At 59.3% G+C, this 111,376-nt stretch carries 113 protein-coding genes, 5 tRNA genes and 4 pseudogenes (1 of these 122 cut by a window edge); 60 read left to right on the top strand and 62 right to left on the bottom strand.

Translation table 11 applies throughout. The features are described from left to right. Positions 1-85: 85 nt before the first annotated feature. Entirely contained in the window at positions 86-910 is an 825-nt protein-coding gene (locus ACQ4LH_RS12360; protein WP_430697439.1) for an OmpA family protein, read from the bottom strand. Further along, a complete protein-coding gene (locus ACQ4LH_RS12365) occupies positions 907-1,311 on the bottom strand; it encodes a DUF4398 domain-containing protein (protein WP_430697440.1) in 405 nt (134 codons plus the stop codon). The genes ACQ4LH_RS12360 and ACQ4LH_RS12365 overlap by 4 nt, the downstream gene beginning before the upstream one ends. A 481-nt stretch (positions 1,312-1,792) precedes the next feature. Here ACQ4LH_RS12365 and ACQ4LH_RS12370 point away from each other — a divergent pair, with 481 nt between their 5' ends. Then, entirely contained in the window at positions 1,793-2,347 is a 555-nt protein-coding gene (locus ACQ4LH_RS12370; protein WP_430697441.1) for a hypothetical protein, read from the top strand. Between the two features lie 10 nt (positions 2,348-2,357). Here ACQ4LH_RS12370 and ACQ4LH_RS12375 read toward each other — a convergent pair whose 3' ends face one another. Next, on the bottom strand, positions 2,358-3,086 hold the full coding sequence (locus tag ACQ4LH_RS12375) for a S1 family peptidase (RefSeq protein WP_430697442.1): 729 nt from the start codon (positions 3,084-3,086) through the stop codon (positions 2,358-2,360). 242 nt (positions 3,087-3,328) lie between these two features. On the opposite strand from ACQ4LH_RS12375, the gene ACQ4LH_RS12380 reads away from it, so the two are divergent. Further along, entirely contained in the window at positions 3,329-3,544 is a 216-nt protein-coding gene (locus ACQ4LH_RS12380) for a general stress protein CsbD (protein WP_090252854.1), read from the top strand. Between the two features lie 33 nt (positions 3,545-3,577). Here the strand turns inward: ACQ4LH_RS12380 and ACQ4LH_RS12385 are convergent, their stop codons facing one another. Continuing rightward, the gene (locus tag ACQ4LH_RS12385; RefSeq protein WP_430697443.1) at positions 3,578-4,150 is read right to left on the bottom strand and encodes a hypothetical protein; all 573 of its coding nucleotides are present in this window, start codon (positions 4,148-4,150) and stop codon (positions 3,578-3,580) included. Between the two features lie 195 nt (positions 4,151-4,345). Here ACQ4LH_RS12385 and ACQ4LH_RS12390 point away from each other — a divergent pair, with 195 nt between their 5' ends. Then, positions 4,346-4,882, top strand: a complete 537-nt coding sequence (locus ACQ4LH_RS12390; RefSeq protein ID WP_430697649.1) for a DUF3087 domain-containing protein — start codon at positions 4,346-4,348, stop codon at positions 4,880-4,882. Between the two features lie 127 nt (positions 4,883-5,009). On the opposite strand, the gene ACQ4LH_RS12395 is transcribed toward ACQ4LH_RS12390, so the two are convergent. The 3 genes and pseudogenes from ACQ4LH_RS12395 to ACQ4LH_RS12405 form a co-directional block, all read right to left on the bottom strand. Continuing rightward, complete coding sequence (locus ACQ4LH_RS12395) at positions 5,010-5,918, bottom strand: LysR substrate-binding domain-containing protein (protein ID WP_430697444.1); 909 nt, start codon at positions 5,916-5,918, stop codon at positions 5,010-5,012. Between the two features lie 13 nt (positions 5,919-5,931). After that, entirely contained in the window at positions 5,932-8,160 is a 2,229-nt protein-coding gene (locus ACQ4LH_RS12400) for a molybdopterin cofactor-binding domain-containing protein (protein ID WP_430697445.1), read from the bottom strand. After that, positions 8,160-8,623 (bottom strand): annotated as a pseudogene (locus tag ACQ4LH_RS12405) ((2Fe-2S)-binding protein). The gene ACQ4LH_RS12400 and the pseudogene ACQ4LH_RS12405 overlap by 1 nt, the downstream one beginning before the upstream one ends. 123 nt (positions 8,624-8,746) lie before the next feature. On the opposite strand from ACQ4LH_RS12405, the gene ACQ4LH_RS12410 reads away from it, so the two are divergent. The 10 genes and pseudogenes from ACQ4LH_RS12410 to ACQ4LH_RS12455 form a co-directional block, all read left to right on the top strand. After that, positions 8,747-9,646, top strand: coding sequence for a LysR substrate-binding domain-containing protein (locus ACQ4LH_RS12410; protein ID WP_430697446.1), 900 nt, complete (start codon positions 8,747-8,749; stop codon positions 9,644-9,646). 420 nt (positions 9,647-10,066) lie between these two features. Further along, on the top strand, positions 10,067-10,996 hold the full coding sequence (locus tag ACQ4LH_RS12415; protein WP_430697447.1) for an amidohydrolase family protein: 930 nt from the start codon (positions 10,067-10,069) through the stop codon (positions 10,994-10,996). Between the two features lie 4 nt (positions 10,997-11,000). Beyond that, positions 11,001-11,906, top strand: a complete 906-nt coding sequence (locus ACQ4LH_RS12420) for an amidohydrolase family protein (protein ID WP_430697448.1) — start codon at positions 11,001-11,003, stop codon at positions 11,904-11,906. A 133-nt stretch (positions 11,907-12,039) separates the two neighbouring features. Further along, complete coding sequence (locus ACQ4LH_RS12425; protein WP_430697449.1) at positions 12,040-13,425, top strand: UbiD family decarboxylase; 1,386 nt, start codon at positions 12,040-12,042, stop codon at positions 13,423-13,425. Next, entirely contained in the window at positions 13,422-14,042 is a 621-nt protein-coding gene (locus ACQ4LH_RS12430) for a UbiX family flavin prenyltransferase (protein WP_430697450.1), read from the top strand. Before ACQ4LH_RS12425 ends, ACQ4LH_RS12430 begins: the two co-directional genes overlap by 4 nt. Then, positions 14,039-15,088: a CobW family GTP-binding protein gene (locus ACQ4LH_RS12435; protein WP_430697451.1), complete on the top strand. Its 1,050-nt coding sequence runs from the start codon at positions 14,039-14,041 to the stop codon at positions 15,086-15,088. Before ACQ4LH_RS12430 ends, ACQ4LH_RS12435 begins: the two co-directional genes overlap by 4 nt. 175 nt (positions 15,089-15,263) lie before the next feature. Then, positions 15,264-16,604, top strand: a complete 1,341-nt coding sequence (locus ACQ4LH_RS12440; RefSeq protein WP_430697452.1) for a nucleobase:cation symporter-2 family protein — start codon at positions 15,264-15,266, stop codon at positions 16,602-16,604. Between the two features lie 32 nt (positions 16,605-16,636). Beyond that, on the top strand, positions 16,637-18,034 hold the full coding sequence (locus ACQ4LH_RS12445) for an amidohydrolase family protein (protein WP_430697453.1): 1,398 nt from the start codon (positions 16,637-16,639) through the stop codon (positions 18,032-18,034). Between the two features lie 65 nt (positions 18,035-18,099). Further along, the gene (locus ACQ4LH_RS12450) at positions 18,100-18,933 is read left to right on the top strand and encodes a nucleoside-binding protein (RefSeq protein WP_430697454.1); all 834 of its coding nucleotides are present in this window, start codon (positions 18,100-18,102) and stop codon (positions 18,931-18,933) included. Positions 18,934-19,120: 187 nt separating this feature from the next. Next, a pseudogene (locus ACQ4LH_RS12455) lies at positions 19,121-19,413 on the top strand (tyrosine-type recombinase/integrase); the annotation flags it as partial. Here ACQ4LH_RS12455 and ACQ4LH_RS12460 read toward each other — a convergent pair. From ACQ4LH_RS12460 to dapA, 5 genes are all read right to left on the bottom strand, one after another. Beyond that, positions 19,410-19,955, bottom strand: coding sequence for a DUF4124 domain-containing protein (locus ACQ4LH_RS12460; protein ID WP_430697455.1), 546 nt, complete (start codon positions 19,953-19,955; stop codon positions 19,410-19,412). The pseudogene ACQ4LH_RS12455 and the gene ACQ4LH_RS12460 overlap by 4 nt on opposite strands. A gap of 204 nt (positions 19,956-20,159) precedes the next feature. After that, positions 20,160-20,249, bottom strand: a tRNA-Ser gene (locus tag ACQ4LH_RS12465). A gap of 196 nt (positions 20,250-20,445) precedes the next feature. Next, complete coding sequence (locus ACQ4LH_RS12470; RefSeq protein WP_430697456.1) at positions 20,446-21,315, bottom strand: phosphoribosylaminoimidazolesuccinocarboxamide synthase; 870 nt, start codon at positions 21,313-21,315, stop codon at positions 20,446-20,448. Positions 21,316-21,402: 87 nt separating this feature from the next. Further along, complete coding sequence (gene bamC / locus ACQ4LH_RS12475; protein ID WP_430697457.1) at positions 21,403-22,521, bottom strand: outer membrane protein assembly factor BamC; 1,119 nt, start codon at positions 22,519-22,521, stop codon at positions 21,403-21,405. Between the two features lie 17 nt (positions 22,522-22,538). Next, the gene (dapA, locus tag ACQ4LH_RS12480) at positions 22,539-23,417 is read right to left on the bottom strand and encodes a 4-hydroxy-tetrahydrodipicolinate synthase (protein WP_275963535.1); all 879 of its coding nucleotides are present in this window, start codon (positions 23,415-23,417) and stop codon (positions 22,539-22,541) included. A gap of 234 nt (positions 23,418-23,651) precedes the next feature. On the opposite strand from dapA, the gene ACQ4LH_RS12485 reads away from it, so the two are divergent. Further along, positions 23,652-24,209 carry a glycine cleavage system protein R gene (locus ACQ4LH_RS12485; protein ID WP_275963534.1) on the top strand — a complete coding sequence of 186 codons (558 nt, stop codon included), beginning with the start codon at positions 23,652-23,654 and terminating at the stop codon, positions 24,207-24,209. Between the two features lie 9 nt (positions 24,210-24,218). Beyond that, on the top strand, positions 24,219-24,692 hold the full coding sequence (locus ACQ4LH_RS12490) for a peroxiredoxin (RefSeq protein ID WP_430697458.1): 474 nt from the start codon (positions 24,219-24,221) through the stop codon (positions 24,690-24,692). Between the two features lie 67 nt (positions 24,693-24,759). On the opposite strand, the gene ACQ4LH_RS12495 is transcribed toward ACQ4LH_RS12490, so the two are convergent. Further along, on the bottom strand, positions 24,760-25,809 hold the full coding sequence (locus ACQ4LH_RS12495) for an AI-2E family transporter (RefSeq protein ID WP_430697459.1): 1,050 nt from the start codon (positions 25,807-25,809) through the stop codon (positions 24,760-24,762). A 67-nt stretch (positions 25,810-25,876) separates the two neighbouring features. Then, complete coding sequence (locus ACQ4LH_RS12500; RefSeq protein WP_090385318.1) at positions 25,877-26,128, bottom strand: sulfurtransferase TusA family protein; 252 nt, start codon at positions 26,126-26,128, stop codon at positions 25,877-25,879. A 106-nt stretch (positions 26,129-26,234) separates the two neighbouring features. On the opposite strand from ACQ4LH_RS12500, the gene ACQ4LH_RS12505 reads away from it, so the two are divergent. Then, positions 26,235-27,668: a M48 family metalloprotease gene (locus ACQ4LH_RS12505; RefSeq protein WP_430697460.1), complete on the top strand. Its 1,434-nt coding sequence runs from the start codon at positions 26,235-26,237 to the stop codon at positions 27,666-27,668. A gap of 60 nt (positions 27,669-27,728) precedes the next feature. Here the strand turns inward: ACQ4LH_RS12505 and nadA are convergent, their stop codons facing one another. From nadA to aspS, 16 genes and pseudogenes are all read right to left on the bottom strand, one after another. Beyond that, the gene (gene nadA / locus ACQ4LH_RS12510; protein ID WP_430697461.1) at positions 27,729-28,787 is read right to left on the bottom strand and encodes a quinolinate synthase NadA; all 1,059 of its coding nucleotides are present in this window, start codon (positions 28,785-28,787) and stop codon (positions 27,729-27,731) included. A gap of 169 nt (positions 28,788-28,956) precedes the next feature. Next, positions 28,957-29,032, bottom strand: a tRNA-Lys gene (locus ACQ4LH_RS12515). Between the two features lie 57 nt (positions 29,033-29,089). Further along, entirely contained in the window at positions 29,090-29,764 is a 675-nt protein-coding gene (gene queC, locus ACQ4LH_RS12520; RefSeq protein WP_430697462.1) for a 7-cyano-7-deazaguanine synthase QueC, read from the bottom strand. Position 29,765: 1 nt separating this feature from the next. Further along, on the bottom strand, positions 29,766-30,413 hold the full coding sequence (queE, locus tag ACQ4LH_RS12525) for a 7-carboxy-7-deazaguanine synthase QueE (protein ID WP_430697463.1): 648 nt from the start codon (positions 30,411-30,413) through the stop codon (positions 29,766-29,768). A 193-nt stretch (positions 30,414-30,606) separates the two neighbouring features. Then, complete coding sequence (gene ybgF, locus ACQ4LH_RS12530) at positions 30,607-31,428, bottom strand: tol-pal system protein YbgF (protein ID WP_430697464.1); 822 nt, start codon at positions 31,426-31,428, stop codon at positions 30,607-30,609. Between the two features lie 6 nt (positions 31,429-31,434). Next, positions 31,435-31,932 (bottom strand): peptidoglycan-associated lipoprotein Pal, encoded by a 498-nt coding sequence (gene pal, locus ACQ4LH_RS12535; RefSeq protein WP_090252626.1) that lies wholly within the window; start codon positions 31,930-31,932, stop codon positions 31,435-31,437. Positions 31,933-32,000: 68 nt separating this feature from the next. Continuing rightward, the gene (gene tolB / locus ACQ4LH_RS12540) at positions 32,001-33,299 is read right to left on the bottom strand and encodes a Tol-Pal system beta propeller repeat protein TolB (RefSeq protein ID WP_430697465.1); all 1,299 of its coding nucleotides are present in this window, start codon (positions 33,297-33,299) and stop codon (positions 32,001-32,003) included. Beyond that, entirely contained in the window at positions 33,296-34,246 is a 951-nt protein-coding gene (gene tolA, locus ACQ4LH_RS12545; RefSeq protein WP_430697466.1) for a cell envelope integrity protein TolA, read from the bottom strand. Before tolA ends, tolB begins: the two co-directional genes overlap by 4 nt. After that, on the bottom strand, positions 34,246-34,698 hold the full coding sequence (gene tolR / locus ACQ4LH_RS12550; RefSeq protein WP_311091431.1) for a protein TolR: 453 nt from the start codon (positions 34,696-34,698) through the stop codon (positions 34,246-34,248). Before tolR ends, tolA begins: the two co-directional genes overlap by 1 nt. Positions 34,699-34,731: 33 nt before the next feature. Continuing rightward, the gene (tolQ, locus tag ACQ4LH_RS12555) at positions 34,732-35,427 is read right to left on the bottom strand and encodes a protein TolQ (protein WP_304870633.1); all 696 of its coding nucleotides are present in this window, start codon (positions 35,425-35,427) and stop codon (positions 34,732-34,734) included. Continuing rightward, positions 35,408-35,882, bottom strand: a pseudogene (gene ybgC / locus ACQ4LH_RS12560) (tol-pal system-associated acyl-CoA thioesterase). Before ybgC ends, tolQ begins: the two are co-directional and overlap by 20 nt. Before the next feature lie 52 nt (positions 35,883-35,934). Continuing rightward, positions 35,935-36,987, bottom strand: a complete 1,053-nt coding sequence (ruvB, locus tag ACQ4LH_RS12565) for a Holliday junction branch migration DNA helicase RuvB (RefSeq protein ID WP_430697467.1) — start codon at positions 36,985-36,987, stop codon at positions 35,935-35,937. Then, positions 36,987-37,592, bottom strand: coding sequence for a Holliday junction branch migration protein RuvA (ruvA, locus tag ACQ4LH_RS12570; protein ID WP_305589321.1), 606 nt, complete (start codon positions 37,590-37,592; stop codon positions 36,987-36,989). The genes ruvB and ruvA overlap by 1 nt, the downstream gene beginning before the upstream one ends. A gap of 23 nt (positions 37,593-37,615) precedes the next feature. Then, on the bottom strand, positions 37,616-38,140 hold the full coding sequence (gene ruvC / locus ACQ4LH_RS12575; protein ID WP_430697468.1) for a crossover junction endodeoxyribonuclease RuvC: 525 nt from the start codon (positions 38,138-38,140) through the stop codon (positions 37,616-37,618). Positions 38,141-38,368: 228 nt separating this feature from the next. Further along, positions 38,369-39,118 carry a YebC/PmpR family DNA-binding transcriptional regulator gene (locus ACQ4LH_RS12580; RefSeq protein WP_430697469.1) on the bottom strand — a complete coding sequence of 250 codons (750 nt, stop codon included), beginning with the start codon at positions 39,116-39,118 and terminating at the stop codon, positions 38,369-38,371. Positions 39,119-39,208: 90 nt separating this feature from the next. Then, complete coding sequence (aspS, locus tag ACQ4LH_RS12585; protein WP_430697470.1) at positions 39,209-40,984, bottom strand: aspartate--tRNA ligase; 1,776 nt, start codon at positions 40,982-40,984, stop codon at positions 39,209-39,211. 292 nt (positions 40,985-41,276) lie between these two features. On the opposite strand from aspS, the gene ACQ4LH_RS12590 reads away from it, so the two are divergent. The 5 genes and pseudogenes from ACQ4LH_RS12590 to ACQ4LH_RS12610 all read left to right on the top strand — a co-directional run bounded on the left by ACQ4LH_RS12590 (position 41,277) and on the right by ACQ4LH_RS12610 (position 44,950). After that, complete coding sequence (locus ACQ4LH_RS12590; protein ID WP_430697471.1) at positions 41,277-42,395, top strand: HD domain-containing phosphohydrolase; 1,119 nt, start codon at positions 41,277-41,279, stop codon at positions 42,393-42,395. A 146-nt stretch (positions 42,396-42,541) separates the two neighbouring features. Next, positions 42,542-43,012, top strand: a complete 471-nt coding sequence (locus tag ACQ4LH_RS12595; RefSeq protein ID WP_167144942.1) for a Dps family protein — start codon at positions 42,542-42,544, stop codon at positions 43,010-43,012. A 102-nt stretch (positions 43,013-43,114) separates the two neighbouring features. Then, entirely contained in the window at positions 43,115-44,182 is a 1,068-nt protein-coding gene (locus ACQ4LH_RS12600; protein ID WP_430697472.1) for a GGDEF domain-containing protein, read from the top strand. A 165-nt stretch (positions 44,183-44,347) separates the two neighbouring features. Beyond that, a pseudogene (locus ACQ4LH_RS12605) lies at positions 44,348-44,668 on the top strand (cold shock domain-containing protein membrane protein); the annotation flags it as partial. A gap of 57 nt (positions 44,669-44,725) precedes the next feature. Further along, positions 44,726-44,950, top strand: a complete 225-nt coding sequence (locus ACQ4LH_RS12610) for a cold-shock protein (RefSeq protein ID WP_169852850.1) — start codon at positions 44,726-44,728, stop codon at positions 44,948-44,950. A gap of 54 nt (positions 44,951-45,004) precedes the next feature. Here ACQ4LH_RS12610 and ACQ4LH_RS12615 read toward each other — a convergent pair whose 3' ends face one another. Beyond that, positions 45,005-45,211, bottom strand: coding sequence for a SlyX family protein (locus tag ACQ4LH_RS12615; protein ID WP_160015123.1), 207 nt, complete (start codon positions 45,209-45,211; stop codon positions 45,005-45,007). Positions 45,212-45,214: 3 nt separating this feature from the next. Next, entirely contained in the window at positions 45,215-45,640 is a 426-nt protein-coding gene (locus ACQ4LH_RS12620; RefSeq protein WP_430697473.1) for an HIT family protein, read from the bottom strand. A 760-nt stretch (positions 45,641-46,400) separates the two neighbouring features. On the opposite strand from ACQ4LH_RS12620, the gene ACQ4LH_RS12625 reads away from it, so the two are divergent. Then, complete coding sequence (locus ACQ4LH_RS12625) at positions 46,401-47,654, top strand: OprD family porin (protein ID WP_430697474.1); 1,254 nt, start codon at positions 46,401-46,403, stop codon at positions 47,652-47,654. A 65-nt stretch (positions 47,655-47,719) separates the two neighbouring features. Here the strand turns inward: ACQ4LH_RS12625 and ACQ4LH_RS12630 are convergent, their stop codons facing one another. Next, a complete protein-coding gene (locus ACQ4LH_RS12630) occupies positions 47,720-48,127 on the bottom strand; it encodes a PaaI family thioesterase (RefSeq protein WP_430697650.1) in 408 nt (135 codons plus the stop codon). Positions 48,128-48,242: 115 nt separating this feature from the next. Here ACQ4LH_RS12630 and ACQ4LH_RS12635 point away from each other — a divergent pair, with 115 nt between their 5' ends. Genes ACQ4LH_RS12635 through ACQ4LH_RS12645 form a run of 3 tightly spaced genes read left to right on the top strand, consistent with a single transcriptional unit; the run spans position 48,243 to position 51,518 of the window. Next, on the top strand, positions 48,243-49,958 hold the full coding sequence (locus tag ACQ4LH_RS12635) for a proline--tRNA ligase (RefSeq protein ID WP_430697476.1): 1,716 nt from the start codon (positions 48,243-48,245) through the stop codon (positions 49,956-49,958). A gap of 26 nt (positions 49,959-49,984) precedes the next feature. Beyond that, the gene (locus ACQ4LH_RS12640; RefSeq protein WP_430697477.1) at positions 49,985-50,938 is read left to right on the top strand and encodes a hypothetical protein; all 954 of its coding nucleotides are present in this window, start codon (positions 49,985-49,987) and stop codon (positions 50,936-50,938) included. Between the two features lie 7 nt (positions 50,939-50,945). After that, positions 50,946-51,518: a transglycosylase SLT domain-containing protein gene (locus tag ACQ4LH_RS12645; protein ID WP_430697479.1), complete on the top strand. Its 573-nt coding sequence runs from the start codon at positions 50,946-50,948 to the stop codon at positions 51,516-51,518. Between the two features lie 160 nt (positions 51,519-51,678). Here ACQ4LH_RS12645 and ACQ4LH_RS12650 read toward each other — a convergent pair whose 3' ends face one another. Together ACQ4LH_RS12650 and ACQ4LH_RS12655 are read right to left on the bottom strand one after the other, a co-directional pair. Further along, positions 51,679-51,954, bottom strand: a complete 276-nt coding sequence (locus tag ACQ4LH_RS12650; RefSeq protein ID WP_430697480.1) for an acylphosphatase — start codon at positions 51,952-51,954, stop codon at positions 51,679-51,681. 3 nt (positions 51,955-51,957) lie between these two features. After that, a complete protein-coding gene (locus tag ACQ4LH_RS12655; RefSeq protein ID WP_430697481.1) occupies positions 51,958-52,437 on the bottom strand; it encodes a TlpA disulfide reductase family protein in 480 nt (159 codons plus the stop codon). A 30-nt stretch (positions 52,438-52,467) separates the two neighbouring features. Between ACQ4LH_RS12655 and ACQ4LH_RS12660 the strand changes: the two genes are divergently transcribed. Together ACQ4LH_RS12660 and ACQ4LH_RS12665 are read left to right on the top strand one after the other, a co-directional pair. Next, positions 52,468-53,877: a PilZ domain-containing protein gene (locus ACQ4LH_RS12660; RefSeq protein ID WP_430697483.1), complete on the top strand. Its 1,410-nt coding sequence runs from the start codon at positions 52,468-52,470 to the stop codon at positions 53,875-53,877. A gap of 139 nt (positions 53,878-54,016) precedes the next feature. Next, positions 54,017-54,409, top strand: a complete 393-nt coding sequence (locus tag ACQ4LH_RS12665) for a hypothetical protein (RefSeq protein ID WP_305589340.1) — start codon at positions 54,017-54,019, stop codon at positions 54,407-54,409. 49 nt (positions 54,410-54,458) lie between these two features. On the opposite strand, the gene ACQ4LH_RS12670 is transcribed toward ACQ4LH_RS12665, so the two are convergent. Both ACQ4LH_RS12670 and ACQ4LH_RS12675 read right to left on the bottom strand, forming a co-directional pair. Further along, entirely contained in the window at positions 54,459-54,680 is a 222-nt protein-coding gene (locus ACQ4LH_RS12670; RefSeq protein ID WP_430697651.1) for a hypothetical protein, read from the bottom strand. Between the two features lie 167 nt (positions 54,681-54,847). Continuing rightward, positions 54,848-56,077, bottom strand: a complete 1,230-nt coding sequence (locus ACQ4LH_RS12675) for a virulence factor BrkB family protein (protein WP_430697485.1) — start codon at positions 56,075-56,077, stop codon at positions 54,848-54,850. 104 nt (positions 56,078-56,181) lie between these two features. Between ACQ4LH_RS12675 and arsC the strand changes: the two genes are divergently transcribed. From arsC to ACQ4LH_RS12695, 4 genes are read left to right on the top strand one after another with little or no spacing between them, the layout of a single operon-like run. Further along, positions 56,182-56,535 (top strand): arsenate reductase (glutaredoxin), encoded by a 354-nt coding sequence (gene arsC / locus ACQ4LH_RS12680; protein WP_430697486.1) that lies wholly within the window; start codon positions 56,182-56,184, stop codon positions 56,533-56,535. Then, positions 56,532-57,137 carry an NAD(P)H:quinone oxidoreductase gene (wrbA, locus tag ACQ4LH_RS12685; protein ID WP_430697487.1) on the top strand — a complete coding sequence of 202 codons (606 nt, stop codon included), beginning with the start codon at positions 56,532-56,534 and terminating at the stop codon, positions 57,135-57,137. Before arsC ends, wrbA begins: the two co-directional genes overlap by 4 nt. Further along, positions 57,130-57,540, top strand: a complete 411-nt coding sequence (locus ACQ4LH_RS12690) for a DUF2069 domain-containing protein (RefSeq protein ID WP_430697488.1) — start codon at positions 57,130-57,132, stop codon at positions 57,538-57,540. Before wrbA ends, ACQ4LH_RS12690 begins: the two co-directional genes overlap by 8 nt. Then, positions 57,540-58,220, top strand: coding sequence for an alpha/beta fold hydrolase (locus ACQ4LH_RS12695; RefSeq protein ID WP_430697489.1), 681 nt, complete (start codon positions 57,540-57,542; stop codon positions 58,218-58,220). Before ACQ4LH_RS12690 ends, ACQ4LH_RS12695 begins: the two co-directional genes overlap by 1 nt. Positions 58,221-58,228: 8 nt before the next feature. On the opposite strand, the gene hda is transcribed toward ACQ4LH_RS12695, so the two are convergent. The 3 genes from hda to ACQ4LH_RS12710 all read right to left on the bottom strand — a co-directional run bounded on the left by hda (position 58,229) and on the right by ACQ4LH_RS12710 (position 61,195). After that, the gene (gene hda / locus ACQ4LH_RS12700) at positions 58,229-58,933 is read right to left on the bottom strand and encodes a DnaA regulatory inactivator Hda (protein WP_430697490.1); all 705 of its coding nucleotides are present in this window, start codon (positions 58,931-58,933) and stop codon (positions 58,229-58,231) included. Beyond that, complete coding sequence (locus tag ACQ4LH_RS12705; protein WP_430697491.1) at positions 58,930-60,021, bottom strand: AI-2E family transporter; 1,092 nt, start codon at positions 60,019-60,021, stop codon at positions 58,930-58,932. The genes hda and ACQ4LH_RS12705 overlap by 4 nt, the downstream gene beginning before the upstream one ends. A gap of 124 nt (positions 60,022-60,145) precedes the next feature. Next, positions 60,146-61,195: a DUF2066 domain-containing protein gene (locus tag ACQ4LH_RS12710; RefSeq protein ID WP_430697492.1), complete on the bottom strand. Its 1,050-nt coding sequence runs from the start codon at positions 61,193-61,195 to the stop codon at positions 60,146-60,148. A gap of 311 nt (positions 61,196-61,506) precedes the next feature. Between ACQ4LH_RS12710 and purM the strand changes: the two genes are divergently transcribed. The 3 genes from purM to ACQ4LH_RS12725 are packed head-to-tail and all read left to right on the top strand — an operon-like array spanning position 61,507 to position 63,952. After that, positions 61,507-62,565 (top strand): phosphoribosylformylglycinamidine cyclo-ligase, encoded by a 1,059-nt coding sequence (gene purM, locus ACQ4LH_RS12715; protein ID WP_430697493.1) that lies wholly within the window; start codon positions 61,507-61,509, stop codon positions 62,563-62,565. Between the two features lie 11 nt (positions 62,566-62,576). Beyond that, positions 62,577-63,227 (top strand): phosphoribosylglycinamide formyltransferase, encoded by a 651-nt coding sequence (purN, locus tag ACQ4LH_RS12720; protein ID WP_430697494.1) that lies wholly within the window; start codon positions 62,577-62,579, stop codon positions 63,225-63,227. Between the two features lie 8 nt (positions 63,228-63,235). Next, positions 63,236-63,952, top strand: a complete 717-nt coding sequence (locus ACQ4LH_RS12725) for a DUF3108 domain-containing protein (protein ID WP_430697495.1) — start codon at positions 63,236-63,238, stop codon at positions 63,950-63,952. A 92-nt stretch (positions 63,953-64,044) separates the two neighbouring features. On the opposite strand, the gene ACQ4LH_RS12730 is transcribed toward ACQ4LH_RS12725, so the two are convergent. From ACQ4LH_RS12730 to cysM, 5 genes are all read right to left on the bottom strand, one after another. Continuing rightward, entirely contained in the window at positions 64,045-64,584 is a 540-nt protein-coding gene (locus ACQ4LH_RS12730) for a DUF2058 domain-containing protein (protein WP_430697496.1), read from the bottom strand. 71 nt (positions 64,585-64,655) lie between these two features. Further along, positions 64,656-65,486 (bottom strand): nucleoside triphosphate pyrophosphohydrolase, encoded by an 831-nt coding sequence (mazG, locus tag ACQ4LH_RS12735; RefSeq protein ID WP_430697497.1) that lies wholly within the window; start codon positions 65,484-65,486, stop codon positions 64,656-64,658. 27 nt (positions 65,487-65,513) lie between these two features. After that, complete coding sequence (gene relA / locus ACQ4LH_RS12740; protein ID WP_160087591.1) at positions 65,514-67,757, bottom strand: GTP diphosphokinase; 2,244 nt, start codon at positions 67,755-67,757, stop codon at positions 65,514-65,516. Between the two features lie 170 nt (positions 67,758-67,927). Continuing rightward, positions 67,928-69,280: a 23S rRNA (uracil(1939)-C(5))-methyltransferase RlmD gene (rlmD, locus tag ACQ4LH_RS12745; RefSeq protein ID WP_430697498.1), complete on the bottom strand. Its 1,353-nt coding sequence runs from the start codon at positions 69,278-69,280 to the stop codon at positions 67,928-67,930. Then, positions 69,280-70,176: a cysteine synthase CysM gene (gene cysM / locus ACQ4LH_RS12750; protein ID WP_397493762.1), complete on the bottom strand. Its 897-nt coding sequence runs from the start codon at positions 70,174-70,176 to the stop codon at positions 69,280-69,282. The genes rlmD and cysM overlap by 1 nt, the downstream gene beginning before the upstream one ends. Before the next feature lie 149 nt (positions 70,177-70,325). On the opposite strand from cysM, the gene ACQ4LH_RS12755 reads away from it, so the two are divergent. From ACQ4LH_RS12755 to ACQ4LH_RS12770, 4 genes are read left to right on the top strand one after another with little or no spacing between them, the layout of a single operon-like run. Next, entirely contained in the window at positions 70,326-73,076 is a 2,751-nt protein-coding gene (locus ACQ4LH_RS12755) for an ATP-binding protein (RefSeq protein ID WP_430697499.1), read from the top strand. 37 nt (positions 73,077-73,113) lie between these two features. Then, positions 73,114-74,106, top strand: coding sequence for a 2-hydroxyacid dehydrogenase (locus tag ACQ4LH_RS12760; RefSeq protein WP_430697500.1), 993 nt, complete (start codon positions 73,114-73,116; stop codon positions 74,104-74,106). 27 nt (positions 74,107-74,133) lie between these two features. Beyond that, positions 74,134-74,574 (top strand): hypothetical protein, encoded by a 441-nt coding sequence (locus tag ACQ4LH_RS12765; protein WP_160087615.1) that lies wholly within the window; start codon positions 74,134-74,136, stop codon positions 74,572-74,574. Next, positions 74,571-74,975 carry an META domain-containing protein gene (locus ACQ4LH_RS12770; protein ID WP_310286261.1) on the top strand — a complete coding sequence of 135 codons (405 nt, stop codon included), beginning with the start codon at positions 74,571-74,573 and terminating at the stop codon, positions 74,973-74,975. The genes ACQ4LH_RS12765 and ACQ4LH_RS12770 overlap by 4 nt, the downstream gene beginning before the upstream one ends. 174 nt (positions 74,976-75,149) lie before the next feature. Here ACQ4LH_RS12770 and ACQ4LH_RS12775 read toward each other — a convergent pair whose 3' ends face one another. The 4 genes from ACQ4LH_RS12775 to ACQ4LH_RS12790 form a co-directional block, all read right to left on the bottom strand. Further along, the gene (locus ACQ4LH_RS12775; RefSeq protein ID WP_430697501.1) at positions 75,150-75,914 is read right to left on the bottom strand and encodes an amino acid ABC transporter ATP-binding protein; all 765 of its coding nucleotides are present in this window, start codon (positions 75,912-75,914) and stop codon (positions 75,150-75,152) included. Between the two features lie 10 nt (positions 75,915-75,924). Then, positions 75,925-77,022, bottom strand: a complete 1,098-nt coding sequence (locus ACQ4LH_RS12780; protein ID WP_430697502.1) for an amino acid ABC transporter permease — start codon at positions 77,020-77,022, stop codon at positions 75,925-75,927. 9 nt (positions 77,023-77,031) lie between these two features. Then, positions 77,032-78,216 (bottom strand): amino acid ABC transporter permease, encoded by a 1,185-nt coding sequence (locus tag ACQ4LH_RS12785; protein WP_275963474.1) that lies wholly within the window; start codon positions 78,214-78,216, stop codon positions 77,032-77,034. A gap of 101 nt (positions 78,217-78,317) precedes the next feature. After that, positions 78,318-79,346 (bottom strand): amino acid ABC transporter substrate-binding protein, encoded by a 1,029-nt coding sequence (locus tag ACQ4LH_RS12790; RefSeq protein ID WP_430697503.1) that lies wholly within the window; start codon positions 79,344-79,346, stop codon positions 78,318-78,320. Between the two features lie 478 nt (positions 79,347-79,824). On the opposite strand from ACQ4LH_RS12790, the gene ACQ4LH_RS12795 reads away from it, so the two are divergent. The 5 genes from ACQ4LH_RS12795 to rhlB all read left to right on the top strand — a co-directional run bounded on the left by ACQ4LH_RS12795 (position 79,825) and on the right by rhlB (position 86,483). Beyond that, a complete protein-coding gene (locus ACQ4LH_RS12795; RefSeq protein ID WP_430697505.1) occupies positions 79,825-80,484 on the top strand; it encodes an alpha/beta hydrolase in 660 nt (219 codons plus the stop codon). A 22-nt stretch (positions 80,485-80,506) separates the two neighbouring features. Further along, positions 80,507-82,408 (top strand): acyl-CoA synthetase, encoded by a 1,902-nt coding sequence (locus ACQ4LH_RS12800; protein WP_430697506.1) that lies wholly within the window; start codon positions 80,507-80,509, stop codon positions 82,406-82,408. A gap of 194 nt (positions 82,409-82,602) precedes the next feature. Further along, positions 82,603-83,541 carry a GGDEF domain-containing protein gene (locus ACQ4LH_RS12805; RefSeq protein ID WP_430697507.1) on the top strand — a complete coding sequence of 313 codons (939 nt, stop codon included), beginning with the start codon at positions 82,603-82,605 and terminating at the stop codon, positions 83,539-83,541. Positions 83,542-83,772: 231 nt separating this feature from the next. Further along, positions 83,773-84,936, top strand: a complete 1,164-nt coding sequence (locus ACQ4LH_RS12810) for a dipeptidase (protein WP_430697508.1) — start codon at positions 83,773-83,775, stop codon at positions 84,934-84,936. 104 nt (positions 84,937-85,040) lie between these two features. Then, positions 85,041-86,483: an ATP-dependent RNA helicase RhlB gene (rhlB, locus tag ACQ4LH_RS12815; protein ID WP_430697509.1), complete on the top strand. Its 1,443-nt coding sequence runs from the start codon at positions 85,041-85,043 to the stop codon at positions 86,481-86,483. Positions 86,484-86,556: 73 nt separating this feature from the next. Here the strand turns inward: rhlB and dinB are convergent, their stop codons facing one another. Further along, complete coding sequence (dinB, locus tag ACQ4LH_RS12820) at positions 86,557-87,618, bottom strand: DNA polymerase IV (RefSeq protein WP_430697510.1); 1,062 nt, start codon at positions 87,616-87,618, stop codon at positions 86,557-86,559. 23 nt (positions 87,619-87,641) lie between these two features. Beyond that, positions 87,642-87,857 carry a zinc-ribbon domain-containing protein gene (locus ACQ4LH_RS12825; RefSeq protein WP_090252468.1) on the bottom strand — a complete coding sequence of 72 codons (216 nt, stop codon included), beginning with the start codon at positions 87,855-87,857 and terminating at the stop codon, positions 87,642-87,644. A gap of 205 nt (positions 87,858-88,062) precedes the next feature. Between ACQ4LH_RS12825 and ACQ4LH_RS12830 the strand changes: the two genes are divergently transcribed. From ACQ4LH_RS12830 to rimO, 5 genes are all read left to right on the top strand, one after another. After that, a tRNA-Met gene (locus ACQ4LH_RS12830) sits at positions 88,063-88,139 on the top strand. A gap of 120 nt (positions 88,140-88,259) precedes the next feature. Then, positions 88,260-88,336, top strand: a tRNA-Met gene (locus ACQ4LH_RS12835). Between the two features lie 121 nt (positions 88,337-88,457). Further along, positions 88,458-88,534, top strand: a tRNA-Met gene (locus ACQ4LH_RS12840). A 136-nt stretch (positions 88,535-88,670) separates the two neighbouring features. Next, entirely contained in the window at positions 88,671-89,222 is a 552-nt protein-coding gene (locus tag ACQ4LH_RS12845) for a cytochrome b (RefSeq protein ID WP_430697511.1), read from the top strand. A gap of 143 nt (positions 89,223-89,365) precedes the next feature. Further along, positions 89,366-90,688 (top strand): 30S ribosomal protein S12 methylthiotransferase RimO, encoded by a 1,323-nt coding sequence (gene rimO, locus ACQ4LH_RS12850; RefSeq protein ID WP_430697512.1) that lies wholly within the window; start codon positions 89,366-89,368, stop codon positions 90,686-90,688. A 51-nt stretch (positions 90,689-90,739) separates the two neighbouring features. On the opposite strand, the gene ACQ4LH_RS12855 is transcribed toward rimO, so the two are convergent. Further along, complete coding sequence (locus ACQ4LH_RS12855) at positions 90,740-91,708, bottom strand: integron integrase (protein ID WP_430697513.1); 969 nt, start codon at positions 91,706-91,708, stop codon at positions 90,740-90,742. A 644-nt stretch (positions 91,709-92,352) separates the two neighbouring features. Here ACQ4LH_RS12855 and ACQ4LH_RS12860 point away from each other — a divergent pair. The 12 genes from ACQ4LH_RS12860 to ACQ4LH_RS12915 all read left to right on the top strand — a co-directional run bounded on the left by ACQ4LH_RS12860 (position 92,353) and on the right by ACQ4LH_RS12915 (position 102,729). Beyond that, positions 92,353-92,826: a GNAT family N-acetyltransferase gene (locus ACQ4LH_RS12860; protein WP_430697514.1), complete on the top strand. Its 474-nt coding sequence runs from the start codon at positions 92,353-92,355 to the stop codon at positions 92,824-92,826. Positions 92,827-92,900: 74 nt separating this feature from the next. Continuing rightward, positions 92,901-93,311: a DUF3658 domain-containing protein gene (locus ACQ4LH_RS12865; RefSeq protein ID WP_430697515.1), complete on the top strand. Its 411-nt coding sequence runs from the start codon at positions 92,901-92,903 to the stop codon at positions 93,309-93,311. A gap of 456 nt (positions 93,312-93,767) precedes the next feature. After that, positions 93,768-94,136, top strand: coding sequence for a DUF6960 family protein (locus ACQ4LH_RS12870; protein ID WP_430697516.1), 369 nt, complete (start codon positions 93,768-93,770; stop codon positions 94,134-94,136). A gap of 468 nt (positions 94,137-94,604) precedes the next feature. Then, positions 94,605-95,099, top strand: coding sequence for a hypothetical protein (locus tag ACQ4LH_RS12875; RefSeq protein WP_430697517.1), 495 nt, complete (start codon positions 94,605-94,607; stop codon positions 95,097-95,099). Between the two features lie 1,020 nt (positions 95,100-96,119). Beyond that, entirely contained in the window at positions 96,120-96,542 is a 423-nt protein-coding gene (locus ACQ4LH_RS12880; protein WP_430697518.1) for a VOC family protein, read from the top strand. A gap of 94 nt (positions 96,543-96,636) precedes the next feature. Then, the gene (locus ACQ4LH_RS12885) at positions 96,637-97,221 is read left to right on the top strand and encodes a DUF6151 family protein (RefSeq protein ID WP_430697519.1); all 585 of its coding nucleotides are present in this window, start codon (positions 96,637-96,639) and stop codon (positions 97,219-97,221) included. Between the two features lie 97 nt (positions 97,222-97,318). Further along, on the top strand, positions 97,319-97,735 hold the full coding sequence (locus tag ACQ4LH_RS12890) for a VOC family protein (protein ID WP_430697520.1): 417 nt from the start codon (positions 97,319-97,321) through the stop codon (positions 97,733-97,735). Positions 97,736-98,176: 441 nt separating this feature from the next. Continuing rightward, the gene (locus tag ACQ4LH_RS12895) at positions 98,177-98,590 is read left to right on the top strand and encodes a hypothetical protein (RefSeq protein WP_430697521.1); all 414 of its coding nucleotides are present in this window, start codon (positions 98,177-98,179) and stop codon (positions 98,588-98,590) included. A gap of 159 nt (positions 98,591-98,749) precedes the next feature. Further along, positions 98,750-99,079, top strand: a complete 330-nt coding sequence (locus tag ACQ4LH_RS12900) for a YegP family protein (protein WP_160087729.1) — start codon at positions 98,750-98,752, stop codon at positions 99,077-99,079. A gap of 143 nt (positions 99,080-99,222) precedes the next feature. Then, entirely contained in the window at positions 99,223-99,894 is a 672-nt protein-coding gene (locus ACQ4LH_RS12905; protein WP_430697522.1) for a COG3650 family protein, read from the top strand. Positions 99,895-99,976: 82 nt separating this feature from the next. Beyond that, positions 99,977-100,984 (top strand): type I glyceraldehyde-3-phosphate dehydrogenase, encoded by a 1,008-nt coding sequence (gene gap / locus ACQ4LH_RS12910; RefSeq protein WP_430697523.1) that lies wholly within the window; start codon positions 99,977-99,979, stop codon positions 100,982-100,984. 125 nt (positions 100,985-101,109) lie between these two features. Further along, a complete protein-coding gene (locus tag ACQ4LH_RS12915; RefSeq protein ID WP_430697524.1) occupies positions 101,110-102,729 on the top strand; it encodes an NAD(P)/FAD-dependent oxidoreductase in 1,620 nt (539 codons plus the stop codon). Positions 102,730-102,771: 42 nt separating this feature from the next. Here ACQ4LH_RS12915 and ACQ4LH_RS12920 read toward each other — a convergent pair whose 3' ends face one another. The 10 genes from ACQ4LH_RS12920 to ACQ4LH_RS12965 all read right to left on the bottom strand — a co-directional run. After that, complete coding sequence (locus ACQ4LH_RS12920) at positions 102,772-103,629, bottom strand: OmpA family protein (protein ID WP_430697525.1); 858 nt, start codon at positions 103,627-103,629, stop codon at positions 102,772-102,774. Positions 103,630-103,725: 96 nt separating this feature from the next. Continuing rightward, positions 103,726-104,238: an N-acetyltransferase family protein gene (locus ACQ4LH_RS12925; protein WP_430697526.1), complete on the bottom strand. Its 513-nt coding sequence runs from the start codon at positions 104,236-104,238 to the stop codon at positions 103,726-103,728. Further along, positions 104,239-105,333 carry a PLP-dependent cysteine synthase family protein gene (locus ACQ4LH_RS12930; protein WP_430697527.1) on the bottom strand — a complete coding sequence of 365 codons (1,095 nt, stop codon included), beginning with the start codon at positions 105,331-105,333 and terminating at the stop codon, positions 104,239-104,241. It lies immediately after the preceding gene. A gap of 10 nt (positions 105,334-105,343) precedes the next feature. Beyond that, on the bottom strand, positions 105,344-106,249 hold the full coding sequence (locus ACQ4LH_RS12935; protein ID WP_430697528.1) for a DMT family transporter: 906 nt from the start codon (positions 106,247-106,249) through the stop codon (positions 105,344-105,346). Positions 106,250-106,331: 82 nt separating this feature from the next. Next, positions 106,332-106,664 (bottom strand): Na+/H+ antiporter subunit G, encoded by a 333-nt coding sequence (locus tag ACQ4LH_RS12940; RefSeq protein ID WP_430697529.1) that lies wholly within the window; start codon positions 106,662-106,664, stop codon positions 106,332-106,334. A 169-nt stretch (positions 106,665-106,833) separates the two neighbouring features. Further along, positions 106,834-107,103: a K+/H+ antiporter subunit F gene (locus tag ACQ4LH_RS12945; protein WP_311091281.1), complete on the bottom strand. Its 270-nt coding sequence runs from the start codon at positions 107,101-107,103 to the stop codon at positions 106,834-106,836. Beyond that, positions 107,088-107,591, bottom strand: coding sequence for a Na+/H+ antiporter subunit E (locus ACQ4LH_RS12950; RefSeq protein ID WP_430697530.1), 504 nt, complete (start codon positions 107,589-107,591; stop codon positions 107,088-107,090). The genes ACQ4LH_RS12945 and ACQ4LH_RS12950 overlap by 16 nt, the downstream gene beginning before the upstream one ends. Then, complete coding sequence (locus tag ACQ4LH_RS12955) at positions 107,588-109,093, bottom strand: monovalent cation/H+ antiporter subunit D (protein ID WP_430697531.1); 1,506 nt, start codon at positions 109,091-109,093, stop codon at positions 107,588-107,590. The genes ACQ4LH_RS12950 and ACQ4LH_RS12955 overlap by 4 nt, the downstream gene beginning before the upstream one ends. Continuing rightward, positions 109,090-109,419 carry a Na+/H+ antiporter subunit C gene (locus ACQ4LH_RS12960; RefSeq protein WP_430697532.1) on the bottom strand — a complete coding sequence of 110 codons (330 nt, stop codon included), beginning with the start codon at positions 109,417-109,419 and terminating at the stop codon, positions 109,090-109,092. Before ACQ4LH_RS12960 ends, ACQ4LH_RS12955 begins: the two co-directional genes overlap by 4 nt. A 1-nt stretch (position 109,420) precedes the next feature. After that, positions 109,421-111,376, bottom strand: the 3' portion of a protein-coding gene (locus ACQ4LH_RS12965; RefSeq protein ID WP_430697533.1) for a monovalent cation/H+ antiporter subunit A. 837 nt of this gene lie beyond the right edge of the window; only the last 1,956 of its 2,793 coding nucleotides appear in the window; its start codon lies off the right edge, out of view; the stop codon is at positions 109,421-109,423.

Raw genomic sequence — 111,376 nt, forward strand, 5'->3', positions numbered from 1 at the left:
TCCGCCGGAGCGTCTAAAGCGCAGCCACGCAGGTCGGAAAGCTCCCGACCTGCGTTAACCCAATCTGCAAGGGNCTGCAGATTAGCTAGCGGGCATCAGCGCTGCGRGGCCATGTCCTGGCTGATGATGATTTNCCCACCCGCCGATTCATCTGCCGACCTGAAGCCGATTCATTGCCGGCAACCGGCATGCTCTCGCCTTTACCTGATGCACCCAGACGGCTTGGGGAGACACCCTGGCTGGTCAGGTAATGCATCACCGAATCGGCCCGGCGCTGCGACAGGCTCAGATTCGCCTCCTCGCCGCCAACGTTATCGGTATGCCCTTCAATCAGCACCTGGCGCTCAGGATTCTGGCTGAGAAAAATCGCCAGTTTGCCGAGGTTATTCGCCGTGCCCGCACGCAGCTCGGAACGGCCGGTGGCGAATAGCAGGTCGCCCAGGGTCATGACCAGGCCACGCTCGGTTTCCTTGGCATTCAACTCGTCAATTTGACGCTGCAACTGGCTGTTTTCCCGCTGCGCCTGATCGGCCTCGCGGGTGCGGGAATCCAGGCGCGCGCCTTCGCGCTGTTCGCTGAGGATTTTGCGCTGGTCTTCATAGAAGCGCGTCTGCGCCAGGGCCATGGCTATTTCCACTTTGCGGTCGGCCATCACCACCAGATGCTGGCCCAGGGCCTGCTCTTCGTCCTGATCCTTGCGCGGCTGTTCGGCGACGATCACCGCATCCTCGGCGGCCTTGAGTGCTACCGGCGCGCGGGTATTCAACTGCGGATCGGCCTGCAACCGGGTGAGCTTGCTGCGGGCATCGGCAGCGCCTTGCGGCATGCTCGGCTTGGCGGCGCAACCGGCCAAGGCCAGGCTGATCGCGCTGACCAGCAGCAGGTGCTTAGCGTTATGGGCAAGGTTCATTGTTGAGCTCCCGTGTTGCGTTGCATTTCCTGTTTCAGGCTGTTGGTGCTTTTCTGCATTTCGTCATTGACCACCTTGGCCTTGGTCGCCTGTGATTTGGCCAGGGCCAGCTCGGCCTCTACCCGCGACTGATCTGCCAGACGCTCGGCGAGCAGCATCTCTTCACGCTGCACGGCCAGGTTGGCGGCGGTGAGTTTCTCCCGCGCAACACCCAATTCCGGCGAGGCGAAGTCCGCGACGCGCGCCTGTTCGGCGTTGCTGATCGCCGATTCAGCGGCTTGCAACGCCTGGCTAGGCGGCAGTGGCGGCGAGGCGCAGGCGCTGAGCACCAGCAGCCCGGCAGACAGGCCGGCCAGACGCAAAGCAGCCATGCGATTGACGATGGATGAAGTCCTGTTCATAGGAATGTCCTCAAAAACAATTACGGATAAGCACGTTGCAGCTTTCGCCGCACACGGGCCCAGGTGGGCTAAGCCGCAGCGCTCGATCAGCGCGGCAGACAGCATTCTCGGTCGCTAGGGCATGGCACTCTGCGCCAGGCTCATGGCAATCAGCAGACTGCTCACGGCCAGCCCGGCATAGGCAATGGCAAACGCCAGCAAGAGCGGGCGGTAATGGATGTTCATCGCGCATCTCCGGCGATAAATGCACAGGCAGGTACAGGTTGAATTCCAGCTTTAACCGCTGCATTCACAACATGGATGCAGCTGTAGAGGGACAATCGCAGTGCTGCCCAGATGTGTCCGTGCGCTGTCGCGCTTAAGCGGGACAATCAGTGAGATCGAGGTTGTTCCTGCGTACGCAGGCGCACAGACATGAACGTCAGTGCTGCTTAAGCTGAAGATCGGTCGTCGACGACGGCTTACGATCAGGAGCAGCAAGATGGACCTCTATCGCCACCACGTTTCGGGCTTCTTCACCCAACGCAGCACTGCCGAACAGGCGCTGGCCCAGTTGATTCAGCGCGGCATGCACAACGAGCAGTTGGAGATAGTGGCCAGCAATGCCGATGCCCCGCCCGCCCCTGCGCCACAGGGGAAAAGCAACAAGGTGCTCAAGGACATGCTGGTCGATATCGCCATTGGTGCCGGCATTGGTATCGGCATTGGCGCGTTGATCGCGGTGGCACTGATTGTCAGCGAGGCCAGCCTGTTCCGCGCCAGCCCCATGCTCGCGCCTTTCACTCTGATGGGCATGGGTGGCTTTATCGGCGGCTTTCTTGGCAGCGTGATCGGCGCATCATCCGGCGCTGGCCAGCATCACGGGCGCTTTGCCAAGCTGGTGAGCAAGGCCATTACCCATGGTGATGTGGTGCTGGTGGCACAAACCCACACCGAGCAGGAAACCCGCATGGCCCGCGAGGTGATTCGAGCTACGTCCGGCTTGGTCAAGGACGTCAATATGGCCGATGCCACCGTGTTGCAGACGCAACGCTGAGCCCAGGGAGTTACTGAGTCAGGGTCAGCAGAATATCGGCATACCAGGTGCAGTTGAGCCCCAGGGCTTCGTCCAGCTCGAGGTCTCGGCTGCCCAGATCAAGCCGCGCCGAATGCACGCCCAGCAGCACCCAGGGCAACTCACCTTCCCCACTGTCCGGCGTACGCATCACCACTGGCGCGCCACTGGTGCCGCGATGGGTGCGGGCATCGGTGAGAAAGTAACCCTGGCCCTGAAAACGCAGGCCGAATGACGACGCCACCACGGCATGCCGGACCACCGCGATATGGTGCAGGGTGTCGTGAAAACCCAGGGGAAAACCCACCACCAGCAGCGAAGTGCCAACCTCGACCGGGGTTTGCGGCTGCAGCAGGTGCTCCGGGGTAAAGGCGTGATAAACCATGCCTTTAGGCAGCGCCGCCCGCTCGATTTCCAGCACCGCCACATCCACCTCACCGGCGCCATCGCAGCCCTGCCGCCAGAGGCTCTTGCCATCGCGATAAAGCGGCATGGAGAAGCCCGTGGTCTGCGCGACATTGTGCAAATCGGTGTGCACTTCGATCTCGATGCGATCGGGAAAATGCTGGCTCGGCTCATCGACCATCACATGCCGACTGGTCACCAGAAACAGGCGCTCGTCACGGGCGAAGTAAAAGCCGCTGGCGTTGGTCAACAGCTGTTGACCGGCGTAGGTACAGACGCGTGCAGCAGTCAGTAGCACAGGTTCGATCATCGACATTGCGGCATATCCTTGAATTGGCCAGAACAGGCCCAGGTGGCTCTAAGCAGAGCAATTGCCACGCCACATCAGCTGCGGCGCGGCAATCAGGCTATCGGCGAAACACCATGGCGTCGGTACGCAAACCCGCATAAGCGCTGTAGCGCACCGACTGGCTACCCCAGTTTTGACAGGCTGACATCAGCACAATTCCGCTCTGACCGCGCAACCGGCCCAGCGCGGTAACCTCAGGAGCACCACGCATGAGCAGACCCCTTGCCGAAATCATCCAGAAGAACTGGCGCAAACTGGCCGGCCTCGCCCTGATCGTCTGGGACGAGCTGACCCTGGATGAACTGATCAAATCCGAAGGCGACGCGCAGAAACTGACCAACCTGGTGCAGCAGCGCTACGACATGCCCCGCGAGGACGCCAGCAAGCAGGTCATGAGCTTCTTCGAAAGGCACCGTACCAGCTGACAGCGCGCCAACGCTGGCAAGCAAGCGCCCGCCTCACTTCAAGCGATAGCGCGCCAGCTCAGTCGGCGTCAGCACGCGCATGCGCCGCGGCTCGGTGCTGTTGATCGCAGTAAGCAGCTCCGGCGGAATCTGCATTTCCTTGAAATAGGCGGTTTGAGTGGCGTGGCTCGGCCCGAAGGCAGATGCCGAATGCACCGAATCACTGCCCGCATAGTACGGCCGGTGAATCCCCACATAACCGCGCACGCTTTTGCCATGCCCCGCCGCCAGCAGGTACACGCAACTGCCCTGGCACACCCCGGTGGACGGCACCAAAGCGTCGAAGCCGGTTTCACGCAGCAAACGCCCCATGCGAATGGCCTCGGATACGCTGCCGCCGATGCTGTCGAGCATGACGATCTTCTTCGCGTACTTGCCCGGATTGGCTTTGATGCCCTTGAGCAGCGCCTCGTAATCACCCGGCGCAATATCCTCGGAGACCTTGGCCAGCAAAACCCGCCCGAGCGTCTTGTGCTGCCCGGCCTGTACCTCGACCTTGGCCAACGCGGCGCTCGAACACAGCGCCGCCACGCAGATAATCACAACCTGAAACACAGTACGGCTCATAAACCCGGTAAATCCTTAAGCGATGCGGTCAACGGATGGGGGAAGATACCTGTTGCCGGCCAATCGCGCATAATTTGCAGCGTTTTGCCGAATCCGCGCTCCAGCAATGGCGTAACGCCCATTGCCGCATGCACAGGCAACACCGGCGAGCGACGCCGCTTACCAGCCGATCAAGTGAGAAATTCCGTGGCCCCGATGTTCGAAATCCAGCACCGCACCCCAGAAACCTACCGCCAGCAAACCCGCCGCAGCACCCTGACCATCGCGGGGATCTTCGTCGCCCTGGCCATGCTGCTGTCGAGCAGCGCCGTGCTGATGTTTGGCACACCGGGCGGCGACAACTTCCGCTGGAACCTCGGCGGGGTTATCGCCGCATTAGCGCTGACTGTGGTCCTGGTGCGCGTGCTGCTGTGGCCACAACCCTTTATGGCCGCCGCCGTGTACGGCTGGCGCCTGAAACGCAGCCTGATGCGCGTAACCAACCTGATGCACCACGTCAAAGCCGGCGTCGCCGCCCGCGACCCCGCAGCCATGCAGCTGCTGCGCTTCTACCACCTGGGCCTGACGCAGATGCACCAGCTGGACGGCAACTCCAGCGCCCTCAGTGAAGCAGTGGCAGAGATCAACCAGCACAAAGAACGCATGGAAGAGCTGGGCATGGATATCGACCAGCTGCGGCTAAATCCCGACTGGCTTGAAGCCGTGAAGAAAATCAGCGCACTGCCGCAATAACATCCACGGGCACCGGCGGATCGCTCGCGCCAGGTCCGCGCCTGATCAGCTTCAACGCAGCAGACCGAGCGCCTTCGATAGACACACGAAGCTGCGAACGTGCCCAGTTCCGGCAACTATCACCAGCCTATGCCAAGGCCGCGCGCGACTCGCGTTCGACTGCGACAAGCTCACGCAACGTATCGAGAAATAGCTTCAGCACTGCCGAATCATCATCGGCACGATAGACCGCATACAAGGGTACTTCTGGCAGGGCTGGGGTCAAACTGCGAAAGACCACGCCCGGCGGGGCCACTTGCTCCAGGGAAGCCGGCAGCAAGGTCACGCCAAAGTTGGCCTGCACCAGGCTGAGCAAGGTTTGTACCTCGATCGCCTGCTGGCGGATCTGTGGCGTGAAACCTGCTCGCACGCAGCTCTGGAAGAGAAAATTGGCAAAGCGCGACTGTTTGAGCTCGAGCGCTACAAAAGGCTCATCCGCCAAGTCGGTCGGTGCCAAGCGCTCTTGTTGCGCGAGTGGGTGGTTGGCTGGCAGAACGGCGCGGATCGGCTCGTACATCAGCAGTTCGTTGCGCACATCCGGGTCGTCATAGCCGACCCGGAACACACATAAGTCGATTCGCTTCTCTTTAAGCGCCAGCATTTGCGCAACGGGGGTCATTTCCCGCAGGCACCAGCGCACCTCGGGATAGCGCTCACGGAACACATGCAGCACTCGTGGCAGCACTCCCACCATCACCGAGCTAATCATGCCGATTTCCAACTCGCCCAACTGGCCACGCCCAGTCTGACGAGTGATATCAAGCGCTCGGCTCAGTTGCTCGAATACCAGAGGGGCTTGCTCTTTCAAGCAGCGTCCTGCGGCCGTAAGTTCGACGCGGTGATGAGTGCGCTTGAACAGCGGAGTGCCAATTTCTTCTTCGAGCAGGCGAATCTGCTGGCTGAGTGGCGGCTGGGAGATATTCAACCGCTCAGCGGCGCGACCAAAGTGCAACTCATCCGCCAGCACCGAGAAATACCGCAATAAGCGCAAGTCCATACTGCGTTACTCCCTAAGCGGGTGCCACTAATGCCAATGGGGTGCTGCGCTGTCGGTCACCGGTTAGCCGGAACAGCGCATTGGCGATGGCCGGCGCGACGGGCGGGCTGGTCAACTCGCCCACTCCACCGGGCTTGTTGCGTTCCTCTTGCAGCAGGATGATTTCGATTTCCGGCATATCGTTCATCCGCGCCACGCGGTAGTCGTGGAAGTTGCTTTGCAGCACCTGACCATTCTCGATGTCCATGCGATCGAACAAGGCATGCCCCAGGCCCCACATCAAACCGCCGTAGATCTGCTCCTCGACCCCGCCCGGCGATACCGCCAAACCGCAATCGACTACGCAGGTGAGTTTGTCGATACGTATCCGTCCTTGCTCCTGAACAAGCTTGGCGACCACGGCCACATAGCTGTGATAAGCCTCGTTAGTTGCAATACCCAATGAGGTTCCGGCAGGTAGCGGCCTGCCCCAGCCGGCACGTTCGGCCGCCTGGCGCAGCACGCTGACGTGCCGTGGACGCTCATGCATATGGGCCAGACGGAACTCCAGCGGGTCGCGGCCGGCAGCATCCGCCAGTTCGTCGATAAAGCTTTCCACGGCGAATACGTTAGGAATAAAGCTAACGGAGCGATACCAACCGGTGGGAATCCCGGTTTCGTGACGCACCCAGCCGATATCCATGTGCTCGGCCCGGTAGGCGAAGTCCCAGGGCGAAATCGCCTCGGTGGTGCTGTAGTCCATATGATCCGGGCGTTCGAGATAACCCGGCTCCCACTCTTCCGGCGAGGCCGGCGAGACAGCACGGAGCTTCAGGGCGCTGAGTTTGCCCTGCGCATCCAGTGCGCCCTTGAGTGTGTGGAAGGTGGCCGGATGGCCGAACAGCGAGCGCATTTCATCCTTGCGGCTGTTGATCAGCTTGACCGGCTTGCCGGTTTTGTTGGCCAAGTAAGCCACTTCAAACAACCAGTATTTCGATTCGCGTGCGCCGAAGCTGCCACCGGAAACCATATCGTTAATGATGACGTTCTCCATCGGAATGCCGCACACCACCTGCGCGGCTTCGCGTGCTGAGGATGGCACCTGCACACCGCCCCAATAACTGATGCTGCCATCCTTGACCCAGGCGCTGATGCACACCGGTTCAAGCGGGTTTTGCACCTTGTAGGGCATCAGGTAATTGGCTTCGAGCAGCGTGCCCGCCTGCGGCCAGTGAGCCTCGACGTTGCCGCTGACGATGGTCGGCACCAAGGCAGCACCCGCACTCTCAAGATACTTGGCTTGTTCAGCACCTAATGCCGCGCTGTTGAAGCCGGCAAAGCGACTCTCGCTCCAGCGTATTTTCAAGGCCGCCCTGCCCTGTTCCGCCGACCAATAGTCCTGGGCCAGCACCGCGACCCCTTCGAAGTTGCCACCCAGCACACCCGGATGCGCCGGAATCTGCATGACCTGGTGCACACCTGCGACTTTCAAGGCCGCGCTGGCATCCACCTGCAGCACCTTGGCACCGATGACCGGGGCGCGCTCGATCACCGCCACCCACATGCCAGGCAAGCTCACATCAATGCTGTAGCGGAAGCTGCCATTGACCTTGTCGGCGGCGTGGCGCTTGTGTTTCAGCTTGCCGATGTACTTGAACTGCGCCGGGTCCTTTAGCGTGACTTTTTCCGGAACCGGTAACTGCGCCGCCGCTTCGGCCAGTTCGCCATAGCTGGCGCTACGCCCGCTTGCCGCGTGCACGATACGCCCGTCCTGGCTGCTGCAGCTGGCCGGGCTTACGGCCCATTGCTTGGCGGCGGCAGCAAGCAGCAAGACTCGCGCAGTAGCACCGGCTTGACGCAGACGATCGTATTCCAGCGAGACACTGGTGCTACCGCCGGTTGAGAAGACCTTCCAGACCGGGTGGATATACACCTCAAAAAAGGGGTTCTCCGGCGTGATGACCTCAATCTGCATGGGGTCGACATCCAGTTCCTCAGCCACGCAGGCGGCCAGCGCCGTCAGCGTGCCGGTGCCAGAGTCGTGCTTGTGCACGACAATCTTGATGCTGTTGTCGGCCAGTATTCGCACCCAGGCATTTGGTTCGAATTGCGTCGCCGCTGCCGCTGAACTGCCTGCTGCAGTCGCGTTGCTCAGTAATTGAGGCCAGTGGAAACCAATCGCCAGGCCCGAGGCCAGCACCGTGCTGAGCTTGAGAAAATTGCGTCGTGGCAGCGTCACCGCCTCTTTATCATGGCTGGACATCATGCCTCCTTCGGCGAATTGGCCGCGCGTTTGATGGCTTTGTTGATGCGCGAATAGGTGCCACAGCGGCAGATATTTCCGGACATGGCTTGGGCAATGGTTTCGTCATTGATGGCCTTGCCCGATGCAAGCAGCGCTGCTGCGGACATCAGCTGACCTGATTGGCAATAGCCGCATTGCGGGACGTCTTCGGCAACCCAGGCCAGTTGCAGCGGGTGTTCGCCCGTGGGCGAGAGCCCTTCAATAGTGGTGATTTGACGACCCACGGCGGCAGACACCGGAAACTGGCAGGAACGCACCGGCATGCCGTCCAGGTACACCGTGCAGGCGCCGCAAAAACCACCGCCGCAGCCGAATTTGCTGCCCGTCAGTTGCAACTGATCACGCAGCACCCAGGCAGGGGCATGGATTCCGATGCGATATCCAACCTATGCTGGGTACCGTTCACCATGAGTTCGATCATCTGCAGTCTCCTCTTCAGCCGGCGCGATTTTTCGCTTGCCGTGTCTGCAGCGATTATTGAAGTCCGGTTAACAACGCAGCCAGCGACCATTTCTGCCAACCTCTGTAAGTAGGGCTAACAGCCATGTACAAACGCTATCCGTCGGTGCAGTCGATGAGCGCCTTCTTGCATGCGGCGCGCACCGGGAGTTTTTCCAGCGCGGCGCGGGAGCTAGACCTAACCCATAGCGCAATCAGCCAGCAGATTCGCTCTCTGGAAGAATTTATCGGCCAGCCGCTGTTTATCCGCGAAGGTGGCGGCAGCAACCTGACCGATGCCGGGCAGTTGTTCGCCAGCGTCCTGGCTGACGGTCTGGCCCAGGTCGACCGGGCCCTGTCGTCAGTGAAGAACCGCAATGTGCCGCTGCGCATGACCATCGATGTCGATAGCGAGCTGGCGCAGAGTTGGCTGAATGCCCGACTGCCGGAGCTGCTCGCGGCGCTGCCGGGCTATGAGCTGATGCTGCTGTCGATGCCGCGCGCCGAACAGCCCTCGTTCGAACGAGTGGATGTCTCACTGCGCTATGGCTACGGCGACTGGGATGACTGCGAGATGGTGCAGATCTGCGCCGATCGCGTGACCGCCGTGGCCGCTCCCGCCCTGCTAGGCCGCTATCAACTAACCGCACCGATAAGCCCGGAGCAGGCGCTGGAACTGCCACTGCTGGGGTACACCCGGCGTTCCTGGATTCCCTGGCTAGACGCCGCCGGCTTGCCGCCGGTGGAGCCAGCAGCGGTCGTGGTGTTCGACAACGCCGCCAACTTGATTGCCGCTGCCGAGGCCGGCGTGGGCGTCGGTTTGGTGCGCGGTTTGCTGGCCGCTGATGCGTTACGCGCCGGGCGCTTGCAGGAACTGACCTGCGCTGAAATCCCCGCCCATTACAACCTCTATGCCGTCTGGTCGCATGGCCAGGCCGAGCGAGTGGCGCCGCTGGTCGAAGCGATCAAACAGATGGCAGTGAGAACCCTATTAGCGACTGACTGAGAGCGTTTTCAGTCGCCTACCCGCCCTGCAATTTCAGAGTGCGCAAACGCATAACCCCTCCCGCGCACGCTCCCCATCCGTGCGCACAAAAGCCAGACAGCGGGTGAGTTTTCGCACGTAAAAGGCATGCAACCTGTATCCCTTGAATGCCTTTCAGGCTGCTTGGCCGGGCCACAAGGCCCGCTGCAGAGCGCCTGGGCGTGACCATATCGAGTAAGTATCAAAGCCTAGGGCAATAAGTATTGTACGGCCCCGATCTGCCCTTCCAATACTTCGGCCCAAGCAGCGGCACAGATCCTGTGCTTCATGCCACCAGGCGAGGGAAGGCGTAGCAATACGTTTAACAAAGGCCGGCGGCACAGGGCGAACCTGCTGCGAACTGGAAGGAAACCCTTCCCCGCATTATCAGGAGATCGAACTGTGATCATTGATATCAGTTGCTACCCCACCGACCTGGTGGACCTCGCCTGGAGGCACGACGGTGATCCGTTCACCGGCGAGCGTCTGCTGGAGATGATGGATGGCCCTTACATGATCAACGGCAAACCACGCCGGATCGACAAGGCCTTTATCCAGCCGCCGCAGGGCAACACCATTTACACCTGGACCGACGGCGAACTGTCGGGCCGCGAATCCATCGACGCGTACATGGCCTACACCCTGAAAATGGTGCAGACCTATCCCGACCGCTTTATCGGCTGCTTCGTCTACAACCCGCGCTGCGGGGTGGCAAACGGCGTCGAAGCGATCGAGCGCTACGTGACGGAACACGGTTTCAAGATGGTTCAGATGCAGGCCAACATGCACGCCTACCGTCCGGACCGGGCGCTGGACTGGGTCCGTCCGGCCTTCGAAAAATGCGCCGAACTGGGCATTCCGGTGAAGCTGCATACCGGCGACGGGCCTTACAGCATCCCCTCCGAATGGGTGCCGATGATCAAGGAATTCCCCAACGTCAATTTCATCATGGCGCACTTCGGCGTGCAGACCGGCGGCGTCTACGTGTTCGAACCGATGCAATGGGCGATGGAACTGCCCAACGTTTACTGCGAGTCGGGCTGGTGCCTGCAATCGCGGATCGTCGAATTCGCCAAGGTCCTGCCGACCCACAAGATCCTGTTTGGCACCGACACCCCGCCGAACGAACCGGGTATGTGGCTGCGCCTGCTGGAAGTGCTCTGCCACGAACCGCCGCAAGGCATGAATCTGGACGAGGACACGCTCGAGGACTACTTCGGCAACAACACGGCGCGAATGATCGGCCTCGAACCGACAGCGCCGCCACGTTCCGTGGCCGAAGCCGAGGCGATGCTCAAACGTCCCGTCACCACTCAACTGGCCAGGAGCTGATCCGATGATTATCGACACTCATCTGCACCCCACCAACCTGGTCGACGAGGCCTGGCGCCATACCGGTGAACCGTTCACCGGTGAGCGTATGCTCAAATTGATGGACGGCCCGTACATGATCAACGGCAAACCACGCCGTATCGACATGGGCTTTATCCAACCGCCACCGGGCAACACCGGTTACCGCGACGGCAACCGCCGTGGCCGTGAAGGCGTACGCGACTACATGTCGTACATTTCTGAGCTGTGCGTGAAGTACCCGGACCGCTTTATCGGCAACTTCAACTTCAACCCGCGCTGGGGCCCGGAAAATGGCGCAGCTGAACTGGAATTCCATATCAAGGAATACGGTTTCAAGATGCTCAAGCTGCACGCCAACATGCACGGCTATCGCCCGGACCGCGCACTGGACTGGCTGCGCCCGGCAATGAAGGTCTGCGCCAAATACAACATCGTGGTGCTGATCCACACCGGTGACGGTCCGTACACCATCCCGACCATGTTCTACCCGATCATCCGCGAGTTCCCGATGGTCAACTTCATCATCGGCCACTTTGGCATCCAGACGGGCGGTAACTACTCGTTCGAAGCGTTCTGGATGGCGATGGATACGCCCAACGTGTACTGCGAATCCGGCTGGTGTTTCCAGTCACGGATTGTCGAGTTCGCCAAGGAGCTGCCGCGCAACAAGATCGTCTTCGGCACCGACTCACCGCCGAACGAACCGGGTATGTGGCTGCGTGAGCTGGAAGTGCTGTGCTCGCCGGCACCGCAGGGTCTGGGCATCGATGAGGACCACCTCGAAGATTACCTAGGCAACAACATTGCCCGGCTGTGCGGCATCGAGCCGACGCCACCGCCCAAGGATCTGGTCGAGGCGGAACTTAGGCTGACCACGACGTACCTGTAGGTTCTACAACCGCTTTCCAACAGGGGTACTTTCAGGCGCTCATCCTGAGCCAGCGTTCGTTCACTGGCAGGCCAACGGCTTGCCGATCGAACGCTGTCAGGCTCTGCGTGCCTGCTTTTTTCGAGGTGAAACCATGTCCCTCTCCACATTTGGCGAAACCCAGGATTTCCACGATTTCATCAGCGCGTATCGCCAGCAGTTTCCGGACGATGTGCTGACGATCAGCGACGCGCTGTCCGCCGACCAAGACGTGACTGCGCTGGTCGATGCGCTTGCTACCCAGGCCCGCGATCCGCTGCTGATCTGCGAAAAGGTCGGCGCACTCGGCGTGCCAGTCGCGACCAACCTGTTTGCCTCGCGGGTGCGCATTGCACGAATGTTCGGCGTCACGCCGGCCCAGCTACATGAAACCTTTCAAACCCGCGCCAACAACCCGATCCCGCCACGCTACGTCGAAACCGGCCCAGTGCTGGATGAAATATATGAAGGCGAAGCCGTGGACCTGGCGATGCTGCCCATGCTCAAACACTTCGACAGCGACCGTGGGCCCTATATCACCAACGCGGTGATCATTGCCGAAGACCCGGTCACCGGCATCGCCAATATGAGTTACCACCGCTCGATGCGCCATGCACGCCAGGCCTTGGCCACCAGCCTGCATTCGCGTGGGCACCTGTGGCGCATGCTGCAAACCGCCCGTGAGCGCGGCGAAGAGTTGCGGGTGGCGATGGTTATCGGTGCCCACCCGTTGTTTATGCTCGCCGCCGCTGCACGCTTACCGTTCGGCAGTGATGAACGCGCCGTGGCCGGTGGCCTGTTCGGCGCGCCGCTGGAGCTGGTGAAAACCCCGCGCTATGGCATCGGTGTGCCGGCCTATGCCGAGTTCGTACTGGAAGGTGCCATCGACCCAACGGCCTACGCCGAAGAAGGCCCGTTCGGTGAGTTCAGCGGCTATTCCTCAGACCGCTCGACCAACAACGTACTGCGCATCGACACCCTGATGCGACGCAAGGATGCCTGGCTGGTGGACGTAGTCGGCGGGCGTTACGCCGAACACCTGACCCTGGCGCGGCTACCACGTGAAGCTGAAATGAGCGAGAAGCTCAAGGCACGCTTCCCCTCGGTCACGGCCGTGCACTACCCCAATTCCGGTACGCACTTTCATTGCTACGTGGCGCTGGATCAAAGCCGCGACGGTGAAGCCCGGCAGATCATGCTAGCGCTTCTTGGCTGGGACCCTTACCTGAAAACCGTGATCGCAGTGGACTGCGACATCAATATCAGCGACGACAGCCAGGTGCTGTGGGCCTTGGCCACCCACTTTCAGCCGCATCAGGACATCTTCGTCATCGATGGGTTGCCGGGTAGCCCGCTGGACCCATCGTCCTCGGTCAACGGCACCACCTCGCGCATGGGCTTGGACGCCACTCGCGGCTCAAATTTCGATGGAATTCGCGCACAGCTGGATGAAACCGTGCTGGAGCGTGCCCGCGACCTGCTCAAAGGCTATCGGTCATGAGTCCGCAGCGCCTGGTGGTAGGCATCAGTGGCGCGTCGGGATTTATCTACGGCGTGCGCCTGCTGGAATTGCTCGCCGAACTGAATGTGCAAACCCACCTAGTGATCAGCCGTGCCGCGCTGCTGACCATGGCCCATGAAACCGACTACAAACTGGCCGATGTCACGGCGCTGGCCAGCCACTACCACCGTGCTGACGACGTGGCGGCCGGGATTGCCAGCGGCTCGTTCCGCTGCCTGGGCATGGTGGTCGCCCCGTGTTCGATGCGCACCCTGGCGGAAATCGCCACCGGCACGTCATCAGGGCTGATTGGGCGCGCCGCCGACGTCACCCTCAAGGAGCGCCGCACCCTGGTGCTGATGGCCCGGGAAACGCCGCTGACCCTGGCCCACCTGCGCAACATGACTGCCGTCACCGAGATGGGCGGAATTATCGCGCCCCCCGTGCCGGCCTTCTATGCCCGCCCGGACAACCTGTCACAGATGATTGATCACAGTCTCGGCCGGGTGCTGGACCTGTTTGGTCTGGATGCCGGCACGGCGCTGCGCTGGGGCGAACCTGCCGCGGTCAACAGCGCTCACACCCATTCGTTTGTTACCCCCAAGGAGCTTGTATGAACACCTTCAACGCCCCCACACCTAACCGGAAAATCCCGGTGACTATCCTCACCGGTTTTCTCGGCGCGGGTAAAACCACCCTGCTCAACTACATCCTCAAGGAAAACCACGGACGCAAAATTGCCGTAATCGAAAACGAGTTCGGCGAAGTCGGCATCGACGGTGACCTGGTGCTCAGCTCTGAAACCGAAGAAATCTACGAGATGGTCAACGGCTGCGTATGCTGCACCGCCGAGGTCCGCGAAGACCTGGTGCGCATCGTCCGCGAGTTGGTGGCGCGGCCGGTACGGCTGGATCACATTCTGATCGAAACCAGCGGGCTGGCCGATCCGTACCCGGTGGCACAGAGCTTCTTTATCAACGACCCGATTGCCGATGAAGTGGAACTGGATGCGATCGTCACCATGGTCGACGCCAAACACGTCGCCCAGCATCTGGAAGACCTGCAACTGGACGGCGTCGACAATCAGGCGGTGGATCAGATCGTCTGCGCCGACCGCATCGTCATCAACAAAGTCGATCTGGTCAGCGCCGACGAGGTGGCGTCATTGAGCGCGAAAATCCGCGGCCTGAATGCCACCGCCGATCTGGTGACATCCAGTTACGCCCAGATCGACCTGTCGAAGATTCTCGGCGTAGGCGCCTTCGAAGCGACCCAGAAACTCATGGAGATCGGTGCTGAACACAACCACCATGCCGATGAGCATCACCACGAGCATGAACACGACGAGTTGGTTCATGAGCATGACCCGAGCGTTTCGTCGGTGGGCATTGCCGTGCAGGCCGATATCGATCTGGTGGCCTTCCACCAATGGATCAGCGAATTGCGCCGTGATCAGTCGGAAAACCTGTTCCGCATGAAGGGCGTCCTCGCGGTTAAGAGCGAAGAACAACGCTACGTGCTGCAGGGCGTGCACAGCCTGGTGGAGTTTCGCGCCGCACAGCCCTGGGGTAATGAGCCACGTTCAAGCAAGATCGTGTTTATCGGCCGCGACCTCGATCGGGCCGCACTCAACCAACGCTTCCAGGCCTGCCTAGCCAGTTGAAATGACATGAGAGCCTTTTGAGTCAGGAGTAGTGCTACCGGTAAGGTGATGCCCTCGTCACGAGCGGGATGGCAGAAGGCCTAGGGGGTGCATGGGACAGTTGTCAGCGGCTCTTAGCAGACTGAGTGGGTAAAACTCTCTAACGCATAAAAACAAGATACCGAGGAGAAACACCATGACTTCAGCTACGCATCCGGTAGATCAAATACTACCGATCCGACAGATGCTCACCCTCGGCCTGCAGCACATGGCCGTCTGCTATATAGGTGCCATCGCGGTGCCGCTGATCATCGCTTCAGCCTTGAAGATGTCTCAGGCCGACACCGTGGTGCTGATCAGTACCACGCTGTTCTGTTCCGGCATTGCCACCCTGCTGCAAACCGTTGGCTTCTGGAAGTTTGGCGTGCGCCTGCCCATCCTTCAGGGGGTGGCGTTCAGCAGCGTCGGGCCGGTGATTGCCATTGCCAGCACCCCGGGGGTCGGCTTTGCCGGAGTCTGTGGTGCAGTCATCGCCGCCGGGGTCTTCACCATGCTGGCCGCGCCCTTTGTTGGGCGGATGCGCCGCTTTTTCCCGCCGGTGGTGACCGGATGCATCGTCACCGTAATTGGCCTGCAGTTGTTTCCAGTGGCCTATGAGTGGATTGGTGGTGGGCGCGAGGCTGCCAACTTCGGCGCCCCGGCGTTTCTCTCTGTGGCTGCAGCGGTGGTGGTGACCATTCTGCTGGTCAACCGGTTCGGCAGCCCTATGCTGCGCAACCTGGCCGTGTTGATCGGCATGCTGGTTGGCGCACTCCTGGGTTTCATGCTCGGCATGGGTGATTTCAGCAGCGTGCAGGATGCTCCCTGGGCCACAGTCCCCTACCCGTTCTACTTCGGGGTACCGACCTTCGCCCTGATTCCGATTGCCACCATGATGGTGGTGATGACCGTGCAGATGGTTGAGTCCATGGGGCTGTTCCTTGCCATCGGCGACATCGTCAGCAAACCGATCAAGGAAAAGGATGTGATCAACGGCCTGCGCGCCAATGGCCTAGCCAGCACCATCGCCGGTTGCTTCGCCGCTTTCCCTTTTATCGCGTTTATGGAAAACGTCGGCCTGGTGATCCTCACCGGTATACGCAGTCGCTGGGTGGTAGCGGTCAGTGGTGTGCTGATGTGCCTACTGGCACTGACCCCGAAAGCTGGTGCGATCATCGCCGCCACCCCCACTGCCGCGTTGGGTGGTGCAGCCATCGCCATGTTCGGCGTGGTGGCAGCCGCCGGTATCCAGACTCTGGCCAAGGTGGATTACGAACACAACCGCTACAACGTGCTGATTGTCGGCTTCACCATCTCGGCGGCTTTGGTACCGATCCTTACCCCAGCGCTGTTCACCCAGTTACCCGAGTGGACGCAGCCGTTCCTGCACAGCAGCGTCGTGATCGCATGCCTGGTGGCCGTGGTGCTCAACGCCCTGCTCAACGGCCTCAGTTCGCCCAATAAAGCCGCGCTGGAAAGCGCGCCACACAGCCTCTGAGTTTGGCGTTTGCCACGTAAAAGGAGACGACCATGAAACAACAACAGAACATGCTGGTGAAGAATCCACTGGCGGTGATGACCGGCTTGCGCGGTTCCCGTGCACGGGCCGGCCAGGTGGATATCCGCATCAGTGGCGGTCTTATCAGTGAAATGGGCCGTAATTTGGCGGCCCAGCCTGGGGAGCGAGTCATCGATGCCAGCAACTGTGTGGTGTACCCAGGGTTAATCAACACCCATCACCATCTGGCGCAAAACCTGCTGAAAGCGGTGCCTGCCGGCATCAACCAGGATCTGCAGGGCTGGTTGGCCAGCGTGCCTTATCCACGCCTGGAACGCTTTACCCCGGCACTGGTGCGGATTGCCGCCCGACTGGGGATGGCCGAGTTGCTGCTGTCCGGGGCGACCACCTGCGCTGACCACCATTATCTGTACCACGCCAACGGCACCACCGAGATGGGCGATCAGCTATTCGACGTCGCTGACGAATTCGGTATGCGCTTTGTCTTGTGCAGAGGCGGCGCGCTGGAGTCAGCCCACGCGCATCCGGGCTTCTCGAAAACCGCGTTACAGCCTGAATCTCTCGACCAGATGATCGGTGACATTGAGCGGCTGAAAGCGCGTTACCACCAGGACACCCCCGTTGCTATGCGCCGGGTGGTGGTGGCGCCGACCACGCCAACCTTTTCTCTGCCGCCGACTTTGCTCCGTGAACTGGCCAGTGCAGCCAGGGGCATGGGTCTGCGTCTACACACCCATCTCTCGGAAACGCAGAACTATGTGAATTTCTGCCGCGAGAAGTACAACTGCTTGCCGGTGGAATTTGTCGCCGAGCACGAATGGCTGGGGCCGGATGTCTGGTTTGCGCACATGGTGCACCTGCAACCTGGAGAAATTCGCATGCTGGCGCAAACCGGTACGGGTATCTCGCACTGCCCGGTGAGCAACAGCCGGCTCGGCAGCGGCATCGCCCCGGTGCCACAAATGGCCGAGGCCGGCGTGCCCATTTCTATCGGCGTGGATGGGGTCGCCTCGAACGAATCCGGCAGCATGATGGGCGAACTGCACACGGCCTGGCTGATTCACCGCGCCGCTCAAGGCGCGCAAGCGACAGTGGCAGAGGATGTCATCCACTGGGGTTCAGCCGGTGGCGCCGAGGTGCTCGGGCTCGGGGCGGTTGGTACGTTGGCAGTTGGCCAAGCCGCTGATCTGGTGATCTACGGCCTCGACCACCCGCGCTTCTTCGGCTTCCACGATATAGCGCTGGCGCCCGTAGTGGCTGGCGAGCCGGTAGCGGTGCGTTACAGCATCATCAATGGCTGTGTGGTCGTGGATAAGGGCGAAATTCCCGGATTAGACCTCGCCAAAATGCGCAGCGAGGCACATGACGGCGTGCAGCAGCTGCTGATCGAGTTGGACAACGCAAGCTAACCATAGCGTTAGTGTCCCACTGCCCGGCTGGCCGGGCAGTCACCTATAAATAGGCAAAAATAATAATGAAACGAATAGCACAGGGCATAACTGCGATTTTGGCATTGGTCAGCATGGGGCAGGCATCGGCCCTCGAGTGGATGAACAACAGCGTCGGCTTTCGTTACGGCCAGGAGTTCACCAACCCGAAAAACCCTGAATACATCGCCAAGCGGATCTACACCTTTACCCATGCCGACGGATACCGCTATGGCAGTAACTTCCTCAACATCGACGTGTTCCTCTCCGACAACAATGACCTGCGTAAAGGTACAGACCACGGCGGTAGTGAGGTCTATGCCGTCTATCGGCACCAGCTGTTTTCTTCTCGCCTCTTCGACCGGCCTCTGGGCTCCGGGCTGATCAAGGACTATGCACTGACCATGGGCTTCGATGCCAACCGCAATAACAACCGAGCCTCGTCGAACAAACGCTCGATCGTGTTCGGCCCTACCTTGAAGTTCAGCACCGTCGGGGTATTGGATTTCAGCGTGCTGTACTACCGCGAACACAATCAGACCGGTATTCCGGGTGCCCGCCATGAGGAGGTGACGTTCGACGGCACCTACAACCTTAACCTGACGTGGCTGCGGCCTTTTCAGGCCGGCAATCATGCGGCCAAGTTTCAAGGTGTACTCAGCCATACCGGCGAGAAAGGTCAGGATTACAACAACAACGACACCGCTGCCGAAACCTTGATGCGCACCTCACTGATGTTCGCAGCTCGGCCCGGTAAGAACATCAAACCCAATGTCTGGTTCGGTGTGGGTTACGAGTACTGGCACAACAAGTTCGGTGTCGATGGCGGGCAAGGCAGCCGCACATCAGCGCCTACGGTCAACATGGAAATCTCTTTTTGAATGCAGCGCCTTCAGCGTTAACGCAGGCTGAAGGCAGCTCACCGAAGTAGATGCTACGACATCTGATCAGTGGGCCAGATGGGTTCGAGTATTCGCAAATGACTGGGAGTTCGACTTTCGCTCGCAGGCACCGCGCATAAAGAAAATGCGCCACCACGCGCAGCATCGGCGGCGCAAATAAGAAATCTACGACCGGCACGGCTTGTTCAGCAACTGCCTCAACAGCTTTGACAAGACCCTGGGCGCATCAAAAATACCTGTCCCTGCTGGCCAGTCATCCCACGTGCTCGGCATACGTTCGCCAGTCGATTCGTGATGAACGGGGGGAACATACTGACCTTGCAGAAGATCCTGGGTCACACGTCACTGGCCATGACGATGCGCTATGCACACTTGGCACCGGATCATTTGCAGGATGCTTTGCGCTTTGGGCCTATTGCAGATTTTGAACAGTTCTTCAGAAAGTGGCCGAGCGCTTAGGGTTTTTGAGTGCGTTTGGCCCCTTCCTTGAACGCTTCTTTGAAGGCTTCTGCCATTAGGCCTGAACAGACCAAAATACCGGCACCTTTAGACAGGCATTCATAATTTTTCTGATCCTCGCCTGAGCTTGTAATGCAGTCCTGCATGGTTATCTGCTTATTGACGGCATCTAAGCTTTTTATGCCTTTGTCATACTCAGCCGCTGATGCCTTTCCGGACTGCTTCTTCTCTCTCGCAATGTCCTTCAGGTTATCGATATCGATAGCAGTCCAACGCATAGCACTGCTGCACATTTCTTTTTTCGATGACTTAGCTGAGGCAGTGGGTTTGCTTTCTGAAGACGCAGCCTCCGTCTCCGTAGCAGGTCGATCGTCACCAACATAGCCTTGGTTGATCTTTACCGGCTCGACTTTTTGCTGGGCTGGTGGGGGCTGGGTGCTGAAGTGTTTTTGGCCGTTCTCATCAACCCATTTGTAGATCTGAGCTTGAGCTGTCGTGGCAGCGCACAGAAGCAAGAGAGGAAGCAGCTTGCGACAGAACATTCGTAAGTCCTTTTATGATGAGTCGGCACAATCTAGAGGTTCGATATCCAGCGGCAAAGCATCCTACAGGTCGCTTGCCTATTCAATCTCAGGCAGAGACTTTGGCTTTTTCCCACTTTCGACACTTTTTCGACAGTGACCAAATGCCAGAAACAAAAAACCCCTGACTTCACTAGGAAAATCAGGGGTTTAGGTACTGCAATATGGCGGGAAGATAGGGATTTGAACCCTAGGTGCTATCGCTAACACAACGGATTTCGAATCCGTCCCGTTCGGCCACTCCGGCATCTTCCCGTGGCGGCGCGCATGATAACAGCTGAAGTGCGTTTGGCGAACCCCAGTTTTGAAATTTTTCACATACTTTCAGATGCTTGCGATCAAGACGATGAACAGCGGCAAAATCTAGCTGGTGGGAAGCTAAACAGTCGCCCACAAAAAAAGGGCGCCGTAGCGCCCCTCTGTGTCGCGCTTACGCGCGTAGTGCTGCGACTTAGACGGTCAGGCGCGTCAGGGCTTCGCGGTATTTGTCGGCGGTTTTCTGCGCGACGTCGGCGGGCACTGCTGGGGCGGGTGGTTCTTTGTTCCAGCCGGTGGATTCCAGCCAGTCACGCACAAACTGCTTGTCGAAGCTTGGCGGGTTTGTGCCTTCTGCATAGCTGTCCGCCGGCCAGAAGCGGCTGGAGTCTGGCGTTAGGGCTTCGTCCATCAGGGTCAGGGTGCCGTCTTCGTCCAGGCCGAATTCGAACTTGGTGTCGGCGATGATGATGCCGCGCGTGGCTGCGTACTCCACCGCTGCGCTGTACAGGGCAATTGAGGTATCACGCACTTTGGCGGCCAGCTCTGCGCCGATGATCGCTTCGCACTGCTCGAAACTGATGTTCTCGTCGTGGTCGCCCACGGCGGCCTTGGTCGAGGGGGTGAAGATCGGCTGCGGCAGTTTGGCCGCTTCTTTGAGGCCCGCTGGTAGTTGAATGCCGCAGACGGTGCCGCTCTTCTGGTATTCCTTCCAGCCTGAGCCAACGATATAGCCACGTACGATAGCTTCCACCGCGACCGGCTTAAGGCGCTTGGCGACCACTGCGCGGCCTTCGACGAGGTGTAACTCTGCCGCAGGAACGATGTTTTCGACCTTGTCGCCAGTGAAGTGGTTGGGCACCAGGTCCTTGAGCTTGTCGAACCAGAAGTTGGAGATGGCGGTGAGGATTTTGCCCTTTTCCGGGATCGGCTCGTTGAGGATCACGTCGAATGCCGAAAGGCGGTCGGTGGCGACCATCAGCATGCGTTTGTCGTCGATCTCGTATAGATCACGGACTTTGCCCGAATAGATTTTCTTCAGGCTCAGGGTGGTGGCTGTGCTCATGTCGGAATTTCCGCCTTTGGTAAACAAAACAGGCGAAACCCGCCGGGTTTCGCCTATTGGTATTGCCGGTGCAGCAGTTGCCTGCTGTCAGCCAAGGTTTTCCTGGATCAGGTCCAGCACCTTGCGCGCCACGTCGGCGGGGGCAATGGTGTTGAGGTCTTTTTCCACGGTGACCTGCACGCTGTCGCCAACGGCGGTCAGGCGCACCTGATAGCGCTCGGCGCGGGCGTCGATTTCTTCCTTGCTCGGCTCGCTGCCAAATACGCTACCGAAGAAACCAGGCTTATCGTCCGGCTTCTGCGCACGTTCGGCCAGGTTGATGTAGTACACGCCTAGGCTGCGGTTGATGTCGTCGATGCGCACATCAGCCATTTCCAGGGAGCGACCCACACCTGACCAGGCGCGATCGAAATCAGCACCGAGACTCAGCACCGGATTGCCGTTGCCGTCTTCGGACAGGCTGACGCGATTCGGCGCGTCATAATCACGAGCGGCCAGCAGGGAGACCGAACCGCCCTGCTCGGCGCTGCGCGCCAGCGTCACGAGCATTTCATCGAGCAGCGCGGCATCCAGGCTTGGGTTGCTGCTGCGGTTGGTGAAGGCGACATCGGCAGTGCTGCCAGCTGGACGCTCGGCGCTGACCACGAAGATTTCACTGGTATTGCGCTGCACGCCTGGCTCGATACGCACCCGCACGCGGGTTTCGGCATCAGGATTCACACCGGATACACGGCTGCTCAGACGACGCGCCATGGACTCGGACAGGGCATCAAACCGCTGCCAGGAGGTGCTGAATTCACCGGTTTGCGGACGCTCTTCTGCAATCTGAAAACCGTTGTCAGCAAAGAACTGACGCGCAACAGGCCAGACTTCAGCCGGTACGCGCTGCGCCACAACCCAGCGCGACTCGCCGCTCTTTTGCAGGCTGAACTCGCTGGCATCACCGGCCACAGCCAGAGCTTGCGGACGCGGTACGATAAATTCACCAGTGTCGGTGGTGGTGGCTACCTGCTGCGGCACGGGCAGCAGTGGGTCGATGCGCTTGGCGTCGACGTTTGGCGGGATTTCCATCGTGGCCGTCTGACGGGCTTCGAGGTAGTCGCTGCCACGGTCACGGAAATAGCCGTTTTCGCCATAGATCCAGCCGCAACCGCTGGTGCCAGCGATGATCAGGGCCAGGGCGGAGAGTCCGGTGAGTCGCTTCATGCGTAGTAATTCCTCAATTAAACCAATACGCCGGACTGGCGCAGGGCCTGACGCAGCGGTTCATGACAACGTGGGCTGAGCCAGGTCAGTGGCAGACGGATACCGTCTGGCATCAAACCCATTTCATGCAGAGCCCATTTCACCGGAATCGGGTTGGATTCGATAAACAGCGCCTTGTGCAGTGGCATCAAGCGGTCGTTGATCGCGCGGGCAATGGCGGCCTCACCGCGCATGGCTGCAGCGCACAGATCGCTCATCGCGCGCGGGGCGACGTTGGCGGTTACCGAGATATTGCCCTTGCCGCCCATCAGCATCAGCTCGACGGCGGTGGCGTCATCGCCGGAATAGACCAGGAAGTCCTTGCTTACGCGATCCAGCACTTCCTGGCCGCGCTGCAGGTCGCCAGTGGCTTCCTTGATACCGATGATGTTGTCGATTTTGGCCAAACGCTCGACTGTCTCCGGCAGCATGTCGCAGACCGTACGGCCTGGCACGTTGTAGAGGATCTGCGGGATGGCAACCGATTCGGCGATGTGGCGGAAGTGCAGATACAAACCTTCCTGAGTCGGCTTGTTGTAGTACGGGGTGACCAGCAGGCAGGCATCGGCGCCGACGTCTTTGGCAGCGCGGGTCAGCTCGACCGACTCACGGGTGGAGTTGCCACCGGTGCCGGCGATGACCGGAATGCGCCCGGCAACCTGATCAACGATGCGCTTGATCACTTCGATGTGTTCAGGCACCTCAAGGGTCGCCGACTCGCCGGTAGTGCCGACTGCGACGATGGCATTGGTGCCCTCCTGCAGGTGGAAATCCACCAGTTTGCTCAGGCTGTCCCAATCAAGACCACCTTGTGCATCCATGGGCGTAACCAGTGCCACCATACTGCCCGCAATCATGCAACCGCTCCTGCCGGAAAAAGAGAGCCGTAATGGTACTGGGGCCACCTGCCTTGCACAAGCGAAGTACCGAGGCTGTGATGCAACGCGTATACAATCTTTCTCGGACAAACGCGGCACATTCCTCACCGCCCAGCCCTGCCGGCATTCCCCTGAGCGGCGCTTTTCGCTACCCTTCCGGCTTTGATCGGCGCTGTGTACGCAGGCCGACCGCTTATCGTTTAGGAAGGCTGCATGTCCACCCCCCTAGTTCGCGAACAATTCCTGCTTATCAGCGCCCTTGGCCCCAACGCCATGGAGCTGACCAACGTACTCTGCCGCACCAGCCACGAGAACCGTTGCGCCGTGGTCAGCACCCGTCTGAGTCGGCATGGCGAGTACAGCGCACTGGTATTGCAGATTTCCGGCAGCTGGGATGCCCTGGCGCGCTTGGAGTCGAGCCTACCGGCGCTGGCGAAGAAGCACAGCTTCTCGGTCAATGTGATTCGCAGCGCCGCCTCGGAAAGCCGCCCGCAGGCGCTGCCTTATGTGGCGTATGTCAGCTCGGCCTACCGCCCAGACATCCTTAATGAGCTGTGCCAGTTCTTTCTCGACCATCACGTCGAGCTGGAAAACCTCACCTGCGATACCTATCAAGCTCCGCAGACCGGCGGCACCATGCTCAACGCCACGCTGACCGTGACCCTGCCGGCCGGCACGCAGATCAGCTGGTTGCGCGATCAGTTTCTCGACTTTGCCGATGCGTTGAACCTAGACGCACTCATTGAGCCTTGGCGTCCACAGAACCCATAGGAGCATTTTATGGCCGTAGCACTCGACACTCCTGTTGCAGACTTCCAGGCAGAGGCCACCAGCGGCCAGACCGTCCAACTGTCCGCACTCAAGGGCCAGCAAGTGGTGATCTACTTCTACCCGAAGGACAGCACCCCTGGCTGCACCACCGAGGGCCAGGGTTTTCGTGATCAATTCCCGGCGTTCCAGGCGGCCAATACGCTGATCTTCGGCGTATCGCGCGACAGCCTGAAATCCCACGAGAACTTCAAGTGCAAGCAGGAGTTCCCCTTCGAGCTGATTTCCGACAAGGATGAAGCGGTCTGCCAGCTGTTCGATGTGATCAAGCTGAAGAAGCTTTACGGCAAGGAATACCTGGGCGTCGACCGCAGTACCTTTCTGATCGATAAAGACGGTGTCCTGCGCCAGGAATGGCGCGGTGTGAAAGTACCAGGGCATGTCGATGCCGTTCTGGCCGCGGCCCAGGCACTGAATAAAGCCTGAATCGCGCGCGCAAAAAAGCCGGCCAATTGACCGGCTTTTTATTGCCTGCAGATTAATCGGCCGCTATCTACTCACTGCGCGGCCAGGCGTCGATCACCGCCTTGAACAATGTGGCCAGCGGGATGGCGAAGAACACACCCCAGAAGCCCCACATGCCGCCAAACAGCAGCACGGCGCAGATGATCGCCACAGGGTGCAGGTTGACCGCCTCGGAGAACAGCAGCGGCACCAGTACATTGCCGTCCAGCGCCTGAATGATCCCGTAGACCACCATCAAGTAGATGAACTGGTCACCAAAGCCCCACTGGAACAACCCGATGAGCGCCACCGGCACCGTTACCACCACCGCGCCGATATACGGCACCACCACCGACAAACCCACCAGCAAGGCCAGCAGCGCCGCATAGTTGAGCCCCAGGTAGGCAAACGCGATATAGGTGACCACGCCGCAGATGATGATTTCGATCACCTTGCCGCGAATGTAGTTGGCGATCTGCTTGTTCATCTCCTCCGCCACCTGAGTGATCAACGCACGCTCACGCGGCAGATAACCGCGAAACCACGCACTGATCAGCTCCCGATCCTTGAGGAAGAAGAACACCAGAATCGGCACCAGCACCAGGTAGATCATGATGGTCAGCAGCATCGGCAGACTGGACAGGGAGAACGACAGCGCCCACTGGCCGAACTTGCCGGCCTCGCCACGCATGCTGTCAATCAGCTGCACGATCTGCTCATCCGTAATCAGATTCGGGTAACGCTCGGGCAGCAGCAGGAACACCGATTGCCACTCCGTAGCCATGCGCGGCAGCTCATTGAACAAGGTGCTCAGCTGCTGCCAGAGCAGTGGCATCAACACCAGCAGAAACAGGCCCAGCATGCTCATAAACAGGGTGAACACCAGCCACACCGCGACCATCTGCGGCAAGCGCAGACGCTCAAAGGCATTCACCAGGCCCTGCATCAGAAACGCCAGCACCAAGCCCGTCAACACCGGGGCTAGCATGCCGCCCAGATTCAGGATCGCGGCAAAGCCGAGCACCAGCAGCACCGCAAGCACCACCGCCTGCTCATCGGAAAAATAGCGATGCAGCCAATCCTGAAACACCTTGAACATTGCGACTCCTTACCTGGGAAACACAGTGTCTCTAACGCCTCGCAAGCCGCGCTTAGCGCAGCAAACCCTAGGCCTTACGCAGCCAATAGCGGTAAACCCCATTATCGACCTCTTCACGCAACAAACTATGCCCGGCGAGGCTCGCGAAGGCACGGAAATCCCGCTGCGAGCCTGCATCAGTGGCCTCAACCTTGAGCACAGCGCCGCTGGCCAGGCGATTGAGCTCAAGCTTGGCCTTAAGCAAGGGTAGCGGGCAGTTGAGCCCGCAGGCGTCCAGTTGCGCGTCGAAGTCTTCGGCACGCCATTGCATATCAGTCATTGAGCTACTCCAGGAAGGCCGCAAGGATAACCAAGGCCGTACAACCCTGGCCAGCACAGCCGCTGGCCAGCTACAGTAGCGCCTTTGTTCGACACGAGCTTTGTGCATGAGCCTTCTGCGCCCTACCCTGTTGACGCTGGCCTGCCTGCTGGCAGCCCCCGCCATGGCCAGTGACTTGCCCTCCCTTGGCGATGCCAGTTCCGCCATCGTTTCCCCGCAGCAAGAACACCAGCTGGGCCGCGCCTGGCTAAGCCTGGTACGCGGCCAGGTCAGCCAGCTCGACGATCCGCAGCTCAAGGACTTCGTCGAAACCAGCGTGTACCGTCTGAGCGAAACCAGCCAGCTGCAGGATCGCCGTCTCGAGTTCGTTCTGCTCAACAGCCCGCAGATCAACGCCTTTGCCGCACCCGGCGGGATTGTCGGGGTCAACGGCGGACTGTTTCTGTATGCGCAAACCGAGGCCGAGTACGCCTCGGTCATGGCTCACGAACTGGCGCATTTGTCGCAACGCCACTTCGCCCGTGGCCTGGAAGCCCAGCAACGCATGCAGATTCCAGTCATGGCCGGCCTGCTCGCCGGTATCGTCGCGGCGGCGGCCGGCGCTGGCGACTTGGGCATCGCCGCCATCGCCTCAACCCAGGCAGCCGCCATGCAGGAGCAACGCCGCTTCTCTCGGCAGAACGAACAGGAAGCCGACCGAATCGGCCTGGTCAACCTGGAAAAAGCCGGCTTCGACCCACGCGCGATGCCCAGCATGTTCGAGCGCTTGATGCGCCAGTACCGCTATGACCGCAAGCCGCCGGAATTCCTCCTGACTCACCCGGTGTCGGAGTCGCGTATCGCCGACACCCGCAACCGTGCCGAGCAGTACACCGCCAAAGGCGTCACCGACAGCGTGCGCTATCAGCTGATGCGCGCCCGTGTGCAGCTGACCTACGAAGAAACCCCGGGGATGGCCGCCAAGCGTTTTCGCAATATGCTCGACGAAAACCCACAGATGGAAGCCGCTCGCTACGGCCTGGCGATTGCGCAGATCAAAAGCGGCCAGCACAAGCAGGCGCGCGAGTCCCTGCAGCCGCTGCTGGAAAATTCACCCAACGATGTCGCCTACAATCTCGCGCAAATTGAACTGGATATGGCGGCCAATCGCCTGAGCGATGCGCAAAGCCGAACTACCCGACTGCTGACCCTTTACCCGAACAACTACCCGGTCAACCAGGCACATATCGACCTACTGATGAAACAGGGCCACATTCAGGAAGCCGAACGCGCCCTCGACGACATGCTGAAAAGCCGCGGCAAGGACCCGGATGTGTGGTACCAAGTAGCAGAAGTACGCGGCCTGAGCGGCAACACCATCGGCCTGCATCAGGCACGCGGCGAGTTCTTTGCCCTGGTCGGTGACTACAACCAGGCCCTGGAACAACTCGACTTCGCCAAACGCCGCGCCAACAACAACTTCCAACTGGCCTCGCGCATCGACGCCAGGCAGCGCGAGCTGATCGAAGAACAGCGCATCATTGAACAGATGCTGCGCTAGTAAAGCCCGCGACAGAAAAGAAAAAGCCAGGCAAATGCCTGGCTTTTTTATGCAGCTCGCTTAGGCGTTGCCGCTCAGTTTGAGCCGCGCAGCCTGAGTGAAGTCGAGCATGCGCTTGAGCGGTTTGATCGCTTTGGGGATCAGGGCCGGGTCGACGAATATCTCGTTACTACCCTCGCGCAGGCACTCGAGGGTGCGCTGCAGGGTATTCATCGCCATCCACGGGCAATGCGCACAGCTGCGGCAAGCCGCGCCGTTACCGGCAGTTGGGGCGGCGACAAATTCCTTGTCCGGGCACAGCTGCTGCATCTTGTAGAAGATGCCGGCGTCGGTGGCGACGATAAAGGTCTTATTCGGCAGACGCTGCGCAGCAGCGATCAGCTGGCTGGTAGAGCCTACTGCATCGGCCAGATCGATCACTGCGGTCGGTGATTCGGGGTGAACCAGCACGGCTGCGTCTGGGTACAGCGCCTTCATGTCTTCCAGCTGCTTGGCCTTGAACTCCTCGTGGACGATACAGGCACCGTCCCACAGCAGCATGTCGGCGCCGGTCTTGTTCTGGATATAACGGCCTAGGTGCTGATCCGGCGCCCAAAGGATGCTTTCTCCGTTATCCATCAGGTGCTCGATGATTTCCACCGCACAACTGGAAGTCACCACCCAATCGGCGCGCGCCTTCACCGCCGCCGAGGTGTTGGCATACACCACCACAGTGCGCTGCGGATGCTGATCGCAGAACGCTGAGAACTCTTCCACCGGGCAACCCAGATCAAGCGAGCAGGTCGCCTCAAGCGTCGGCATCAGCACGCGCTTTTCCGGATTGAGGATTTTCGCCGTTTCGCCCATAAATTTAACGCCGGCCACCAGCACGGTCTGCGCCGGGTGCTGATTGCCGAAGCGCGCCATTTCCAGCGAGTCGGAAACGCAGCCGCCGGTTTCCTCGGCCAGCGCTTGCAGCACGGGGTCACAGTAATAATGCGCGACCAGCACGGCGTTCTGCTTTTTCAGCTCGGCAGCAATTTCAGTACGGTAGAAAGCCTCTTGCTCGGGCGTCAGCGGCTTGGGCTGCTTGGCATCGAGGTGGACTTGCACGAGCAGGCGTTCGGAAATCTGGGTCATGTCATCAGGCTCTGAATATGCTTTCAGTGCAGCGAGTATACCCGCCTGGATAGCGCTGCAGCAGGCAGGTTGCAACCACGCGCCGGTGGTAAAAGTGACAGATACAAAAAAGCCCGAAAATTCCTTAATCAGAACTTTCAGGCTTCTTGACCTTCCGAGGAAGGAAATATGGTGGGTCGTGTGGGATTCGAACCTACGACCAATTGGTTAAAAGCCAACTGCTCTACCAACTGAGCTAACGACCCGATGCGAGGCGCATGATACTGATTTAATTCAGAAATTCAACACTTCGCGAAAACTTTTTAGAAATAACGAGTGGGATCTACCAGTCCGGCGGTAGCAAAACCCGCGGCACGCAGACGGCAGCTGTCGCATTTTCCGCAGGCGCGACCCTGATCATCAGCCTGGTAACAGGAGACAGTCAGCGCGTAATCAACACCCTGCTGAACGCCTGCCTGGACGATCTCGGCCTTGCTCATGGCCTGCAGTGGAGCCTGAATGCGGAAGCCCTGCCCTTCTACACCGGCCTTGGTGGCCAGATTGGCCATGCGCTCAAAGGCCTCAATAAACTCCGGACGGCAATCCGGGTAACCGGAATAATCCACCGCATTGACCCCGATAAAAATGTCGCGAGCGCCCAGCACCTCAGCCCAGCCCAGCGCGAGGGACAGGAACACCGTGTTGCGGGCTGGCACGTAGGTCACCGGAATGCCTTCGCTCGGGCTTTCCGGCACCTCAATGCTCGCGTCAGTCAGCGCCGAGCCACCCATGCCATTGAGATTAAGGCCGATCACCTTGTGCTCGACCACACCTAGCTGCCGCGCCACCTGCTCGGCCGCCTGCAACTCAGAGCGGTGACGCTGGCCGTAATCGAAACTCATGGTGTAGCAGCTGTAGCCATCGGCTTTGGCCAACGCCACCACGGTGGCCGAATCCAGGCCGCCTGACAGCAGGATTACCGCTTTCTTATCGCTCATATCAATGTCCTGGCTCATCATTCCAGAGAATCTTGTGCAGCTGCATCTGCAGGCGAACTGGCAGGTTGTCGGCGATGATCCACTCGGCCAGCGAGCGCGCATCCAGCTCATGGTGACTCGGCGACATCAGCACCTCGCCCACACGCTCAGCCAAGCGGTACTGGATCAGCTTGCTCACCGCCCAGTCGTAATCCTCACGCGAGCAGATAACGAACTTGACCTGATCATTTGGCGTCAGCAGATCGATATTCTCGTAGCGATTGCGCGCCACTTCGGCTGAACCTGGGGTCTTTAGGTCGAGGACCTTGCTCACCCGCGGGTCGACCGCCGATACATCCAACGCGCCGCTGGTTTCCAGCGACACTTCATAGCCGGCATCACACAGACGCTTGAGCAGAGGAATGCAATTGGGCTGCGCCAACGGCTCACCACCAGTCACGCAGATATAGCGTGGTCTGTAGCCGGCAACCTGCTCGAAAATGGCGTCCAGCGACATGATCTCCCCACCACTGAAGGCATAGGCGGTGTCGCAGTATTGGCAACGCAGAGGACAGCCGGTCAGGCGAACGAACACAGTCGGCAAGCCGGCGGTGCGCGTCTCGCCCTGCAGCGAGTAGAAAATCTCGGTAATGCGCAGGGTATTTTGCATATCAGCCACGGGCGTGACAGCTAAACAGGCTGTCCGCCTCCGTTGCGGGAAAAGGGGCGCGGATTGTATACGAAATAGATTCCGGGTGAAATTCTTAACACCGCGCAGCGACGACCCGACGGGCAACCACTAGTGATCACTGGACATAAAAAACCCGCGCAAAGCGCGGGTTTCTTGATTCGAAGTTCAGCCTTTACGGCAAACGCTGCAAATCACGCTGCGCCAGCTGAGCCGCCGAACTACCCGGATACTGGGCAATCACCTGCTGCAGAATACCTTTGGCCTTGTCACTGTTGCCCAAGCGCTGCTCGACGTCAGCAAGCTTGAACAGCGAGTCCGGCACCTTGGCGTGGCTCGGGTAAGTCTGACTGACCCGCGCAAATGCCTGGCCTGCGCCCTGCAGATCACCCTTGGCCAGGTTCACCTCGCCGAGCCAGTACTGCGCGTTGCCGGCGTACTGACTGTTCGGGTATTTGCGCAAAAACGCAGCAAAGGCCTGACTGGCTTTGTCGAAGTCCTTGGCTTTGATCAGGTCAAAGGCAGCTTCATAGAACAGCTTTTCCTTTGCCGGATCGGCCGGCTCATTGCTGGCTGGCGCTTGTGCCTGCCCCGCAGCTGGCGGGGTTGGCGTACCGTTGGCGTTGACTGCGCCAGCGGCTGAAGAGTCCTGGTTGGTCGCAGCACCTGCCGCACCACCACTTACACGCCGATCAAGATCCTGATAGCGCTCCAGGCTTTCTTGCTTCAGACGTTGAATTTCATTCTGTTGCTCTTCCAGCGTACCGCGCAGCTGCGCAATCTCTTCTTGCATCTGCTGCAACTGGTTGAACAGCATGCCCTGCGCCGTGACAGGGGGCGCAGCCCCTGTCGCGACGGAGGTGCCGGACGTACCGTAACCAGCAGGCGGGTAACTGCTGCCGTAACCGGCATTGTTATCCACCACGGGAACCTCAGCCCACGCCGCAAGCGGCAGGCTGAGCGCCAAAACGGTTAAAGCACGACGGCACGTACGCATATCGAATTACTTACGCAGTTCGACGCGACGGTTTTGAGCCCAGGAGGACTCGTCGTTGCCAGTGGCGATTGCACGCTCTTCACCGTAGGAAACCAGTTCCAGTTGAGCCGGGGAAACGCCCTGCAGTACCAGGTAACGCTGCACAGCTTTGGCGCGACGCTCGCCCAGAGCCATGTTGTATTCACGAGTACCGCGCTCGTCAGCGTGGCCTTCCAGAACTACGCGAGCGCCATTGCCTTGCAGGTCTTTGGCGTGCACGTCCAGAGCGCGCATGGCCTCTGGCTTCAGGTCGGAGCTGTCGTATTCGAAGTAGAAGGTGGTGATAGCACGCAGAGCAGCTTCTTCGCTCAGGCTGCCATCAACAGCGCCAGTGTTGGCACCGTAACCAGCGTTAGGATCGGTAGCGCCTTCGCCAGCAGCGTCGCCGCCTTTCGAGGAGCAACCAACTGCAACGGCCAGAGCCAGGCTCAGAGCAGCAAACTTACCAAATTTCAGCATTTCCATCATGTAACTCCTAATGAACCCCAGTGTGTTAAGCAGTATTTCAGACAGCAAAAAGGTGTAGCGCCGCATCAGTTCAGGTAAGGGGACCAAGAAGGCTCTCGAACTTCGCCTTGAGCGGTAGGAAGAGGGAGCCTCACGCGACCATTGGTGGACGCCAATACCAAGACTCCCCGACCCTGCTGGCGGGTGGCGTAGATTACCATGGTGCCGTTAGGCGCGACAGTAGGCGACTCATCCAGACTGGTATCTGAAAGTATCCGCAAATTGCCGCGCTGCAGGTCTTGCGCCGCCACTTTGAACACGGTGTAACCATCCTGGCGGTGAATCATCACCAGGGTTTTTTCATCAGCGGACAGCTTCGGGTTGGCGTTGTAGTTACCGATAAAGGTCACACGCTCTGCCGAGCCACCATTGATATTGGTTTTGTAGATCTGCGGTTTGCCGGAGCGATCCGAAGTGAAGTACAAAGTCTGACCGTCTTTACCCCAGAATGGTTCGGTATCAATCGATGGCTGAGTGGTCACACGGCGCAGCTGACGGCTACCCATGTCCATCACGTAGATTTCCGGGTTGCCATCACGCGACAGCACGAAGGCCAGGCGATTGCCATCCGGCGACCAGGCCGGCGCACCGTTCAGACCTTCAAAATTGGTGATCTGCTCGCGGCGACCAGTATCGATATGCTGCACGAAGATGCGCGGGCGCTTCTGCTCGAAAGAGACATAGGCGATACGCTTGCCATCCGGGGCAAACGATGGCGACAGAATCGGCTCACGCGATTGCAGCAAGGTCACCGCACGCGCGCCGTCATAGTCGGAACGCTGCAGGGTGTAACGGGTGTTGCTCACCGAGAAACGCTCAGCGGTGACGTACAGCATACGGGTGGAGAACGCACCCTTGACGCCGGTGAGCTTCTCGTACGACTGGTCGGCGATATGGTGCGCCATGTCACGCAGCTGATCGACACCACCACCGACACTGCCGGTCATGACTTGCTGCTGAGTGGTTACGTTGAACAGGGCAAACTGAATCTGCAGACGACCGGCGTTCGGCACAATGCTGCCGACCAGCACGTACTGCGCACCCAAAGCCTGCCAGTCGCGGTAGATCACTTCAGTCGCCTGAGTCGGCAGACTGATCATGTTCTGCCGAGGAATCGGCTCGAATACACCGGAGTTACGCAGGTCATTGCCGATGATTTCAGCCATATCCTCGGGCAACACGTTGCCGCCTTGCCAGCCAAAAGGCACCACAGCGATGGGTGTGGCACGGTCGGTGCCACTGCTGATCACCAGCGGATCAGCGGCCTGAACGGTGCCGACCATCAGGGTCAGACCGAGCAGAACAATACGCATCAGGGTATTCACAGACCTAAATCCTCCGGTTTGAAGACAGCGCGACGCTGCCGGTAAAGGCGATCAAAAGTGGCGCGGTCCAGCTGTTGCATTTCAGCAATACGGCCGACGTTACGCACCGCTTGCACGGCCGAGTTATCAAATGGCGAGTCGCCACTGGAGCGCGTCACGCTGGCATTGGTAATGGTGCCATCAGGCAGCATTTCGATCAGTACTTCTACGCTCATGCCATTACGCGCAGATGGCGGGCGCCGCCACTGCTGGCTGACCAGCATAACAATCAGATCATCCAGGCTGCCGGCGACTTCATCGCCGACGGTATCGGCGATTGCCTGCTGGCGACCGACATCCTCGGACAGCAGCTCGGCCAGTGCGGCAGCCTTTTTGTCTTCTACAGCTTTACGCTGAGCCGCTTCTGCCGCCCTTTTCTTGGCGTCATCAGCTTTTTTCTTCTTCGCAGCTTCTGCAGCGGCTTTCTTCTTCGCCTCTTCTGCAGCTTTTTTCTTGGCATCTTCAGCGGCCTTTTTCTTAGCCGCTTCATCCGCCGCTTTCTTTTTGGCTACATCGGCGAGCTTCTTCTGCTCAGCCGTCTTCTTCTCGGCGTCGGCCTTTTTGGCAGCCTCCGCTTTCTGAGCCTCTTGAGCTTTCTTTTGTTCCGCTGCCTTGGCCGCTACTTTTTCCTGCTCAGCTTTTTTCTGTTCAAGCTGTTCGGTTTCGTACACCGGTGCAGTGGTCTTCTTAGTTTCGCCAGCGATTTTCTGATTGGTCTGGGTGGTGGCCTGACTCTGCGATTGCAGCTTGTACAAAGTCGCCTGCACCACCGGTTTGGCCGGCGGCAGGTCTGGGGCAAAGGCGAAGCTGACGAACAGCATGGCAAACATGATGACGTGCAGGCCCACTGCCCAGACAACGGGCCAGAACAGATTTTCCGAGGGCGAACGCTCGCGCTGGTAGTGCATCAGGGGGCCTCGGTAATCAGCCCGACGTTACCCACGTCAGCCTGCTGCAAACCACCCATGGCCGCCATGATGGTGCCGTAATCGACGGTTTTATCACCGCGCACAAACACCTGAACCTGCTTACCGGTTGCCCGGCTTTGGCTGATGATCGCAGTCACTGCGCGGGTCATTTCTTCCAGGGTCAGCGCCTGGTCCTGCACGGTATCGACATCAACCTCAGTGCCCATATTCCAGAAATAGGTCTTGTCGGCCTTGATCGAGATGGTCAGCACCTGAGCGTTATTGTCCTGTGGCAAGACCTCACTGCTGACTTGCGGCAGATCGACCTTGACCCCTTGATTGAGCATGGGCGCGGTCACCATAAAGATAACCAGCAGTACCAACATCACATCGATGTAAGGCACCACGTTCATCTCGGCGACGGGCTTGCGTCTGTTGCGAATTCTGGCCATGGCTTAAAACCTTTCGTAAAGAGTGCCTAAGGCTTAGTCGTCGCTGGTGTGGACTTTGCGGTGCAGAATCGCCTGGAACTCGTCAGCGAAGGTGTAGTAACGGCCAATCAACATTTCGCCGCGGGCGGCAAAGCGGTTGTAGGCGATTACCGCAGGAATCGCGGCAAACAGGCCTATGGCGGTGGCGATCAGCGCTTCGGCAATACCCGGAGCCACAGTGGCCAGAGTCGCTTGCTGCACCTGAGCCAGGCCACGGAAGGAGTTCATGATGCCCCACACGGTACCGAACAGGCCGATATACGGACTGGTCGAACCGACAGTGGCGAGGAACGGCAGGCTCTGCTCAAGCTTCTCTTCTTCACGCGAGATGGCAACACGCATGGCACGAGCCACGGCATCCATCACCGCATCCGGATCAACACCGGACTGCTGACGCAGACGCGAGAACTCTTTGAAGCCTGCGCGGAAGATCTGCTCCAGACCGGAATCTGGGTCCGGGTTGCTGCCCGCCTGGCGGTACAGCTTGGACAGGTCGATACCCGACCAGAAGCGTTCCTCGAAATTATCCAGGGCACGCTTGGCCGCACGCAGCAGCGCGGTGCGCTGAAAAATCATGACCCACGAAGTGACCGAAGCGGCCACCAACGTCAGCATTACCAGTTGCACCACCAGGCTGGCGTTGCTGATCAGACTCCACATCGACATGTGGTCAACGGCGTTGGCTTCCACGCTTACTCTCCTGCTCTAGATGTACCCGCGCCGCCCTGCCCGGCAAAGGCCGTGTGCAGAGCTTGGGGAATGGCCCGGGGTTTCAAATTGTCGGCGCGCACACAGGCCACCATAAACTGCCCTTCACAAAGCAGCGCATCATCCGTTACCCGCCTGACCTGTTGACGAAAACGCAGGCTGGCACGGTTTAATTCAATTACTTCAGCGCTTACCAGCAACTCGTCGTCGAGCTTGGCTGGCGCGTGGTAGCGCGCTTCAGCCGAATGCACAACGAACAACAGGCCCTCCTCGGCCAACGTCGACTGGAGAAAACCCAGATCACGCAGGCACTCGGTGCGAGCCCGTTCCATAAATTTGAGGTAATTGACGTAGTAGACGATGCCGCCTGCATCGGTGTCTTCGAAATAAACCCGACAACGATGGGTGAACGGCGTAACTCCGTTTTGCGCGCGCATACTCTAGTGCCAGCTCCTGATCTTGCCAATCGTCTTCGACAAGTATTTTTTGTTAAGCATCATCGCCCCCGAACAAGTCAGCCGTGGGGAGTTCGCCCATGCGCTTGGGCACATTCAGGCCAAAGTGCAAATAGGCATGCCGGGTGACCACGCGCCCACGCGGGGTGCGCATGATATAGCCCTGCTGAATCAGATAGGGTTCCAGCACATCTTCGATGGTGTGGCGCTCTTCACTGATGGCAGCGGCCAGGTTATCGATACCCACCGGGCCACCGTCGAACTTCTCGATCATGGTCAGCAGTAGACGTCGGTCTTGGTGGTCGAAGCCACGCTCATCAACATCCAGCAGGTTCAAAGCCAGATCGGCAATTTCACGGGTGATATCGCCCTGCGCGCGCACTTCGGCAAAGTCGCGCACACGGCGCAGCAAACGGTTGGCGATACGCGGCGTACCGCGGGCGCGACGGGCAATCTCGAAGGCGCCATGGGGCTCGATCGACAAGCCGAGAATCCCCGCAGAGCGCATGACGATGGTCGCCAGGTCTTCGGTGTTGTAGAACTCCAGACGCTGCACAATGCCAAAACGGTCGCGCAGTGGATTGGTCAGCATGCCAGCCCGAGTGGTGGCACCGACCAGGGTAAACGGCGGCAGATCGAGCTTGATCGAGCGCGCGGCCGGGCCTTCGCCGATCATGATGTCGAGCTGAAAATCTTCCATGGCCGGGTACAGCACTTCTTCGACAATCGGCGAAAGGCGATGAATCTCATCGATAAACAACACATCGCCCGGCTCAAGATTGGTCAGCAAAGCCGCCAGATCACCCGGCCGCTCCAACACAGGGCCCGAGGTGCTCTTGATCGAAACATTCATTTCCTGGGCGATGATATTGGCCAGGGTGGTCTTGCCCAGACCGGGCGGGCCGAAGATCAGGGTGTGATCGAGCGCCTCGCTGCGCCCACGGGCCGCCTGGATAAACAGCTCCATCTGTTCGCGCACGCTCGGCTGGCCGATGTATTCGGCCAATTTCAGTGGGCGAATGGCACGGTCAACCTGCTCATCACGGTCACGCGGGGCTGCGGTAATCAGGCGATCAGCTTCTAGCACTAGACCATTCCCTTCAGGGCTCGACGAATCATATCTTCACTGCTCAAACCGTCTTCCTTAATAGCTGAGACGGCGCGACTGGCTTCCTGGGGTTTGTAGCCGAGCGAAATAAGTGCACTGACCGCATCATTCTCCGCGCTTGAGACTGCACTGCCGCCGCGAGGTTCCACCACCAGGTGCGACATGCCGGGCACGGTTTCCCAGGCCTTGAAGCGATCCTTCAGCTCAACCAACAGACGTTCTGCGGTTTTCTTGCCGACCCCCGGAATCTTAACCAGCACCGAGGTGTCTTGTGCCTGCACACAACGCACCAACTCATCGACTTCAAGGCCGGACATCAAGGCCAGAGCCAGTTTCGGGCCGACACCATTGAGGCGAATCAGCTCACGAAACAGCTCGCGCTCGCGCTTTTCGAAAAAACCATAGAGCAGATGCGCATCCTCACGCACCACCAGATGAGTGTGCAGGGTCAACGGCTCACCCACCGAGGGCAAACGGTACAGGGTGGTCATAGGCACTTCCAGCTCATAACCCAAACCATTTATGTCCACTATCACATGGGGCGGCTGCTTTTCAGCCAGGGTGCCGCGCAAACGTCCGATCACCGCTGCTTTCCTTAAAAGTTACGTTACAAACGAAGACGACCCGCGCGCCGCTTGGCCCCGGCCAAGCCATGGGGAATCAGGCTTTGTCGGTGGTGGGCATGGCACAGAGCAATGGCCAGGGCGTCGGAAGCATCGATCTGCGGCTTCTGCACCAGTTTGAGCAGGTGCATGACCATCACCTGCACCTGCTCCTTATCCGCCCCGCCTGTACCGGCAATCGCCTGTTTGACCTGGGTCGCGGTGTATTCGGCGATATCCAGCCCCGCCTCCATCCCCGCGACGATAGCCACACCGCGCGCCTGACCGAGCTTGAGCGCAGAATCCGGGTTGCGCGCCATAAACACCTGCTCGATGCCCATGGTAACCGGCCCGTAGGTTTCGATGACTTCACGCACGCCGCGAAACACCACCTGCAGACGCTCCGGCATCGAACCATTGCCCGTGCGAATGCAGCCGGAGGCGACATATTCGCAATTGCGCCCGGTATCACGCACCACACCGTAACCGGTGATGCGCGAACCGGGGTCGATGCCAAGGATCAAGGTCATGCCCTACCGCCCACTCAAGGCACCAGCCAACTCAGCCGGCACACTGTCTATTTATCCAGTTGGCGAGTATAGGGCCCGCCCACGTCGGCGTCACCCAGGCCGGAGTCATTTTTAACGTCGCGTAGCGACGGCCCGCAGGGTAGCGGCCATGGATGGCAGGCTATAAAAAAGCCGGAAGTACTCAGGAATTACCTGAAGACCTCCGGCTTTTCATTAATACACGCGCACTCAGCCAAGCTGCTCCATCAGCTCATCGGAGATCTCGGCGTTGTGGTAAACCTCCTGCACATCGTCGAGGTCTTCGAGCATATCGATCAGCTTGATAACTTTCTGCGCGGTTTCCAGATCATTAACCGGCGCACTGATCGAAGGGATCATGGCAATTTCTGCCTCATCCGCCTTGAGACCGGCAGCACTGAGCGCCTCGTTGACGCCATGGAAATCGGCAAAGCTGGTCGACACCAGGGCAGAGCCGTCCTCGCTCATCTCCACGTCATCAGCACCGGCTTCCAGCGCAGCTTCCATCAAGGCATCTTCGCTAACGCCTGGGGCGAAGCTGAGTTGCCCCTTGCGATCAAACATATAAGCCACCGAACCATCGGTGCCCAGGTTGCCGCCGCACTTGGTAAAGGCATGGCGCACTTCGGCTGCCGTGCGATTGCGGTTGTCGGTCATGGCCTCGACGATAATCGCCACACCGCCCAGCGCGTAACCTTCGTAACTCAGCTCGACGACGTTGTCGGCTTCGTTATTGCCGGCACCACGGTCAATCGCCCGATCAATCACATCGCGCGACATATTGGCCGTAAGGGCCTTGTCTACAGCCAGACGCAGACGCGGGTTGTCCGCCGGGATCGGGCCGCCGTGCTTGGCCGCAACGGTCAGCTCACGAATAATCTTGGTGAAAATCTTGCCGCGCTTGGCGTCCTGACGCCCTTTGCGGTGCTTGATATTGGCCCACTTGGAATGACCAGCCATAACTCACTCCGTAATTCGTCAAATCAGGTTTTATCGCACCCATATAACCAAGAAGCCTGGAAAATCCAGGCTTCTTGTCATCGCTAAGGCTTATTCGGCCTTGGGTTGCTCGCGCAGGCGAATGTGCAATTCGCGTAGCGCCTTGTTATCCACCAGGCCAGGCGCCTGAGTCATAACGCAGGCCGCGCTCTGGGTTTTCGGGAAGGCGATCACTTCACGAATCGACTGCGCGCCGGTCATCAGCATGACCAGACGATCCAGACCGAAAGCCAGGCCGCCATGAGGTGGCGCGCCGAACTTCAGGGCATCAAGGAGGAAGCCGAACTTCTCCTGCTGCTCGTCTTCGCTGATACCCAGTACGCGGAACACGGTCTGCTGCATCGACTTGTCGTGGATACGGATCGAACCGCCACCCAGCTCGGTGCCGTTGAGCACCATGTCGTAGGCACGCGACAGGGCGGCGGCCGGATTGGCTTCCAGCTCGGCCGGGCTGCACTTCGGTGCGGTGAACGGGTGGTGCATGGCGGTCAGGCTGCCGTCGTCGTTCTCTTCGAACATCGGGAAGTCGACGACCCACAGCGGCGCCCACTCGCAAGTCAGCAGATTGAGGTCGTGACCCAGCTTGATGCGCAGTGCGCCCAAGGCCTCGCTGACGATCTTAGCCTTGTCGGCACCGAAGAACACGATGTCGCCATCGACTGCGCCGACGCGATCAAGGATCACGTTGATGTTGTCCAGCGGGATGTTCTTGACAATCGGCGACTGCAGGCCTTCGGCACCATTAGCGCGCTCGTTGACCTTGATGTAAGCCAGGCCCTTTGCGCCGTAGATGCCCACAAACTTGGTGTACTCGTCGATCTTGCTGCGCGGCATGCTCGCCCCGCCTGGTACGCGCAGCGCGGTCACTCGGCACTTCGGATCGTTGGCTGGACCGCTGAACACCTTGAAGTCGACCGCTTGCAGCTGATCGGCGACATCCACCAGTTCCAGCGGGTTGCGCAGGTCCGGCTTGTCCGAACCAAAGCGACGCATAGCTTCGGCCAGGGTCATGTGCGGCAGCTCGCCGAACTCGACGTTGAGCACTTCCTTGAACAGCTGGCGAATCATCTTCTCGGTGATGGCCATGATGTCGGCTTCATCGAGGAAGCTGGTTTCGATGTCGATCTGGGTGAATTCCGGCTGGCGGTCGGCACGCAGGTCTTCGTCACGGAAGCACTTGGCGATCTGGTAGTAGCGGTCGAAGCCGGCCACCATCAGCAGCTGCTTGAACAGCTGTGGCGACTGCGGCAGGGCGAAGAAGCTGCCGGCGTGGGTGCGGCTCGGCACCAGGTAATCACGCGCGCCCTCGGGAGTGGCACGGGTGAGGATCGGCGTTTCCACATCGAGGAAGCCGTTTTCATCCAGGTAGCGACGGATGCTGCTGGTGATGCTCGAACGCAACTTCAGTTTGGCCGCCATTTCCGGGCGACGCAGGTCGATAAAACGGTAGCGCAGACGGGTTTCTTCGCCGACGTCGGTGTATTCGTTGAGCGGGAACGGCGGGGTTTCCGCTTCGTTCAGCACTTCCAGCTCATAGCCCAGCACTTCGATAGCGCCGGAAGCCATGTTGGCGTTGCCGGCACCGGCCGGACGCAGACGCACCTTACCGGTGATCTTGACCACGTATTCGCTGCGCACCTTGTCGGCGGTGGCGAAGGTCGCCGCGCGATCCGGATCGAATACCACTTGGGCCAGACCTTCACGGTCACGAATGTCGAGGAAAATCACCCCGCCATGGTCACGACGGCGATGTACCCAACCGCAAAGGGTGACTTCCTGGCCGTCCAGGCTCTCGTTCAGTTGGCCGCAATAATGGCTGCGCATCATGGTGGTAGTCGCTTCTCTTGAGTCTTGAATTCGTTGGGCCGCAGTGACTGCGACGCTCGTTGGCCGGATAACCGGCTGGCGCAGGCGCCATTTTCCGCAATAGTGCTGCCTTTAAGGGGCGCGAAACGATCAGCGGCGCATACGCAGCCGACGGTTCGCCCGACAAAACGCGGCAAAGCGCGGGATTATATATGGTTAAGCCGCCACTTGCAGCCGCCGCCCCACGCGCTTTTGCCAGCCCTTCCTATACTCAGGCATGCAGCACTCTGACCGTCGAATAGTGGAGAGGCTTATGGCCACGCCGAACCTGGCTGAAATCCCCAGCGATTTGCTGGCAGACTTTCGCCTGGAATCCAGCGAACAATTCCAACGTTGCGAACAATTGCTGATCGAGCTCGAGCACACCCCCAATGACCGCGAACGCCTGCGCGAGCTGTTTCGCCTGGTGCATACGCTCAAGGGCAATCTGGGTTATATCGGCCTGGATACGCTGATGAGCGTGCCGCAAGCCATGGAGGATGTTCTGTCCTGTCTGCGCGAGGGCCAGTTGCATTTCGACAGCCTGCTGGGCGATATCCTGCTATTAACCCTCGACTACCTCAAAGAGCTGATCCAGCACGCACTCGGCGGCCCGTCAGCGCAACTCAGCGCAACCCAAAGCAAGTCGCTTAGTCAGGCACTCAGCGCTCTGGCACTGGCGCCAGCGGTGCAACAAACCGGTATTCGCAGCGCACTGCTGCAACAGCTCGACCCCAGCTCGCGGCCACCAGCAGCAATAACTGCAGATGAACCCGCCGCCGCCGACCTGCTCAGACGCTACGGCATAGAGCCTGATGCAGACCTGCTGTTCTTTATCGACCTGATGCAGGCCAGCGAACGCCGTTCACACTTCTGGCAAGGTCGCGGCCTGCGTCAGCTCGACCTAGCTCTGGCAATCAATCAGCTCGGCGGCGGCCCGGAACAGCCCGAACAACTGGCTGCAGCGATCTGCCTACACGACCTGGGCATGGCCTTTCTGCCGCTGGAAATGCTGCATAAAGAAGAACACTTCAACCGCGAAGAGCGCCGGCAGATGCAATCCCACCCGCGTCTCGCCTATGACCTGCTCAAACGCATGCCCAGATGGGATGCGGCCGCGGAAATCGCCCTGCAACACCAGGAACACGCCGACGGCAGCGGCTATCCAAAAGGCCTGAAAGAGGTCGAGACCAGCCCAGGAGCCCTGATTATCAATATCGTCGACACCTTCGACGCGCGCACCCATGAACGCGCCCATCAAACCCTGAATAAACGCCCGTTGTTGCGCGCCATCCTAGAAATCAACAACCTCGCCGGACGGCAATTCAGCACCTACTGGGTCGAAGTATTCAATCAGACGCTGCAACAACACCCAGAGCTGGCACATCGCTAAACCTTAGAAAAATTGAACCCATGCCAAGCAATAGCCTCCAACCATCACTTTCATTGATATAAACCACGATAAAGCTCGGTAAAACCCATGGTAGGCTCTGCCCATCACGCGGGCAGCCAAGCCCCGAGCCCTGAAGGAGAAATGGTATGGAAATCAATATCGGAATCGCCGAGCAGGACCGCGCCGCCATCGCCGAAGGCCTGTCGCGACTGCTTGCAGACACCTACACCCTGTACCTGAAAACCCACAACTTCCACTGGAACGTCACCGGCCCGATGTTCAACACCCTGCACCTGATGTTTGAAGGTCAGTACACCGAACTGTCGCTGGCCGTCGACCAGATCGCCGAGCGCATTCGCGCCCTGGGCTTCCCCGCTCCCGGCACCTACGCCGCCTACGCCCGCCTCTCGTCTATTAAAGAAGAAGAAGGTGTGCCGAATGCACAAGACATGATCAAACAGCTGGTTCAAGGCCAGGAAGCCGTCGTACGCACCGCTCGTGGCATCTTCCCGCTGCTGGACAAAGTCAGCGACGAACCCACCGCGGACCTACTGACCCAACGTATGCAAGTCCATGAAAAAACCGCCTGGATGCTGCGCAGCCTGCTGGCCGCCTAGGTAAATCACGTAAAAGGCCCGTCTTTATGGGCCTTTTGCTAGGCGCTTGCCCAGCAGCTGTTCTATGCTTTGGTCAATTGCAACTTGGCCACAGTGACGTGCATGAACAAACCCGCCAAAGCCCCCAGCATCCTAGAGCTGTACCCCGAAGAAACCCGCGATGCTGCGGCGCTTCTAAAGAAGGCGGTACCGCTGATGATGCGCCACGACATCCCGCCCAATCCGGTGCATTACGCCCTCTGGTACACCTACAGCAAAGGCCTGGAACCCGAGCTCAATCGCCGCCTGGAGAAAACCGTCGCTGACTTTGACAGCTTCCCGCCGGAAACCGCAGCCAAACTGTTTCGCGACTACATCATCCACGGCGAACTCGAAGAAGCCCGTGCCGGCCAGCAACAGGTCATCGAGCTGGTCGATGACATCGAAGGCAATGTGTCACGAAGCATCATTGGCAGCCGCAACTACCAAGCCAGCCTGGAGCATGGCCTTGCCGCGCTGCAGGAGCCGATCATCGATGATCTGCCGAATGTCCTGAATGAACTGCAGCAAAGCACGCAACTGATGCAGGACCAGCAGGACAAGTTCCTCTATCGCCTGAATGCCGCTCAGCAAGAAATCAAGAGCCTACGCAGCCAGCTTGAACGCGCGCACATCGCCGCAACACTGGATAGCCTGACCCAGGTATTCAATCGCAATGCCTTCAGCCGATTGCTGGAACAAACCCTCAGCACCGAACATGACGGCGTCGCCCTGGTGATGCTGGATATCGACCATTTCAAACAATTCAACGACCAATACGGCCACCCCCTGGGTGATCGCGTGCTGCAACACGTCGGCCAGCTGCTGCGCGACCTACTCCCCCCCCGCGCAATGGCCGCACGCTATGGCGGTGAAGAGTTCTGCGTCATCCTGCGTGACTGTTTTGACAACGTAACGGCCTACGCTTTTGCCGAACAGCTGCGCCTGAAGATTCAGTCACTGCGCATCAAAGTGCGCCGAACCGACGAAGTACTCGACAGCATTACCGCTTCCTTCGGCTTCGCCCTTGCAGAACAAGGCGATACGCTGGAAACCCTGCTCACCCGCGCTGATGACGCGCTTTATCAGGCCAAGCGCGATGGCCGCAACCAAGTGAGCCCCATTGCGAGTGAAACAGCGCTCAGTGCTTGATTGAGAACCCCACCTCTTTGCTGTTAAATACGCCCCGTGCCGCTGAACCGCATCTCTGGTTCGGCGCATGGTTGGTACCACGCGCTTTTATTCCTCCCCTGCAACGCCCAATACGCGCAACCAGCCCTTCCTGTTGACTCTTTAAATTAAGCGAGCTCATCGAACATGTTGAAAATTGTCCACCTTCTGACGGGCGCTATCGCCCTGCTACTTTCTTTTGCGCCATCCTTCGGTAACACACCACAGTCATTCTTAGAGCAACCCAGCGCACTGTGCCTTGCCCTGTTCGGCCTGCTGAACCTGCTACTTGCTCCGCAACTGCCCATCTGGCACGCCGGCCTGCGTCATCAAGCGCAAAATCTGGTTTCCGCCTTACTGGTCCTCGGCACCCTGCTACAAGCCTTGATTTTGCTCGCCCCGCTGCCCGTCATTGCCAACCAACCGGCCAGCCTGTTTAGCCTGCTTATCATCGCAGCCGCCGTAGCCGTACACCTGGCCGCCAACCTGCGCCTGAAATCGCGCAACACCTCAAGCTCGCAGGACCTGGGCGACCGCGAGACAGGCACAGTAAAATGGTTCAACACCTCGAAGGGTTTCGGCTTTATCTCCCGCGATTCGGGTGACGATATATTCGTGCACTTCCGCGCCATCCGCGGTGAAGGTCACCGTGTACTGGTCGAAGGCCAGCGGGTCGAGTTCGCCGTAATGCAACGCGACAAAGGCTTGCAAGCCGAAGACGTCATCGCCGCACTCCCCGCGCGGCGTTAATCGCATAAATGCAAAAGGCCCGCACACTGCGGGCCTTTTGCGTTTTATAACCAATCAATAATGGGGCGGCGGCGCCTCATCCTCAGCCATACCGAACTGCGAACTCACCTCATCCTGGCGCTTGATCAATGCCGCTACTTGCAGCTGCAAGCGCTCCAGAAGTCGCTGCTGCGCCACCAGCGCATCGTTGAGCGCCTGAATGGTGTCGTCCTGAAAAGCCAGCCGGCTTTGCAGATCGTTGATGCGTTCTTCTATTTCCACCAATCAGCTCTCAGCAAAACAAAAATCCCCGGTCAAAACCAGGCGTAAACGGGCTTTCAGCGCCGCCAACTGCTCAGCAGTATATGCCTGAGCGGGATGACGCCCCCATACAGGCGCAGGCCAAGCCGCATCCTCGCGGCGCCGCACGATGACATGCATATGCAGCTGACTGACGACATTACCCAAGGTCGCGACATTCATCTTGTCTGCCGCAAAACAGTCCTTGAGCACCTCAGCAAGGCCAGTAGTTTCCCGCCAGAGCAGCGACTGATCACTCGCGCCCAGCTGAAACAACTCACTGACATCTTCACGTCGCGGCACTAGGATAAACCAGGGGTACTGCGCATCATTCATCAACAGCAAACTGCATAATGGGTAATCACCCAACCAAACAGTATCCTGCTGCAACCGCGAATCCAGAACAAACATAACTATTACCTTTAAGACATACCTACTAACTCGGCCCTGATCGACACCGAACAGATCGAGCGACAACAACTGAACCCGGGCTAGCTAATAAACCGCCAAACCGCAATCAGAACCTGCAAATAGCAGCTGTGAAGGATACGCCGAAGCAGCGAACCCGACACCCACGATCAACCCTCGCCCTCCACGCACCAATAGACAGCACTCAACAAAAACCACCCCAACCGCACGCACCAAAACTGTTCCCTTCGGTAATCCTCAGGCAGTCGCCAGGCTCCACAGGGCACCTACACGACAGCAACCCACTGAAAACCGAGCAGAAGCGGTCGCCTAAAAGCCCTTTCTCCGGCCACAAAAATAGAAAGAACCCCTGAAAAACCACCAACAAACCAATGTAACCCCCGAAAACCTGACAGCACAGGCCAATTCGAGGATAAAAAATTGGCCTTTAGAGTTTTGTGCACGACTATTGCTAAGCAATCCGTGACGAATCGCATTGCACCGTTTGGCTGCCGAAAGCAACCTGCGAGCAAGCGCAAAAATCCGTTAGCGTTGGCTTCCTAGCACGCAGCTGCATCTACAAAAATGCGACATGATTCATAAGCTTTTGCGACACAGCCGTGAAGAAATCGTAATGAATAGATTGCAACTATCGCCAACATTGGCAGCGTGCTATAAGTTACCGCCGACACAAAAAGAAAGAGTCGTCCTTATAACAACCAGCCGGACGGCGCAACTTTTCTAAACCAAAGGAGCAATCACGATGCAAGTGATGAAGTGGAGCGTAATCGCCCTCGCAGTAGCAGCGGGCACTACCCAAATGGCAGTGGCATCCAGCCAGTCCGAATCCAAAGGCATTGTTGAAGACAGCAGCTTCAATATCTTCAATCGCGCCCTTTACCACAACCGCGACTACAAAAACATTGCCGACAGCCGTACGAGCGAAGAGTTCGGCCTTGGCATACGCCTTCTGCTCGAGTCTGGCTTCACTCAAGGCACCGTTGGTGTTGGTTTCGACGCTCACTCACTGAGCAGCATCAAGCTGGACACCGGTCGTGGTCGCGCAGGTCTCGGTCAATTCTCCCAGGACAGTGATGGCCGCGCAGAAGACACTCAAACTGAAGTTGGCGGCGCAATCAAATTCCGCGTATCCGACACCGTACTCAAGCACGGTAACCAGTTTGTAGGCAGCCCGGTGCTCTCCACCGACGACAGCCGCATCCTGCCTGAGGTTGCCACCGGCACCCTGATCACCAGCAACGAAATCGAAGGCCTGGAGCTGACCGCTGGTCGCTTCACTGCAATCAGCCGCCAAGCACCTACCGGTCGTGATGGCCGCGAACTGACCGAGGCCAACATCGTTGGCGCCAGCTACAGCTTCACTGACAACTTCAGCGGTGCCATTCACGCATCCGATGTTGAAGATCACTTCAAGAAGCAATATGCCAACCTGAACTACAACCTGCCCCTGGCTGAAGACCAAGGACTGAACTTCGACTTTAACTTCTACAGAACTAATGACGACGGCCGCAAACTGTCGGGTGAAGTGGACAACAAGATCTGGAGCCTGGCTGCTGCTTACAACCTGGGCGCTCATACCTTCACACTGGCACACCAGCGCTCTTCGGGCGACACCGCTTATGCCTATGGCGTTGACGGCGGCGGCACCATCTGGCTGGCCAACTCCGTTCAGATCTCCGACTTTGACCGTGAAGATGAGCAATCCTGGCAGGTTCGCTACGATCTCAACATGGCCACCTATGGCGTGCCGGGCCTGAGCTTCATGACCCGCTACATCTATGGCACCAATATCGAGACCGGCCTGGGCGAAGAAGGTAAAGAACACGAGTTCAACTTCGAAACCAAATACGTCATTCAGGAAGGTGCGGCTAAAGACCTGTCTTTCCGCATTCGTAATGCCATTTACCGCGCCAACAGCGCACAAAATGCTCACTACGACACTCCCGACATGAATGACTTCCGTCTGATCGTTGAATACCCACTGAGCGTTCTGTAATCAAGACCGTTTAGCTGGTAAAGAAAGCCCGACCTAGGTCGGGCTTTTTCTTGCCTGCTGAAAACTTACAACGGCAACGCATAAGTCCCAGTTACATGCGCCACCAACTCCTCTTCATTACCCTGAGAATAAACAGAGACTTCACAAACAGCCTGCCTGCGACTCAATCTCAATATCCGCGCTTCGGCTAATAGATCAACCGGCTTGGGTTTAACCAGAAAGTTGATATTCAAATTAGACGTCACAGCCATTTCCACCCGGCCGAGACTGCCCAGCACCACCGCATACATCGCTGCATCCGCCAACGCCATAATGGTTGGCCCGGACAAGGTGCCGCCGGGTCGAATCAATTTGCTGTGAAATGGCACGCGCGCCAGTGCGCCAACAGCGTCCAGCCGGTCGATACACAAGTTGATGTCTTCTGCCATCGGCAGTCCCGCCCGAATCAGCGCCTGCACCTGTTCCGCCGTCAATATCGACACACTCCCCTCCTTTTATAAGCACACGCCAGCATCCTGTACGCATCTGTACAGGCACCGTACAATGCGGGCCATTCAAAATCTCTTGCAACCGACAGAACAGCCAAATATGCGTACCAGCCAGTTCCTGCTCTCGACTCTGAAAGAAACCCCATCCGATGCCGTGGTGATTAGCCATCAACTGATGCTGCGTGCCGGCATGATCCGCAAGCTGGCTTCCGGCCTGTACACCTGGTTGCCCATGGGCCTGCGCGTGCTGCGCAAGGTTGAGAAAGTCGTCCGCGAGGAAATGAATGCCGCTGGCGCCCTGGAAGTGCTGATGCCCGGTATTCAACCTGCAGAGCTGTGGCAGGAATCCGGTCGCTGGGAACAATACGGCCCGGAGCTGCTGCGCATGAAGGATCGCCACGGCCGCGATTTCTGCGCCGGCCCGACCCATGAAGAAGTTATCACCGATCTGGCGCGCAATGAGCTGAACAGCTACAAGCAGCTGCCGATCAACCTGTATCAGATCCAGACCAAGTTCCGCGACGAAATCCGTCCGCGCTTCGGCCTGATGCGCGGCCGCGAATTCATCATGAAGGACTCCTATTCCTTCCACGTCGACCAGGCTTCGCTGCAAGAAACCTATGACCGCATGCACCAGGCCTACTGCAACGTGTTCACCCGCCTGGGCTTGAATTTCCGCCCTGTGCAGGCTGATACCGGTTCGATCGGTGGTACTGGCTCCCACGAGTTCCACGTACTGGCCGACTCCGGCGAAGACGATATCGCCTTTAGCGACAGCTCCGATTACGCCGCGAATATCGAGAAAGCCGAAGCTGTGCCTCGTGAAACCGCACGCGCAGCCGCCAGCGAAGCCATGCGCATGGTTGAAACTCCGGACACCAAGACCATCGACGCGCTGGTTCAAGGCTTTGGCCTGGCCATCGAGAAAACCATCAAGACCCTGATGGTGCACGGCGCCAAAAAAGGCACCCTGGTCGCCTTGATAGTACGCGGCGACCACGAACTCAACGAGATCAAGGCCGCCAACCTGGAGCTGGTTGCTAGTCCGCTGGTCTTTGCCAGCGAAGCCGAGATTCGCGCGGCCATCGGCGCAGGCCCTGGCTCACTGGGCCCGGTCAATCTGCCGATCCCTTGCGTCATCGACCGCTCGGTTGCCTTGATGAGCGACTTCGCCTCCGGCGCCAATATCGACGACAAACACTATTTCGGCGTGAACTGGGAGCGCGACCTGCCGCTGCCGGAAGTAGCGGACCTGCGTAACGTGTTGGCTGGCGACCCGAGCCCGGATGGCAAAGGCACCCTGGAAATCAAACGCGGCATTGAGGTAGGGCATATCTTCCAGCTGGGCACCAAGTACAGCGAAGCGCTGAACTGCCAGGTGCTCGGCGAGAACGGCAAGCCGGTGACCCTGACCATGGGCTGCTATGGCATCGGGGTTTCCCGCGTGGTGGCGGCTGCCATCGAGCAGAACAATGATGACCGCGGCATTCTCTGGAATGACGCCCTGGCGCCTTTCCATATCGCCCTGGTGCCGCTGCGTTATGAAACCGATGCCGTGCGCGAAGCCACCGACAAGCTGTATGCCGAGCTTACCGCTGCCGGTTTCGAAGTACTGCTCGATGACCGTGACAAAAAGACCAGCCCAGGCATCAAATTCGCGGATATGGAACTGATCGGCATCCCGCATCGCATCGTAGTCAGCGATCGCGGCCTGGCCGAAGGCAACCTGGAGTACAAGAGCCGCAAGGAAACCGACGCCCAGGCCGTGCCTGTCGCCGACATCCTGAGCTTTATCCAGGCCCGTATCAGCCACTGATCTCAGCCCCTTTAGCAAGAGTCGTCATGTTCAAGCGAAACACCTTCAGCCTCATCGCCACCCTTGTGGGTGGCTCTCTGCTTCTCAGCGGTTGCGCCAACCAGTTGCCGCAACGCAGCGAGCACGAGGAGCGCGTCGAGCGCAAACTGCTCGATCACAGCCTGCAGATCGATGTCGGTGAGCCACGCGTGCTGGAGTTGCCGCAACGCCGCGTGCGCGTGCATGAGCAGAAGACTTTCGAGGTCACGGCGTTTGACGTGACGCGCCGCTATGACCGCTACACCCCTTACCAGCCCTGGCGCGAACTCTATGAAGTGCCGCTGGGAGCACTGGCGGTGGTCGGCGGTATCGGCGCAAACGTACTGAACGTGGTATTGCTCGGCAGCCTACCCGACAGCGCCACCAAGGACTGGATCAGCTACGGCTTTGCCGGGCTCAACCCGGCAATGAACGTCGAGTCCAACGGCCGCTCGCAGCAGAACCTCGCCAGCCTTGAGGAGCATCGCCAGGATGCCCGCATGGAATACTCCAGCCTGCCATGGGCCGAACGCCCGGTGCGGGTTAAAGCAGGTGAACAGAACCACGAACTGCTGACCGACCGTAATGGCATCCTGCGCCTTAACCTGCTCGACAGCCCGTTTGCCGAAGAAGATGTCACCCTTATCAGCACGCTGCTGCTGACGGTTGAAGATGATCAAGGCTCGGCGCGCGCCGATGCCTCCCTGCTGGTCAGCCGCACCTTGCGTGGCAAGCTACAGGAAGCCCATGACCTGATTTACAACGACCTTGAGGGTGATGACGTTGCCCAATGGGTGCATCGGGTCAAACGCCTGTCGGAGCTGGGCCTCGAAGAGGAAGCCAGCGAACTGGAACAGAGCCTGATCGAGCTGACGCGCAACGATCCGGAACTGCAGAAGATTTTCCTCCAGGCCCTGACCAAAGACGCCGGCCGCCTGGTCGCCGATCCTGGCAACGACTGACGCCCCCATGCGGCAGCGCCTGACCTGCGCCCTACTCGGCCTGCTGCTCTGCGGCGCGACTTATGCCGAAGTGCGTCAAGCGCCAGAGCCGGAACTGCGCACACTGCTACAACAGACCGTAGCCCAGGCCGACAGCTTTCAGGATCGCTTCGAGGCCGAAGTCTGGCTGCTGGATATGTCCACACGCATGCGCCGCTATATCCCGGATGCCGAGGAACGTCTGAGCCTGCTGCGCCTGGTGCATCGCGAAGCCAGCAAGGCCGGCTTGCGTCCCGATCTGGTAATCGCCCTGATTCATGCCGAAAGCCATTTCGACCGTTTCGCCATCTCCTCAGTCGGCGCTCAGGGCATGATGCAGGTGATGCCCTTCTGGAAAGCCGAACTGGGCCGCCCGCAAGACAACCTCACCGACAACGCCACCAACCTGCGTTATGGCTGCACCATTCTCAGCTTCTATTTACGCAAGGAAAACGGCGACCTGAACCGCGCACTGGCGCGTTATAACGGCAGCCTGGGCAAGCACACCTACTCAGCCAAGGTGGTCGGTTTCTGGCACGACTTCTGGTATGTCAAACCGTAATTGGTAAATGAACCTGTATTACGATCTCGCGAGCTAGAGACCTACAAGGCGCTACCTTCGGCTGGTCAAAGCGGCGAGGAAGCGGAGTATACTGTTGTACATGAGCATTCCGAGCCTGTTACGCAGCAGGGCCGACGCGCAGCAGATCGTAAACAGGTTCTCAGCGCCGCACGATAAATCCGGTAATCCCCTGCTGCGCCTGCTCTTGCAGCTCCAGCGCGGTAACTTCGGCAGCCTGCGGCCCGTGCTGCAACCAGCTCGTCAATTCAGCCACCGCAGCTTCATCACCCTCGAACAGCACTTCGACCCGGCCATCGGCCAGGTTGCGTACCCAACCATCGAGATCAAGCCGCTCAGCCTGCTCCGCAGTCGTCTGGCGAAAGCACACGCCTTGAACGCGGCCGCTGACGTAACCATGCATGCAAGTACGCGCCACGGACTAGCCCTCCGCCTTGAGTGCAATAAGGCGAGCCGTCAGACCGGCAGCCGTTTGTTCACCCAGCAAGCGCTCACGCATACGCCCCTGATCGTCGACGATATAGGTCACCGGCAACACCTCGGCACGCGGCAACTGGTAGCGCTCGGCCGGGTCCTGCGCCAACACGGTGAAACTGATGCCCATGTCTTGCGCGGCCTGGTTCAACTTCTCCCCCTGCAGCGCATCGAAATTCACCCCGAGCACCTGCACGGATTGCTCCTTGAGCTGTTGCTCCAGGGCATTGAGTTCGGGAATCTCGGTGCGACAAGGTGCGCACCACTGCGCCCAGTAATTAATCACTAACCACTGGCCTTCCAGGCGCTCAACCGCTACCTTTCGTCCATATTGATCGACGCCTATGTCTTCAGCGCAACCGGCCAGAATCAGACCTATGCCTACACCCGCAACAGCACGAATGATCGCCTGGAAACGCATTCCCATGCATTCGCTCCCTGATTCCATAAGGTTGATATGACATTAGATGCCTTGCGCCTGGAAGTGCCAGACATCCTCGAAACCGATGTCGCGCCGCTAGCCGACCTCAATGAGCAGCTGGCCCAGGCCCGCCTGCAGTCGCCAGAACTGGCCTTGCAGCAGGCGCTCGGCCTGCTCTTCAGACTAAACCGCAGCGCCATGACCTTACTCGAAAGGCAGCGTGCACTGCAAAGCTTCAGCGATCAGTACCGCCATTACAGCAAGGCCTATCAAGGCGAGAATCCCCCCACGGCCTTGTTCGTGCACCTGTGCAGTGAACTGGCCATCGGCTTCAAACGCCTGCTGCTGCAAATCCTCCAGGGCCGCCAGCCATCACGCCCGCACCTGGCCTGGTGCCTGTATATGGCTCAGCACTTTCTCGCCCAGAGCCTGCTGCGTCACTATCAGCTGTATCAGGAGCCGCCGCCCAGCCTGTGGCGTGACAGCCACCTACTGTACTGGATCGGTGAGCATCAGGATTGCCTGGACGAGCCAGTGGCAGCAGCGTTCACCCCACAACCGGCGAACACACTGCGTGGCATTTATCAGCAGATGCTGCTGCTGGCCTTAAGCAATCCATTCCACCTCGCCGATGGTGAATGTGAACTCCTGTTCGGTGCACTCTCGCCACTGGCAGGTCTGGCGCGTTTGCTGCCCTGGGACGAGGACGATGAGATCGAAGGGCCCACCATTGACCTGACCGAGGCGCAACCCTGCCTGAGTTATGCCCAGACGCCAGAAGGCAGCGTGGACTGTTTACGCCGCTTCGAGTTGGGCGCCCTGCTGGTGGCCCTGCATGATCCCGCACCGCTACAAAGCAAGGCGGAACGCCAACTGCTGGAGCGCGTACAACAACACTGGCTGGGGCGCCAGCAACGTCGACATACCCGCGCCGACCACAGTTCCGAATGCAACCTTATCGTCGGCCTGCCCGGCATCCATGCGCAGCTACTGGAACAGCGGCCACTGCGCACCAGCGCTCAGATGCTCGACGCCAGCGCAGGCGGTGCACGTCTGCTGTGTAATGCCGACCAAGCCGCGCAGCTGTCGGTTGGCCAGCTGGTACTGCTGCTCACCGGCAGCGATACACCGACCCTGGCCCTGGTACGGTGGAGGCATCTGAATAGCGAAGGCCTGCACCTTGGCCTGCGCTACCTGAAAGGCCTGCCGCGTCCGGTATGGCTGCGGCGCGCGCCCAGCGCCCAGACTCACCCAGGCGTGCTGCAGAGCACCCCGGCACCAGGTAATGGCTGGCACCATGGCTTATGGCTGCCCAATGGACAGTTTGTTGAAGGGGAAAATGTCTGGCTGCAGCTGGCCAGCGCGCACAATCAGGCGATCCTGCCACTGCCGACCGCCAATCTGGTCACCGCATCCGTCACCCGCTACCCGATGCAGCTGGCCTAAGCCTTTTTGCCAATACGCTAAAAGTGCGAGAAAGGTCACGCCGAACGTCGGCCGAGCGCACAGTTTCATCGGGTGGGCCAAGCTTATAATTCATCGCACTCACGCTTGATGCGATCCGTTATTAGCCTGGAACACAACCATGACCCAAGCCCTCGATAAGTTGGTCGGCCCTGTGCCATCTGCCATCGTCAATCTCGCCCGCTTACAGGTCACCCCCTACGAAGGGCGCGTCGCTGAGTTCAACGTAGCCGCCTGGCTGCACCTGCCGGGACTGGCCAACCTGCCTGTATCCCTGCTCATCAGCTACCGCGACGGCACCACCCGCCGTGAAGTGATGGTCGATCATGGCAAGGTCAATCAGCACAGCAAGATCCTGCTTTCCAGCGTGGCCCGCCTGCCGGTGAAGCTGAAGATCGAAGAAATGCAGGTGCGTCTGCGCTCTGCCGTACCGGCGACCAGCCTGGTGGTTGAAGAGTTGTTTGTACAAGCGGTCGAATTGCCACAAACCGATAGCCGCCAAGCCCTCGCCTGATAGCACTCTGCGACACACAAACCCCGCGCATCGACGCGGGGTTTTGCATTTAGCCAGAAACCATTTCTGCAGGTCCGCACTTGGCGCCGGAATCAGGCTGCGCAACAGCTTCAGATGAGCCAGAAATATCGGGCTGCTCAGACGGGTTGGAATTGACCAAGGATTGCGGCCAGCTGCTGAAGCGCAAGCCGGTGATGCGATTAAGGCGCTCGAGGGCCTCTTGCGGATCACGTTGATACAGATGAATCACTTTGCCTTTATTGGCTGTCATAACGCCTTCACACTCCGCCAATCCCTGCCCTGCTGGCAACCTGATCGCTATCTGCAAGACAGATAGCCAGAAGCGTGCCAGCTTCCTTTTAACCGCGTTTAGCGACCTTCATGGTCGCCAGTGCCATCATGCGCCATCAGCACAACGCCGCAAACTGACGTTTTACGTCACTTTGATGGTTCAACCTCTGGCTGCAGCCACTTCGCCAGGTCTTCCCCAAATAGCGCCGCCTGCTCTTCCTGCAGTTTCACCAAGCCACTGCGCAAAGCGGGATACCAGACTTCGTCGAGTTGCTCGGGCAAATTCTCCGCCCTGGGCATCGGCCAGGGACTGTGGCTCAGCAGTTGCTGCAGCGAATAATGGCCCAGATCGCGGCTCAACACCCAGGCGCCGGAACCGGTAGGCGCAATCAGCTTCTGCTGCTCAAGAAACACCAGAATCTCTTCCCATTCATGCTCCGCCAGCGACCAGCCCTGGCGCTGCACATCCAGCAAGCGCACTTTCAAACCCGACTGCTGACGCTCGTAGAATACCCGCAACACCCCTAGCGCCATCAGCAAACGCGGCACCGCACGCTTACGCCATTGCTGGGAAAAACCCAGGTTGCAGACCAGTTCGGCGCCAAACAGCACAATCAGCCAGGACACATAGATCCACAACAGAAACAGCGGCACCGTGGCAAATGCGCCATAAATCAACTGATAACCAGGAAACAGGCGCACATACAGACCGAACAACATCTTCGCCACTTCGAACAAAATCGCCGCAAACAAACCGCCCAACAGCGCATGCCGCACCGGCACCTGAGCATTCGGCACCGTGGCATACAACAGAGTGAATGCGGCCACGCTAAACAGCAGCGGCATAAACTTCAGAACGACCTGAGCCCCGAGCAAGGCATCCGGCCCGGAAATCAGCGACAGCGAGGTAAAGTAAGTACTGATGGCAAAGCCGCCACCGAGCAGCAAGGGCCCCAGGCTGAGAATTGCCCAGTACAGCAGAAAGCTCGAGACACCCCGACGCGGCTGGCGCACGCGCCAGATGGTGTTGAAAGTCTTCTCGATGGTTACCAGCATCCAGAACGCCGTCGCGGCCAACACCCCCACACCAATCCAGGTCAGCTGGCGCGCCTGAGCGGTGAAGTCGCGCAGGTATTGCTGCAGGGTTTCACCAGCAGACGGGACGAAGTTGCGGAAGATAAAGCTCTGAATCTGCTCGCCGGTATCCTGGAACGCCGGAATGGCCGAGAGCATGGAAAAGGTCACCGTCATCATCGGCACCACCGCAAACAGCGTGGTGTAGGTCAAGGCTGCCGCATTACTGGTGCCTTGGTCGGCAATAAAGCGCTGCAATAAAAAACGCCAGAACTCCAACAGGTTGTTAACGCGCTGCAGCATGCCCTCTCCTTAGCCATTTGCATCCCAGCTACCTGCTCAGGCGCAGGCGCGGGTGCCGTAAGCGGTTAGAATAGCCGCCATCGAAGGTAACAGGCGACCCGAACATGACCGCTATGACGCTCTACCATAACCCGCGCTGCTCCAAATCACGCAGCGCATTGCAATTGCTGGAAGACCGCGGGCTCACCCCAACCATCGTGCGCTACCTGGAAACACCGCTCAGCGCCGAACAGTTGCAAGAGCTACTGGGCCAGCTCGACATCAGCGCGCGGCAACTGCTGCGCACCGGCGAAGAGGAATACAAGACCCTCGGCCTGAACGATCTGCAATTGACTGACGCACAGCTGATCGCAGCCATGGTCAGCCAGCCAAAACTGATTGAGCGGCCCATTCTGGTAGTCGGTGACAAAGCCGCCATCGGTCGCCCACCTGAAAACATTCTGGAGATTCTGCCGTGAGCGCGCCCTACATTCTGGTGCTGTATTACAGCCGTCATGGCGCCACTGCGGAAATGGCCCGACAGATTGCCCGTGGCGTAGAAATGGGCGGCTTGGAAGCGCGCTTGCGCACAGTGCCTGCGGTATCTGCCGAGTGTGAAACAGTGGCTGCGGATATCCCGGTCGAAGGTGCGCTGTATGCCAGCCTGGATGACCTGAAGAACTGCGCCGGTCTGGCACTCGGCAGCCCGACCCGCTTCGGCAATATGGCCGCGCCACTCAAGTACTTCCTCGATGGCACCAGTGGCCTGTGGCTGACCGGCAGCCTGGTCGGCAAACCCGCCGGCGTATTCACCTCCACCGCCAGCTTGCACGGCGGCCAGGAAACCACCCTGCTGTCGATGCTGCTGCCCCTGCTGCACCACGGCATGCTGATTACGGGCCTGCCCTACAGCGAATCCGCGCTGCTGGAAACCCGTGGCGGCGGCACGCCTTATGGTGCCAGCCACCACGCCGGCGCCGATAACAAACGCGCCCTTGATGAACATGAAACCGCCCTGTGCCGTGCACTCGGCCAACGCCTGGCGCAAATCGCGGCAAAACTGGAGAGCGCCCGTGGCTAAAATCGCAAAACCGCTGCCGTCCCTGGAATGGTTGCAACCGCGCCTGAGCATCAGCCGCGCGGTCAGCCTGCTGAGTTTTTTTAGCCTCGCCGCGTTGTTGCTGGCGTGGAACCTGTGGTTCGCCAACGTGCCCAGCAAACTGCTCTGGGTGATCCTCGGCGTACAACTCGCGCCCCTGCTATTGCTGGCTCCCGGCCTGATCATCGGCAACGCCCGCGCCCACGCCTGGGCCTGCTTTGTGGTGAATTTGTACTTTATCCAGGGCGTACTCGCAGCCTTCGACCCGAACAAGGCGGTTTACGGCTGGTTACTGACGGGGCTGAGTTTGAGCCTGTTCTGCGCAGCCCTGATGTTTACCCGCTGGCGCTTTCAGTACGAGCGCAAGTTGGCAGGGGAGGCTTGATGCGCTTGGTGCTGCTCCCCGGCCTCAATGGCAGCAGCACCCTGTTCGAGCCTTTACTGGCCCACCTGAGTCCTGCACTGGAAGTACAGACACTCGAACTGCCGAGCCAGGGCAGCCAAGCCCCCAAGGCTTTGGCTGGTCTGCTGTTGAGCAAACTCGGCAACACACCCTACGTACTGCTTGGCGAATCTTTTTCCGGACCGCTGGCGTATCAACTGGCCCTACAACAACCACCTGGCTTGCGCGGCGTGATCTTCACCGCCTCATTCTTGAGTCGGCCGCATCCACTACTACCGCTGATCAAGTACCTACCTCTGCCGCGCTGGCTACTCGAGCAAAATACCTTGTTAAACCTGTTCTGCCTGAATGGCCAAACCAGCGCCGAACTGACTCTGATACTGCGCAAAGAAATTCAGAGGCTACCCACGCTCTTACTGCGAGCACGCCTGCACAGCCTTAGCCAATTACAGAAACCCGCATTGCAGCTCGAATTGCCGGCACTGCACCTACTGGCCAAGCAAGACAGGCTGGTAACCCGTAAGGCTCAGACCAGCCTGCAGACATGCTGCACACAGCTAACCGAGATCGCACTGGATGGCCCGCATTTCCTTCTGCAGAGCCAGCCACAGGCTTGTGCAGATGCTATAGAGCGCTTTATTACCGGACTGCCGGCTGATTAGACAGGCCGCTACCAACCGAGGGTTTCTTTAAGAAAGGGAATTGTCAGCTTGCGCTGAGCCTGCAGTGACGCCTGATCCAAGCGCTCAAGTAAATCGAACAACGCACTCATGCTGCGCTCACCGCGAGTCAGGATAAAACGCCCAACCTCATCGCTCAGATGTAGGCCCCGGCGTGAAGCACGCAGTTGCAAGGCGCGCAGCTTGTCCTCATCGGAGAGTGACTGTAGCTGAAACACCAGCGCCAGGGTCAGGCGCGATTGCAGGTCAGCCAGTTGTACCGGTAACTCGCGCGGTGAAGTGCTGGCGGCCAGCAACAGGCGACGGCCACTGTCGCGCAAGCGATTGAACAGGTGGAACAATGCCTCTTCCCAGTCACTACGCCCCGCCACTGCATCCAGATCATCCAGACAAACCAGTTCGAACTGCTCCAAATTATCCAGTAAAGCAGGGCCGTACTCGACCACATCAGCCAACGGCAGGTATACCGCCGGCTCGCCACGCTGCTCAAAGCGCAAACACGCAGCCTGCAACAAGTGGCTACGCCCCACACCCTCACCGCCCCACAGATAAATCAGGCTTTCCGTCCAGCCGGCATCGGCTTCGCACAGACGCTCGACATAGCCCAACGCCGCAGCGTTGGCTCCGGGATAGTAATTGGCGAAAGTGGCGTCATCGCGCAGACGCACACCTAAAGGCAGTTGTATGGGTGTCATGCTGGATTGGGCGGCTCGTCGGAACCGCTGGCTGGCTCACCATAAAGATCGGAAAGTTTATAGAAATCATGCAGATGACGCACTAACACCATGATCACCGCTGCCACCGGCAGGGCCAGCAGAACGCCGGTGAAGCCGAACAGTTGGCCGCCGGCCATGATCGCGAAGATTACGGCAACCGGATGTAGGCCAATGCGATCGCCCACCAGCATCGGTGTCAGCAGCATGCCTTCGAGCATTTGCCCGACGATAAAGACTGCAGCGATGGCCACCAGTGGGTAAGGGTCCATGCCGAACTGAAACAGGCCGGCCGTCAATGCCGCACCGATGCCGACCACCACGCCCAAATACGGCACGATACTGGCAAGACCTGCCAGTACGCCGATCAGTAAACCAAGTTCCAGGCCAATCACCATCAGGCCGGTGGCATACATCACACCCAACGCCAGCATCACCAGCAACTGACCGCGCAGGAAGGCGCCGAGCACTTCGTGACACTCTCCGAACAGCTGCACAACCAGGCCTTCACGGCCGCGCGGCAGCAAGCTGCGCAGCTTGGCGACCATCAGGTCCCAGTCGCGCATCAGGTAGAAGCTCACTACCGGAATCAGCACGAGGTTAGCCAGCCAGGCCAGCAGCGCTAAGCCTGAAGAGGTGGCCGTGGACAGCAGCATGCCGACGATATCGGTGGTTTTACCCAGCTCCCCGGACAGCGCGGTTTTCAACTGATCAAAGCGCCAGAAGCCTTCGTTCAGGCCCAGTTTGAGCTGAACCCATGGCAGGGCCTGGTTCTGTGCCCAGTCGAGCATCTCCGGGATCAACTCGTACAAGCGCACCAGCTGCTTACCCAGCATGGGCACCAATACCAGCAGCAGGATGGCCATGATCAGGGTGATCAGTGCAAAGACCACCACCACGCCCCAGGTCCGCGACATTTTCCAGCGCTCCAGACGGTCGACCAACGGGTCGCCCATATAAGCCAGCAGAACGCCGATCAGAAACGGCGAGAGAATCGGCGCCAGCAGGTACAACAGGCCGCACAGCAGCAGCGCCCCGACTATCCATATCCAACGATGCGAATCGATCATGCCCTGCGCTCCATATGCCAACGTTTTATCCAGAAATACTCAAACCGCGAGACCCGTTACATAAGAAAACCGCAGCTCGATAGCTGCGGTTTTCAAGTCAGGGGCCGGATGTAATAGCCGCAGTCTACCAGCGAAACCTCAGCACATTGTCAGGGGCTACCACTGCGGCGGCGGGCTCAGCCGCAGTAGCCGGCGGCGTAACCGACTGACTGGCATCGAGCACTGGGGCTTCTGCCGGTACTTCCTGCAAGCGCGCCAGGCCCAATTGCGCACGCAGTTGTTCGGCATTGGCATTGACCGCAAAGGTCAGCGTGTCGCCCTGAACCTTGCGCAGTTGCGCGGCGAACGGCTCAAGAATGCGCTGCAATTCGGCGTAGCGCGCCAGGTCAACACCCTGCACTTCCACGGTAAGACCACTGGCGGCGCCGGCTGCGACAATAAAGCGTGGCGCCAGACGCTGGTTGACCGCCAACAGAATGGCATCGGCCAACGCGGCTTGATCGGCGCCCTGCACAGTGCCCTGCTCCCGCTCATCGCCCAGCCACAGGCGCCACTCAGCCTGCCACTGGCCGTTTGCTTCGCTCGCCATCACTGCCAGCAAGGCATCGGCGGCGTAGCGTTCGGAGGCTTCACGCAGGGTAGCCGGATCATTCGCCGTGAGGTTTTCCGGTACCGCCACCAGTTGCTCGGCCAGATCGGCCAACGGCAAGCGCAGCGGTAGACCACGGTGCTGCGCGGCCTGGTTGAGTGGTGCGGCAGCAGCTTGGCCATCACCGAGCAGACGGCTACCGTCGCTGGCATCACTCAGCCACCACAGCAAAATGCTCGGGCGATTTGCGCCCCACAGCGACAGGCCCGCCTGACGCAGGCTGCGATCGGTGCTCAGCGGGTCAAAGTCGACCAGCAGCTGCTCGCCCTCATAGCCATATTGGCTGACAATCTGTTGCGGGTCCTTGCGCAGCTCCGCCAGTGCCGGGTTCTGCGCAGCATCGGCCTTGCCGGTCAGGCGCAACACCAGGGTATCCAGCGCGCGGCTCAGGGCGGCAGCGCGCTCTTCCGGTTGCTGGCTGCTGACCGCTTCGCGGACTTGGTACAGATCACTCACCGGCGCGGCAAACGCCGACAGGCCGGACAGCGACAAACAGACTAGAAGCAGGCGAGCGGTCAAACGCATGGATGAATTCTCGACGGACGGAAAGTGGCGCGCAGGCCAGGTTTAACAACAGTTGCAGCCAACCCACGCCACATAAAGCAGGCGGCGGTGGCTCAAGAGTGCGAGTTTAGGTGCTGTTAAGGCGCACTCCAAAGCCCTTTTCAGCCGCAGACTGCCAACAACAACCAGATTTCGAGCTTAAACAGCCGCCCCAACAGCCGCAACCTTAGCGGGTGGCCGCTGCCGGGTAAGCCTGATAAAATCGCGCGCCTTCGCAGACCGCCGCCACAAGCGGCGGTGCCAATCCGAATTTCCCCTAAAGGCCTGGATCTATGAGCAAGCAACCCTCCATCAGCTACAAGGACGCAGGTGTAGATATCGACGCGGGCGAAGCCCTGGTCGAACGCATCAAAGGCGTGGCCAAGCGCACCGCGCGTCCGGAAGTCATGGGTGGGCTGGGCGGCTTCGGCGCGCTGTGCGAGATCCCGGCTGGCTACAAGCAACCTGTGCTGGTCTCCGGCACTGACGGCGTCGGCACCAAGCTGCGCCTGGCACTGAACCTGAACAAGCACGACAGCATCGGCCAGGACCTGGTCGCCATGTGCGTTAACGATCTGGTGGTGTGTGGCGCCGAGCCGCTGTTCTTCCTCGACTACTACGCCACCGGCAAGCTCAACGTTGATGTAGCCGCCACCGTGGTTACCGGCATCGGCGCCGGCTGCGAACTGGCTGGCTGCTCCCTGGTTGGCGGTGAAACCGCGGAAATGCCAGGCATGTACGAAGGCGAAGACTACGACCTGGCCGGTTTCTGCGTCGGTGTGGTGGAAAAAGCCGAAATCATCGACGGCTCGAAAGTCGCCGCTGGTGACGCGCTGATCGCCCTGCCGTCCTCCGGCCCGCACTCCAACGGCTACTCGCTGATCCGCAAGATCATCGAAGTGTCGGGTACTGAAATCGAAAGCACCCAGGTCGACGGCAAGCCGCTGACCGACCTGCTGATGGCGCCTACCCGTATCTACGTCAAACCGCTGCTCAAACTGATCAAGGACACTGGCGCAGTCAAAGCCATGGCCCACATCACTGGCGGCGGCCTACTCGACAACATCCCGCGCGTGCTGCCAAAAGGCGCACAAGCAGTGGTCGACGTGGCCAGCTGGACTCGCCCAGCGGTATTCGACTGGCTGCAGGAAAAAGGCAATGTGGATGAGCACGAGATGCACCGCGTACTCAACTGCGGCGTCGGCATGGTTATCTGCGTGGCGCAGGATCAGGTCGAAATCACTCTGCAAACCCTTACCGCCGCTGGCGAGCAGCCGTGGGTGATCGGCCAGATCGGCACAGCTGCCGAAGGTGCCGCCCAGGTCGTGCTGAACAACCTGAAACAGCACTAATGTCGGTACCGATGCCAATAGACTGCAATGTGGTGGTGCTGATCTCCGGCTCCGGCAGCAACCTGCAGGCGCTGATTGACAGCATCGCCCATGACGGCAACCCGGCACAGATCAGCGCGGTGATTTCCAACCGCGCCGATGCCTACGGCCTGGAACGCGCAAAACAGGCTGGCATCGCCACCGCCGTGCTCGACCACAAGCAGTTCGACGGCCGCGAAGCCTTCGATGCCGCGCTGGTCGAGGCCATTGATGCATTTGATCCGCAGCTGGTGGTGCTGGCCGGTTTTATGCGCATCCTCACGCCCGGCTTCGTTCGTCACTACACTGGACGCCTGCTGAATATCCACCCTTCGCTGCTGCCGAAATACAAAGGCCTGCACACCCACCAGCGGGCTCTGGACGCCGGTGACAGCGAGCATGGCTGCAGCGTGCACTTCGTCAGCGAGGAACTCGATGGCGGACCACTGGTCGTACAGGCAGTGGTACCGGTACAGTCGGATGACTCGCCCACCAGCCTGGCGCAGCGCGTACACGAGCAAGAGCATGTGATTTACCCGCTGGCCGTACGCTGGTTTTCCGAAGGCCGTTTGCAGCTGACGGCGCAAGGGGCAATGTTGGATGAGCACCTGTTACCGAGTACCGGACACCTTATTCGAACTTAGGAGACACCATGGGTCGCGCCTTACTGTTCGCACTATCGTTAATCTGCCTGCCGGCATTGGCCGTCGAGCTGAAACCCTTCTCTGCCAGCTACACCGCCGACTGGAAGCAACTGCCTGTCAGCGGCAGCGCCGAACGCAGTCTGCAAGCCCTGGATAACGGGCTGTGGCAGCTCAACTTCGAAGCCTCGATGCTGGTTGCCAGCCTGACCGAACAAAGCACCCTGCGCGTAGATAATGCGGTATTCCTGCCGCAGACCTACCTGTATGAGCGCAACGGCCTGGGCAAGGGCAAGAAGATCGAGCATGACTTCGATTGGAGCGCCAAGCAGGTGATCGGCAGTGACCGCGACACACCGGTACGCCTACCGCTGAACCGTGGCCTGCTGGACAAGTCGACCTACCAATTGGCCCTGCAATACGACGTGGCCGCCGGCACAAAAAGCATGAGCTACCAGGTGGTCGATGGCGATGAAGTGGAAACCTATGATTTCCGCGTACTGGGTGAGGAAACCGTACGCACCCAGGCTGGCCTGATCGACGCAATCAAGGTCGAGCGCGTGCGCGACCCGACCCAGAGCAGCCGCAAGACCATCCTCTGGTTCGCCAAGGATTGGGAATTCCTGCTGGTGCGCCTGCATCAGGTCGAGAAAGACGGCAAGGAATACCAGATCATGCTCAAGGAAGGCACAGTCGACGGCAAAGCCGTTGAAGGTCGCCAGGACTGAGTTAGTCCGATGAAAAAAGCCGAGCTAAGTGCTCGGCTTTTTATTGTGTTGATTTCAGCAAGGCTGGGCCGAGCGGTGCTCAACCCAGGCAATCACCACATCAAATCATCCGGCACCTGATAGGCCGCGTACGGATCATCAGCATCCGGCGCTTCGGTCGGGGTGTTGAGCAGCACCACGCGCTGGGCGTCGCGCTCCTGAATCTTCAGCGCGGCTTCGCGCGGGATTACTTCGTAGCCGCCACCGTGGCGCACGATGGCCAGCGAGCCGCTGCTAAGCTTGTTGCGTACCAGGGTGTTCACCGACAGGCGCTTGACCTTCTTGTCATCGACGAAGTTGTAGTAATCCTCGGTGGTCAGCTTGGGCAGGCGCGATATCTCGATCAGCTGCTTGATCTGCGCGGCACGGGCCTTTTGCTCGATCTTTTCCTGCTGCTGACGGTTCAGTTCCTGATCGCGCGCGGCCTTCTCGGCCATGGCCTGCTGAGCGGCGAGCTTTTGCGATTCGTCCTTCTCGACCTGGCCTTTGTGCACCAGTCGCTGCTGTTTCTGCTGCTGTTTGCCGGCCTGCTTGGCCTGCTTTTCGTTGACCAGCCCGGCTTTGAGCAACTGATCGCGTAGTGAGAGAGCCATAACCTACCTTTCCAACCATCAATTTAAAGCGGGCGTGCCCACCATCAGCGGGTAGACCGCACCCGCACAACTCAACAACTCGGGGTCTGCTTTTCCAGCTTCTTGGCTTCGCCCCAGAGCGCGTCCAACTCATCCAGGGTGCAATCTTCCATGTTGCGCCCCGCCTCGCGCAATGCCTGCTCGATAAAACGAAAGCGCCGTTCGAACTTGGCGTTAGCCGCACGTAGGGCAGTTTCCGGATCAACCTTCAGATGCCTCGCCAGGTTGCTGACCACAAACAGCAGATCTCCGATTTCTTCGCCGATCGCCTCGGGGTCGTTTTCACTCATGGCCTCGAGCACTTCATCCAGCTCTTCGCGCACCTTGTCGACCACCGGCAAGGCCTCGGGCCAGTCGAAACCAACCTGGGCGGCGCGTTTCTGCAGTTTGATCGCCCGGCTTAGTGACGGCAGCGCCGTGGGCACATCGTCGAGCAATGAAAGTTGCTCCGGTACTGCGGCCTTTTCGGCACGCTCCTCAGCCTTGATCTCTTCCCAGCGCTGTTTGACCGCGGCCTCTTCCAGCTTGGCCACATCCACTGCGCCATACAGATCGCCATCGGGGAACACATGGGGATGCCGGCGAATCAACTTGGTGGTGATGCCATTGACCACCTGGGCAAACTCGAAGCGCCCTTCTTCGCGGGCCAGCTGGCTGTAATACACCACCTGAAACAGCAGATCGCCCAGCTCACCCGGCAGTTGATCGAAATCGCCGCGTTCGATGGCATCAGCCACCTCATACGCTTCTTCAATGGTGTGCGGCACAATCGTCGCGTAACTCTGCTTGAGGTCCCAGGGGCAGCCGTGCTGCGGGTCGCGCAACCGGGCCATCAGGTGCAGCAGATCGTCGAGTTGGTACATGACAAATCCAGTTAAGTTGTAATCGCCTCAGGAAACCCGATGGCGACGCGCTTCGATGATATTTGGCAGCTGCGAAATACGCCCCAACAAGCGCCCAAGCGCATCCAGCCCCGGAATCTCCACGGTGATAGACATGGACGCGGTGTTGTCGTCCTTGTTCGAACGAGTGTTCACCGCAAGCACATTGAGCTTCTCGTTGAGCAGCACCTGGGTCACGTCACGCAGCAGGCCGGAACGGTCGTAGGCCTTGATAATGATTTCCACCGGATAGGTCTGCACCGGCACCGGGCCCCAGTTGACCTGGATAATCCGCTCCGGCTCGCGCCCAGCCAGTTGCAGCACCGAGGCGCAGTCCTGGCGGTGAATGCTCACGCCACGACCCTGGGTGATATAGCCGACAATCGGATCGCCCGGCAGCGGCTGGCAGCAACCAGCCATCTGCGTCAGCAGGTTGCCGACGCCCTGAATCTGGATATCGCCGCGTTTGCCCGGCTTGAAGCCCAGCGCCTTGCGCGGGATCAATTCGAGCTGCTCGTTGACCCGATCCGGCTCGACCAGTTGCTGCGCCAGGTTGACCAGTTGCGCCAGGCGCAGGTCGCCCGCGCCGAGGGAGGCGAACAGGTCCTCACTGGTCTTCATATTGGCCTTCTCGGCCAGTTTTTCGAAGTCCACATGCGGCAGTGCAAGGCGCTGCAGCTCGCGCTCCAACTGAACCTTACCGGCCGCGACGTTCTGATCGCGGTCCTGCAGCTTGAACCAGTGGACGATCTTCGCCCGCGCCCGCGAGGTGGTGACATAACCGAGGTTGGAGTTCAGCCAGTCGCGGCTAGGCGTGCCGTGCTTGCTGGTGATGATCTCCACCTGCTCGCCGGTCTGCAGGCTGTAGTTGAGCGGCACGATCCGGCCGTTGATCTTCGCGCCACGGCAGTTGTGGCCGATCTCGGTGTGCACGCGGTAGGCAAAATCCAGCGGAGTGGCGCCCTTGGGCAGGTCGATGGCGTGACCGTCGGGGGTGAACACATAAACCCGATCCGGCTCGATATCCACGCGCAGCTGTTCGGCCAGACCGCCGATATCGCCCAGCTCTTCGTGCCATTCGAGCACCTGACGCAGCCAGGAGATCTTCTCTTCGTAATGGTTGGAGCTGGCTTTGACGTCGGTGCCTTTGTAGCGCCAGTGCGCGCATACGCCCAGCTCGGCTTCCTCATGCATGGCCTGGGTGCGAATCTGCACTTCCAGCACCTTGCCTTCCGGGCCGAGCACGGCGGTGTGCAGCGAGCGGTAGCCGTTTTCCTTGGGGTTGGCGATGTAGTCGTCGAACTCCTTGGGAATATGCCGCCACAGGGTGTGCACGATACCGAGGGCGGTGTAGCAATCACGCACTTCCGGCACCAGCACGCGCACCGCGCGCACGTCGTAGATCTGACTGAACTGCAGGCCCTTGCGCTGCATTTTGCGCCAGATCGAATAGATATGTTTGGCCCGTCCGCTGATGTCGGCCTTGACCCCAGTGGCCTCCAGCTCCACGCGCAACTGGCCCATCACTTCATTGATGTAGTGCTCGCGGTCCAGCCGCCGCTCGTGCAATAGCTTGGCGATCTGCTTGTACTGCTCAGGTTCCAGGTAGCGGAAGGACAGGTCTTCCAGTTCCCACTTGATATGGCCGATGCCCAGGCGGTGGGCCAGTGGTGCGTAGATATCGAACACTTCACGGGCCACACGCTGACGTTTCTCGTCATCGGCCTCTTTTACTGCACGGATCGCGCAGGTGCGCTCGGCCAGTTTGATCAGCGCCACGCGCACGTCATCGACCATGGCCACAAGCATCTTGCGCAGGTTTTCCACCTGCGCCTGGGAGCCGAGCACCAGGGAATCACGCGGATTCAAGGAAGCGCTGATCGCCGCCATGCGCAGCACGCCTTCCACCAGCTTGGCCACCACCGGGCCAAAGCGCTGATGGACCAGCGCCAACGGCACCTTGCCCTCGCGCACGCAGCGATAGATCACGGCTGCGACCAGGGAATCCTGATCAAGCTTGAGGTCGGCGAGAATTTCGGCGATTTCCAGACCAGAGCGAAAACTCGACGCGCCCTCGGTCCACAGATTCTTCGCAGCATTGGCCTGCTGCTCGGCCTCGCGGGCGAACTCGCAGGCCTCGCGCAGGGCTTCGCGATCCAGTGCCGGATCGACACTCAGCACATGCCCGAGCCAGGCTTCAAGGTTGATGCTGCCGTCATCGTTGATCGGCTGATGCGCTCTGACCTGAACCATCTTGCTTACCTTCCCTACGGTGCGCGGCATGCACACCGAACAGTCGCCGCCTTCTCTGAGGCGGTCGGTTTAACCACTTAAGGCGCGATCCCTGTGCGCCCCTGCAGCACCGAGATAAGGGCGACGCCGGATAAAACCAAGCATCTGCCGCCGTATCCCGGCGCTTCTATCTACTGCCTGACAAACAGCGCCATCGCTTCGACGTGCGCGGTTTGCGGAAACATATCGAGGATACCGGCACGTTCCAGCCGATAGCCTTGCGCCTGTAACTCGACGCTATCGCGGGCCAGGGTCGTCGGGTTGCACGACACATACAGCACCCGTTTGACGCCCAACGCTGTCATTTGCTTGACCGCCTGCAACGCGCCATCCCGCGGCGGGTCCAGCAGCACCGCGGCAAAACCGCCCTGGGCCCAGCTCGCATCGACCAGCGGGTTGGACAGGTCGGCCTGGAAAAAGTGCGCATTGCCCAGACCATTGCTCACGGCATTCTCAGCGGCGCGCTCAACCATGGCCTGCACGCCCTCCACCGCCACCAGTTCCCGCACCCGCTGGGCCAGCGGCAAAGCGAAATTACCCAGACCGCAGAACAGATCCAGCACCCGCTCATCGGCCTGCGGCGCCAGCCAGTCCAGCGCCTGCGCGACCATGGCGTCATTCACCGGCTGGTTGACCTGAACAAAATCGCCAGGCCGGTAAGCCAGGTCGAGATCAAAAGTATCCAGGCGATAACTCAGCTGCTTCGCCGGCTCCAATGGCTGCGGCTCGGCAGTGCCGTGCAACCAGAGCTGCGCATTCTGCGTCGTGCAGAATGCCTGCAAACGGGCCAGATCAGCCTCGCTCAATGCAGCGGTATGCCTTATCAGCACAGCACTGGAGCTGCCGCTGAACAACTCGACATGACCAATGGCCTGGGGTTTATCCAACTCGCGTAGAACCTGGGGTAACGCGCGCAGGATCGGCTGCAAGGGTTGTACCAGCACCGGGCAATCGCCGATGGCGATGATGTCCTGGCTCGCCGCCGCGCGAAAACCGACGTCCAGGCGCTTGGCCTTGTTGTCCCAGCGCACGGCGATACGCGCGCGGCGACGATAGCCCAGCTCCGGGCCGACCAGTGGTGCGGCCCACTCCTGCGGCTCAAGGTTAGCCAGGCGGCTGAGCTGCTCGGCAAGCATGCGCTGTTTCAGGGCAAGCTGATCGGCATGGGGCATATGTTGCAGGCTGCAGCCGCCACAGACCTTGGCATGCACGCAGGCCTCGCTACGGCGCTCGGCACTAGCAGTGAGAATGCGCTCGACCCGTGCCTCGACCACCTTGCCATGGGCACCCAACACCCGCGCTTCGATCTGCTCACCGGCCAGCGCACCGCTGACAAACCAAGTACGCCCTTCGCTGAACGCGATGCCTCGGCCATCGTTGGCCAAACGCTCGATGGTGAGCTTCTGCTTCTTGCCCACCGGCACCTGGGTTGCACGGGAACCACCGCTGGGTTGAAAGCGCAGACCGCCGTCTTTCTTGGCCATCAGTTGCTCGGAGCGTCGTAAACGCCGCTGGACAGGTAACGGTCGCCACGGTCGCAGATGATCGCCACCATCACCGCGTTCTCGACTTCTTGGGACAGGCGCAGCATCGCCGCCACCGAACCGCCGGAGGACACGCCGCAGAAGATGCCTTCTTCACGCGCCAGACGACGCATCACGTCTTCGGCTTCCTGCTGGCCCATGTCGATGATGCGGTCTACCCGTTCGGCCTGATAGATCTTCGGCAGGTACTCCTGCGGCCAACGACGAATGCCGGGGATCGCCGCGCCTTCCATCGGCTGCAGACCGACGATCTGCACGTCCGGCTTCTGCTCTTTCAGGAAGCGCGAGACGCCCATGATGGTGCCGGTAGTGCCCATCGAGCTGATGAAATGAGTGATCTGCCCGCCCGTCTGCTGCCAGATTTCCGGGCCGGTGCTGGTGTAGTGGGCAATCGGGTTGTCGCCGTTGGCGAACTGATCGAGCACCTTGCCCTTGCCGTCGGCCTGCATCTGCAGAGCCAGGTCGCGGGCCTCTTCCATGCCGCCAACCAGAATCAGCTGCGCACCGTAGGCGGTCATTGCCGCCTTGCGTTCGGCGGTGGAGTTGTCCGGCATGATCAGGATCATCCGGTAACCCTTGATCGCCGCTGCCATGGCCAGGGCAATGCCGGTGTTGCCGCTGGTGGCCTCGATCAACACATCACCGGGCTGGATGTCGCCGCGCTGCTCGGCGCGAGTGATCATCGACAACGCCGGGCGGTCCTTCACCGAACCGGCCGGGTTGTTGCCTTCCAGCTTCAACAGCAAGGTGTTGCTGGTGTTACCCGGCAGGCGCTGCAAACGCACCAGCGGGGTGTTGCCGATGCAATCGGCGATGGTTGGGTAATGCGGGCTCATGGCGAACGAGATGATCCAGAAGCAAAGAAGGTCGTCATGATAACGGCAAACCTCGCCCGGCCATATAACAGAGCCAATGTGGGCAACAGCATTTGCCATAAGAACAGGCGCAGCCGCTAAACTGCACAGGTCAATACAGGAGGCAGCGCGTGTTAAAGGATTTAGGCATCAAAGGCCGTGTGCTCATGCTCACCCTGCTACCCACCAGCCTATTGGCGCTGGTGTTGGGCGGTTATTTCACCTGGGTGCAGTTGTCCGGCCTGCAGGGGCAGCTGCTGCAGCGCGGCCAGATGATCATCGAGCAGCTCGCACCGCTGGCCGCGCCGGCGCTGCATGCCGGCGACAGCGAGGTGCTACAGCGCATTGCCAGCCAGGCACTCGATCAGCCGGATGTACGCGCAGTAAGCTTCCTCGCCGCCGAGCGCGACACCCTGGCCCACGCCGGGCCGAGCATGCTCAACCCGGCACCGTCGGCCAGCGAGCCGCAGCCGGCGCAGAACAGCAATCAGCACGCCACGCGTTTTCTGTTGCCGGTGTATCAGCAGCACCTGAGTCTGACCGGCCAGGCCGACAATCAGCCTGGCACCCGGCTGCTGGGCTGGGTCGAGTTGGAGCTGTCGCACCACAGCACCCTGCTCAGCGGTTACCGCAGCCTGCTGGCCAGCCTGCTGCTGATCGCCACCGGGCTGATGGTCACCGCCCTGCTCGCCGTGCGCATGAGCCGCACGATCAACGACCCGCTGCGGCAGATCAAACAGAGCGTCGCCCAGCTCAAGGACGGCCACCTGGAAACCCGCCTGCCGCCACTCGGCAGCCATGAGCTGGACGAACTAGCCTCGGGCATCAATCGCATGGCCGAGTCGCTGCAGAACGCCCAGGAAGAATTGCAACACAGCGTCGACCAAGCCACCGAAGACGTGCGGCAGAACCTGGAAACCATCGAAATCCAGAACATCGAGCTCGACTTGGCGCGTAAAGAAGCCCTGGAGGCCAGCCGGATCAAGTCCGAATTTCTCGCCAATATGAGCCACGAGATCCGCACCCCGCTCAACGGTATCCTCGGTTTCACCAACCTGCTGCAGAAAAGCGAACTAACCCCGCGTCAACAGGATTACCTGGGCACCATCGAAAAATCCGCCGACAGCCTGCTGGCGATCATCAACGAGATTCTCGATTTCTCGAAGATCGAAGCCGGCAAGCTGGTCCTGGAAAACATCCCGTTCAACCTGCGCGATCTGCTGCAGGACACCCTGACCATCCTCGCCCCCGCCGCCCACGCCAAGCAGCTGGAGCTGCTCAGCCTGGTCTACCGCGACACGCCGCTGTCGCTGATCGGCGACCCGCTGCGGCTCAAGCAGGTGCTGACCAACCTAGTAAGCAACGCGATCAAGTTCACCCGCGCTGGCACCATCGTGATCCGCGCCATGCTTGAGGACGAAAGCGCCGACCGCGCGCAGCTGCGCATCAGCGTGCAGGACACCGGCATCGGCCTGTCCGATGAAGACCTGCGCGAACTGTTCCAGGCCTTTAGCCAGGCTGACAACTCACTCAGCCGCCAGGCCGGCGGCACCGGCCTGGGCCTGGTGATTTCCAAGCGTCTGATCGAGCAGATGGGTGGCGAGATCGGCGTCGACAGCACCCCCGAGGAAGGCTCGGAATTCTGGATCACCCTGAGCCTGCCCAAGGCCCGTGACGATGCCGAAGATCTGCCGCGGCCACCGCTGCTCGGCCGCCGCGCGGCCGCCCTGGAACACCACGACCTGGCGCGCCAGGCCCTGCAACATCAACTGGAAGACTGCGGCCTGCAGGTCAGCGGCTTCGACAACCTCGACAGCCTGCTCAGCGCCGTGGCCGAAGCGCGGCATAGCGCCCAGCCAATCGAACTGGCGGTGCTCGGCGTCAGCACCCAGACCTTGCCACCGGAGCGCCTCAATCAGCGCATCTGGGAGCTCGAACGCCTGGCCTGCAAGACGCTGCTGCTGTGCCCCACCACCGAACAGTCGCTGTACCACAGCCTGTTACCGGATGCTTACAGCCAGCTGCAGGCCAAGCCGGCCTGTACGCGCAAGCTGCAGCGCGGCCTGGCCGAGCTGGTTAGCCCACGGCAGAACCGTGCAGAAAACAAGCAAAGCGCCCCGAGCCGCCCGCCGCTGATTCTCTGCGTCGACGACAACCCAGCCAACCTGCTGCTGGTGCAAACCCTGCTGGACGACATGGGCGCGCAGGTGAGCATCGCCAACAGCGGCTATGAGGCCGTGGAGAAAGCCGCCGAGCAGACATTCGACCTGATCTTTATGGACGTACAGATGCCTGGCATGGATGGCCGCCAGGCCACCGAGGCAATTCGCCAACTGGAAAACGAACGCAACCAGGGCCCAGTGCCGATTGTCGCGCTGACCGCCCACGCCCTCGCCAACGAGAAACGCGCCCTGCTGCAAAGCGGCCTGGACGACTACCTGACCAAGCCGATCAGCGAGCGTCAGCTGGCCCAGGTGGTACTCAAGTGGACCGGCCTGGCCCTGCGCAACCAGAGCGACGAACACACCGGCATCAGCGCCACGCATAACAACCTCAGCGTGCTGGATGCCGAGGAAGGCCTGCGCCTGGCGGCCGGCAAGGCGGACCTGGCCGCGGATATGCTGAGCATGCTGCTGGCCGGCCTGCCCGGCGACCGCCAGGCCATTCGCCAGGCGCGGGACAGTGGCGAGCGCAACAGCCTGATCGAACGCGTACACCGCCTGCACGGCGCCACCCGTTACTGCGGCGTGCCGCAGCTGCGCGCCGCCTGCCAGCGCAGCGAAACCCTACTGAAACAGAACGACCCCGCAGCCCAACAAGCGCTGGATGAGCTGGATGCCGCCATCGATCGACTGGCGCGGCACGCCCAGGTCAGCGCCTGATTCAGGCGCCGCGAGAAGCCAAACATCAAGGAGCCCCATGCGCATCATCCTGTTCAGCAGCAAGCCTTACGACCAGCAGAGCTTTCGCGCTGCTGGTTTCCCGGACGACTGGCAGCTGAATTTTCAGGAAGCCCATCTACGCCCAGACAGCGCCAGCCTGGCCGCCGGTTACGAGGTAGTTTGCGCCTTTATCAATGACGAACTCAGCGCCCAAGTACTGCAGCAACTGGCCGCCGGCGGTACACGGCTGATTGCCCTGCGCTCGGCCGGCTACAACCATGTCGACCTGCACGCTGCGCATGCCCTCGGCCTGACAGTGGTACGAGTGCCCGCCTACTCGCCGCATGCCGTCGCCGAACATGCCCTGGCGCTGATCATGACCCTCAACCGGCGCACTCACCGCGCCTTCAACCGCACCCGCGAGGGCGACTTCTCCCTGCACGGATTGATCGGCTTTGACCTGCATGGCAAACAGGTCGGCATTATCGGCGCCGGGCAAATCGGCCTGACCTTCGCGCGGATCATGGCCGGTTTCGGCTGCCAGCTGCTGATCAATGATCCAACCCCCATCGCCGAGCTACCTACCGGCGCGCGACAGGTGACGCTGGATCAGCTGCTCGCAAGCTGCGACATCATCAGCCTGCACTGCCCGCTCAACGCCGCCACTCACCACCTGATCAACGCCGCGCGTTTGCAGCAGATGCAGCGCGGCGTGATGTTGATTAATACCGGGCGCGGCGCCTTGATCGATACCCCGGCGCTGATCGGCGCGCTGAAAAGCGGGCAACTGGGCTATCTGGGCCTGGATGTTTATGAGGAGGAAGCCGAGCTGTTCTTCGAGGACTGCTCCGAACAGCCGCTGCAGGATGATGTGCTGGCGCGCCTGTTGAGTTTCCCCAATGTGCTGATTACCGCGCACCAGGGCTTTCTCACCCACGAAGCATTGACGGCGATTGCCAGCACCACCCGCGACAATATCGCCGCCTGGCTGGGAAATGCGCCGATCAATCAGCTGCTTCCTGCCGCGTGATAGCATTTACGCCTATCTGGAGGATTCATGGCTGAACACGACTTTCGCTACAACCTGCTCAACCCCGAGCACACCCTGATCGAATGCCGCGCACTGGCACCGGGCCGCTACCAGGTGACCGGCAATGGCGGTTCGATCCAGAGCGGCGATACCCTGCTGGTTACACTCAAGGGCAGCCGTGAGCTGTCCATGCGCCTGCAGGCCGACAAGGTTCGTCACCTGATCAACCCGCGCGGCCAGTGGGTCGCCGTGGCCACCGGCCCGGCGTTCAAGGAACTGGCGATTTTCAATTGGCAGGCCAACTGCGACAGCTGCAATGCGCAGCTGGACTTCGAATTCGCCGTCGACGCCGCACTCGGCAAAAAGGCCCAGGCACCAGCCGCCGAAGCGCGGATCAAGGAGCTGGGCTGGCAATCGAAAAACGCCAAACACCTGTGCCCGAAATGCATCAACAAGGAGGCTATATGAAACGCGTACTGACTATCAGCCTGCTGGCTGCCGGCCTCGTGGGCTGCGCCACATCCGCACCGCAGCTGGAAACCGAGCACAGCTACCAGGTGGAATGGATCGGCGAACGCCCGCTGATCGACCGCAGTCACCTGACCATCACCCTCGGTGACGACGGCCGCGCCTATGGCAACGCCGGCTGCAACCATTGGTTTGCCGGCTACACCCTGGACGGCGACAAGCTCAGCTTCAGCGCCGCCGGCAGCACCCGCAAGATGTGCGCACCGGCGCTGATGGAGCAGGAAGCGCGCTTTCTCGACAGCCTGAGCAAGGTAGAGCGCTGGGACTTCTCCGCCACCGAGCAACTGCAGCTGTGGCCCGCCGAAGGCAAGCCATTGCGCCTATGGCCTGAGAGCAAATAAGAGCCCGTCTCGGATCTACTGCGCGTCGGCCAAACTGCGTTTCAACGCAGTAACAGCCGCAGGCTGTTACTAACGTAGCGCCTTGTTTTGCTCTAGCTCGTGAGATCCGAGCGCACAAACCATGCGCAACAAAAAAGGGAGCCCGAAGGCTCCCTTTTTTGTTGCGGCTGAAACTCAGTGAATGATCTGGCTGAGGAACAGCTTGGTGCGCTCGTTCTGCGGGTTGGTGAAGAAGGCGTTAGGCTCGTTCTGTTCAACGATCTCGCCCTTGTCCATAAAGATCACCCGGTTCGCCACGGTGCGGGCAAAGCCCATTTCGTGGGTTACGCAGAGCATGGTCATGCCGTCTTCAGCCAGGCCGATCATGGTATCCAGCACTTCCTTGACCATTTCCGGATCGAGGGCCGAGGTCGGCTCGTCGAACAGCATGATCTTCGGCTTCATGCACAGCGCGCGGGCAATCGCCACACGCTGCTGCTGGCCGCCGGAGAGCTGGCCTGGGTACTTGTGGGCCTGTTCCGGAATGCGCACGCGCTCGAGAAAGTGCATGGCAATTTCTTCCGCCTGACGCTTGGGCATCTTGCGCACCCACATCGGCGCCAGGGTGCAGTTCTGCAACACGGTCAGATGCGGGAACAGGTTGAAGTGCTGGAACACCATGCCGACTTCGCGGCGCACTGCTTCGATGTGCTTGAGGTCGTGGGTCAGCTCGGTGCCATCGACCACGATGCGCCCCTGCTGGTGTTCTTCCAGACGGTTGAGGCAACGGATGGTGGTCGATTTGCCCGAGCCGGATGGCCCGCACAACACGATACGCTCACCGGCCTGCACATTCAGGTTGATGTCTTTAAGCACATGGAACTGACCGTACCATTTGTGCACGCCCTGCATCTGGATCATGCCGTCAGCAGGCGCAGGCTGTTTGTTTGCTTCACTCATGGGTTAGCTCCTAACGCTTGTGGCCGGTGTCCAGCTTGCGCTCCAGATGTTGGGAGTAGCGGGACATACCAAAACAGAAAATCCAGAAAATCAGCGCGGCGAACACATAGCCTTCAGTGGCCATGCCCAGCCAAGCCGGATCGGTGGTGGCTTGCTTGATGCTGTTGAGCAGGTCGAACAGGCCGATGATGATCACCAGGCTGGTGTCCTTGAACAGCGCAATAAAGGTGTTGACGATGCCGGGAATAACCAGCTTCAGGGCTTGCGGCAGAATCACCAGGCCCATCATCCGCCAGTAGCCCAGGCCCATGGCCGCAGCGGCCTCGTACTGACCTTTGGGAATCGCCTGCAGACCACCACGCACCACTTCGGCGATATAGGCCGACTGGAACAGGATCACCCCGATCAGTGCACGCATCAGCTTGTCGAAGGACAGGCCCTCAGGCAGGAACAGCGGCAGCATCACCGAGGACATAAACAGCACGGTGATCAACGGCACCCCGCGCCAGAACTCGATAAAGGTCACGCAGATCACGCGGATCGCCGGCATCTCCGAACGGCGCCCCAGCGCCAGCAGAATGCCCAGCGGCAAGGCGCCGGCAATACCGACAGCGGCGATTACCAGGGTCAGCATCAGGCCGCCCCACTGGCTGGTCGACACGGTCGACAGACCGAAGAAGCCACCGTGCAACAGCCAGTACGCCAACAGCGGGTAAACCACCAGGAAAGCCAGGCCATACATGGCCTTGCGCGGCATCTGCGGCACGAACAGCGGTGCAGCACCGATGATCGCCAGCCACAGGGTCAGGTCAACGCGCCAGCGCAGCTCAGTCGGGTAGAAACCGTACATAAACTGGCCGAAACGCTGCTGCACAAACACCCAGCACGCCCCACCACTGGTGCAGTCGGCACGGGTGGTACCGGTCCAGTCCGCATCGATAAAGGCCCACTGGATCAGCGGCGGCATAATCAGCCACACCAGATACGCCGCGAACAGCGTCAGCAGCGTGTTGAACCAGCTGGAAAACAGGTTGGCGCGCAGCCAACCGACCACACCGACGCTGAGCGCGGGTGGCGGTAGATCAGGTTTGAACGTATGAGTTTGCATGGCTGCTCCTTACCGCTCGATCAGCGCAATGCGCTTGTTGTACCAGTTCATCAGCATGGAAATGCTGATACTGATCGCCAGGTACACACTCATGGTGATGGCAATCACCTCGATCGCTTGCCCGGTCTGGTTGAGTACCGTGCCGGCGAACAGCGAGACCATGTCCGGATAACCGATACCAGCGGCCAGCGAGGAGTTTTTCGCCAGGTTGAGGTATTGGCTGGTCAGCGGAGGGATGATCACCCGCAGCGCTTGCGGGATGATCACCAGACGCAGGGTCTTGCCAGCCGGCAGGCCCAGAGAGCGCGCCGCTTCGGTCTGCCCGTGGCTGACCGCCATGATCCCGGAACGTACGTTCTCGGCAATAAAGGCTGCGGTGTAGATGGTCAACGCCAAGGTCAACGCCATCAGCTCAGGGATCAGCACCCAGCCGCCACGGAAGTTGAAGCCCGTCAGCTCCGGCACACTCCACTGCAACGGGTTACCGCCCAGCAGAATCGCCAGCCCCGGCAGGCCGATCAGCAGCGGAATAGCCCCCAGAGACACCGGGAACAGCTGACCGGTGGCTTCAAAACGCGCCTTCGACCAACGCGCCAGCAGCACCACGCCGATGATCGCCACGATCACCGCACCGGCAAACAGGCTGAAGCTGTCCGTCGGGCTAGGAGCCGGCATATACAGGCCACGGCTGTTGAGGAAGAACGTCTCGCCAACGCCCATGCTCTGCCGCGGTCCTGGCAGGGAGAGCATCACGGCGAAGTACCAGAAGAAGATTTGCAGCAGCGGCGGGATATTACGGAACGTCTCGATGTACACGGTGGCCAGCTTGCTGACCAGCCAATTCGGCGACAGACGCGCCACACCCAGCAGGAAACCCAACAGCGTCGCCAGGACAATACCAATCACCGACACCAACAAGGTGTTGAGCAGGCCCACCACGAAAACACGCCCATAGGAGTTGCTTTCGTTGTAGTCGATCAGGTGCTGGGCAATGCCGAAACCGGCGCTGTTATTAAGAAAGGAAAACCCGGAGGTGATCCCACGTTTCTCCAGGTTGGTCTGGGTGTTATCAAACAGAAACCAGCCGAGCGCCACAACGGCGATAACGGCAAGAATTTGAAATAGCCAGGCACGCGCCTTGGGGTCGGTCCAGACCGATCCACCGGGGCGCGGGACATTTGCAGTGGTTTGCATAGGAGCCCTCTTGGAACCCTCATGCCCGCATTAGCGGGCATGAGGTTCACATCAATCAGAACAATGCCAGCCACTCAGGACGAGCGGCTGGCAGCGGACGGTCAGCGCACCGGCGGTGCGTACTGCAGACCACCCTTGTTCCACAGGGCGTTGAGGCCACGTTCGATCTTCAGCTCGCTGCCGGTACCGACGTTGCGTTCGAAGCTTTCGCCGTAGTTACCCACTTGCTTGACGATCTGTACGGCCCAGTCTTTCGGCAGTTTCAGATCTTTGCCGAATTCACCTTCAGCGCCGAGCAGACGAGCTACGTCGGGGTTCTTGGTGGATTTGGCTTGCTCTTCGACGTTGGCCGAAGTCACACCCAGCTCTTCAGCGTTAACCATCGCGTAGAGCGACCAGCGCACGATGTCGAACCACTCTTCGTCACCCTGGCGTACGACCGGGCCCAGTGGCTCTTTCGAGATCACTTCCGGCAGTACTACGTAGGATTCCGGATCGGCCAGTTTGATGCGCTGTGCGTACAGCTGCGACTGGTCGGAGGTAAGCACGTCGCAACGGCCAGCTTCAACCGATTTGGCGCTCTCGTCGGAGGTGTCGTAGGTGATCGGGGTGTACTTCAGGCTGTTGGCGCGGAAGTAGTCGGAGAGGTTCAGCTCGGTGGTGGTACCTGCCTGGATGCAGACAGTTGCGCCGTCGAGTTCTTTAGCGCTGGAAACGCCGAGTTTCTTGTTAACCAGGAAGCCTTGACCGTCGTAGTAGTTGACGCCGGCAAAGTTCAGACCCAGGCCGGCATCGCGCGAGCTGGTCCAGGTGGTGTTACGCGAGAGGATGTCGACTTCGCCGGACTGCAGCGCAGTGAAGCGCTCTTTGGCGGTCAGCGGGCTGTACTTGACCTTGGTAGCGTCACCGAATACTGCAGCAGCAACTGCGCGGCACACGTCAACGTCGAGGCCCAGGTAGTTACCCTTTTCATCGGCGTAGGAGAAGCCAGGCAGACCATCGCTGATACCGCACTGTACGAAACCTTTCTTCTGGATCGCGTCCAGAGTAGCGCCTGCTTGAGCAAAACTGCTGACACCGAGAACAGCGGCGGTGGTCAGTACTGCCAATGTGGATTTCACCATCTTCATTAAAACCTCCAGTTGCTTTTGTTGTGTTTGGAGTCTCGGTTCTACCACCGTACCCTTATGGGGCTCGTTGACTGTGTCGGCAGCAACACACTCAACCGGGGATCAAACCTTAGCGCGAGTTTAGTTGCCGATTGCTCCAGCGGCCATAAACTCTCACCCGCCCATTATTTGAATGGGCTAGAGACAGATAGCAAGTGACTTGTCGCACAGCATGCAGCGCCTGGCGAACCTGTGAAACGCCGGCAAAGGCATTTCAGTCTGCTCCGTGCCCAGTTTGGTGGCAGTGTTACCACTACCAGGCAACGTCATCAGTCCCTAGGGTGTATAGCAAGGCCCGTACCAGCGCCGCGCTTTGAGCACCATACGGACAGGTCAAGAGCAAAACTTGCACCCTGGCGACAACTTCTTTCTAGAATCGCCACCCCCTAAAATTTCTCGCGCACTAAATCAGCGCGCGCGCACCACAGCGGAGCCTCAGATGAGCGAACCCTTGATTCTTCAGCCCACACTTGCCGCAGACTCGTGCGTCATTTGGTTGCACGGCCTGGGTGCCGACCGCTACGACTTTATGCCGGTTGCGGAGATGCTCCAGAAGCGTTTGCACAACACCCGCTTCGTTCTGCCCCAAGCGCCGACCCAGGCGGTAACCATCAACGGCGGCTACGCCATGCCCAGCTGGTACGACATTCTGGCCATGAGCCCGGCCCGCGCGATCAACCGCGAACAACTGGAAGCCTCGTCGCAGCAGGTAATCGCGCTGATCGAAGCGCAGCGTGACAGCGGCATTGATCCTGCGCGCATCGTTCTCGCCGGCTTCTCCCAGGGCGGCGCAGTGGTGCTGCACACCGCTTTCCTGCGCTGGCAGTTCGCCCTCGGCGGGGTAATGGCCCTGTCGACCTATGCACCGACCTTCAGCGACGACATCCAGCTGGCGGATACAAAAAAACAACTGCCGGTCCTGTGTTTGCATGGCACATTCGACGACATAGTTCTGCCGGCCATGGGCCGCGCAGCCCATGACTACCTGAGTGCCTCTGGCGTCAGCGTGCAATGGCGTGATTACCCGATGGGCCACGAAGTGGTGAATGAGGAAATCCGCGACATCGCCGACTGGCTGGAGCAACGGTTCACCAGTTGACTGTCTGCGAGCGAAAACATCTATGCCTGCCATCCCTGCGATCAAGACCCTGCGTGATATCCAGCTGATTGAGCAAACCCCACTGGCCGAGCGCGACCTGCCGGCCAGTACCTATGAGCTGATCCGCCGCAGCGCAGCGCGGCAAGCGGATGCCCCGGCACTCTCGTTTATCCTCCAGGGCACGGCAGATGAGGCGGCTTACCGCCTCAGTTATGGGCAACTGCTGGGTAAGATCACCCAGACCGCCAACGCCTTCCACCGCCTGGGCCTGCGCCCAGGCAAGGCGGTGTCGTTTCTGTTGCCGAACCTGCCACACACCCACTTCACCATCTGGGGCGGCGAGGCAGCCGGGATCGTCAACGCGATCAACCCGCTGCTCGACCCAGAACATATCGCCGAGCTGATCCAGGCCTCGGACTCCGAACTGCTGGTGACCCTGGCGCCCTTCCCCGGCACCGACCTGTGGGCCAAGGTCGAAGGCCTGCGCGATCAGCTGCCGAACCTCAAGGCGATTATCTGTGTGGACATGGCCAACCTGCTGCCGGAGCCACAGCGCAGCGCCATCAAGGCGCAGCGCGGGCCATTGCCAGACGGCGTGCTGGACTTCGACGAACTGATCGCCAGCTGCCCAGATGATCGCCTGGAAAGCGGCCGCGTCATCGCACCCGACGACATTGCCAGCTACTTCCACACCGGCGGCACCACCGGCACACCGAAACTGGCGCCACATAGCCACGGCAACGAAGTGGCCATGGCCTACAGCATGAATCTGGTTACCGGCTTCGAGCCGGGTGATGTCACCCTCTGCGGCCTGCCGCTGTTTCACGTCAACGGCGTGATCGTCACCGGACTCACCGCCTTTATCGGCGGCGCCGAAGTGCTGCTGGCCACCCCGCAGGGTTATCGCAACCCCAACCTGATCGGCAATTTCTGGAAAATCATCGAACGCCACAAGGTCAGCTTCTTCAGCGGCGTGCCGACCATCTACGCCGGTCTGCTGCAGGTGCCGAGCGAAGGTCATGACCTCAGCTCACTGAAATACGCATTGTGCGGCGCCGCACCGATGCCGGTGGAGCTGATTCGCCAGTTCGAAAGCAAAACCGGACTGACCCTGATCGAAGGCTACGGACTTACCGAAGGCACCTGCGGCAGCTGCGCCAACCCGCCTGCCGGTGAGCGCCGCCCCGGTTCCATCGGCCTGCCGATGCCCTATTGCGAAGTGAGCATCAAGGTGCTCGACGAACAGGGAAACTATCTAAGAGAGGCCGGACGCAATGAAATCGGCAACCTGTGCATCCGTGGCGCCACGGTGTTCAAGGGTTACCTGCAGAGCAGCAAAAACGCGGGCATCTGGGTCGACGGCGACTGGTTCAACACCGGCGACCTGGGGCGCGTCGACGCCGATGGCTATATCTGGCTGACCGGACGCAGCAAGGACCTGATCATCCGTGGCGGCCACAATATCGACCCGCAGATGATCGAAGAAGCGCTGCACAAGCACCCCGCCGTGGCCATGGCCGCAGCTGTCGGCAAGCCCGACGAAAAGGCCGGCGAACTGCCGGTGGTCTACGTGCAACTCAAGCCCGGCGCGCAGGTTAGCGAAGTCGAATTGCTGGCCCATGCCGCCGAACACATTCCCGAGCGTGCGGCGATCCCCAAGGATGCCTGGATCATCGACGCCATTCCGCTGACCGCAGTGGGTAAAACCTTCAAACCGGCGCTGCGCTTCGATGCCATTGCGCGCGTCTATCAGGCTGCACTGGCAGAGCTCGATGCACGCCTGCGCGTGGAGGTGCTCAGCGACGACAAGCGCGGCCAGGTCGCCCACATTCATCTGCCTGCCGGTCAAATCGCGCTGGCCGACGCCGTAACCCAACGCCTGGCCGGCTTTGCCGTGGCCATAGAACTGCACCCCGCCGAGTAAGCAAGTGCTGGCGCAAGGATCGCGCCAGAATTGTGACCAACCATTCAACTTCAAGACCACTGGTCGCCCGTGCGTCCGACAAGGATTGTCAGGCCTCAGACAGCGGAATATGTTCAGGCATGGTGTTCGCCCTTAATGCAGGGAGCGTTAGCGATGCCCAACTTTCCCAACTCACAGTCACACCTGCCAATCCGATGAAAAACGCCAAGTGGCAGGCCGACCTGCAACAACTTCGCCATCTGCGACTGTTCAATAACGTCGCCGCCAGCAGCATCAGCCAGCTGCTCAAGGAATTTCGTGCCTGCGATCTGGAAGCCGGCGAAGTCTTGCTGTCGCCCTTCAATCGCAACCAGTACCTCTATCTACTGCTCAAGGGCCAACTCAAGGTCTACCTCGGCTCGCTCGACAGCCAGGCCGTCAGCACCCTGAAAGTCGGCGACTGCGCCGGCGAAATCAGCTTTATCGACAATGAACACCCCTCCGCCTACGTGGTGGCGACTGAGCCCTGCTGCGTGCTGCGCCTACACCGCGAATCACTGTTCAACCTGTTCCAGCAATCGCCAGAACTGATGCAGAACATGCTCGAGCTGCTCTGCGACCGTGTGCGCAAAGGCAACCGGATCATCCTCGACAGCGAACAGACCGCCAATATCGACGCTCTCACCGGCGCCTATAACCGCCGTTGGCTGGAACATATATTCGAGCGCGAAAGCACCCGCAGTGCCTTCAATGGCAAGCCACTGTGCATGCTGATGCTCGATGTCGACCACTTCAAAGCCTACAACGACCAGCACGGCCACCTCGCTGGCGACTATGCCCTGTGCCTGGTAGCGCACACTCTGCGCAATCAGCTGCGCCCCAAGGACAGCCTGACCCGCTATGGCGGCGAAGAGTTCGTCATCCTGCTGCCAGAAATCGGCATCGATGAGGCGCGCAGCATTGGCGAACGACTGCGTTTGGCGCTGCGCAATGTCAGCTCGTTCCACTCACCGATTGGCGTGTTGCCGGGAGTGACCGTGTCCATTGGCCTGGCGCAGATGCAACCCAAGGACAGCCTGCAAGGCGTGATCGCTCGCGCCGATAGCGCGCTGTATCAGGCCAAGCAGCAAGGCCGCGACTGCCTCTGCGGTTAGCCGGCAGCGCTGCATCCAGCCATCACATTTCCCACTCACTCTTGCTAGAGTGCTGCGCATAAGAGTCTATTCACGATCTAGCGAGCTAGAGTCCTGCAAGGCAAAAATAGGCGAGGAAGCGGAGTGTACTTTTGTACATGAGCATTCCGAGCCTGTTTTTAACGCAGCAGGGCCGACGCGCAGCAGATCGGGAACAGGCTCTAACAACAACGCCCGGATGGCACCTTCTATATGCGCAAAATTCTGATCACCCTGCTGATAATCCTGTTGATCGCTGCGGGCAGTGTGTTTGCCCTGCCCTCCTTGCTTGACCGCAAGATGAACAGCGTCGAATCCCCCGCGCCTTACCCCGCCAGTGAATCGGCCAATCAGCTGCATCAACAGCTGTTTATCGCCGACCTGCATGACGACGTGCTGTTGTGGGAGCGCGACCTGCTCAAGCGCTATGACTTTGGCCACTCCGACCTGCCGCGCATGCTCGAAGGCCGTGTCGGCCTGCAGGTGTTCTCCACCGTGACCAAGACACCACGCGGCATCAACTATGAGCGCAACAGCGGCGAGACCGACAACATCACCCTGCTGGCCATGGCCCAGCGCTGGCCCAAGGAAACCTGGGATAGCCTGCTGCAACGCGCGCTTTACCAGGCGCACAAGCTCAATGAGGCCAGCGCCAACAGCAACGGTCGCCTGGTCATGATCAAGAGCCGTGGCGATCTGGCCAGCTTTGTCAGCGCCTGGCAGAAAGACCCGCAGCGTGTAGCGGCGATTCTCGCCACCGAGGGCCTGCAACCGATCGAAGGCAAGCTGGAGAACGTCGACGCACTCTATGACGCCGGCTTTCGCATCACCGGCCTGACCCACTTCTTTGATAACGAAATCGGCGGCTCGGCCCACGGCCTGGAAAAAGGCGGCCTGACCCCGCTGGGCCGGCAAGTGATCAAGCGCCTGGAAGAAAAAGCCATGCTCATCGACCTGGCCCACGCTTCGCGCCCGCTGATCGATGACGTGCTGGCCATCAGCACGCGCCCGGCGCTGGTCTCTCACACAGGTGTCGAAGGCACCTGCAAAGGCCCGCGCAACCTCAGCGACAAACACCTGAAAGCCATCGCTGCTACCGGTGGAGTCATCGGTATCGGTTACTGGGATGCCGCCGTATGCGCTACCTCGGTCGAGGCCATCGTCAAAGCCATTCGCTATACCGCCGGTTTGATCGGTGTGGAGCACGTGGCGCTGGGCTCGGATTTCAATGGCACCATCCATGCACCGTTTGACGTAACGGGCCTACCGCAACTGACCGAAGGCCTGCTCAAGGCGGGTTTCAGCCACGCGGACATTGCTGCGATCATGGGCGGCAACGTACAGCGTTTGCTGCTTGCCAGCCTTCCCGAAAATTGAGTAATAAACAGCCAATAGCCGCCATCCGGCGCGGCACTTCGCCGCGCCGGCTTCTTGCTTTACACTGGCGACCGTTCACTCCTTAACCAATTGATGAGATGACCGTGCTCAAAGCACTCAAGAAAATATTCGGCAAAGCCGAGGGCGAACAGCCCAGCCCAGTAACTCCGTCATCTGTAACGCCCAGCGCACCGCGCGTCCAGCCTGACGCCAACGCTGACAAATCCAGCCGCAGCGCCTCACCGCGCCCCACTGAAGCCGCTGAAAAACCGTTACAGAGCAAGGAAAAACCGGCGAAACCGCGCCGCGAACGCCCTGCCAAACCAGTCGACACCTGGAAACTGGAAGACTTCGCCGTAGCACCGGCTGAGGGCAAAACCCGTTTTCATGATTTCAAGCTCTCCCCCGAGCTGATGCATGCCATCCATGATCTGGGCTTCCCCTACTGCACGCCGATCCAGGCGCAGGTGCTGGGTTACACCCTCAGCGGCCGTGACGCCATCGGCCGCGCCCAGACCGGTACGGGCAAAACTGCCGCCTTCCTGATCTCGATCATCACCCAGCTGCTGCAAACCCCACCGCCGAAAGAGCGTTATATGGGCGAGCCGCGCGCACTGATCATCGCGCCGACCCGCGAGCTGGTGGTGCAGATCGCCAAAGACGCCGCCGACCTGACCAAATACACCGGCCTCAACGTGATGAGCTTTGTCGGTGGTATGGACTTCGACAAACAGCTCAAGCTGCTGGAATCGCGCTTCTGCGACATCCTGGTAGCCACCCCGGGCCGTTTGCTCGACTTCAACCAGCGCGGCGAAGTGCACCTGGATATGGTCGAAGTGATGGTGCTCGACGAAGCCGACCGCATGCTCGACATGGGCTTTATCCCCCAGGTACGCCAGATCATCCGCCAGACCCCGATGAAGGGCGAACGCCAGACTCTGCTGTTCTCCGCGACCTTCACCGAAGACGTGATGAACCTGGCCAAGCAATGGACCACAGAACCGGCGATCGTTGAGATCGAGCCGGAAAACGTCGCCAGCGATACCGTTGAGCAGCACGTTTATGCCGTGGCCGGCAGCGACAAATACAAACTGCTGTACAACCTGATCACCCAGAACGACTGGATTCGCGTGATGGTCTTCGCCAACCGCAAGGATGAAGTGCGGCGCATCGAAGAACGCCTGACCCGTGACGGCATCAGTGCCGTGCAGATGTCCGGCGATGTGCCGCAACACAAGCGCATCCGCGCCCTGGAAGGATTCCGTGAAGGCAAGATCCGCGTGATGGTCGCCACCGATGTGGCCGGCCGCGGTATCCACGTCGACGCGATCAGCCACGTGATCAACTTCACCCTGCCGGAAACGCCAGACGACTACGTGCACCGCATCGGTCGTACCGGCCGCGCCGGCAGCAGCGGCACCTCGATCAGCTTTGCCGGCGAAGACGACGCCTACGCCCTGCCCGCCATCGAAGCACTGCTGGGCCGCAAGATCGCCTGCGAAATGCCGCCTGACGAACTGCTCAAGCCGGTACCGCGCAAGCACTGATCCATGCGCAACTAAAAAAGGCGAAGCCCTGCGGCTTCGCCTTTTCTATTTTCCGCACCCTATCCACCCGCTGTCAGGGCGCAAACAACTCCAGCTGCTCGTGTTTGCCGCGCAGGTCATGCAAGCGTACGCCGACGCCGAGCAAGCGCACAGCCTTGTTGCCACGGGCGAAGGCCGCGCTTATCAACCGTGTATAGCTCTCCAGATCACGCCGCGCCCCGCCCTGCTCCAGAGTGGTCTGGCTGAAATCGTGGAACTTGATTTTGACGAAGGGCTTATCCGGCCGATAACTCGCATCCAGCCGCTCCATCCTCTTTGCCAGTTGCTCCAATAGCGCGGGCAACTGCTCCAGGCAGGCGGCCAAGTCCGGCAGATCCTTATCAAAGGTGTTTTCCACGCTGACCGACTGACGCCGACTGTCGTTATGCACAACTCGCTCATCAATCCCGCGCGCCAGGCCCCACAAACGCTCGCCGAAACTGCCGAACTCCTTGACCAACGCCAGCTTGTTCCATTCGCGCAGGTCGCTGCAGGTACGAATGCCCAAACGCCCAAGCTTGTCGGCTGTGACCTTGCCCACACCATGCAGCTTGTTTACCGGCAACGCAGCAACAAAGTCCTCAACCTGATCCGGGGTGATGACGAATAGCCCGTTAGGCTTCTTCCAGTCGCTGGCGATCTTGGCCAGAAACTTGTTTGGCGCCACGCCCGCCGAGACGGTGATATGCAGCTCCTGCGAGACCCGCCGACGAATATCCTGAGCGATGCGCGTGGCGCTGCCGGCAAAGTGCGGGCTGTCGGTTACATCCAGGTAGGCCTCGTCCAGCGACAAGGGCTCAATCAGCTCGGTGTAATCGCGAAAAATCGCATGAATCTCCCGCGATACCGCCTTGTAGGCATCCATCCGCGGCTTGACGATTACCAGGTCCGGACACAACTTCAGCGCCTGCCCGGAAGCCATCGCCGAGCGCACACCATAACTGCGCGCCTCGTAATTGCAGGTGGCAATCACCCCGCGCCGATCTGCCAAGCCACCGACCGCCAAGGGCTTGCTCGCCAGGCTCGGGTCATCCCGCATCTCGATTGCTGCGTAGAAGCAATCACAGTCCACGTGAATGATCTTGCGGCTGTTCATCGCCAAACTCACAGATCCTGCGGCTACTGCTCGGCTGAGCTAACAGGCGCTGCCGGTTTCGCCTCGCTCGCCGCATCCTCAGACTTACTCATATAAGACTGGATAATCAGGATGACAATCAGCATAAACGCAGCCAATGGCACCAACTTGGTCTTCGCTGCCACGGCAGCGCCGCAACCCGGACAGGTCTTGGCATCGGCCGGTACCTGAGCACCACAGGCTTTGCATTCAACGCTCATAACTTTCCTCCCATTTAATGGGCACGGACTCTAGCCCAACAGCCCGGTTGCGGGCTATGCCGAAAGCAAACCTGTCCACCCAATCAAGCTCTAGCACAGGGTTTTGCAGCGTAAAACCAATCAGCGCACGGCTAAGCATCTGAATAAAAACAACTTCTAGCAACCTTTAGGTTGACAAGCAGCATTTAGACGCTAGAATTGGCGCCGCGGGATGGAGCAGTCTGGTAGCTCGTCGGGCTCATAACCCGAAGGTCGTCGGTTCAAATCCGGCTCCCGCAACCAGATACTCAAAAAGGCCACTCAATCGAGTGGCCTTTTTGCATTTTCGCCCAACCGATTTAAGTTATTGATTAAAAACCACTAATCAATTGACAAAGCACCGTTCCTGTATAGAATGGCCGGCGCGGGATGGAGCAGTCTGGTAGCTCGTCGGGCTCATAACCCGAAGGTCGTCGGTTCAAATCCGGCTCCCGCAACCAGATACTCAAAAAGGCCACTCAATCGAGTGGCCTTTTTTGTTTCTGCCACCAGCACAACCTAAGCATTTGATTAAGAACACTATTTTGTTGACAGCACACGATTTCTATATAGAATGGCCGGCGCGGGATGGAGCAGTCTGGTAGCTCGTCGGGCTCATAACCCGAAGGTCGTCGGTTCAAATCCGGCTCCCGCAACCAGATACTCAAAAAGGCCACTCAATCGAGTGGCCTTTTTGTTTGTGCGTGATTTAAGTGATCCTGCTCAGCAAGGCTTAAGGTTTGCCTATCTAGACTGGAGCAGATCCTCACTTACAGCCTCGGAGCCCACACCACCATGCCCTGGAAAAATACCCAATCGCGCTACGGCAGCCTGTCCATCGCCTTGCATTGGCTGATGCTGATTCTGATTGCCGGCGTCTACGCCTGCATCGAACTCAAAGGCAATTTCCCCAAGGGAAGCGACACTCGCGAGCTGCTCAAGCAGTGGCACTTTATGCTCGGACTGAGTGTATTCGCCCTAGTCTGGTTGCGCCTGCTAGCGCGCGCCATTGCACCGACACCGGCAATCCAACCCACCCTACCCGCCTGGCAAGCCATCCCGGCCAAACTGATGCATCTGGCACTCTACGGCCTGATGATCGGCGCACCGTTGGCAGGCTGGCTGATCCTCAGTGCAGCAGGCAAACCCATCCCCTTCTTTGGCCTGGAGTTGCCGCCACTGGTCGGCAAGAACCCGGATCTGGCCGGCACTATAAAGGAATGGCATGAACTGGCCGGCAGCGCTGGATACTGGCTGATCGGCCTGCACGCCGTCGCCGGGCTGCTCCACCATTTCGTCGTTCGCGACAACACCCTGACGCGCATCCTGCCAAGCAAGCAGTCCTAACTTCGTCAGGCAATCAGCCCCACTCCATCAAGGCGACGCTCAGTGCTGGTCAATTGCCAGCGTCGCCGCTAGAATTGCGCACTTTTTGATCAGAGGCGCGCCAAGCGCCCAGCATCCATCCGTACACGCCTGAGGTTAACGCCATGTCCACCCCCGCCACGCCCAAAGTCGGCTTCGTTTCACTCGGTTGCCCCAAGGCGCTGGTGGACTCCGAACGCATCCTGACCCAGCTGCGCATGGAAGGTTATGAAGTGGTATCCACCTACCAGGACGCCGACGTGGTGGTGGTTAACACCTGTGGCTTTATCGACAGTGCCAAAGCCGAGTCGCTGGAAGTCATCGGTGAAGCCCTGGCAGAAAACGGCAAAGTGATCGTGACTGGCTGCATGGGCGTGGAAGAAGGCGCAATCCGCAACGTGCACCCCAGCGTGCTTTCGGTGACCGGCCCGCAGCAATACGAGCAAGTGCTAAACGCCGTTCACGAAGTAGTGCCACCACGCCAGGACCACAACCCCCTGATCGACCTAGTGCCGCCACAAGGCATCAAGCTGACGCCGCGCCATTACGCCTATTTGAAGATTTCCGAAGGCTGCAACCACAGCTGCAGCTTCTGCATCATCCCTTCGATGCGCGGCAAGCTGGTCAGCCGCCCAGTTGGTGAAGTGCTCAGCGAAGCCGAGCGCCTGGTCAAAGCCGGCGTCAAAGAGCTGCTGGTGATCTCCCAGGACACCAGCGCCTATGGCGTGGACGTGAAATACAAGACCGACTTCTGGAACGGCCAGCCGGTGAAAACCCGCATGACCGAAATGTGCGAAGCACTCTCCAGCATGGGCGTATGGGTGCGCCTGCACTACGTCTACCCCTACCCGCACGTCGACGAATTGATCCCGCTGATGGCCGCCGGCAAGATCCTGCCGTACCTGGATATCCCCTTCCAGCACGCCAGCCCGAAAGTGCTCAAGCTGATGAAGCGCCCAGCCTTCGAAGACAAGACCCTGGCGCGCATCAAGAACTGGCGCGAGATCTGCCCGGAACTGACCATCCGCTCGACCTTTATCGTCGGCTTCCCCGGCGAGACCGAAGAAGACTTCCAGTACCTGCTTAACTGGCTGACCGAAGCCCAACTCGACCGCGTCGGCTGCTTCCAGTACTCACCAGTAGAGGGCGCTCCGGCCAACCTACTCGACAACGCCGTGCCGGACGACATCAAGCAGGACCGCTGGGACCGTTTTATGGCCCACCAGCAAGCCATCAGCACCGCCCGCCTGCAGCTGAAAGTCGGCAAGGAAATGGACGTACTGATAGACGAAGTCGACGATCAGGGCGCAGTCGCCCGCTGCTACGCCGACGCCCCGGAGATCGACGGCAGCGTGTTTATCGCCAGCACCAACGTCAATCCAGGCGACAAGGTCCGCGTCCGCATCGTCGACGCCGATGAATACGACATGTGGGCCGAGCTGATCTAACTCCCACACCATATATCGCTCGATAAAAAGCCCTGCCGATGCAGGGCTTTTTTATGCTCGATCCAAAGGGCTTAGCACTCCCAGACCACCGCAATTGAGCACGTGGGTGTAAACCATCGTTGTCTGGACATCCACATGCCCCAACAACTCCTGCACGGTGCGAATATCCTTACCACCCTCAAGCAGATGAGTCGCAAAGGAATGGCGCAAGGTATGCGGCGTGGCAGGCTTAAGCACACCCGCACCACGAACGGCCTCACGCATCGCCCGCTGGATGGTTTTCTCATGCACGTGATGCCGAAAAATACCCTTTGAACGGGGATCAACCGAGCGGTTGCCCGACGGGAACACAAACTGCCAAGCCCAGTCAGCCGCCGCACTCGGATACTTGCGCGCCAGAGCAAACGGCAGATTGGCCCGCCCGAATCCTTCAGCCAAATCCTGCTGGTGCACATCGGCAACCTTCTGCAAATGCTCCTGCAAAGGCGCAACCAACGTGCGGGGCAACATGGTTACCCGATCCTTCTGCCCCTTACCGTCGCGCACCACAATCTCACCGCGGGAAAACTCAACATCCTTGACCCGTAAGCGTAATGCTTCCAGCAGACGCAAGCCGGAACCATAAAGCAGTGCTGCTACCATCAACTTAACCCCGGATAACTGCGCCAGAACCCTAGTCACTTCATCACGCGTCAGCACTACCGGTAGATGCTTGGGCTTTTTGGCCCGGACAATACCGTCCAGCCAAGGCAGCTCAACCTTCAACACCTCTTTATAAAGAAACAGCAAAGCCGCCAACGCCTGATTTTGCGTAGCACCCGCCACATTGCGCTTGACCGCTAAATGCGTCAGGAACGCCTCGATCTCGGCCGCGCCCATTTCCAGAGGATGACGATACTGATGAAAGCGGATATAACGCTTAACCCATTCGGCATAGGCCGTCTCTGTGCGAATGGAATAGTTTCTGACTCGAATCTGCTGACGCACTTGGTCCAACAGCTTAGACTTGCCGTCATCCATGTGGTGTTGCCTCCTGAGTAATGTCGCGTTACTCGCGATAATCACCAGACTAGACAAGGACTTACCAGGTAACAAGGCGAGTTATACGACACGAAAAAGCGACATCGCATGTCGCATAATTAATAGTTAGAGCCAACATGCTACCGTACCAATATGTAACTTCGCTGCGTATTCGGCACCCATCTATGCCACACGAAGACATCACGTCCGCGATTGGCATAGAGCCTAAGCACAAATGGACAATAGGTGAGCCCCGTATTTCACCTAAAGGAAAACTATTAGGGGGAGTTCGTACTAATTCGTATTTGAGCGCCTTACTAGTTTCAGAACCAATTTCATCTGAAACAAAAGAACTCGAAGAAACGCCATATTTACTTACCACCCAATTTCAGCACCTTGGGCCATTCTTCTTAAATCTTAGAGAAAACGATGGGAGGTCTGAGTTCTTCGTAGGCCTGTATAGTAAACACAACATTGTTATCGATCTTGAACCAAAATTAATGGCTCTGCTAGCAAACGCATCACTGAATATTTGTCTTGACTGTTATCCTTTGGAAAAATTGTAGGCTCTAACAAACGGCTCAAATCGTTCGCTTCGCTCACTGGGACGGCGTGCCGCCGCCCCTTAACCTATCGTTAGCCCTATGAACGAAAACCTCATAATCCAGTCAGCTCACGAAACCGATTCAGCGCATGTCGCAGAGCTTATACATAGTGTTGCTCATTACTTTCTGTCCACTCCGTCTGGCGTTGGTGCAGAAAGCTTTATGGCAAGCATCTCGCAAACAGCTATTGCTGGATACATCACTGCCAAAAACTTCAATTACATCCTTGGTTTTATGGGCACAAAACTGGTTGGGGTCGCAGCGCTCAGAGACAACAAACACATATACCACCTATTTGTTCATCCCGAATTTCACCGGCGCGGCATTGCAAACAAACTCTGGCAACACTTGAAGAGTGAGGCGCTCGAGCATGATGGCGCAGGAACCTTCACTGTAAATTCATCAATTTATGCAGCACCAATGTATTCACGCTTCGGTTTTGCCTCCACATCAGAACCGCAAAATAAAAATGGCATACAATTTGTTCCCATGCAGCTTTCCGTGTGCGGCTAACAACTGGTTCAAACCGTTCGCTACGCTCACTGGGACGGGCTAAAGCCCGCCCCTTAACCATACGTTAGGTTCTTATGGCCAAATTTCTCTTCGCGCCTCTAGTAATTGCCATCTTTATTTCTGGCTGCTTGGACACCGCACAAGATAACGCTGAGAAAAAAGCAATGAATGAAACAAGCACAGTAGAGCCTAACGCTCCACCGTTGAATCAAGCCCAGGAGTTGGCGGTAAGTAAACTCTCTGCCTCGGATGTAGAGAAAATTGATACCGAGCTGCTTGCAAATACAGGCAGTAGTTGGCGAAAGGTTGCAATGGTTGTAGGGCTAACCATGAGCAAAACTCAGGGTCAGTTCAACGACATTCCAGATCTTTGCTACTCGCAGCGCGTGGCTAACCTTGTCGAGCAAGGGCACCTTGAGTCACAGGGCAACCTGCTGCAAATGCGCTATAGCGAGGTAAGGCGCTCGCGCACCGTGCAACCATAAAAACCTAACTACTGGTTCAAGTCGCTCGCTTCGCTCACTCGGGACCGGCTAAAGCCGGCCCCTTAACCAAACGTTAGGCAGTCATGGAAAGACAACGAGTATCCTTTGAGGAATCGTGCAAACGGCCATGCACACTACGGCTTAGTCGATGCGGCGGGCCAACAGTGCACGGTTTAAATGGCTATGCTTGTGAAAACTGTATTAGAAAAGCGTTAGTTAAACTCCACACGAAGCGTGAAACAAGCATGCAAAATTGCTCTTACTGCGGCAAAGCGCCTTCATATCAATGCCAACAAATTAATACATGCAAAGAGTGCTTTGAAAATGCACTAAAAAGCGTAGAGCATTGGTACAAAAAACAAGATCTGGGGAATGCCTAACTAGGCGCTCAAATCGCTCGTTTCACTCACTGGGACCGGCAAAGCCGGCCCCTTAGCTTAATCGTTAGGCAAATCTATGGAATGGGCAATATTTACATGGTTCCCAGAACATGGGGCTGAGAAAATCCATGGCGATGACATAGATTTACTCGCGAACGGTGTTCAAGGCCGTATTGTTAAAGTTCTGGGTAAAGATGAGAATTGGGTGATCATTAATTTCCACACCGACGCAATTCGCGTAGAAGAGTCTTCATTAATTGAAACCCCAGAACCAAAGTTCAAACTAGGAGATTTCGTGAAAACCACTCCACCAAGAACAGAGAAAAACGGTGTCGTATCACTTGTATCGTGGCACTACACAAAGAAAAAACCATATTATCTTTTAACCACCAATAGCATTGAAAGTCACTCGCGCTATCTTGAGCATGAACTCGCGCAGGCCTAACAAATGGTTCAAATCGTTCGCTCCGCTCACTGGGACGGGCTAAAGCCCGCCCCTTAACCAAACGTTAGGTGCCAATCATGAACCCTGGCTATTTACAACGAAAACTCCATAACGTAGCTGAGTGGTGGCAAGTACCTATAACTCGGAAAGATAGAATTCTAGGTGCTGTGGTAGGTGGTTTCGGGTGCTTCTGGATTGGCGTACTTGGTAGATTATTACTCGGGCCAATGCCGGTATCGATTAGTACCATCGGTTGGTGGGCGCTTTATTCAATCATCGTCGGAACCTTCCTTGGTATAGCATTCCCAAAGGTGATATTTTTCGTCTGTTATCCATTTTCTATATTCGGTGGTGGAGTTGGCTCCTAACAAGTCGCTCAAATCGCTCACTTCGTTCGCTGGGACGGCGTGCCGCCGCCCCTTAGCTTAATCGTTAGATGCACTTTGAAATATTCTGGAGCACCAAGAAATGGACAACTCATTCTCCAGCTACAAAGCCTTGATCCGCAAGGCGATACAGGATGCAAACTTTCAACAGCACTCCGCGCTCATCTCGGGAGTTCTACTGCGACTCAGCAGATTGCTAGAAGCATCGGACGTGGCGTCGTTGAGCTCGGAGCAGCTTGAACTTCACAAGCAACTTATCTCAATGGTGCAGACCAATGCGATGGACTTGCAAAATTTGAGACGTCTTCTTCATCTAGCTACTGAAATATCGGATTCGTATGAGGATCATTCAATAGATATAGATCCGAACGTAATTCAGTTCTGGTCGGCACTAGATAGCTTTAGTGCATATGAGGCAGATGCATCTCCAGATCAGGTCGCAAGTATTTCGGAGTCCATCCTCAATGTACTTGATTTCCACTACACCGGCAGCACCCCGCTCGAGCAGTGGCTAGCGACTCCAGAAATCAGACAAGAGTTGGATCTTCAACTACAAGATCTCGGGACGCGCCTCTAACAATTCATTCAAGCCGACCCCGCTTCGCGGGTCGGCTTAATTCAGGCGTTAGGCCTTACATGACAGATTGGTCGATTCCAAATTGGGGAAAACCGTGGCAGCCAGAGATAGAGATTCCTCTACTGCGTTCGTTAGCTGATCTCGTTGAATCGCGTTGGCCACACATCCGTTGTACCACCGATTTTGCAACTGTCGGCGCCGCATTCATCGAGTTCCATACTAACGGTGTTTGCGTTGGCCGGGCTTGTGTCAGCGTCATAGAATCCGCTGCTCCGCATTTCAGTTGCTACCTTGGAGCCGCCGAGGACGAGTTTCACGGCTACAACATAGAAGCCGCGGCATCAGTTGTAGGTCACTATTCCGACGCCCTACCGGACATCAAGGCCTAACAAGTGGTTCAAACCGTTCGCTGCGCTCACTGGGACCGGCTGAAGCCGGCCCCTTAACCAAACGTTAGGTGCTTATATGCTGATAGTCATTCGCATAATTCTGAGCCTTACAGCCTTAATTGTCGGATTTGGTATAGCCGGTGCTGTTGGGTCATGTATGGGGCAACGTAATTGCGAGTCGACGCTCGGAACTAGTTTGTTTTGGGCTAGCCTTATATCAGCACCTTTCGTGATTTCAGCGCTGACGTGTAATGCTCGTAGCAACCTAACTTCAATTATAAATCTAATTTGTCTAGCAATAATTTCCACATACGTTTGCTTCTTGTTTTCGTCGACATCTATACCTTGGAATTTAATTAGCACACTCAAAATCATAACGCAGTGGAAAAACGTTAATTACCTAATATTTCTAGCCGGCATTCTCCCCTCAATACTCGTTCACGCATCCCTTATATGTATGTTATACCTCGCGCCTAGAAACATTAAAGCTCTACAGAACGAATAAAGATCCACAATTTATCGACCCACACCTAACTAGTGGTTCAAATCGTTCGCTGCGCTCACTGGGACGGGCTAAAGCCCGCCCCTTAACCGTACGCTAGACGCTGCACAGCCACCGCAGGGAGCCCTCATGTATTCGCATGTATTTTTTGGTGTCACTGACTTTGAGCGTGCTTTAGTTTTCTATAACTCTTTAATGTCTTGCTTGGGCCTAGAAACTCGTTTCTGTGATCGAAATAGGCCTTGGGCCGGCTGGCATAGCGCTGGCGGCACTCAACCCCTATTCCTCATAGGAAAACCATACAATGAACAACCGCATAGTTGTGGCAACGGCAGCATGGTGGCTTTTCAAGCAAAAAACCGTGCAATAGTTGATGCCGCCCATAAAACAGCACTAATCAACGGTGGCATTTGCGAGGGTAAACCAGGTTTGCGCCCTGAGTATCATGAAAATTATTACGGCGCATACTTCAGAGATCCTGATGGCAACAAAATCTGCATTGCTTGTCACGCACCTGAAGGCGAAGTTAATGTCCTGGTAAGCAACGTCTAACAATGCGCTCACTAGGATGGGCTAAAGCCCGCCCCCTTAGCTTAATCGTTATACGGAAAAACGGACCGTGACTGTCCAGGGAGTAGTGACTGCAATGCACCCTATCCAATGTAAATGTGGCGCCCTCCGAGGCCAACTCGAAAGCAACGGGGCTCATAATCGCCTTATCTGCTATTGCACAGACTGCCGTGCGTTCGCACGCTTTCTTGGAAAAACCACTGACGTACTAGATGGGCAAGGTGGGACAGAGATCATCCAAGTAGCGCAACCGCGCTTGCACTTTATCCAAGGCGAAGATTGCCTGTCGGCGGTACGTCTTAGCGCAAACGGCATGATCCGTTGGTATACAACATGTTGCGGAACGCCTATTGGTAATACGATGGGCAATCCCAAAGCATCGTTCATTGGATTGATTCACACCTGCCTTGACCGGAGTCAAATGGATAAAGACTTCGGCACCCACATTGCAGTTCTGAATACGGATACTGCGTTGGGAAAATCGAAGCCCAAGCAGCGCGGACTCTTGGGGGTTTTAGCTCGCTTCATATGGATCCTGATCACGAATCTTATCGGTAGAAGGTATCGGAAATCCCCTTTGTTCAATACCTCAGGCCTGCCTCGGGTAGACCCGCAGATACTGAGCCCTGAAGAGTTGGCTAAATTTAAGCTTGCCGTATAGCCGATCCTCCAACATCGCACACCTTCTTCGCTCAGCAGTTAAAGCTATGTTTTATCTATCGGTTAGCTTAATTTCTGTAAGCCGCAGGTAAACACCCGTGTTCGCATATATATGTCTCGGAACCAACGACCTTAAACGGGCGATTAAATTTTACGATTCAACGCTTGCACCTCTTGGCCTTAGCAGGTGCAACACATCCAATGAACCGAACTGGGACGGCTGGGCTGGTTGGGGAACTTATGAATCTGGAGGAGCAGAAGAATTGGCACTCTGGGTATGCTCACCTTTTAATAACTCTTGTGCCACACCCGGCAATGGCACAATGGTTGGCTTGCGAGCTAACACATGGGCCGAAGTCCAAGAGTTTTATGATGCGGCATTGAAAAATGGCGGCACATCAGAAGGGACTCCAGCTTTGCGCCCACAATATGCCAAAGATTTTTATGCTGCTTATGTGCGCGATCCGGACGGTAACAAAATTGCTGCTATCTGCAGAGGCTTTACTAGTGCCTAAATTACTTACTGCAGCGGAGCCTAAAAAGCGCTTTTTTGTGCACATTGAAAGGATAAACCACTCCTTGGCTTAATCGCAGGAATCTCATCAACTAATTAAATCACTTCACGATAAAGCATGACGAGACAATAAAATCATTTCTACTGCCTACCAAAGCCCACTAAACCACATTACTCTTCGCGCACTTTAATTACTGATATACATCCTTGCAACATATCCCCTTAACTTCGATACAACCTAGATAAACTACAGACATTAAGGCTACTATTTCAGCATTAACACCCAACATGATAATTTCTGATAATTGTAAAAACCGGCCTATCCTGATTCTGCTCTACTCGAAAATGCTATGCACTTTGACGATATCCTGCATCTTCAGTAAGAACAATGCGTCTCAGACGGACCTAGACCACAGCAATCAATTCATCGAGACATCCGGCCATGACTGAACAACAAGTGTCTGCCTCCATACGCAAACCCTGCCATATACGCAAAGCGCTGCTGTTACCAACGCTGCTATTTCCGCTTGCCTGCTTGGCATCGCCTATAGGCCAGATCACCAAGGTCAGCGTGCAGGAGCAGGGAATCGGTCCGCAGTCAGAGGGTTGCTCCGAGTTTGTGATCAGCCCGGAGCAGGCACAGGCATTCTTTGAGCAGGCGGTAGTTATTACCGCACGTCAGCAGCATGACTTTTTTCTCTACGGCCCCTGTACTGCACGCGGCACGTTGGAAAGCCGCTATGGCCAATGGCAATGGGTTATCCGCAATCTGGGCACCGCGACCCTAACGGCGAGCAATGGCGACACCTTCCTCTTGGGCGACCCAGGTCAGGAGTCGGATCTGTCCGGCGAATAACTCAACTCAAACAATCCCCTCAAGCACGGCCTGCGCAGCTACTCGCAGCTCACCGCGCACTGTCACATGCCCTTGCTATGCTTTTGCCCGTCGATCACGCACGTGTGGTTGCGATGATCGCTGTTCTACCCCTTCCTTTTTTACTTGATGGAGGCCGCCATGGCTGGTTGGTATGAACTTTCGAAGAACGATAAAGGCCAGTTCTTTTTCGTGCTGAAGGCAGGCAATGCCGAGGTGATTTTGCGCAGTGAGCAGTACGAGACCCGCGCGGCTGCCGAAGGCGGTATTGCTTCAGTACAGAAGAATGCGCCCGCCGATGAACGTTATGAGCGCAAGGATGCCAGTGATGGGCGTTTCTACTTCAACCTCAAGGCGGCCAACCATCAGGTGATTGGCACCAGCCAGATGTACAAGGCTGCAGCCAGCCGTGAGGGCGGCATTGAGTCGGTCAAGACCAATGGCCCCACGACCACCATCAAGACTGACTAACCCTCCGGGCATGTCAGTCGGCAGGCTTCATAGCCCTGACTGACATGCCCAACGCGGCTGAAAATGCCGTCGCCGGGGGCGGCATGCCCTTGTGATACGCCAGGGGCCTAGGTAACGTGAGCGCACTTTTCAGGAGTGCCACAATGCGTTTCAGCCGCCCGTTTTGCTTTGCCTTGTTGCCACTGCTCGCCAGTTGCCAGGTGTTTACCGATAAACCCGTCGAACCGGTGATTGAGCAGACGCGCATGCAGGGCGAACTCAGCCTGAACGCGGGCCAGTTGCTGTTTCGCCCCTGCCAGGAACAACGTCAATTTATCCTCAAGGAAGACAGCGCAGCCGAGCTGAGCAGCGATGCCAGCACGCTGTTCGGTGACGGCCACGCCACGCTGTATGTCGATATGCGCGGCCAGCTGCAGGCCAATGCGCAGAAAGGTGTCGATGGTCAGTTCGTGCCGAGCCAGGTATACCGCGTACAGGCTGAAGGCCATGGCTGCACAGATATCAACTTTGCCCGCACCATCCTGCGTGCCAGCGGCCACGAGCCGGACTGGAATATCGCGGTAAGCAATCAGGGGCTGATCCTCAATCGCCCAGGCCAGGAGCCACAAGCGCTGCCGTACCTGGAAGAGCAATTGCCCGAAGGCCGCCTTAACCTCAGCAGCGAAGCCAACGGCCAACGCCTGGATCTGTGGGTCGCCCGCCAGCGCTGCGTCGACGGCATGAGTGGCGCGGTGCAGCACCTGAGTGCCGAATTGCGTCTTAATGGGCAAGTCCTGCGTGGCTGCGCCTACCTGGGCGGCGCACGCAACGATTAGCAATCAGATCGCTGAGATAGATCAGCCGAGCGGCAGACGATTGGCCTAAGCTGCAAGGGAAGACAGCCAAAGGGATATCGTTATGCTGCGCATTGCTATCAATGGATATGGACGTATCGGTCGCTGCCTAGTGCGCGCGTTGTTCGAGCGCAAACTGGAGCAGCAGATCCACCTCACCGCGATCAATGACCTAGGTGAGCAAAGCACCCTCGCCCACCTCACCCGCTTCGACTCCACCTTCGGCCGCTTTCCTGGGGATATCAGCCTGGACGGCGATACCTTGCTGGTAAACGGCCACCCGATCCAGCTGCTGCGTGAGCGCGAAGTGACTAATCTGCCCTGGCGTGAGCATGCGGTGGATCTGGTACTCGAATGCACCGGCAAGCTGAAGAAGCGGGCCCAGGTCGAACAGCACATCAGCGCCGGCAGCCCGCGCGTGCTGCTCTCGCACCCGCTGGACAGCGCCGATCTGACCGTGGTCTATGGCGTTAACCACCAGCTGCTCGGCGATCAGCAGATCGTGTCCAACGCCTCCTGCACCACCAACTGCCTGGCGCCGATGGCCAAGGTACTGCACGAGGCCGTGGGCATTCGCCAGGGCCTGGTCAATACCATCCACTCCTACACCAATGACCAGAACCTACTGGACAAGACCCACAGCGACCTCTACCGCGCCCGCGCCGCCGCGTTGTCGATGATTCCCACCAGCACCGGTGCGGCCAAGGCCATCGGCCTGGTGATGCCGGAGCTGATTGGCCGCCTGGATGGTTTATCGATACGCGTACCAACGCCCAACGTCTCGCTGGTCGATCTGACCTTTACCAGCGAACGCCCGACCAGTCGCGAAGCGATCAACGCCGCTCTAAAGGCCGGCGCCTTGCAGTTGCCGCCAGGGGTGATGGAATGCAACGAGCTGGCGCTGGTTTCCAGCGACTTCAACGGCTACCCGGTGTCCTGCGTGGTCGACCTCAGCCACACCCGCGTGCAGGGCGATCTGGTCAAGGTCTTGGCCTGGTATGACAACGAGTGGGCCTTCGCCAACCGCATGCTCGATGTGATGCTTGCCTGGGTAAAGCCTGAGGCACGCTAGCACTCAGCCATATGACAGGCCGCTGCCCGCTACCGGCGGCGGCCTTTAACCACGGATCAGGCGTATAATCACCGCCTTTTAAAAGCTGCCGGGTTGCCTCCGGCCCTGAAAGTGGATCGTTCCTCATGCTTCGTATCACCGAACTCAAGCTGCCCCTCGATCATCCCGACGAGGCTCTGCGCCCGGCCATTGTCCAGCGCCTCGGGATTGCCGACAGCGAGCTGCTTGGCTTCACCTTGTTCAAGCGCAGCTACGATGCGCGCAAGAAATCCACTGAAATGCACTTTATCTACACCATCGACTGCGAGCTGCGCGATGAAGCGGCGCTGCTGGCCACGTTCAGCGATGACCGGCATATCAGCGTCACCCCGGATACCGCCTACAAACCGGTCGGCATGGCGCCTGAGAACCTCGCAGAGCGTCCGCTGGTCGTCGGTTTCGGCCCCTGCGGGATTTTCGCCGCGCTGATTCTCGCCCAGGCCGGACTCAAGCCCATCGTGCTGGAACGCGGCACCGAAGTGCGCCAGCGTACCAAGGACACCTGGGGCCTGTGGCGCAAGAACGTGCTCAACCCCGAGTCCAACGTGCAGTTCGGCGAAGGCGGTGCCGGCACCTTCTCCGATGGCAAGCTGTACAGCCAGATCAAGGACCCCAAGCATTACGGGCGCAAGGTGCTGCATGAGTTCGTCAAAGCCGGCGCGCCAGACGAGATTCTCTATGTCAGCAAGCCGCATATCGGCACCTTCCGCCTCACCGGCGTGGTCGCCACCATGCGCGAGGAAATCAAGGCGCTGGGCGGCGAAGTACGCTTTCAGCAGCGCGTCAGCGATGTGCTGATCGAAGATGGCCAGCTCAAGGGCGTGGTACTCGACAGCGGCGAGCAGATTCTCAGCCGCCAGGTGATCCTGGCCCTGGGCCATAGCTCGCGTGACACCTTCCGCATGCTGCATAAGCGCGAGGTATTTATGGAAGCCAAGCCGTTCTCGGTGGGCTTTCGTATCGAGCACCCGCAAGGTCTGATCGACCGCGCGCGCCTGGGCAAATACGCAGGACATCCCAAGCTCGGTGCTGCGGATTACAAACTGGTGCATCACGCCAAAAACGGCCGCTCGGTCTACAGCTTCTGCATGTGCCCAGGCGGCACCGTGGTCGCGGCCACCTCAGAGCCGAACCGCGTGGTGACCAATGGCATGAGCCAGTACTCGCGCAATGAGCGCAATGCCAACGCCGGCATCGTCGTCGGCATCACCCCGGAGCAGGATTATCCGGGCGGCCCGCTGGCCGGTGTGGAGTTGCAGGAGCGCCTGGAATCCCAAGCCTATCTGCTCGGCGGCTGCACCTACGAGGCGCCGGGGCAACTGGTCGGCGACTTTATCGCGGGCAAGCCGTCCACTGAACTGGGTAGCGTCGAGCCGTCGTACAAACCGGGGATCAAGCTGGGCGATCTGGCGCTGGCGCTACCGGACTTTGCCATCGAAGCCATCCGCGAAGCGCTGCCGGCCTTCGGCAAGCAGATCAAGGGTTTCGACCTGCATGATGCGGTGCTGACCGGCATCGAGACCCGCACCTCTTCGCCACTGCGCATCACCCGTGGCGCGGATATGCAGAGCCTAAACGTCCGCGGCCTGTACCCGGCCGGGGAAGGTGCGGGTTACGCCGGCGGCATTCTCTCCGCCGGGGTTGATGGCATTCGCGTGGCCGAAGCGCTGATTCGCGACATGCTGGGGATTGCCGAACCTGTCTAAAAGGTCACCCACATGCTGCCTGTAAACCAGGCAGCATGTGGACTACAGCTTGACCAACTCGACCCGGCGATTCTTCGCCCGCCCTTCTTCGCTGCGATTGTCCGCCACTGGCCGCTCCTGGCCAAAACCTGCGGCATTCAACCGCTGCGCCTCGATACCGGCGGCGACTATGGCGTTCATCACGCTCTGCGCACGCTGTTCGGACAACAGCTTGTTGGCCTCCGCCTGGCCCTGACTATCGGTATGGCCTTCAATGGCCAGGCGCAGAGCCGGCGCGGCGTTCAGCATGCTGACAATCTCCGCCACGGTGGCCTGGCCATCGGCCTTGAGCTCGGCTTTGCCCGTGTCGAAGTTGATATACAGGGCGATAAAGCCGTTGCGGTTGAGTTCATCGAGCAACTGGTTGGCGCTGACCACCTGCTGCATGGCCGCCACTTCGACAATCACCAGCTTGTAGCTCTGGGTCGGTGCGCTGAAAATTTCCGGTTCGAGGCGCACCCACACTTCCTTACCACCGGTCGTGACCTTCAGCGTGGTTTCGCCGCCATCGCCATCCTGCGGCAGACGCTCGTAAACCACTTCGCCGCCGATCGACTTGATCGCGTTCTGGTAGTTGCGCAGCAGCTGCAGTGGGCTCGGCTGATTGTCTACCGCGTTGTGGAAATAGCGAATCTGCGTGGCATCGCCTTCCACGGTCTGGCGCTGCGGCACGCCGTCCTGAGTGCCGGTGGCGAACTGCGCAGCATTGTAGTTCTGCTCGTATTCGACGATATGCGAGTTCGGGTAGCGTGACAGCAGCGGATGGTCCTTCGACCCCGCCGTATCATCGGCAGCCAGCGCCGGTACGCTTAAAACTGCTGACCACAGCAGCATGTACAAGCAGCTGCGCACAGTTCCCATGGCATTTCTCCTGCTGCATTCGGGGCGCGGCGTGCGCCCACCTACAGCAGTGACTCTAGACCAGCACGGCTGGCCCAGCGGCTCGCGAGCAGTCGACTAAACGTCGAAACGCAGACAACAGACCGTGGTGCGCCGCGAGCCATTGGGGCGGCGCTCGGGGTCGGCGTAAGTTTCGATCTCGACAAACCCAGCCTTGCGCATCATCCCCGCCGAGGCGGCGTTTTCTTCGTGGCGGTCGATATAGATATCGGCCACGCCCTGCTCGTCCAGGGCGGCAACCACCTGCTTGAGCAGGCGTGAACCCAAGCCCTGCCCGGCAACTGCGCGATGGGTGACCGCCTCGCAGATATAGGCGTGCTGTAGATCGTGACGCGTCGGCGGCTGATAGTGGGCGAAATGCCGCGAGTGCTGATAACTGACAAACCCCAGCAGCTCGCCACCGCGCTCGGCCAGCAATGCCGACACCGAACCGTCGGCAATCTGCTGTAGATGGGCCGTCACCTCAGCAGGAGGTAAATGATTCCAGGGATTCGACCCGTGCTCGAAAATCAGCGCGCAGAGGTTGTCGATATCGGCAGCCAGAGCCTGGCGAATCCGCAGGTTATCCATCTACAGCCTTGCCGTGGGCAAGTCAGCCGGCAAAGCGACGCCGCGTTCGGCGCAATCCGCTACCGCTGCGATTAACCCGTTCAGCTCGAAACCTTGGGCGCTAAGCCAGGCCTGATCGTAGTAGGTGTCGGCATAGCGCTCGCCGCCATCGCAGAGAATTGCCACCACCGAGCCGGATTCGCCCGCCGCGACCATCCGCTGCGCCACCAATAGCGCGCCAATAAGATTGGTCCCGCTGGAGCCACCCACTTTCCGGCCCAGACGCTGCGCCAGGTAATGCATAGCGGCCAACGACAAGGCATCCGGCACCTTGCACATGGCATCAATCACCGACGGCAGAAAGGACGCCTCGACCCGTGGCCGGCCAATACCTTCGATACGCGAGCCATGGTTCAGGCACAGGCTGGCATCACCCGTGCGGTAGTAATCGAAGAACACCGAACGCTCGGCATCGGCGCACAACACCTGGGTGCTATGGCGGCGATAGCGCACGTAACGGCCCAGGGTCGCCAAAGTGCCGCCAGTGCCAGGACTGGAGACCAGCCAGCTCGGCTCGGGGAAGCGCTCGCTGCGCAGCTGCTGGAAGATCGACTCGGCAATATTGTTGTTGGCGCGCCAGTCGGTGGCGCGCTCGGCGTAGGTGAACTGATCCATAAAATGCCCGCCGGTCTCGCGGGCCAGGCGCTCGGACTCGGCGTATATCTGCGTCGGGTCCGTCACCAGATGGCTCTGCCCTCCATAGAAGGCGATCTGCGCGATCTTCTCCTTCGAGGTGCTGGCCGGCATCACAGCGATAAACGGCAGACCCAGCAAGCGGGCGAAGTAAGCCTCGGAGATTGCCGTGGAACCGCTGGACGCCTCGATCACCGGCGCGCCAGGCTTGAGCCAGCCGTTACACAGTGCGTAGAGAAACAGCGAGCGCGCCAGGCGGTGTTTGAGGCTACCAGTCGGGTGGCTGGATTCGTCCTTGAAATACAGTTCGACGCCAGGCAAACCCGGCAACGCCAGGGGAATCAGGTGAGTGTCAGCGCTGCGCTGAAAATCCGCCTCAATGATGCGAATGGCCTCGCGCGCCCAGGTTCTTGAATCACTCATGCCTTACCCCCTAATCCAAAACACCGGCCGGCACCACACGCGTCCCGCGCCACTGACTCAGCAATACGCCAGCAAACACCAATCCCGCTGCCAGCATCTGCACAGCATTCAGGCTTTCGCCCAATAGCAGTATGGCGAACAGCAGGGTGAACACCGGGATCAGGTTGGTAAAGCCCGACGCCTGGCTCGCCGGCAAGCGGCTGACGCCGAAGTTGTACAGCCCGTAAGCGCCCACCGTGACCAGAATGCCCAGATACGCCACCGCGCCCAGGCCCATGGGGCTGACGCTGGTTGGCAGCGGCGCGCTGAACCAGGCCAAGGGCAAAAAGAAGATGGTGCCGACAAAGGCCACCATGGCGGTCAGCAGAAAGGGCGAATAGCGCGATGACAGGTGCTTGAGCAGCAGGGTGTAACCCATGGCGCAGAGCATCGCGAGTAGCTCGTAGAAGTTGCCGAGAATCGGGTTGCTGGCATGCTCATCGGCGCTACCGGCCAGGCTAAGCCATACGGCGCCGATCAGGGCGAGGAGAAAACCGGCCAAGGTGATGCGGCTGATCCGCTCGCGCAGGAAGATAAACGCCCCCACCGCCACCAGCAGCGGCAGCAAGGCCGTGACCATGCCCGCCTGAGCGGCGCTGGTGTGCTGCAGCGCCAGGGCTTCAAAGAGGAAATACAGACAGGGTTCACAGGCCGCCAGGCCCAGCAGGTACTTCCAATCACCGGAGCGATAATGCATCTGCCCACGCCAGCGCCAGGCCAGCAGAAACACCAGGCTGCCCAAAGCCATACGGCCGAAGATCACCCACAGCGGCGGCAGCTCGGCAAAGGCCAGTTTTAGTGCGATAAAGGAACTGCCCCACAGCGCCATGGCGATCACCAGGCAGATCACCGCGATGCCCCTTCCCTGCTCCTGCATATAGCCTCCTGATCAAAGACTGCAGTGTAGAGAGGCCGGCGCGGCGCCGACAGATACAGTCAGCGCCGCGAACTGTGCGGGCTTATTGATCCCAGGGCTTGCCGCGAGTCTGCTCGCTGATCCGCAGCTTCTGCTGCAGCGCGGCCTTGGCCAGCATATGGGCGCTAACCGGGGCGGTGATAAACAGAAACAGAGCGATCAGCAGTTCATGCAGGCTGACGCCCTCGCCGCGAAAGCTGAAGTAGATCAGCGAGGCGATCACCATGCCGCCCACGCCCAGGGTGCTGGCCTTGGTCGGGCCGTGCAGGCGCATAAAAAAGTCCGGCAGGCGGTACAGGCCGATTGCACCGATCAGCGCGAACAGGCTGCCGATCAGCAGAAACAGCGCCACCAGCGCTTCGATCCAGGTATCCATTCAGCAATCTCCGTAGAACGTTTTTACGATCTCGCGAGCTAGAGCCATGCAAGGCAAGAACAGGCGAGGATGCGGAGTTTACGAGCTGTAAATGAGCAATCCGAGACGCCGCGTCCCGGCCTGCTCTTAACGCAGCAGGGCCGACGCGCAGCAGATCGTAAACTCGTTCTCATTCGATGATGTCGCCACGCAGCAAATACTTGGCCACTGCCACCGTGCCGATAAAGCCCATCACCGCAATCAGCAGGGCCGCTTCAAAATACAGGTCCGAGCCCAGCCAGATGCCGAACAGCACCAGCATGGCAATTGCGTTGATATACAGGGTATCCAAGGCCAGGATGCGGTCGGGCAGGTCCGGACCGATGATCAGGCGCGCCATGGTCAGCATCAGGGCCAGGCCGATGATCACCAGGCACAGCGGAATCACGTAGGCGAGCATGTGAATACCTCCAGCAAGGGTGCTTCGTAGCGCTGTTTGATTTCCGTCACCATGGCTTCGGCGTCCGGCACATCCAAGCCGTGCACCAGCAACATCTTGCGGTCATCGCTGAGGTCGGCGGAGACGGTGCCTGGGGTCAGGGAGATGATGCTGGTGAGCATGGTCAGGGCCAGTTCATCTTCCAGCAGCATGGGAATTTCCACGAAGGCCGGGCGCAGTTTGGCGGGTGAGCCGAGAATCAGCTTGGCCACCTGCAGGTTGGCCATGACGATATCGCCAAGGATGCGCAGCAGAAACAGGCACAGCTTGAGCGGCTTGTAGACCCGTGGCGGGTTGATCCAGAACACCTGGGTCAGCAGCGGAATCGCCCAACCGAGCAGCGCACCGAGCAGCCAGTGGCCCAGGCTCAGGTCATTTACCAGCAGCAGCCAGACCAACAGCAGGCACAGGCTCAGCAGCGGATGGGGTAACCAGCGACGTGCTTTCATCGTGCAGCTCCCGATTCGATGATTTGCCGGTACAGCGCCAGGTCATGCAGCTGGCTGGCCGTGGCTTCGACATAACTGAGCAGCGGCGCGGCGCCGACCATCAGTAGCAAGCTGAGCAGCAGCAAGCCGGCGCAGGCCAGCAAGCGGCCGTAATCCAGCTCGGCGCTGTCCAGCTGGCTCAGGCCGACGCGCCAGAACAGCATGCTACCGGCGCGGCTCAGGGCAATCAGGGTCAGCAGACCGCCGCCCAGCACAATCGGCCAGAGCAGCAGCGCCTGTAAGCCAGGCTCCAGCGAGCGCAGCAACAGCAGCTTGCCAATAAACCCGGAAAGCGGCGGCAGACCAGCCACGGCAATCGCGCCGAAGAAGAACAGGCCGCCGAGCAGATGCGGGTTCTGCAGCGCCGGGCCCTGCACCAGCAGCGCCTCTTTAACTCCACGCTGGCGGGCAATCAAGTCCGCCAACAGGAACAGCCCGCCGGCCACCCAGGTGCTGTGCACCAGGTAATACAGAGCTGCGGCCAAGGCTTGCTCGGTGCCGATGGCGATACCGGCGAGCAAGGTGCCGACCGACACCACCACCAGATAGGCCAAGAGGCCCTGCAGGCTGACCGCCGCCAGCGCGCCGATCACGCCCAGCGCCAGGGTCAGCAGGGCAATCGGCCAGAGCCAGTCGTTGGCCATATTGGCCAGGCTGCCGGCCTCGTCACCAAAGATCAGCGTGTACACGCGGATGATCGAATACAGGCCGACCTTGGTCATGATCGCAAACAGCGCGGCGACCGGTGCAGTGGCCGAGGCATAGGCCTTGGGCAGCCAGAAATACAGCGGCAGAAACGCCGCCTTGAGGCCGAATACCACCAGCAGCAGCAGCCCAGCAGCACCGAGCAGCGCTGCATCATCTGGCCCGGCGGCCGCCACCCGAATGGCCATATCGGCCATGTTCAGGGTACCGGTGATGCCATACAGCACGCCCACGGCGAGCAGGAAGAACGCCGACCCCACCAGGTTCAGCACCACGTAATGCAGCCCCGCGCGTACCCGCTCTACCCCACCGCCGTGCACCAGCAGCGCATAGGAGGCGATCAGCAGGATTTCGAAGAACACGAACAGGTTGAACAGGTCGCCGGTGAGGAAGGCGCCGTTGATGCCCATCAGCTGGAACTGGAACAGCGCATGGAAACTCTGCCCGCGCTCATCGTCGCCACGCACCGCATATAACAAAGCAAAGCTGCCAAGCACCGCCGTGACCACCAGCAGCAAGGCGCTCAGGCGATCGAGCAGCAGAATGATGCCAAACGGCGCCGCCCAGTTACCGGCGGCATACACCTGCAGCACGCCCTGATCGGCCAGCCAGAGCAGATAGCCGCTCAACGGCAGCAGCAACAGGGTCGCTACCAGCGACAAGCTGCGCTTGACCCGCAGGCTTAAGCCCGCGCCCAGCAGCAACAGGCTGCCGGCAAACATCGGCAGCAGAATGGGCAGGATCAAACCATGATTCATTGCACAGGCTCCTGGCCGTCAACATGGTCGGTCTGGGTTTCGCCCACGCTGCGCAGCGCCAGCACCACCACGAAGGCGGTCATGGCAAAGCCGATCACGATGGCCGTCAGCACCAGCGCCTGGGGCAGCGGGTCCGCGTATTGGCTGCCCTGGCCGATCACCGTGACCACGCCGCTCTGCAAGCGGCCCATGGCAAACAGGAACAGGTTGACCGCATAGGAAATCAGCGTCAGCCCCAGCACTACCGGGAAGGTCCGCGCGCGCAGCAGCAGGTACACACCGCTGGCGGTGAGGATGCCCAGGGTCGCAGCAAATATGGCTTCCATCTCAAAGCACCTCTTGTGCAGCTTTTCCCTGGGTCAGCTTGCCCAGGTTGGCGAGAATCAGCAGGGTCGCGCCGACAACCGTCAGGTACACGCCCAGGTCGAACAGCATGGCGGTGGCCAGCTCGATTTCACCGATCAGCGGGATCTCGAAATGGCCAAAGGCCGAGGTCAGGAACGGCCGGTCAAACAGCCAGCTGCCCAGACCCGTCAGGCCGGCAACCAACACGCCAAGGCCGGCCATGCCCTGGTAATTCAGCGGCAGGCGCGACTGCGTCCACTGCACGCCACTGGCGACGTATTGCAGGATCAACGCCACAGCCGTCACCAAGCCGGCGATAAAGCCGCCGCCTGGCAGGTTGTGGCCGCGCAGGAAGATAAACACCGAGACCAGCAGCGCCATCGGCAACAACACCCGTGACAGAGTGGCGAGGATCAGCGGATGGCGGTCACGCGCCCAGCTGCGCCCTTGCGCATCGAATTTCGGCTGGAACAGGCGCAGGCCGTCGAGCAGCGCGAAGATGCCGACGGCGGCAATCGCCAGCACGGTGACCTCGCCCATGGTATCGAAGCCGCGGAAGTCGACCAGAATCACGTTGACCACGTTGGTGCCGCCGCCGCCCGGCACGCTGTTCTCCAGGAAGAACGCCGAAATACTGTCGTATGGCCGCGTCAGCACGGCGAACACCAGCATCGCCACCATCACCCCGCTACCAACCGCCAGGGTGAAGTCGCGCAGGCCGCGTAGGCTGCTCGACTCGATGCGGGTATGCGCCGGCAAGAAGAACAGCGCGAGCATCAGCAGGATGATGGTCACCACCTCCACCGACAGCTGGGTCAGGGCCAGATCCGGCGCCGAATAGCGGGCGAAGGCCAGGGCCACCATCAGTCCGACCACACTGAGCATCAGCAGCGAAACCAGGCGCTGGCGATGGAAAACCACCGTTACCAACGCGGACAGGGCCATGATGCCCAGCCCCAGGGCGGTGATGCCGTCGATCTTGGTCATCGGTATCGGTCCGCTGATTTGCGGCAACGAGCTCAGGCCCTGAGTCACCACCAGCAAGGCGGCCGCCAGCAGCAGCGCCAGGTAACGCTGCAGCGAAGCGTTCTCCAGCCAGTTGGTGACGACGCTACACACCTTGACCAGGATCAGCACGCCGCGCTCGAACAGCAGCTTGGCATCCACACTCGGCAGCCCGGCATACCAGCGAAATAGCGGCTGACGGAACACGTACACCAGGATCCCGCCGAACAGGGCGATAAAGCTCATCAGCAGCGGCAGGTTGAAACCGTGCCAGATCGCCAGGCTGTAGCTCGGCACCTCACCGCCCAGGGTAGCCGCAGCGGCAGCAGCCAGCAGTGGCGCCACGGTGTAGGCCGGAACAATCCCCACCAGCAGGCAGAGGAACACCAGAATCTCCACCGGCACCTTCATATAGCGAGGCGGCTCATGCGGCGGGTAATGCGGCAGGTCAACCGGCTCACCGTTGAAGAACACGTCATGGATAAAGCGCAGCGAATAGGCCACCGAGAACACCCCAGCCAAGGTTGCCGCCGCCGGGATCACCCAGTTGAAGCTGCCCAGCAGGTGCTGATTAAGCGTCTCGGTAAAGAACATTTCCTTGCTGAGGAAGCCGTTGAGCAGCGGCACCCCGGCCATCGCCGAGGCCGCTACCATGGCCAGCACAGCCGTATGCGGCATGTACTTCCACATACCGTTGATGCGCCGCATATCACGGCTACCGGTTTCGTGGTCGATGATCCCCGCCGCCATAAACAGTGAGGCTTTGAAGGTGGCGTGATTGATGATGTGGAACACCGCCGCCACTGCCGCGAGGCGGGTGTCCAGGCCGAACAGCAAGGTGATCAGGCCCAGGTGACTGATGGTCGAATAGGCCAGCAGGCCCTTGAGGTCATGCTGAAACAGCGCCATTCCGGCGCCGACCAGCAAGGTCAC

This window comes from Pseudomonas peli, assembly GCF_050563605.1.
Taxonomy (GTDB): domain Bacteria; phylum Pseudomonadota; class Gammaproteobacteria; order Pseudomonadales; family Pseudomonadaceae; genus Aquipseudomonas; species Aquipseudomonas peli_A.

Excerpts from the sequence above, each read along its gene's own strand:
- ACQ4LH_RS12365 (WP_430697440.1), bottom strand. The coding sequence starts at position 1,311 with ATGAACAGGACTTCATCCATCGTCAATCGCATGGCTGCTTTGCGTCTG.
- ACQ4LH_RS12370 (WP_430697441.1), top strand. The coding sequence starts at position 1,793 with ATGGACCTCTATCGCCACCACGTTTCGGGCTTCTTCACCCAACGCAGC.
- ACQ4LH_RS12375 (WP_430697442.1), bottom strand. The coding sequence starts at position 3,086 with ATGTCGATGATCGAACCTGTGCTACTGACTGCTGCACGCGTCTGTACC.
- ACQ4LH_RS12380 (WP_090252854.1), top strand. The coding sequence starts at position 3,329 with ATGAGCAGACCCCTTGCCGAAATCATCCAGAAGAACTGGCGCAAACTG.
- ACQ4LH_RS12385 (WP_430697443.1), bottom strand. The coding sequence starts at position 4,150 with ATGAGCCGTACTGTGTTTCAGGTTGTGATTATCTGCGTGGCGGCGCTG.
- ACQ4LH_RS12390 (WP_430697649.1), top strand. The coding sequence starts at position 4,346 with ATGTTCGAAATCCAGCACCGCACCCCAGAAACCTACCGCCAGCAAACC.
- ACQ4LH_RS12395 (WP_430697444.1), bottom strand. The coding sequence starts at position 5,918 with ATGGACTTGCGCTTATTGCGGTATTTCTCGGTGCTGGCGGATGAGTTG.
- ACQ4LH_RS12400 (WP_430697445.1), bottom strand. The coding sequence starts at position 8,160 with ATGTCCAGCCATGATAAAGAGGCGGTGACGCTGCCACGACGCAATTTT.
- ACQ4LH_RS12410 (WP_430697446.1), top strand. The coding sequence starts at position 8,747 with ATGTACAAACGCTATCCGTCGGTGCAGTCGATGAGCGCCTTCTTGCAT.
- ACQ4LH_RS12420 (WP_430697448.1), top strand. The coding sequence starts at position 11,001 with ATGATTATCGACACTCATCTGCACCCCACCAACCTGGTCGACGAGGCC.
- ACQ4LH_RS12425 (WP_430697449.1), top strand. The coding sequence starts at position 12,040 with ATGTCCCTCTCCACATTTGGCGAAACCCAGGATTTCCACGATTTCATC.
- ACQ4LH_RS12430 (WP_430697450.1), top strand. The coding sequence starts at position 13,422 with ATGAGTCCGCAGCGCCTGGTGGTAGGCATCAGTGGCGCGTCGGGATTT.
- ACQ4LH_RS12435 (WP_430697451.1), top strand. The coding sequence starts at position 14,039 with ATGAACACCTTCAACGCCCCCACACCTAACCGGAAAATCCCGGTGACT.
- ACQ4LH_RS12440 (WP_430697452.1), top strand. The coding sequence starts at position 15,264 with ATGACTTCAGCTACGCATCCGGTAGATCAAATACTACCGATCCGACAG.
- ACQ4LH_RS12445 (WP_430697453.1), top strand. The coding sequence starts at position 16,637 with ATGAAACAACAACAGAACATGCTGGTGAAGAATCCACTGGCGGTGATG.
- ACQ4LH_RS12450 (WP_430697454.1), top strand. The coding sequence starts at position 18,100 with ATGAAACGAATAGCACAGGGCATAACTGCGATTTTGGCATTGGTCAGC.
- ACQ4LH_RS12460 (WP_430697455.1), bottom strand. The coding sequence starts at position 19,955 with ATGTTCTGTCGCAAGCTGCTTCCTCTCTTGCTTCTGTGCGCTGCCACG.
- ACQ4LH_RS12470 (WP_430697456.1), bottom strand. The coding sequence starts at position 21,315 with ATGAGCACAGCCACCACCCTGAGCCTGAAGAAAATCTATTCGGGCAAA.
- bamC (WP_430697457.1), bottom strand. The coding sequence starts at position 22,521 with ATGAAGCGACTCACCGGACTCTCCGCCCTGGCCCTGATCATCGCTGGC.
- dapA (WP_275963535.1), bottom strand. The coding sequence starts at position 23,417 with ATGATTGCGGGCAGTATGGTGGCACTGGTTACGCCCATGGATGCACAA.
- ACQ4LH_RS12485 (WP_275963534.1), top strand. The coding sequence starts at position 23,652 with ATGTCCACCCCCCTAGTTCGCGAACAATTCCTGCTTATCAGCGCCCTT.
- ACQ4LH_RS12490 (WP_430697458.1), top strand. The coding sequence starts at position 24,219 with ATGGCCGTAGCACTCGACACTCCTGTTGCAGACTTCCAGGCAGAGGCC.
- ACQ4LH_RS12495 (WP_430697459.1), bottom strand. The coding sequence starts at position 25,809 with ATGTTCAAGGTGTTTCAGGATTGGCTGCATCGCTATTTTTCCGATGAG.
- ACQ4LH_RS12500 (WP_090385318.1), bottom strand. The coding sequence starts at position 26,128 with ATGACTGATATGCAATGGCGTGCCGAAGACTTCGACGCGCAACTGGAC.
- ACQ4LH_RS12505 (WP_430697460.1), top strand. The coding sequence starts at position 26,235 with ATGAGCCTTCTGCGCCCTACCCTGTTGACGCTGGCCTGCCTGCTGGCA.
- nadA (WP_430697461.1), bottom strand. The coding sequence starts at position 28,787 with ATGACCCAGATTTCCGAACGCCTGCTCGTGCAAGTCCACCTCGATGCC.
- queC (WP_430697462.1), bottom strand. The coding sequence starts at position 29,764 with ATGAGCGATAAGAAAGCGGTAATCCTGCTGTCAGGCGGCCTGGATTCG.
- queE (WP_430697463.1), bottom strand. The coding sequence starts at position 30,413 with ATGCAAAATACCCTGCGCATTACCGAGATTTTCTACTCGCTGCAGGGC.
- ybgF (WP_430697464.1), bottom strand. The coding sequence starts at position 31,428 with ATGCGTACGTGCCGTCGTGCTTTAACCGTTTTGGCGCTCAGCCTGCCG.
- pal (WP_090252626.1), bottom strand. The coding sequence starts at position 31,932 with ATGGAAATGCTGAAATTTGGTAAGTTTGCTGCTCTGAGCCTGGCTCTG.
- tolA (WP_430697466.1), bottom strand. The coding sequence starts at position 34,246 with ATGCACTACCAGCGCGAGCGTTCGCCCTCGGAAAATCTGTTCTGGCCC.
- tolR (WP_311091431.1), bottom strand. The coding sequence starts at position 34,698 with ATGGCCAGAATTCGCAACAGACGCAAGCCCGTCGCCGAGATGAACGTG.
- ruvC (WP_430697468.1), bottom strand. The coding sequence starts at position 38,140 with ATGACCTTGATCCTTGGCATCGACCCCGGTTCGCGCATCACCGGTTAC.
- ACQ4LH_RS12580 (WP_430697469.1), bottom strand. The coding sequence starts at position 39,118 with ATGGCTGGTCATTCCAAGTGGGCCAATATCAAGCACCGCAAAGGGCGT.
- aspS (WP_430697470.1), bottom strand. The coding sequence starts at position 40,984 with ATGATGCGCAGCCATTATTGCGGCCAACTGAACGAGAGCCTGGACGGC.
- ACQ4LH_RS12590 (WP_430697471.1), top strand. The coding sequence starts at position 41,277 with ATGGCCACGCCGAACCTGGCTGAAATCCCCAGCGATTTGCTGGCAGAC.
- ACQ4LH_RS12595 (WP_167144942.1), top strand. The coding sequence starts at position 42,542 with ATGGAAATCAATATCGGAATCGCCGAGCAGGACCGCGCCGCCATCGCC.
- ACQ4LH_RS12600 (WP_430697472.1), top strand. The coding sequence starts at position 43,115 with ATGAACAAACCCGCCAAAGCCCCCAGCATCCTAGAGCTGTACCCCGAA.
- ACQ4LH_RS12620 (WP_430697473.1), bottom strand. The coding sequence starts at position 45,640 with ATGTTTGTTCTGGATTCGCGGTTGCAGCAGGATACTGTTTGGTTGGGT.
- ACQ4LH_RS12625 (WP_430697474.1), top strand. The coding sequence starts at position 46,401 with ATGCAAGTGATGAAGTGGAGCGTAATCGCCCTCGCAGTAGCAGCGGGC.
- ACQ4LH_RS12635 (WP_430697476.1), top strand. The coding sequence starts at position 48,243 with ATGCGTACCAGCCAGTTCCTGCTCTCGACTCTGAAAGAAACCCCATCC.
- ACQ4LH_RS12640 (WP_430697477.1), top strand. The coding sequence starts at position 49,985 with ATGTTCAAGCGAAACACCTTCAGCCTCATCGCCACCCTTGTGGGTGGC.
- ACQ4LH_RS12645 (WP_430697479.1), top strand. The coding sequence starts at position 50,946 with ATGCGGCAGCGCCTGACCTGCGCCCTACTCGGCCTGCTGCTCTGCGGC.
- ACQ4LH_RS12655 (WP_430697481.1), bottom strand. The coding sequence starts at position 52,437 with ATGGGAATGCGTTTCCAGGCGATCATTCGTGCTGTTGCGGGTGTAGGC.
- ACQ4LH_RS12660 (WP_430697483.1), top strand. The coding sequence starts at position 52,468 with ATGACATTAGATGCCTTGCGCCTGGAAGTGCCAGACATCCTCGAAACC.
- ACQ4LH_RS12665 (WP_305589340.1), top strand. The coding sequence starts at position 54,017 with ATGACCCAAGCCCTCGATAAGTTGGTCGGCCCTGTGCCATCTGCCATC.
- ACQ4LH_RS12670 (WP_430697651.1), bottom strand. The coding sequence starts at position 54,680 with ATGACAGCCAATAAAGGCAAAGTGATTCATCTGTATCAACGTGATCCG.
- ACQ4LH_RS12675 (WP_430697485.1), bottom strand. The coding sequence starts at position 56,077 with ATGCTGCAGCGCGTTAACAACCTGTTGGAGTTCTGGCGTTTTTTATTG.
- arsC (WP_430697486.1), top strand. The coding sequence starts at position 56,182 with ATGACCGCTATGACGCTCTACCATAACCCGCGCTGCTCCAAATCACGC.
- ACQ4LH_RS12695 (WP_430697489.1), top strand. The coding sequence starts at position 57,540 with ATGCGCTTGGTGCTGCTCCCCGGCCTCAATGGCAGCAGCACCCTGTTC.
- hda (WP_430697490.1), bottom strand. The coding sequence starts at position 58,933 with ATGACACCCATACAACTGCCTTTAGGTGTGCGTCTGCGCGATGACGCC.
- ACQ4LH_RS12705 (WP_430697491.1), bottom strand. The coding sequence starts at position 60,021 with ATGATCGATTCGCATCGTTGGATATGGATAGTCGGGGCGCTGCTGCTG.
- ACQ4LH_RS12710 (WP_430697492.1), bottom strand. The coding sequence starts at position 61,195 with ATGCGTTTGACCGCTCGCCTGCTTCTAGTCTGTTTGTCGCTGTCCGGC.
- purM (WP_430697493.1), top strand. The coding sequence starts at position 61,507 with ATGAGCAAGCAACCCTCCATCAGCTACAAGGACGCAGGTGTAGATATC.
- purN (WP_430697494.1), top strand. The coding sequence starts at position 62,577 with ATGCCAATAGACTGCAATGTGGTGGTGCTGATCTCCGGCTCCGGCAGC.
- ACQ4LH_RS12725 (WP_430697495.1), top strand. The coding sequence starts at position 63,236 with ATGGGTCGCGCCTTACTGTTCGCACTATCGTTAATCTGCCTGCCGGCA.
- ACQ4LH_RS12730 (WP_430697496.1), bottom strand. The coding sequence starts at position 64,584 with ATGGCTCTCTCACTACGCGATCAGTTGCTCAAAGCCGGGCTGGTCAAC.
- mazG (WP_430697497.1), bottom strand. The coding sequence starts at position 65,486 with ATGTACCAACTCGACGATCTGCTGCACCTGATGGCCCGGTTGCGCGAC.
- relA (WP_160087591.1), bottom strand. The coding sequence starts at position 67,757 with ATGGTTCAGGTCAGAGCGCATCAGCCGATCAACGATGACGGCAGCATC.
- rlmD (WP_430697498.1), bottom strand. The coding sequence starts at position 69,280 with ATGGCCAAGAAAGACGGCGGTCTGCGCTTTCAACCCAGCGGTGGTTCC.
- cysM (WP_397493762.1), bottom strand. The coding sequence starts at position 70,176 with ATGAGCCCGCATTACCCAACCATCGCCGATTGCATCGGCAACACCCCG.
- ACQ4LH_RS12760 (WP_430697500.1), top strand. The coding sequence starts at position 73,114 with ATGCGCATCATCCTGTTCAGCAGCAAGCCTTACGACCAGCAGAGCTTT.
- ACQ4LH_RS12765 (WP_160087615.1), top strand. The coding sequence starts at position 74,134 with ATGGCTGAACACGACTTTCGCTACAACCTGCTCAACCCCGAGCACACC.
- ACQ4LH_RS12770 (WP_310286261.1), top strand. The coding sequence starts at position 74,571 with ATGAAACGCGTACTGACTATCAGCCTGCTGGCTGCCGGCCTCGTGGGC.
- ACQ4LH_RS12775 (WP_430697501.1), bottom strand. The coding sequence starts at position 75,914 with ATGAGTGAAGCAAACAAACAGCCTGCGCCTGCTGACGGCATGATCCAG.
- ACQ4LH_RS12780 (WP_430697502.1), bottom strand. The coding sequence starts at position 77,022 with ATGCAAACTCATACGTTCAAACCTGATCTACCGCCACCCGCGCTCAGC.
- ACQ4LH_RS12785 (WP_275963474.1), bottom strand. The coding sequence starts at position 78,216 with ATGCAAACCACTGCAAATGTCCCGCGCCCCGGTGGATCGGTCTGGACC.
- ACQ4LH_RS12790 (WP_430697503.1), bottom strand. The coding sequence starts at position 79,346 with ATGAAGATGGTGAAATCCACATTGGCAGTACTGACCACCGCCGCTGTT.
- ACQ4LH_RS12795 (WP_430697505.1), top strand. The coding sequence starts at position 79,825 with ATGAGCGAACCCTTGATTCTTCAGCCCACACTTGCCGCAGACTCGTGC.
- ACQ4LH_RS12800 (WP_430697506.1), top strand. The coding sequence starts at position 80,507 with ATGCCTGCCATCCCTGCGATCAAGACCCTGCGTGATATCCAGCTGATT.
- ACQ4LH_RS12805 (WP_430697507.1), top strand. The coding sequence starts at position 82,603 with ATGAAAAACGCCAAGTGGCAGGCCGACCTGCAACAACTTCGCCATCTG.
- ACQ4LH_RS12810 (WP_430697508.1), top strand. The coding sequence starts at position 83,773 with ATGCGCAAAATTCTGATCACCCTGCTGATAATCCTGTTGATCGCTGCG.
- dinB (WP_430697510.1), bottom strand. The coding sequence starts at position 87,618 with ATGAACAGCCGCAAGATCATTCACGTGGACTGTGATTGCTTCTACGCA.
- ACQ4LH_RS12825 (WP_090252468.1), bottom strand. The coding sequence starts at position 87,857 with ATGAGCGTTGAATGCAAAGCCTGTGGTGCTCAGGTACCGGCCGATGCC.
- ACQ4LH_RS12845 (WP_430697511.1), top strand. The coding sequence starts at position 88,671 with ATGCCCTGGAAAAATACCCAATCGCGCTACGGCAGCCTGTCCATCGCC.
- rimO (WP_430697512.1), top strand. The coding sequence starts at position 89,366 with ATGTCCACCCCCGCCACGCCCAAAGTCGGCTTCGTTTCACTCGGTTGC.
- ACQ4LH_RS12855 (WP_430697513.1), bottom strand. The coding sequence starts at position 91,708 with ATGGATGACGGCAAGTCTAAGCTGTTGGACCAAGTGCGTCAGCAGATT.
- ACQ4LH_RS12860 (WP_430697514.1), top strand. The coding sequence starts at position 92,353 with ATGAACGAAAACCTCATAATCCAGTCAGCTCACGAAACCGATTCAGCG.
- ACQ4LH_RS12865 (WP_430697515.1), top strand. The coding sequence starts at position 92,901 with ATGGCCAAATTTCTCTTCGCGCCTCTAGTAATTGCCATCTTTATTTCT.
- ACQ4LH_RS12870 (WP_430697516.1), top strand. The coding sequence starts at position 93,768 with ATGGAATGGGCAATATTTACATGGTTCCCAGAACATGGGGCTGAGAAA.
- ACQ4LH_RS12875 (WP_430697517.1), top strand. The coding sequence starts at position 94,605 with ATGGACAACTCATTCTCCAGCTACAAAGCCTTGATCCGCAAGGCGATA.
- ACQ4LH_RS12880 (WP_430697518.1), top strand. The coding sequence starts at position 96,120 with ATGTATTCGCATGTATTTTTTGGTGTCACTGACTTTGAGCGTGCTTTA.
- ACQ4LH_RS12885 (WP_430697519.1), top strand. The coding sequence starts at position 96,637 with ATGCACCCTATCCAATGTAAATGTGGCGCCCTCCGAGGCCAACTCGAA.
- ACQ4LH_RS12895 (WP_430697521.1), top strand. The coding sequence starts at position 98,177 with ATGACTGAACAACAAGTGTCTGCCTCCATACGCAAACCCTGCCATATA.
- ACQ4LH_RS12900 (WP_160087729.1), top strand. The coding sequence starts at position 98,750 with ATGGCTGGTTGGTATGAACTTTCGAAGAACGATAAAGGCCAGTTCTTT.
- ACQ4LH_RS12905 (WP_430697522.1), top strand. The coding sequence starts at position 99,223 with ATGCGTTTCAGCCGCCCGTTTTGCTTTGCCTTGTTGCCACTGCTCGCC.
- gap (WP_430697523.1), top strand. The coding sequence starts at position 99,977 with ATGCTGCGCATTGCTATCAATGGATATGGACGTATCGGTCGCTGCCTA.
- ACQ4LH_RS12915 (WP_430697524.1), top strand. The coding sequence starts at position 101,110 with ATGCTTCGTATCACCGAACTCAAGCTGCCCCTCGATCATCCCGACGAG.
- ACQ4LH_RS12920 (WP_430697525.1), bottom strand. The coding sequence starts at position 103,629 with ATGGGAACTGTGCGCAGCTGCTTGTACATGCTGCTGTGGTCAGCAGTT.
- ACQ4LH_RS12925 (WP_430697526.1), bottom strand. The coding sequence starts at position 104,238 with ATGGATAACCTGCGGATTCGCCAGGCTCTGGCTGCCGATATCGACAAC.
- ACQ4LH_RS12930 (WP_430697527.1), bottom strand. The coding sequence starts at position 105,333 with ATGAGTGATTCAAGAACCTGGGCGCGCGAGGCCATTCGCATCATTGAG.
- ACQ4LH_RS12935 (WP_430697528.1), bottom strand. The coding sequence starts at position 106,249 with ATGCAGGAGCAGGGAAGGGGCATCGCGGTGATCTGCCTGGTGATCGCC.
- ACQ4LH_RS12940 (WP_430697529.1), bottom strand. The coding sequence starts at position 106,664 with ATGGATACCTGGATCGAAGCGCTGGTGGCGCTGTTTCTGCTGATCGGC.
- ACQ4LH_RS12945 (WP_311091281.1), bottom strand. The coding sequence starts at position 107,103 with ATGCTCGCCTACGTGATTCCGCTGTGCCTGGTGATCATCGGCCTGGCC.
- ACQ4LH_RS12950 (WP_430697530.1), bottom strand. The coding sequence starts at position 107,591 with ATGAAAGCACGTCGCTGGTTACCCCATCCGCTGCTGAGCCTGTGCCTG.
- ACQ4LH_RS12955 (WP_430697531.1), bottom strand. The coding sequence starts at position 109,093 with ATGAATCATGGTTTGATCCTGCCCATTCTGCTGCCGATGTTTGCCGGC.
- ACQ4LH_RS12960 (WP_430697532.1), bottom strand. The coding sequence starts at position 109,419 with ATGGAAGCCATATTTGCTGCGACCCTGGGCATCCTCACCGCCAGCGGT.